This window comes from Micromonospora hortensis, assembly GCF_022230935.1.
Taxonomy (GTDB): Bacteria; Actinomycetota; Actinomycetes; order Mycobacteriales; family Micromonosporaceae; genus Micromonospora; species Micromonospora hortensis.
Genome location: NZ_JAKKFE010000011.1, coordinates 1 through 111,792 on the forward strand (window position 1 = coordinate 1; position 111,792 = coordinate 111,792).

Annotated in this window: 114 protein-coding genes, 2 tRNA genes and 2 pseudogenes (1 of these 118 only partly in view); 43 read left to right on the forward strand and 75 right to left on the reverse strand. The window is 71.3% G+C overall.

The features are described from left to right. Window positions 1-192: 192 nt before the first annotated feature. From NIE111_RS06845 to NIE111_RS06860, 4 genes are all read right to left on the reverse strand, one after another. Window positions 193-786: a GTP-binding protein gene (locus NIE111_RS06845; RefSeq protein WP_007455465.1), complete on the reverse strand. Its 594-nt coding sequence runs from the start codon at window positions 784-786 to the stop codon at window positions 193-195. 1 nt (window position 787) lies between these two features. Further along, window positions 788-1,162, reverse strand: coding sequence for a DUF742 domain-containing protein (locus NIE111_RS06850; RefSeq protein WP_124820399.1), 375 nt, complete (start codon window positions 1,160-1,162; stop codon window positions 788-790). A gap of 98 nt (window positions 1,163-1,260) precedes the next feature. Beyond that, the gene (locus NIE111_RS06855; protein ID WP_030329023.1) at window positions 1,261-1,665 is read right to left on the reverse strand and encodes a roadblock/LC7 domain-containing protein; all 405 of its coding nucleotides are present in this window, start codon (window positions 1,663-1,665) and stop codon (window positions 1,261-1,263) included. Continuing rightward, on the reverse strand, window positions 1,662-5,342 hold the full coding sequence (locus tag NIE111_RS06860) for a nitrate- and nitrite sensing domain-containing protein (protein WP_238683574.1): 3,681 nt from the start codon (window positions 5,340-5,342) through the stop codon (window positions 1,662-1,664). The genes NIE111_RS06855 and NIE111_RS06860 overlap by 4 nt, the downstream gene beginning before the upstream one ends. 502 nt (window positions 5,343-5,844) lie before the next feature. On the opposite strand from NIE111_RS06860, the gene NIE111_RS06865 reads away from it, so the two are divergent. After that, entirely contained in the window at window positions 5,845-6,138 is a 294-nt protein-coding gene (locus tag NIE111_RS06865; RefSeq protein ID WP_238683575.1) for a hypothetical protein, read from the forward strand. A gap of 2 nt (window positions 6,139-6,140) precedes the next feature. Here the strand turns inward: NIE111_RS06865 and NIE111_RS06870 are convergent, their stop codons facing one another. Continuing rightward, a complete protein-coding gene (locus NIE111_RS06870; protein WP_238683576.1) occupies window positions 6,141-7,214 on the reverse strand; it encodes an adenosine deaminase in 1,074 nt (357 codons plus the stop codon). 53 nt (window positions 7,215-7,267) lie between these two features. Beyond that, window positions 7,268-7,690, reverse strand: coding sequence for a PPOX class F420-dependent oxidoreductase (locus tag NIE111_RS06875; RefSeq protein WP_238683577.1), 423 nt, complete (start codon window positions 7,688-7,690; stop codon window positions 7,268-7,270). Between the two features lie 57 nt (window positions 7,691-7,747). On the opposite strand from NIE111_RS06875, the gene NIE111_RS06880 reads away from it, so the two are divergent. Both NIE111_RS06880 and NIE111_RS06885 read left to right on the forward strand, forming a co-directional pair. Then, window positions 7,748-8,236, forward strand: coding sequence for a MarR family winged helix-turn-helix transcriptional regulator (locus NIE111_RS06880; protein WP_238683578.1), 489 nt, complete (start codon window positions 7,748-7,750; stop codon window positions 8,234-8,236). Between the two features lies 1 nt (window position 8,237). Then, a complete protein-coding gene (locus NIE111_RS06885; RefSeq protein WP_238683579.1) occupies window positions 8,238-9,116 on the forward strand; it encodes a putative RNA methyltransferase in 879 nt (292 codons plus the stop codon). Window positions 9,117-9,118: 2 nt separating this feature from the next. Here the strand turns inward: NIE111_RS06885 and NIE111_RS06890 are convergent, their stop codons facing one another. From NIE111_RS06890 to NIE111_RS06940, 11 genes are all read right to left on the reverse strand, one after another. Continuing rightward, complete coding sequence (locus NIE111_RS06890; protein WP_238683580.1) at window positions 9,119-9,799, reverse strand: DUF4272 domain-containing protein; 681 nt, start codon at window positions 9,797-9,799, stop codon at window positions 9,119-9,121. 110 nt (window positions 9,800-9,909) lie between these two features. Beyond that, a complete protein-coding gene (locus NIE111_RS06895) occupies window positions 9,910-11,193 on the reverse strand; it encodes a thymidine phosphorylase (protein WP_238683581.1) in 1,284 nt (427 codons plus the stop codon). 174 nt (window positions 11,194-11,367) lie between these two features. Continuing rightward, window positions 11,368-12,078: a cytidine deaminase gene (locus NIE111_RS06900; protein ID WP_238683582.1), complete on the reverse strand. Its 711-nt coding sequence runs from the start codon at window positions 12,076-12,078 to the stop codon at window positions 11,368-11,370. 190 nt (window positions 12,079-12,268) lie between these two features. Beyond that, a complete protein-coding gene (locus NIE111_RS06905) occupies window positions 12,269-13,549 on the reverse strand; it encodes an ABC transporter permease (protein ID WP_238683583.1) in 1,281 nt (426 codons plus the stop codon). A gap of 3 nt (window positions 13,550-13,552) precedes the next feature. Next, on the reverse strand, window positions 13,553-14,926 hold the full coding sequence (locus tag NIE111_RS06910) for an ABC transporter permease (RefSeq protein WP_238683584.1): 1,374 nt from the start codon (window positions 14,924-14,926) through the stop codon (window positions 13,553-13,555). Beyond that, on the reverse strand, window positions 14,923-16,557 hold the full coding sequence (locus tag NIE111_RS06915; protein ID WP_238683849.1) for an ABC transporter ATP-binding protein: 1,635 nt from the start codon (window positions 16,555-16,557) through the stop codon (window positions 14,923-14,925). The genes NIE111_RS06910 and NIE111_RS06915 overlap by 4 nt, the downstream gene beginning before the upstream one ends. A gap of 191 nt (window positions 16,558-16,748) precedes the next feature. Next, window positions 16,749-17,816 carry a BMP family lipoprotein gene (locus NIE111_RS06920; RefSeq protein ID WP_238683850.1) on the reverse strand — a complete coding sequence of 356 codons (1,068 nt, stop codon included), beginning with the start codon at window positions 17,814-17,816 and terminating at the stop codon, window positions 16,749-16,751. Window positions 17,817-18,093: 277 nt separating this feature from the next. Next, the gene (locus NIE111_RS06925; RefSeq protein WP_091397247.1) at window positions 18,094-18,435 is read right to left on the reverse strand and encodes a hypothetical protein; all 342 of its coding nucleotides are present in this window, start codon (window positions 18,433-18,435) and stop codon (window positions 18,094-18,096) included. Window positions 18,436-18,521: 86 nt separating this feature from the next. Continuing rightward, the gene (locus tag NIE111_RS06930) at window positions 18,522-19,451 is read right to left on the reverse strand and encodes a sugar ABC transporter permease (protein ID WP_238683585.1); all 930 of its coding nucleotides are present in this window, start codon (window positions 19,449-19,451) and stop codon (window positions 18,522-18,524) included. Continuing rightward, a complete protein-coding gene (locus NIE111_RS06935; RefSeq protein ID WP_238683586.1) occupies window positions 19,448-21,088 on the reverse strand; it encodes an ABC transporter permease subunit in 1,641 nt (546 codons plus the stop codon). Before NIE111_RS06935 ends, NIE111_RS06930 begins: the two co-directional genes overlap by 4 nt. Beyond that, a complete protein-coding gene (locus NIE111_RS06940; RefSeq protein WP_238683587.1) occupies window positions 21,088-22,338 on the reverse strand; it encodes a sugar ABC transporter substrate-binding protein in 1,251 nt (416 codons plus the stop codon). The genes NIE111_RS06935 and NIE111_RS06940 overlap by 1 nt, the downstream gene beginning before the upstream one ends. 199 nt (window positions 22,339-22,537) lie before the next feature. Between NIE111_RS06940 and NIE111_RS06945 the strand changes: the two genes are divergently transcribed. From NIE111_RS06945 to NIE111_RS06955, 3 genes are all read left to right on the forward strand, one after another. Further along, window positions 22,538-23,584, forward strand: coding sequence for a LacI family DNA-binding transcriptional regulator (locus NIE111_RS06945; RefSeq protein ID WP_238683588.1), 1,047 nt, complete (start codon window positions 22,538-22,540; stop codon window positions 23,582-23,584). A 32-nt stretch (window positions 23,585-23,616) separates the two neighbouring features. Next, on the forward strand, window positions 23,617-25,254 hold the full coding sequence (locus NIE111_RS06950) for a glycoside hydrolase family 13 protein (protein ID WP_238683589.1): 1,638 nt from the start codon (window positions 23,617-23,619) through the stop codon (window positions 25,252-25,254). Between the two features lie 209 nt (window positions 25,255-25,463). Further along, window positions 25,464-25,835, forward strand: coding sequence for a VOC family protein (locus NIE111_RS06955; RefSeq protein ID WP_238683590.1), 372 nt, complete (start codon window positions 25,464-25,466; stop codon window positions 25,833-25,835). A 4-nt stretch (window positions 25,836-25,839) separates the two neighbouring features. Here the strand turns inward: NIE111_RS06955 and NIE111_RS06960 are convergent, their stop codons facing one another. From NIE111_RS06960 to NIE111_RS06985, 6 genes and pseudogenes are all read right to left on the reverse strand, one after another. Next, window positions 25,840-26,277 carry a hypothetical protein gene (locus NIE111_RS06960; RefSeq protein WP_091394593.1) on the reverse strand — a complete coding sequence of 146 codons (438 nt, stop codon included), beginning with the start codon at window positions 26,275-26,277 and terminating at the stop codon, window positions 25,840-25,842. A gap of 81 nt (window positions 26,278-26,358) precedes the next feature. Further along, entirely contained in the window at window positions 26,359-26,745 is a 387-nt protein-coding gene (locus tag NIE111_RS06965; RefSeq protein ID WP_238683591.1) for a GntR family transcriptional regulator, read from the reverse strand. Next, window positions 26,745-27,671 carry a YihY/virulence factor BrkB family protein gene (locus tag NIE111_RS06970; RefSeq protein ID WP_238683592.1) on the reverse strand — a complete coding sequence of 309 codons (927 nt, stop codon included), beginning with the start codon at window positions 27,669-27,671 and terminating at the stop codon, window positions 26,745-26,747. The genes NIE111_RS06965 and NIE111_RS06970 overlap by 1 nt, the downstream gene beginning before the upstream one ends. Before the next feature lie 109 nt (window positions 27,672-27,780). Beyond that, a complete protein-coding gene (locus tag NIE111_RS06975; RefSeq protein WP_372488292.1) occupies window positions 27,781-28,362 on the reverse strand; it encodes a 2'-5' RNA ligase family protein in 582 nt (193 codons plus the stop codon). Between the two features lie 14 nt (window positions 28,363-28,376). Beyond that, complete coding sequence (trpS, locus tag NIE111_RS06980; RefSeq protein WP_238683594.1) at window positions 28,377-29,402, reverse strand: tryptophan--tRNA ligase; 1,026 nt, start codon at window positions 29,400-29,402, stop codon at window positions 28,377-28,379. A gap of 216 nt (window positions 29,403-29,618) precedes the next feature. Beyond that, window positions 29,619-30,635 (reverse strand): annotated as a pseudogene (locus NIE111_RS06985) (hemolysin family protein); the annotation flags it as partial. A gap of 195 nt (window positions 30,636-30,830) precedes the next feature. On the opposite strand from NIE111_RS06985, the gene galE reads away from it, so the two are divergent. Both galE and galK read left to right on the forward strand, forming a co-directional pair. Continuing rightward, window positions 30,831-31,814 carry a UDP-glucose 4-epimerase GalE gene (gene galE / locus NIE111_RS06990; protein ID WP_238683595.1) on the forward strand — a complete coding sequence of 328 codons (984 nt, stop codon included), beginning with the start codon at window positions 30,831-30,833 and terminating at the stop codon, window positions 31,812-31,814. After that, window positions 31,811-32,980 carry a galactokinase gene (galK, locus tag NIE111_RS06995; protein WP_238683596.1) on the forward strand — a complete coding sequence of 390 codons (1,170 nt, stop codon included), beginning with the start codon at window positions 31,811-31,813 and terminating at the stop codon, window positions 32,978-32,980. The genes galE and galK overlap by 4 nt, the downstream gene beginning before the upstream one ends. A 280-nt stretch (window positions 32,981-33,260) precedes the next feature. Here galK and NIE111_RS07000 read toward each other — a convergent pair whose 3' ends face one another. The 8 genes from NIE111_RS07000 to NIE111_RS07035 all read right to left on the reverse strand — a co-directional run bounded on the left by NIE111_RS07000 (window position 33,261) and on the right by NIE111_RS07035 (window position 41,027). After that, window positions 33,261-34,589 carry a sulfate adenylyltransferase subunit 1 gene (locus tag NIE111_RS07000; RefSeq protein WP_372488293.1) on the reverse strand — a complete coding sequence of 443 codons (1,329 nt, stop codon included), beginning with the start codon at window positions 34,587-34,589 and terminating at the stop codon, window positions 33,261-33,263. After that, entirely contained in the window at window positions 34,589-35,500 is a 912-nt protein-coding gene (gene cysD, locus NIE111_RS07005; protein WP_210784774.1) for a sulfate adenylyltransferase subunit CysD, read from the reverse strand. Before cysD ends, NIE111_RS07000 begins: the two co-directional genes overlap by 1 nt. Window positions 35,501-35,575: 75 nt before the next feature. Next, window positions 35,576-36,406, reverse strand: a complete 831-nt coding sequence (locus NIE111_RS07010) for a 3'(2'),5'-bisphosphate nucleotidase CysQ (protein WP_238683597.1) — start codon at window positions 36,404-36,406, stop codon at window positions 35,576-35,578. Between the two features lie 132 nt (window positions 36,407-36,538). Then, window positions 36,539-37,129 (reverse strand): aminoacyl-tRNA hydrolase, encoded by a 591-nt coding sequence (gene pth, locus NIE111_RS07015; RefSeq protein ID WP_238683598.1) that lies wholly within the window; start codon window positions 37,127-37,129, stop codon window positions 36,539-36,541. A 94-nt stretch (window positions 37,130-37,223) separates the two neighbouring features. Then, window positions 37,224-37,913, reverse strand: a complete 690-nt coding sequence (locus NIE111_RS07020; RefSeq protein WP_238683599.1) for a 50S ribosomal protein L25/general stress protein Ctc — start codon at window positions 37,911-37,913, stop codon at window positions 37,224-37,226. Window positions 37,914-38,246: 333 nt separating this feature from the next. Then, complete coding sequence (locus NIE111_RS07025) at window positions 38,247-39,227, reverse strand: ribose-phosphate diphosphokinase (protein ID WP_091394633.1); 981 nt, start codon at window positions 39,225-39,227, stop codon at window positions 38,247-38,249. A 58-nt stretch (window positions 39,228-39,285) separates the two neighbouring features. Further along, window positions 39,286-40,845 carry a bifunctional UDP-N-acetylglucosamine diphosphorylase/glucosamine-1-phosphate N-acetyltransferase GlmU gene (glmU, locus tag NIE111_RS07030; RefSeq protein ID WP_308193639.1) on the reverse strand — a complete coding sequence of 520 codons (1,560 nt, stop codon included), beginning with the start codon at window positions 40,843-40,845 and terminating at the stop codon, window positions 39,286-39,288. Window positions 40,846-40,955: 110 nt separating this feature from the next. Then, window positions 40,956-41,027, reverse strand: a tRNA-Gln gene (locus tag NIE111_RS07035). A gap of 313 nt (window positions 41,028-41,340) precedes the next feature. Between NIE111_RS07035 and NIE111_RS07040 the strand changes: the two genes are divergently transcribed. Together NIE111_RS07040 and NIE111_RS07045 are read left to right on the forward strand one after the other, a co-directional pair. Then, complete coding sequence (locus NIE111_RS07040) at window positions 41,341-42,306, forward strand: acyl-CoA desaturase (protein WP_238683600.1); 966 nt, start codon at window positions 41,341-41,343, stop codon at window positions 42,304-42,306. Window positions 42,307-42,530: 224 nt separating this feature from the next. Then, a complete protein-coding gene (locus NIE111_RS07045; RefSeq protein WP_238683601.1) occupies window positions 42,531-43,229 on the forward strand; it encodes a TetR/AcrR family transcriptional regulator in 699 nt (232 codons plus the stop codon). 6 nt (window positions 43,230-43,235) lie between these two features. Here NIE111_RS07045 and NIE111_RS07050 read toward each other — a convergent pair whose 3' ends face one another. The 6 genes from NIE111_RS07050 to NIE111_RS07075 form a co-directional block, all read right to left on the reverse strand. Next, complete coding sequence (locus tag NIE111_RS07050) at window positions 43,236-43,712, reverse strand: DUF4383 domain-containing protein (protein ID WP_238683602.1); 477 nt, start codon at window positions 43,710-43,712, stop codon at window positions 43,236-43,238. 203 nt (window positions 43,713-43,915) lie between these two features. Then, on the reverse strand, window positions 43,916-44,371 hold the full coding sequence (locus tag NIE111_RS07055; RefSeq protein ID WP_238683603.1) for a DUF4383 domain-containing protein: 456 nt from the start codon (window positions 44,369-44,371) through the stop codon (window positions 43,916-43,918). Window positions 44,372-44,471: 100 nt separating this feature from the next. Further along, window positions 44,472-46,277: an ABC-F family ATP-binding cassette domain-containing protein gene (locus NIE111_RS07060; protein ID WP_238683604.1), complete on the reverse strand. Its 1,806-nt coding sequence runs from the start codon at window positions 46,275-46,277 to the stop codon at window positions 44,472-44,474. 120 nt (window positions 46,278-46,397) lie between these two features. Beyond that, entirely contained in the window at window positions 46,398-47,345 is a 948-nt protein-coding gene (locus NIE111_RS07065) for a 4-(cytidine 5'-diphospho)-2-C-methyl-D-erythritol kinase (protein WP_238683605.1), read from the reverse strand. An 86-nt stretch (window positions 47,346-47,431) separates the two neighbouring features. Continuing rightward, window positions 47,432-48,301 (reverse strand): 16S rRNA (adenine(1518)-N(6)/adenine(1519)-N(6))-dimethyltransferase RsmA, encoded by an 870-nt coding sequence (gene rsmA / locus NIE111_RS07070; protein ID WP_238683606.1) that lies wholly within the window; start codon window positions 48,299-48,301, stop codon window positions 47,432-47,434. A gap of 46 nt (window positions 48,302-48,347) precedes the next feature. Next, on the reverse strand, window positions 48,348-49,247 hold the full coding sequence (locus tag NIE111_RS07075) for a TatD family hydrolase (protein ID WP_238683607.1): 900 nt from the start codon (window positions 49,245-49,247) through the stop codon (window positions 48,348-48,350). 129 nt (window positions 49,248-49,376) lie between these two features. Between NIE111_RS07075 and NIE111_RS07080 the strand changes: the two genes are divergently transcribed. Further along, entirely contained in the window at window positions 49,377-50,624 is a 1,248-nt protein-coding gene (locus NIE111_RS07080; protein WP_238683608.1) for a hypothetical protein, read from the forward strand. Window positions 50,625-50,666: 42 nt separating this feature from the next. Here the strand turns inward: NIE111_RS07080 and metG are convergent, their stop codons facing one another. Further along, window positions 50,667-52,469, reverse strand: coding sequence for a methionine--tRNA ligase (gene metG, locus NIE111_RS07085; protein ID WP_238683609.1), 1,803 nt, complete (start codon window positions 52,467-52,469; stop codon window positions 50,667-50,669). Between the two features lie 476 nt (window positions 52,470-52,945). Here metG and NIE111_RS07090 point away from each other — a divergent pair, with 476 nt between their 5' ends. After that, the gene (locus NIE111_RS07090) at window positions 52,946-53,680 is read left to right on the forward strand and encodes a hypothetical protein (protein WP_238683610.1); all 735 of its coding nucleotides are present in this window, start codon (window positions 52,946-52,948) and stop codon (window positions 53,678-53,680) included. A 31-nt stretch (window positions 53,681-53,711) separates the two neighbouring features. Here NIE111_RS07090 and rsmI read toward each other — a convergent pair whose 3' ends face one another. After that, window positions 53,712-54,551, reverse strand: a complete 840-nt coding sequence (gene rsmI, locus NIE111_RS07095) for a 16S rRNA (cytidine(1402)-2'-O)-methyltransferase (RefSeq protein WP_274530802.1) — start codon at window positions 54,549-54,551, stop codon at window positions 53,712-53,714. Window positions 54,552-54,700: 149 nt separating this feature from the next. Between rsmI and NIE111_RS07100 the strand changes: the two genes are divergently transcribed. The 3 genes from NIE111_RS07100 to NIE111_RS07110 all read left to right on the forward strand — a co-directional run bounded on the left by NIE111_RS07100 (window position 54,701) and on the right by NIE111_RS07110 (window position 58,778). After that, window positions 54,701-56,353 carry a dolichyl-phosphate-mannose--protein mannosyltransferase gene (locus tag NIE111_RS07100; RefSeq protein ID WP_274530803.1) on the forward strand — a complete coding sequence of 551 codons (1,653 nt, stop codon included), beginning with the start codon at window positions 54,701-54,703 and terminating at the stop codon, window positions 56,351-56,353. A 365-nt stretch (window positions 56,354-56,718) separates the two neighbouring features. Further along, a complete protein-coding gene (locus NIE111_RS07105; RefSeq protein WP_238683613.1) occupies window positions 56,719-57,996 on the forward strand; it encodes a VWA domain-containing protein in 1,278 nt (425 codons plus the stop codon). Continuing rightward, a complete protein-coding gene (locus tag NIE111_RS07110; RefSeq protein ID WP_238683614.1) occupies window positions 57,996-58,778 on the forward strand; it encodes a peptidase in 783 nt (260 codons plus the stop codon). The genes NIE111_RS07105 and NIE111_RS07110 overlap by 1 nt, the downstream gene beginning before the upstream one ends. Before the next feature lie 46 nt (window positions 58,779-58,824). Here NIE111_RS07110 and NIE111_RS07115 read toward each other — a convergent pair whose 3' ends face one another. Further along, window positions 58,825-59,094, reverse strand: a complete 270-nt coding sequence (locus tag NIE111_RS07115; protein WP_203122828.1) for a hypothetical protein — start codon at window positions 59,092-59,094, stop codon at window positions 58,825-58,827. A 198-nt stretch (window positions 59,095-59,292) separates the two neighbouring features. On the opposite strand from NIE111_RS07115, the gene NIE111_RS07120 reads away from it, so the two are divergent. Continuing rightward, the gene (locus NIE111_RS07120; RefSeq protein ID WP_238683615.1) at window positions 59,293-59,949 is read left to right on the forward strand and encodes a 4'-phosphopantetheinyl transferase family protein; all 657 of its coding nucleotides are present in this window, start codon (window positions 59,293-59,295) and stop codon (window positions 59,947-59,949) included. Between the two features lie 203 nt (window positions 59,950-60,152). Further along, complete coding sequence (locus NIE111_RS07125) at window positions 60,153-60,923, forward strand: DUF4352 domain-containing protein (protein ID WP_238683616.1); 771 nt, start codon at window positions 60,153-60,155, stop codon at window positions 60,921-60,923. A 64-nt stretch (window positions 60,924-60,987) separates the two neighbouring features. Here the strand turns inward: NIE111_RS07125 and NIE111_RS07130 are convergent, their stop codons facing one another. Further along, entirely contained in the window at window positions 60,988-62,007 is a 1,020-nt protein-coding gene (locus tag NIE111_RS07130; RefSeq protein WP_238683617.1) for a hypothetical protein, read from the reverse strand. Window positions 62,008-62,127: 120 nt separating this feature from the next. Next, window positions 62,128-63,213: a Gfo/Idh/MocA family protein gene (locus tag NIE111_RS07135; protein ID WP_238683618.1), complete on the reverse strand. Its 1,086-nt coding sequence runs from the start codon at window positions 63,211-63,213 to the stop codon at window positions 62,128-62,130. A gap of 59 nt (window positions 63,214-63,272) precedes the next feature. Here NIE111_RS07135 and NIE111_RS07140 point away from each other — a divergent pair, with 59 nt between their 5' ends. Continuing rightward, complete coding sequence (locus tag NIE111_RS07140; RefSeq protein WP_238683619.1) at window positions 63,273-64,007, forward strand: hypothetical protein; 735 nt, start codon at window positions 63,273-63,275, stop codon at window positions 64,005-64,007. Window positions 64,008-64,105: 98 nt separating this feature from the next. Further along, window positions 64,106-64,654 (forward strand): hypothetical protein, encoded by a 549-nt coding sequence (locus tag NIE111_RS07145; protein ID WP_238683620.1) that lies wholly within the window; start codon window positions 64,106-64,108, stop codon window positions 64,652-64,654. A gap of 72 nt (window positions 64,655-64,726) precedes the next feature. On the opposite strand, the gene NIE111_RS07150 is transcribed toward NIE111_RS07145, so the two are convergent. From NIE111_RS07150 to NIE111_RS07175, 6 genes are all read right to left on the reverse strand, one after another. Then, window positions 64,727-64,800: transfer RNA gene (locus NIE111_RS07150), tRNA-Ala, on the reverse strand. A gap of 251 nt (window positions 64,801-65,051) precedes the next feature. Then, window positions 65,052-65,834, reverse strand: a complete 783-nt coding sequence (sepX, locus tag NIE111_RS07155) for a divisome protein SepX/GlpR (RefSeq protein ID WP_238683621.1) — start codon at window positions 65,832-65,834, stop codon at window positions 65,052-65,054. A 200-nt stretch (window positions 65,835-66,034) separates the two neighbouring features. After that, window positions 66,035-66,685 carry a GNAT family N-acetyltransferase gene (locus tag NIE111_RS07160; protein WP_196920962.1) on the reverse strand — a complete coding sequence of 217 codons (651 nt, stop codon included), beginning with the start codon at window positions 66,683-66,685 and terminating at the stop codon, window positions 66,035-66,037. A gap of 112 nt (window positions 66,686-66,797) precedes the next feature. Further along, on the reverse strand, window positions 66,798-68,111 hold the full coding sequence (locus NIE111_RS07165) for a molybdopterin molybdotransferase MoeA (RefSeq protein ID WP_091394702.1): 1,314 nt from the start codon (window positions 68,109-68,111) through the stop codon (window positions 66,798-66,800). Then, window positions 68,108-69,070 (reverse strand): UTP--glucose-1-phosphate uridylyltransferase, encoded by a 963-nt coding sequence (locus NIE111_RS07170; RefSeq protein WP_238683622.1) that lies wholly within the window; start codon window positions 69,068-69,070, stop codon window positions 68,108-68,110. Before NIE111_RS07170 ends, NIE111_RS07165 begins: the two co-directional genes overlap by 4 nt. A gap of 9 nt (window positions 69,071-69,079) precedes the next feature. Next, on the reverse strand, window positions 69,080-71,434 hold the full coding sequence (locus NIE111_RS07175) for a diguanylate cyclase (RefSeq protein ID WP_238683623.1): 2,355 nt from the start codon (window positions 71,432-71,434) through the stop codon (window positions 69,080-69,082). Between the two features lie 84 nt (window positions 71,435-71,518). Between NIE111_RS07175 and NIE111_RS07180 the strand changes: the two genes are divergently transcribed. Beyond that, window positions 71,519-72,196, forward strand: a complete 678-nt coding sequence (locus tag NIE111_RS07180; protein ID WP_238683624.1) for a 5-formyltetrahydrofolate cyclo-ligase — start codon at window positions 71,519-71,521, stop codon at window positions 72,194-72,196. Further along, a pseudogene (locus NIE111_RS32200) lies at window positions 72,193-72,399 on the forward strand (FmdB family zinc ribbon protein); the annotation flags it as partial. The gene NIE111_RS07180 and the pseudogene NIE111_RS32200, both read left to right, overlap by 4 nt. A 14-nt stretch (window positions 72,400-72,413) precedes the next feature. Here the strand turns inward: NIE111_RS32200 and NIE111_RS32205 are convergent. Further along, window positions 72,414-72,650 (reverse strand): hypothetical protein, encoded by a 237-nt coding sequence (locus NIE111_RS32205; RefSeq protein WP_238683866.1) that lies wholly within the window; start codon window positions 72,648-72,650, stop codon window positions 72,414-72,416. A gap of 314 nt (window positions 72,651-72,964) precedes the next feature. Here NIE111_RS32205 and NIE111_RS07195 point away from each other — a divergent pair, with 314 nt between their 5' ends. Then, window positions 72,965-73,168 carry a hypothetical protein gene (locus NIE111_RS07195; RefSeq protein ID WP_238683625.1) on the forward strand — a complete coding sequence of 68 codons (204 nt, stop codon included), beginning with the start codon at window positions 72,965-72,967 and terminating at the stop codon, window positions 73,166-73,168. A gap of 10 nt (window positions 73,169-73,178) precedes the next feature. Here NIE111_RS07195 and NIE111_RS07200 read toward each other — a convergent pair whose 3' ends face one another. Further along, a complete protein-coding gene (locus tag NIE111_RS07200; RefSeq protein ID WP_112581848.1) occupies window positions 73,179-73,361 on the reverse strand; it encodes a hypothetical protein in 183 nt (60 codons plus the stop codon). A 105-nt stretch (window positions 73,362-73,466) separates the two neighbouring features. On the opposite strand from NIE111_RS07200, the gene NIE111_RS07205 reads away from it, so the two are divergent. Next, entirely contained in the window at window positions 73,467-73,814 is a 348-nt protein-coding gene (locus tag NIE111_RS07205) for a hypothetical protein (protein WP_238683626.1), read from the forward strand. 239 nt (window positions 73,815-74,053) lie between these two features. Here the strand turns inward: NIE111_RS07205 and NIE111_RS07210 are convergent, their stop codons facing one another. Continuing rightward, a complete protein-coding gene (locus NIE111_RS07210) occupies window positions 74,054-74,536 on the reverse strand; it encodes a DUF2231 domain-containing protein (RefSeq protein ID WP_238683853.1) in 483 nt (160 codons plus the stop codon). A 201-nt stretch (window positions 74,537-74,737) separates the two neighbouring features. On the opposite strand from NIE111_RS07210, the gene NIE111_RS07215 reads away from it, so the two are divergent. Both NIE111_RS07215 and NIE111_RS07220 read left to right on the forward strand, forming a co-directional pair. Continuing rightward, the gene (locus NIE111_RS07215) at window positions 74,738-75,166 is read left to right on the forward strand and encodes a Fur family transcriptional regulator (protein WP_238671193.1); all 429 of its coding nucleotides are present in this window, start codon (window positions 74,738-74,740) and stop codon (window positions 75,164-75,166) included. Window positions 75,167-75,227: 61 nt separating this feature from the next. Then, complete coding sequence (locus NIE111_RS07220; protein WP_238683627.1) at window positions 75,228-76,088, forward strand: oxygenase MpaB family protein; 861 nt, start codon at window positions 75,228-75,230, stop codon at window positions 76,086-76,088. Window positions 76,089-76,109: 21 nt separating this feature from the next. Here NIE111_RS07220 and NIE111_RS07225 read toward each other — a convergent pair whose 3' ends face one another. The 11 genes from NIE111_RS07225 to NIE111_RS07275 form a co-directional block, all read right to left on the reverse strand. Beyond that, window positions 76,110-77,060: a RecB family exonuclease gene (locus NIE111_RS07225; RefSeq protein WP_274530788.1), complete on the reverse strand. Its 951-nt coding sequence runs from the start codon at window positions 77,058-77,060 to the stop codon at window positions 76,110-76,112. A 13-nt stretch (window positions 77,061-77,073) separates the two neighbouring features. Then, window positions 77,074-77,688, reverse strand: a complete 615-nt coding sequence (locus NIE111_RS07230) for a MarC family protein (protein WP_091394729.1) — start codon at window positions 77,686-77,688, stop codon at window positions 77,074-77,076. Window positions 77,689-77,729: 41 nt separating this feature from the next. Then, window positions 77,730-78,602, reverse strand: a complete 873-nt coding sequence (locus tag NIE111_RS07235; RefSeq protein ID WP_238683629.1) for a PHP domain-containing protein — start codon at window positions 78,600-78,602, stop codon at window positions 77,730-77,732. Window positions 78,603-78,655: 53 nt separating this feature from the next. Next, complete coding sequence (locus NIE111_RS07240; protein ID WP_238683630.1) at window positions 78,656-79,831, reverse strand: hypothetical protein; 1,176 nt, start codon at window positions 79,829-79,831, stop codon at window positions 78,656-78,658. Between the two features lie 83 nt (window positions 79,832-79,914). Next, entirely contained in the window at window positions 79,915-80,730 is an 816-nt protein-coding gene (locus NIE111_RS07245) for a SigE family RNA polymerase sigma factor (protein WP_238683631.1), read from the reverse strand. A gap of 103 nt (window positions 80,731-80,833) precedes the next feature. Then, window positions 80,834-81,709 carry a PH domain-containing protein gene (locus NIE111_RS07250; RefSeq protein ID WP_088951386.1) on the reverse strand — a complete coding sequence of 292 codons (876 nt, stop codon included), beginning with the start codon at window positions 81,707-81,709 and terminating at the stop codon, window positions 80,834-80,836. Between the two features lie 6 nt (window positions 81,710-81,715). Beyond that, window positions 81,716-81,874: a hypothetical protein gene (locus NIE111_RS07255; protein ID WP_007455302.1), complete on the reverse strand. Its 159-nt coding sequence runs from the start codon at window positions 81,872-81,874 to the stop codon at window positions 81,716-81,718. Between the two features lie 116 nt (window positions 81,875-81,990). Beyond that, on the reverse strand, window positions 81,991-82,737 hold the full coding sequence (locus NIE111_RS07260; RefSeq protein WP_372488294.1) for a DUF6758 family protein: 747 nt from the start codon (window positions 82,735-82,737) through the stop codon (window positions 81,991-81,993). A gap of 10 nt (window positions 82,738-82,747) precedes the next feature. Continuing rightward, window positions 82,748-83,371 (reverse strand): TrmH family RNA methyltransferase, encoded by a 624-nt coding sequence (locus tag NIE111_RS07265; RefSeq protein ID WP_238683854.1) that lies wholly within the window; start codon window positions 83,369-83,371, stop codon window positions 82,748-82,750. Between the two features lie 51 nt (window positions 83,372-83,422). Beyond that, window positions 83,423-83,959 (reverse strand): hypothetical protein, encoded by a 537-nt coding sequence (locus tag NIE111_RS07270; RefSeq protein ID WP_238683633.1) that lies wholly within the window; start codon window positions 83,957-83,959, stop codon window positions 83,423-83,425. 94 nt (window positions 83,960-84,053) lie between these two features. Next, window positions 84,054-84,569, reverse strand: a complete 516-nt coding sequence (locus NIE111_RS07275) for a MaoC family dehydratase (protein ID WP_030486570.1) — start codon at window positions 84,567-84,569, stop codon at window positions 84,054-84,056. Between the two features lie 548 nt (window positions 84,570-85,117). Here NIE111_RS07275 and trxA point away from each other — a divergent pair. From trxA to NIE111_RS07290, 3 genes are all read left to right on the forward strand, one after another. Beyond that, a complete protein-coding gene (trxA, locus tag NIE111_RS07280) occupies window positions 85,118-85,480 on the forward strand; it encodes a thioredoxin (RefSeq protein ID WP_007455291.1) in 363 nt (120 codons plus the stop codon). 153 nt (window positions 85,481-85,633) lie between these two features. Next, window positions 85,634-86,074, forward strand: a complete 441-nt coding sequence (locus NIE111_RS07285; RefSeq protein WP_238683634.1) for a hypothetical protein — start codon at window positions 85,634-85,636, stop codon at window positions 86,072-86,074. After that, the gene (locus NIE111_RS07290; protein ID WP_238683635.1) at window positions 86,071-87,042 is read left to right on the forward strand and encodes an HTTM domain-containing protein; all 972 of its coding nucleotides are present in this window, start codon (window positions 86,071-86,073) and stop codon (window positions 87,040-87,042) included. The genes NIE111_RS07285 and NIE111_RS07290 overlap by 4 nt, the downstream gene beginning before the upstream one ends. Here the strand turns inward: NIE111_RS07290 and NIE111_RS07295 are convergent. Beyond that, the gene (locus NIE111_RS07295) at window positions 87,006-87,425 is read right to left on the reverse strand and encodes a thiol-disulfide oxidoreductase DCC family protein (RefSeq protein ID WP_238683636.1); all 420 of its coding nucleotides are present in this window, start codon (window positions 87,423-87,425) and stop codon (window positions 87,006-87,008) included. The two genes, NIE111_RS07290 and NIE111_RS07295, sit on opposite strands and share 37 nt — an antisense overlap. A gap of 93 nt (window positions 87,426-87,518) precedes the next feature. On the opposite strand from NIE111_RS07295, the gene NIE111_RS07300 reads away from it, so the two are divergent. Continuing rightward, the gene (locus NIE111_RS07300) at window positions 87,519-88,565 is read left to right on the forward strand and encodes an Rv2578c family radical SAM protein (RefSeq protein ID WP_238683637.1); all 1,047 of its coding nucleotides are present in this window, start codon (window positions 87,519-87,521) and stop codon (window positions 88,563-88,565) included. Window positions 88,566-88,584: 19 nt separating this feature from the next. Continuing rightward, window positions 88,585-88,992 (forward strand): CoA-binding protein, encoded by a 408-nt coding sequence (locus tag NIE111_RS07305; protein WP_238683638.1) that lies wholly within the window; start codon window positions 88,585-88,587, stop codon window positions 88,990-88,992. A 145-nt stretch (window positions 88,993-89,137) separates the two neighbouring features. Here the strand turns inward: NIE111_RS07305 and NIE111_RS07310 are convergent, their stop codons facing one another. Further along, a complete protein-coding gene (locus tag NIE111_RS07310; protein WP_238683855.1) occupies window positions 89,138-90,334 on the reverse strand; it encodes an acyl-CoA dehydrogenase family protein in 1,197 nt (398 codons plus the stop codon). Window positions 90,335-90,511: 177 nt separating this feature from the next. Here NIE111_RS07310 and NIE111_RS07315 point away from each other — a divergent pair, with 177 nt between their 5' ends. Next, window positions 90,512-91,051: a DUF4190 domain-containing protein gene (locus tag NIE111_RS07315; RefSeq protein WP_238683639.1), complete on the forward strand. Its 540-nt coding sequence runs from the start codon at window positions 90,512-90,514 to the stop codon at window positions 91,049-91,051. Window positions 91,052-91,078: 27 nt separating this feature from the next. Here the strand turns inward: NIE111_RS07315 and NIE111_RS07320 are convergent, their stop codons facing one another. Beyond that, the gene (locus NIE111_RS07320) at window positions 91,079-91,984 is read right to left on the reverse strand and encodes an SDR family NAD(P)-dependent oxidoreductase (RefSeq protein ID WP_210781830.1); all 906 of its coding nucleotides are present in this window, start codon (window positions 91,982-91,984) and stop codon (window positions 91,079-91,081) included. A 118-nt stretch (window positions 91,985-92,102) separates the two neighbouring features. Between NIE111_RS07320 and NIE111_RS07325 the strand changes: the two genes are divergently transcribed. Further along, window positions 92,103-92,672, forward strand: a complete 570-nt coding sequence (locus NIE111_RS07325) for a DUF4190 domain-containing protein (protein ID WP_238683640.1) — start codon at window positions 92,103-92,105, stop codon at window positions 92,670-92,672. Window positions 92,673-92,747: 75 nt separating this feature from the next. Here NIE111_RS07325 and NIE111_RS07330 read toward each other — a convergent pair whose 3' ends face one another. Beyond that, window positions 92,748-93,704: an HpcH/HpaI aldolase/citrate lyase family protein gene (locus tag NIE111_RS07330; RefSeq protein ID WP_238683641.1), complete on the reverse strand. Its 957-nt coding sequence runs from the start codon at window positions 93,702-93,704 to the stop codon at window positions 92,748-92,750. Between the two features lie 128 nt (window positions 93,705-93,832). On the opposite strand from NIE111_RS07330, the gene NIE111_RS07335 reads away from it, so the two are divergent. After that, on the forward strand, window positions 93,833-94,657 hold the full coding sequence (locus tag NIE111_RS07335; RefSeq protein ID WP_238683856.1) for an SDR family NAD(P)-dependent oxidoreductase: 825 nt from the start codon (window positions 93,833-93,835) through the stop codon (window positions 94,655-94,657). Next, the gene (locus NIE111_RS07340; RefSeq protein WP_238683642.1) at window positions 94,650-94,943 is read left to right on the forward strand and encodes a hypothetical protein; all 294 of its coding nucleotides are present in this window, start codon (window positions 94,650-94,652) and stop codon (window positions 94,941-94,943) included. Before NIE111_RS07335 ends, NIE111_RS07340 begins: the two co-directional genes overlap by 8 nt. A gap of 42 nt (window positions 94,944-94,985) precedes the next feature. On the opposite strand, the gene NIE111_RS07345 is transcribed toward NIE111_RS07340, so the two are convergent. Next, complete coding sequence (locus NIE111_RS07345; RefSeq protein WP_238683643.1) at window positions 94,986-95,930, reverse strand: DMT family transporter; 945 nt, start codon at window positions 95,928-95,930, stop codon at window positions 94,986-94,988. A gap of 106 nt (window positions 95,931-96,036) precedes the next feature. Here NIE111_RS07345 and NIE111_RS07350 point away from each other — a divergent pair, with 106 nt between their 5' ends. Next, complete coding sequence (locus NIE111_RS07350) at window positions 96,037-96,756, forward strand: HAD family hydrolase (RefSeq protein WP_238683644.1); 720 nt, start codon at window positions 96,037-96,039, stop codon at window positions 96,754-96,756. An 8-nt stretch (window positions 96,757-96,764) separates the two neighbouring features. Here NIE111_RS07350 and NIE111_RS07355 read toward each other — a convergent pair whose 3' ends face one another. Both NIE111_RS07355 and NIE111_RS07360 read right to left on the reverse strand, forming a co-directional pair. Beyond that, complete coding sequence (locus NIE111_RS07355; protein WP_238683645.1) at window positions 96,765-97,295, reverse strand: hypothetical protein; 531 nt, start codon at window positions 97,293-97,295, stop codon at window positions 96,765-96,767. A gap of 12 nt (window positions 97,296-97,307) precedes the next feature. After that, the gene (locus tag NIE111_RS07360; protein ID WP_238683646.1) at window positions 97,308-98,177 is read right to left on the reverse strand and encodes a PhzF family phenazine biosynthesis protein; all 870 of its coding nucleotides are present in this window, start codon (window positions 98,175-98,177) and stop codon (window positions 97,308-97,310) included. Between the two features lie 33 nt (window positions 98,178-98,210). Between NIE111_RS07360 and NIE111_RS07365 the strand changes: the two genes are divergently transcribed. From NIE111_RS07365 to NIE111_RS07375, 3 genes are all read left to right on the forward strand, one after another. Then, window positions 98,211-99,497, forward strand: coding sequence for a magnesium transporter MgtE N-terminal domain-containing protein (locus tag NIE111_RS07365; protein ID WP_238671210.1), 1,287 nt, complete (start codon window positions 98,211-98,213; stop codon window positions 99,495-99,497). Further along, window positions 99,490-100,140 (forward strand): DUF1003 domain-containing protein, encoded by a 651-nt coding sequence (locus NIE111_RS07370; protein ID WP_238683647.1) that lies wholly within the window; start codon window positions 99,490-99,492, stop codon window positions 100,138-100,140. Before NIE111_RS07365 ends, NIE111_RS07370 begins: the two co-directional genes overlap by 8 nt. A gap of 76 nt (window positions 100,141-100,216) precedes the next feature. Beyond that, window positions 100,217-101,365, forward strand: coding sequence for an Mrp/NBP35 family ATP-binding protein (locus NIE111_RS07375; RefSeq protein ID WP_238683648.1), 1,149 nt, complete (start codon window positions 100,217-100,219; stop codon window positions 101,363-101,365). Between the two features lie 161 nt (window positions 101,366-101,526). Here NIE111_RS07375 and NIE111_RS07380 read toward each other — a convergent pair whose 3' ends face one another. Then, complete coding sequence (locus NIE111_RS07380; RefSeq protein WP_091394791.1) at window positions 101,527-101,949, reverse strand: twin-arginine translocase TatA/TatE family subunit; 423 nt, start codon at window positions 101,947-101,949, stop codon at window positions 101,527-101,529. A 97-nt stretch (window positions 101,950-102,046) separates the two neighbouring features. Next, window positions 102,047-103,450, reverse strand: coding sequence for a S1C family serine protease (locus NIE111_RS07385; protein WP_238683857.1), 1,404 nt, complete (start codon window positions 103,448-103,450; stop codon window positions 102,047-102,049). Between the two features lie 299 nt (window positions 103,451-103,749). On the opposite strand from NIE111_RS07385, the gene NIE111_RS07390 reads away from it, so the two are divergent. Next, window positions 103,750-104,319, forward strand: a complete 570-nt coding sequence (locus tag NIE111_RS07390; protein WP_238683858.1) for an O-methyltransferase — start codon at window positions 103,750-103,752, stop codon at window positions 104,317-104,319. Window positions 104,320-104,373: 54 nt separating this feature from the next. Here NIE111_RS07390 and NIE111_RS07395 read toward each other — a convergent pair whose 3' ends face one another. Both NIE111_RS07395 and NIE111_RS07400 read right to left on the reverse strand, forming a co-directional pair. Beyond that, on the reverse strand, window positions 104,374-105,849 hold the full coding sequence (locus NIE111_RS07395) for a leucyl aminopeptidase family protein (RefSeq protein WP_238683649.1): 1,476 nt from the start codon (window positions 105,847-105,849) through the stop codon (window positions 104,374-104,376). Window positions 105,850-105,996: 147 nt separating this feature from the next. Continuing rightward, the gene (locus NIE111_RS07400) at window positions 105,997-106,164 is read right to left on the reverse strand and encodes a DUF3117 domain-containing protein (protein ID WP_007455245.1); all 168 of its coding nucleotides are present in this window, start codon (window positions 106,162-106,164) and stop codon (window positions 105,997-105,999) included. Window positions 106,165-106,354: 190 nt separating this feature from the next. On the opposite strand from NIE111_RS07400, the gene NIE111_RS07405 reads away from it, so the two are divergent. The 4 genes from NIE111_RS07405 to NIE111_RS07420 are packed head-to-tail and all read left to right on the forward strand — an operon-like array spanning window position 106,355 to window position 110,583. After that, window positions 106,355-107,173: a PaaX family transcriptional regulator gene (locus NIE111_RS07405; RefSeq protein ID WP_091394799.1), complete on the forward strand. Its 819-nt coding sequence runs from the start codon at window positions 106,355-106,357 to the stop codon at window positions 107,171-107,173. A gap of 4 nt (window positions 107,174-107,177) precedes the next feature. Next, complete coding sequence (locus NIE111_RS07410) at window positions 107,178-107,969, forward strand: enoyl-CoA hydratase-related protein (protein WP_238683650.1); 792 nt, start codon at window positions 107,178-107,180, stop codon at window positions 107,967-107,969. 59 nt (window positions 107,970-108,028) lie between these two features. Beyond that, window positions 108,029-109,327 carry a DUF1800 domain-containing protein gene (locus NIE111_RS07415; RefSeq protein WP_238683651.1) on the forward strand — a complete coding sequence of 433 codons (1,299 nt, stop codon included), beginning with the start codon at window positions 108,029-108,031 and terminating at the stop codon, window positions 109,325-109,327. A gap of 14 nt (window positions 109,328-109,341) precedes the next feature. Next, window positions 109,342-110,583 carry a DUF1501 domain-containing protein gene (locus NIE111_RS07420; protein ID WP_238683652.1) on the forward strand — a complete coding sequence of 414 codons (1,242 nt, stop codon included), beginning with the start codon at window positions 109,342-109,344 and terminating at the stop codon, window positions 110,581-110,583. On the opposite strand, the gene NIE111_RS07425 is transcribed toward NIE111_RS07420, so the two are convergent. Continuing rightward, the gene (locus NIE111_RS07425) at window positions 110,580-111,203 is read right to left on the reverse strand and encodes a hypothetical protein (protein WP_238683653.1); all 624 of its coding nucleotides are present in this window, start codon (window positions 111,201-111,203) and stop codon (window positions 110,580-110,582) included. The genes NIE111_RS07420 and NIE111_RS07425 overlap by 4 nt on opposite strands. A 13-nt stretch (window positions 111,204-111,216) precedes the next feature. After that, window positions 111,217-111,792, reverse strand: partial view of a DNA-3-methyladenine glycosylase I gene (locus tag NIE111_RS07430; protein WP_308193642.1) — the 3' portion only. 6 nt of this gene lie beyond the right edge of the window; only the last 576 of its 582 coding nucleotides appear in the window; the start codon falls outside the window, past its right edge; its stop codon occupies window positions 111,217-111,219.

Sequence of the window (111,792 nt, forward strand, 5' to 3'; positions counted from 1 at the left end):
AGAAGCCGCCTCGCGAGGACCGTGGCTGGGCCTGGCCCCCGGGAAGGGGCTGACAGCTTCCAGGTCGTCAGGAGGCGGCTTGGCGGCGCGCAGGCTCGTCTGAGCGACGAGTCGGCGCGGAGGCACTCACCGGGGCGGCTGGCAGCGCCCGGTGGCGGCCGGAGCCACCACCGGGGCGTGCAGCGTCCCGGATCAGGCCGGGGCGACGGCGCGCGTACGGCGCATGGTCAGCACGTACTCGACCAGCGAGATCAGCACGTGCTTCGTCGACTCCCGGTTACGGGCGTCGCAGGCCACCACCGGCACGTCGCTCGAGATCGCCAAGGCGTCCCGGACGTCCTGCGGGTCGTGGTACTGCATCCCGTCGAAGCAGTTGATCGCCACCAGGTACGGCAGGCGTCGGTGCTCGAAGAAGTCGATCGCCGCGAAGCAGTCGGCCAGCCGGCGAGTGTCCACCAGCACGACCGCACCGATCGCACCCCGCACCAGTTCGTCCCACATGAACCAGAAACGGGTCTGACCCGGCGTACCGAACAGGTACAGGATCAGGTCACGGTCGATCGAGATCCGGCCGAAGTCCATGGCCACCGTGGTCGTCGTCTTGCCCGGCACCTGCCGGGTGTCGTCGACGCCCACGCCAGCGGAGGTCATGATGGCCTCGGTGGTCAGCGGCGTGATCTCCGAGACCGAGCCGACCAGCGTCGTCTTACCGACGCCGAATCCACCGGCAATAACGATCTTCGCCGACGTCACGCGGCCGCTCGGGTTCGGCGGGCGGTGCGACATGTCAGAGCCTGCGAAGTCCACTCAGCACCCTCTCCAGCAGTTCAGTGCCCACCGCGTCGTCGGAGTCGTCCAAAATGGTCGGCTCGTGGACCGCGACCAGGCCGTCCGTCGCCATGTCGGCGATGAGCACCCGGGCCACACCGAGCGGGAGCTGCATCCGCGCCGCGATCTCCGCGAGCGATTGCACGCGACCGTCACACAGCGCGGCGATGTACTGGTGTTCGCGGCCACCACCGTTGCCATTGGCAGCGGTACGGCCGCGCACCGTCGTCTCGACGAGCGCCTCCAGCGCGATGTCGAGCCGGGGACGGGTGCGACCACGGGTCACGGCGTATGGACGGACCAACGCTCCGGTCGGTTCGTCACGATCGGCCATCTCGCCGCTCACCTCCTTCGCACCCGTTACCGGCTCCCACCGGTGAAACCCGTCGTTGTCGTTGTTGCAGTCGTGCCGACCTCACGATCGGCGAGACGTCAGCCCAGCATGCCTGCGGCCGCACGCGGCTGCGGGGTCAGTGCGTCGCCCACCCGGTCGACCAGCAGCGCCATCTCGTAGCCAACCTGGCCCACGTCGGAGCTGCGGGCTGCCAGCACGGCGAAGGACGAGCCGTCCGAGATGGACATCAGGAACAGGAAGCCATTGTCCATCTCCACGACGGTCTGCAACACCGCGCCTCCCTCGAAGCAGCGTGCCGCCCCTTGGGTCAGGCTGACCAGACCCGACGAGATCGCGGCGAGCTGGTCTGCCCGGTCGCGCGGCAGATCCCGTGACGACGCGAGGAGTAGGCCGTCCGCCGATACGGCGACCGCATGCGCGACGCCGGGCACCCGGTCGGCGAAGTTGGCCAGCAGCCAACCAAGATCCTGCGTAGTTGTCATCCTTCTTGCTCCTTCTGCCCGCTCCCGGCCACCGGGCCTGAGCCAGACTGCGAGGATTGCCCTCCCGGAGTCGCCTCCGGGCTGGTCGGGTTGTCCGAGGTGCTACGCCCTCGCTGCACGCCCCGGTGGTAGGCGGAGAGCAGGCCACGAACCGCCTCCGGGGAGCGCCGCTGGACCGAGGTGGTGGGCTTCTCTACCGCACCGGGTACCAGCTGCGCCATCGGCTTGCGCTTCGGCAGACCGGTAGTGGTGGTCTCGCTCACCGGCGCCGCGCCGGCCGCTGCGGAGGCAGCACGCCAGCCGTCGTCGGCGGCGGTCTGCCAGCCGTTGCTCTGCGGTTGGGGCCGGCGGTTCGGCAGGCTCTCGGCGAGGCTGGGGCGGGTGCCCTCGTTCGCTGTGGAGCCGTTGTCCCGCGGCGCTCCTCCGACCGTCGGAGTGTCTGCCATCGGTGTGTTACCTGTCGTCCCGGGTGGTGTCTTGTGGACTGCCCGACCGCTGGCCTCGACTGTGGCGAACTGCTGGGTCGCGGAGTCGCCGTTCGTCGTTGGCTGAGCGCCGGCCGCGGTCTCCTCGGAGCCCGGGCGACGGGTACGGAACCAGGCCGACTCGAGCTCCCGGAAGATCGGCAGCTCCATCGTCTCATCCGCGTACCGCTGACGGTTCTGCGCCTGCGGCTGCTGCGGTGCCGGCCGGGTCTGCGGTGCCGGCCGGGTCTGCGGAGCCGGAGCCGGAGCTGCTGCCGGAGTCGGCGCTGGAGCCGGAGGCTGGGCTGCGGCCGGCTGCTCGCCGGGTCGCGGCACCCGCGGCAGCTCCGTCGTCATGTCCAGCGCGGCGGCGAGCCGCTCGGGCACCGGCGGGGTGGCCGTGTCCCGGTCGCTACCCGGCACTGGCGGCCAAGCCGGCGGCGCCGGAGCGTTGGGTGCCTGCGCGGGCGGGGCGGATCGGGGCGCGAAGCCGCTGAACGACTGGCTGGACGCCGGCGGCGCCGAGTAGGGCTGGTTCGAGTACGGCAGACCGGACGACGGCGAGGCCGAGACCGGCGACGCGGACACCGGCGGACCGGCGTACGGCTGCCCGGAGGCCGGAGCGGCGGACACCGGCGCGCCGCCGTACGGCGCGCCCGAGTAGGGCTGTCCGGAGTACGGCTGTCCGGAGTACGGCTGGCCGGAGGCCGGCGAGGCGGAGACCGGCGCACCGGAGTAGGGCTGCGCGGAAACCGGTGGTGCCGAGTACGGGTGCGTCTCGGGGCTGCTCGGCAGCTGACGCGGAATGGACGGCTGCTGGCCGGTGGTCGGGGTCTCGTCCCCGGCCCGGCGCTGCGGCAGCGGGTCGGCCCCCGGGCCGTTCGCCGAGCGGGGGGTGAACCCGTCGCCGCCGTTGACGCCGTTCGTCCCGGCCGCGCCGGTCAGATCGGACCAGGCCGGCATCGAGCGGTACGCGCCGCCGTTGGCGGGGGTGCCGGCACCGTTACGCGTCGCGGGGTCGAACGGGCGACCGCCCAGGGTGACCTGGTTGCCGGACTCGCTCGGGCGGGGGCCGTTGCCCAGCGCGGGCAGCGCGCCGAAGACCGGCGCCGGCCCACCGGACTGCGGACCACCAAACTGGGGAGCACCGGACTGCGGGCCACCGAACTGGTGAGTACCGGCCGCCGGCAGCGCCGGAGGCTGCTGCACCCGACCGGACAGCGCCCGGGGCACCAGCACCGAGGTCGGCAGGCTCACTTCGGCGACGGTGCCGCGATCGTTGCCGGGGCGCAGCTCGACCCGGACACCGTGCCGCGACGCCAGCCGGGCGACCACGACCAGGCCCATCATCCGGGACACGGCCACGTCCACCTGGGGCGGCGTCGCGAGCCGCTCGTTGAGGTCGTGCAGCTGGTCGGCGCTGATGCCGATGCCGCGGTCCTCGACGTACAGCGAGGAGCGGTCGCCGACTCGGCGAGCCTCGACCATGACCTGCGAGTCGGGCGGGGAGAACGCTGTGGCGTTGTCGAACAGCTCCGCGACGAGGTGCACCAGGTCGTTGACCGCGTGCGCGGCGACCTCGATGTCGCGGTCGATGACACCGAAATCGATCCGGGTGTAGTGCTCGACCTCGGACTGCGCGGCGCGCAGCACGTCGATGAGGGCGGCCGGCTCACGCTGCACACGGGTGGAGTCGGCACCGGCGAGCACGAGCAGGTTCTCGTCGTTACGGCGCATCCGGGTGGCCAGGTGGTCGAGCTGGAACAGCTCGGCCAGCCGGTCCGGGTCCTCCTCGCCGCGCTCCAGCCGGTCGAGGTGCCCGATGAGGCGGTCGACCAGGATCTGGGAACGGCGGGCCAGGTTGACGAACATGGTCGCGACGGAGGCACGCAGTGCCGCCTGCTCGGCGGCCGTGCGGACGGCTTCCAGGTGGACGGCGTTGAACGCCTCGGTCACCTGGCCGAACTCGTCCTTGCTGCGCACCGGCAGCGGTTCGGCGATCTGGTTGGCCAGCTGCACCGGGGAGAGCTGCCCGACGACCTGCGGGTCGCGCAGACGGGCCACCGCCTGTGGCAGGCCGTACTGGGCGACGGAGAGCGCGCCCTGCCGCAGCTCACGGAGTGAGCGGGCCATCGAGCGGGCCACCAGGTAGGCGAAGAGGATGGCCAGCAGCAGCATGCTGAGCAGCAGGCCGGTCTCCAGGAAGACCTGGCGCTGGACGTCCGAGCGGAGGGTGTCGGCCTGGTTGACCACTTCACTGTCGAGCTTCCGCTCGACGGTGCGGATCAGCTTGGCGTTGGCCGTCATGGCGGCTTCCCACTGGTCCGGGCCGAACGGCGCACCGCGCATGTCGCCGGTGGTGTTGCCGTCGATCCAGCCGGTGTAGTTCTGTGCCTGCCGGCGGTCGCCGCCCGCGACCGTCTGGTCGTGGAACTTCGCGTCGTCCGGGGTGGCGACGGCCTTGAAGCTCTGCAGAGCCTGCTGCTGACCGGTGTCACTGGCGACGTAGTCCCTGCGCAGTGCCGGGGTCAGGCGCTGTCGGCCCTGAACGCCCAGCGCGCGGTGCACGACGACCCGGCGTACGGCCAGGAACTCCTTCTCCCGGGCGACCGCCGCGGCGGCGCGCATCCGGTCGCTCAGTTGGTTGTCACCGGCGAGCTGCGTGGACGAGTCGCGGATGGCGAGCAGGTCACTGATCAGACCCTCGTACGCCTGCACGGTCTCGGTGAGCGCGAGCTTTCCGTTGAACACCTGGCTGCGGACGCCCGCCAGGTCCTGGAGGTTCTGGTCGATGCTGTCGAGCAGACCCTCGAGGCTGCTCGGCAGGTCCTCGACCTCGGCCCGCTGCTGCCGGTACGGGGCCGCATCCTGATCCACCCGGGAGTTCACCCGGTTGTAGGCCTCCTGGTACTGGGCCGTCGGCTGCGTCCCGTTCGCGCCCAGCAGCAGCACGGCGGCGGTCCGCTCGTCCTGCAGGCTGTCGACCAGATCACCTGAATAGCTCGACAGATTCGCCAGGTCGCCAGCTCGGTTGGCATTGTTGAGCGTCTCCACGTGGTCGATAAGACCACTGGTGCCCACCACGACCGTGGCGATGGTCGGCACGATCATGATGAGACCGAGCTTGGACCAGATCGGCATGTCCCGGAGCCGGCTGGCCGGCCGGCGCAGCCGCGACAGGAAGGAGCCCGCCGTCTTTGGCCGTTTGCTCACGTCACCGCCCTCGCGATTACAGCTTGAACGCGTTGCCCCGGGCAACGCCCAGCGACCGACCCGGCGGGTCGGACCCCCGAGATTCCATCACGCCGGTCGACAAGAAGAAAGCCCAGGTTGTCCCGGACCGAAGGTGTGATGAGATGTTGATGCGATTTGATAGCAGTCTGTCTGGCCGGAGTAACTGAAGGTAATGGAACATCCGCACCGTGTTGTCCTACTGGCCGGCCCATCGGGGTCCGGAAAGTCGTACATAGCGCAGCAAACCGGTTTGCCGGTGCTGTGCTTGGACGACTTCTACAAAGACGGCGATGACCCTACGTTGCCGAGACGAAACGGGCAGGTGGATTGGGAATCGCCGCACTCTTGGGACGCCCCCAGTGCGGTGGAAATCATTGCCCAACTAGCCCGCGAGGGCCGAGCCGATGTGCCGGTTTATGCGATCGGTGCCGATCGACGGGTGGCCACCCGGCCATTTGATGTCGCCGGATCGCCACTTTTCGTGGCCGAAGGGATCTTCGCCGCCGAGATCGTCGAGGAGTGCCGCAGCCGCGGCCTGCTCGCCGGGGCGTACGCGCTGCGCCGCCCGCGCGGGGCCACCTTCCTGCGCCGACTCGCCCGCGACCTGTCCGAGCAGCGCAAGGCGCCTCGGGTGCTGATTCGACGCGGGGTGTCGCTGCTACGGGCCGAGCCCGCGGTGCTGCGTCGGCAGATGGGCCTCGGCGCGGAGGCGGCCCGCGCCCGGGAGGTGCTGCGCCGGGTGGCCGGGCTGCTCGCCGGCCACCCACATGGCTGAGCTCAGGCCAACAGCTTCGCGTACGCCGGCTTGATCAGGTCATCGATGATCCGCAGCCGCTCGTCGAACGGGATGAAGGCGCTCTTCATCGCGTTGATGGTGAACCACTGCAACTCTTTCCAGCCGTAGCCGAACGTCTCCACCAGCAGCGACATCTCCCGCGACATCGAGGTGCCGCTCATCAACCGGTTGTCGGTGTTGACTGTGGCCCGGAAACGCAGGTCCCGCAGCAGGCCGATCGGGTGGTCCGCGATCGAGGCCACCGCGCCGGTCTGCACGTTCGACGAGGGGCACAGCTCCAGGGGGATCCGCTTGTCCCGGACGTACGCGGCCAGCCGGCCGAGTGATCCGTCGGGTGCGATGTCGTCGACGATCCGCACCCCGTGGCCGAGCCGGTCCGCCCCGCACCACTGGATCGCCTGCCAGATGGAGGGCAGACCGAACGCCTCGCCGGCGTGGATGGTGAAGTGGAAGTTCTCCCGCTGCAGGTACTCGAAGGCGTCCAGGTGCCGGGTGGGCGGGAAGCCCGCCTCGGCGCCGGCGATGTCGAAGCCGACCACCCCGGCGTCCCGGTGCCGAACGGCCAGCTCGGCGATCTCCTGGGAACGGGCGGCGTGCCGCATCGCGGTGAGCAGGGTGCCCACCCGGATGGTCAGGCCCGCCTCGACCGCCTGTGCGGTGCCCTCGGCGAACCCGGCCAGCACCGCCTCGACCACCTCGTCCAGGCTGAGGTCCCGTTCCAGGTGCTGCTCCGGGGCGAACCGCACCTCGGCGTAGACCACACCGTCGGCGGCCAGGTCGAGGGCGCACTCGCGGGCGACCCGACGCAGCGCGGGCGCGGTCTGCATGACCGCCACTGTGTGCGCGAACGTCTCGAGGTAGCGCTCCAGGGAGCCGGAGTCCGCCGCGTCCGCGAACCAGCGTCCGAGCGCCTCCGGGTCGGTGGTGGGCAGTTCGTGGCCCACCTCGGCGGCCAGGTCGACGATCGTCGCCGGCCTCAGCCCGCCGTCGAGGTGATCGTGCAGCAGCGCCTTCGGGACCTTGACGATGTCCTCGTACCGGATAGTTGCGACCATGCTCAGACCCTAGTCAGCGGCCTGGACGGACCGGTACGGGACCGGCCGGGGCGTCACGGCCGCCAGCCGTACACCCGGTGCACGTCGAGCCGGATCACGAGCCGCCCGTCGGCAACCATGGCGGCCCGGTAGTCCGCCCAGTCCGGGTGGTCGCCGCGAATCCGGCGGTAGACCTCGACCAGTTCGTCGACCGTCTCGTCGGTGGTGGCCCCTGCCGGCTCGCTGAGCGTCACGGTCCCCTCCGCGACCGCGTACGCGTCGCCGTCCGGAGTGGTCACGTGGAAGCTGGCCCGGGGATCACGGCGCAGGTTGCGCACCTTCGCCCGGTCCCCGGTGGTGGAGCAGCGGATCAACCCCGGCTCGGCCAGGTAGTCGAGGTTGGAGAGCTGGGGCCGCCCGTCCCGACGCACTGTGACCAGCACTCCGCGCCCTCGCTGACCGAACAGCTCCCACAGTCGGTCGGAATTGGTTGACATGTCATCGAATCTAGAGCCAGATCGATGACATGTCAACGAAAGCGTTAGACTCGACGGATGGACGCACCCCGGTGGCTGGACGAACGCGAGGACCGCGCCTGGCGCGGCTACCGCAGGATGCGTCGACTGCTCGACCTGGAGCTGGCCCGGGAGCTGGCCCAGGACGCCGGCCTCTCCGAGCCGGACTACGACGTGCTGTCCGACCTCTCCGAGACCCCGCATGGGCAGCTACGCCTGCGGGAGCTGGCAGACCGCATGCTGTGGTCGCGCAGCCGGCTCTCCCACCACCTGACCCGGATGCAGCAGCGCGGCCTGGTGACCCGCGAGGAGTGCGCCGATGACGCCCGGGGCTCGGTCGTCGTCCTCACCCCCGCCGGGCGGCAGGCCATCGAGTCCGCCGCCCCCGGCCACGTGGCCGCCGTCCGCCGACACCTGATCGACCTGCTCACCCCGGCGGAGATCGACGCCCTCGGCGCGCTCACCCACCGGGTGGTCGACCACCTCGGTGGGCGGGCGCCCCAGCCACGGCACGATGCGGAGGTCTGACGTGGACCCCCGCATCCTCGACCGGCTGCGCTGCCCGATTTGTGGCGAGCCGCTGGCCGAGGCGACCGCCGGCACCACCAGTGCGCTGCGCTGCCCGCGCCGGCACAGCTTCGACATCGCCCGGCAGGGATACGTCAACCTCCTCGCCGGGCGCGCCCCGCACGTCGGCGACAGCGCCGAGATGGTGGCCGCCCGGGCGGACTTCCTCGCCGCCGGGCACTACGACCACATCTCGGCCGCCCTCTCCACCGCCGCGACGGAAGCCGCCGGTCGGCGCCACGCGTCGCCGACACCCGACTTCGGGGCGTACCCCTTGGTGGTGGATGCCGGCGCCGGCACCGGCCGGTACCTCGGCGCGGTGCTGGCGGCACTGCCGGACGCCGTGGGTCTGGCCCTCGACGTGTCCAAGCCGGCGCTGCGCCGCGCCGCCCGCGCGCATCCCCGGGCCGCCGCCGCGCTCGCCGACACCTGGCAGCGACTGCCGCTCGCGGACGCCTCGACCGCCGTGCTGCTGAACGTCTTCGCCCCGCGCAACGGCCCGGAGTTCCACCGGGTGCTCGACCCGGCCGGCACGTTGCTGGTGGTCACGCCCGACACCGACCACCTCGCCGAGCTGGTGGACGCCCTCGACCTGCTGCGGGTGGACCCGGACAAGGCCGACCGGGTAGCCGGCAGCCTGGGTGAGCACTTCACGCCGGTCAGCTCGACCGTGCACCGGGCGGAACTGGCGCTGACCCGGCCGGAGGTCGCCACACTGGTCGGGATGGGCCCCAGCGCCTGGCACACCGACCCAGCCGCGCTCGCCACCCGGCTGGCCGCGCTGCCCGACCCGATCCGGGTCACGGTGGCGGTCCGGCTCGACGTCCTGCGACCTCGCTGACCTCAGGTGGAGAGGTCGACCTCTTCCCAGCCGGGCGGCTCGTCGTGGTACGGCCCACGCAGGATGACCGCCCACTCCAGCGCCCAACGCCGCTGCCCGATCGCGTTCGCGTCGACCAGGCCCGGCGCCCGCCGGCCGCCGCGCTCGGTCTCCAGGTACGCCCAGTCCAGGCAGTAGTGCAGGTCGAGCAGGGCGGCCGCGTCGGCCGGGTGCTGCGGCGCGGTGAGGATCCGGGAGCGCCAGTGCGGGAAGGTCTCCCCCTGGGCGATGTGCGGCAGCCGCTCGACCAGCCGCTCGTCGACGGCCAGCGTCGGATCGAGCTGTTTGCTCAGCCCGAGCACCCAGGCCAGCGCGAAGAGCGCGTCGTGGTGCAGCACGAACGACCGGTGGTCACCCTTGCCGCCCATCACGAACTGCCACTCCGGCGGGGTGACCATGTCGACCAGGTGCGAGCCGAGCAGCCAGCTCATCGCCGCCTGCGGGGGCATCCCGAAACAGCGGGCCAGGATCAGGTGCAACACAGCGATCCGCGCCTCGATCTCCACTGTCGGGCGCAGGTCGATCTGGTCACCCGGCTCCCACACGAGGGGAAACTGGGCCGGCGGCAACGGCAGGCCGAGCCGGGACAACTCGTCCAGGCTCGCCTCGCGCACCTCACGTGGGTCGGGGGCAGCAACGGTCACGGCGGATCTTCCTGTCTGCTCGCGCCGGCGCAAGGCCGGTTGTCCCCCCTTGGCCTGCGACAATAGCGCTCCCAGGTGACCGGCACCACGCCAGGGCGACGCCGGATCGATCAGCCGATGCGCTCGATGACCAACGACGTCGCCGCCGGAGCCGTCGGCGCGATCCGCACCGCGTTGGCGGCCTCGGTCAGCGCGGCCGGAATCCGCGTCGCGTCGTCGGCACGCAGCTCGTAGAGCGCGTCACCGGCCCGCACCTCGTCACCCGGCCGCTTGTGCAACACCACACCGGCCGGCACGCTGACCGGGTCCTCCTTGCGCGCCCGACCCGCGCCGAGCCGCCACGCCGCAACCCCCATGGCGTACGCGTCGACGGCCGCGACGTACCCGTCCCGCTCGGCGCGGACCACCTCCACCTCGGCGGCCGTCGGCATCGGCGCGTCCGGGTCGCCGCCCTGCGCCCGGATCATCGCCCGCCACGAGTCCATGGCCCGGCCGTCGCGCAGCGCCGCAGCCGGATCGGCGTCCGGCAGTCCCGCGGCGTCGAGCATCTCCCGGGCCAGTGCGAGGGTCAGCTCCACCACGTCGGCCGGTCCGCCACCGGCCAGCACCTCGACCGACTCGGTCACCTCGACCGCGTTGCCGATCGCCAGGCCGAGCGGGGTGGACATGTCGGTGAGCAGGGCGACAGTCCGCACACCGTGCGCGCCGCCCAGCTCGACCATGGTGCGGGCCAACTCGCGGGCCTGGTCGACGGACTTCATGAAGGCGCCCGAGCCGACCTTGACGTCGAGGACCAGCGCCCCGGTGCCCTCGGCGATCTTCTTGCTCATGATCGAGCTGGCGATCAGCGGGATCGCCTCCACGGTGCCGGTCACGTCGCGCAACGCGTACAGCTTGCGGTCGGCGGGGGCGAGCCCGGAACCGGCCGCACAGATCACCGCACCGACCTCGTCCAGCTGGGCGATGAACTCGTCGTTGCTCACCGTGGCCCGCCAGCCCGGGATGGACTCCAACTTGTCCAGCGTGCCGCCGGTGTGCCCGAGACCCCGGCCGCTCAGCTGCGGCACTGCCGCGCCACACGCCGCCACCAGCGGGGTGAGCGGCAGAGTGATCTTGTCGCCGACGCCGCCGGTGGAGTGCTTGTCGACAGTCGGGCGGCGTACCGCCGACAGGTCCAACCGCTCACCGCTGGCGATCATCGCGGCGGTCCACCGAGCGATCTCCGGGCCGGTCATGCCGTTGAGCAGGATCGCCATGGCCAGCGCTGACATCTGCTCGTCGGCGACAACCCCCCGGGTGTACGCGTCGACCACCCAGTCGATCTGCGCGTCCGACAGCACACCGCCATCCCGCTTGACCCGAATAACGTCAACAGCAGCAAAACCACTACTCATCAGAAGATCTTCCCTAGTCGGATGGAGATGCCGCCCCGCAACCGTGCCCTGGAACGGCGGGTGCCCACGACGGGGCCGGGGCCGACCGTGCCCGGCGGAGGGATCAAGCCTGACCGCCGGGAGCCGGGCACGGTCGGCCCCGGCCCCCAACCGCAACCAAACCCAAACTCAAGCTCAACCAGCAGCCCAGCGCACCGGAATCTCCACCGGCGGCTCACCCTCGCCAGCCCAGAAGATCGTGCCGGTGGCGTCCACCACTACCACCCGGGGCGTGCGGGCCAGACCCCAGGTGATCACCTCGGCCGGGTCTGCCCAGCTCGGCGCCTCCTCCAGCACCCCGGTCTCGGCGCCGGCGTCGTCTCCCGCCGACCGCTCCCAGTACGCCGTCCAGACCTGCTGACCAGCGGACATGTCGGGATGCACGAAGACGGTGCCGCGTCCGCGCCAGGCGGCGAGCCGCTCCGGGACCACCGGCACCGGCGTCTCCCCGGTGACAGCTTCCAGGTCCTCCACGCCGAAGGCGTGCGGCAGCAGCTCGGCCATCCGCAGTGGCCGGGTCTTGCTCTCGATCAGGCACTCCGGCCCGCCGTGCTCCCAGAGCAGCTGCCGGCAGCGGCCGCACGGCATCAACGGCTCACCGGTCGCGTCGACACAGGAGAGCGCGACGAGCCGGCCGCCACCGGTGGCGTGCAGGCTGGACACGACCCCGCACTCGGCGCAGAGCGTCACCCCGTACGCGGCGTTCTCCACGTTGCAGCCGACCACGACACGGCCGTCGTCGACCAGCGCGGCGGCGCCGACCGGGAACGTCGAGTACGGCGCGTACGCGTGCCTCATCGCTTCGATGGCGGCGGCGCGCAACCGCGCCCAGTCAATGTCGGTCATTCCACCATCCTGCCGAAGTAGCCCAGGTCAGAAGCCGTCAGGGTACTGCGATCGGCACGTCGGCCCGCAGTGAGCCGCGCTGCCGCGCCGGCCCGCCGGCCGGTCGATCATGCGGTTGTGGTGGCCGACAGATGCAACGTCGCGACTTCTGTGTGGCACCACAACTCCATGATCGACGGACCAGCGCGGGTCAGCCCTTGATGTACGGCTTGCCGTCGGCGGCCGGTGCCCGGACCCGGCCGACCAGCCCGGCGACGGCCAGGATGGTCGCCAGGTAGGGCAGCATGGCGAGGAACTGGCTGGGGATCGAGCTGCTGATCGCGCCCAGGTAGGTAGCGAGCTGGTCGGCGAATCCGAAGAAGAGCGCGGCGAGCAGCGCGCCGGTCGGGTTCCACCGGCCGAAGATCAGCGCGGCCAGGGCGATGAAGCCCTTACCGCCGATCATGTTCTTGGTGAACGAGTAGAGCGCCAGCGTGTAGGACGCGCCGCCGATGCCGGCGACCACACCGGCCAGCAGCACGTTGCGGTAGCGGACCCGCAGCACCTTGACGCCGAGCGTGTCGGCGGCGATCGGGTGCTCACCGACCGAGCGGGTCCGCAGCCCCCACCGGGTACGGAACAACCCGATGTGGATCACCAGCACCAGGAACAGCCCGAGGTAGAGGAAGATGTTGCCGCGGAACAGCGCCGGCCCGAGCACCGGGATGTCCTTCAGCAGCGGAATCTCCCAGTTGCTGAACCGGGGCGCGCTGTTGTACTTCTCGGCGTCGGTCTGCATCAGCCGCTCGTAGAGGAAGCCGGTGACGCCGACCGCCAGCAGGTTCAGCACGATGCCCATGACGACCTGGTCGACCAGGTAGCGGATGGCGAAGACGGCGAGCAGCAGCGAGATGAACGCGCCGCCGATGGCGGCGGCGACCAGGCCCACCCACACGCTTCCGGAGATGCTGCCGAACAGGGCCCCGCTGAACGCGCCCATCAGCAGTTGGCCCTCGATGGCCACGTTGACCACACCGGAGCGTTCGCAGAGCACCCCGGCGAGCGCACCGAAGATCAGCGGCAGGGCCAGGATGAACGTGCCCCGGATGATGTTGACCAGCGGCATGAAGTTCTGCCCGGCCGGCGCGGCGGAGACCTGCCAGCAGAGGAACGACAGCACGAAGCCGACGAGCCCGACGCCGAGCACGGGTAGGAACCAGCGCTTCGGCACCCCGGCGAGCAGCGCCGCGCCGGCGGCGATCGTGATGATCCCGAACAGGATCGCCCCGATGGTGCCGTTGATCTCCAGTGCGGCGCCGGCCGCGTCGTCGCTGAGGGTGAACCGGGCCTGCTGGTCGGTGGCGAGCGCGCCGAAGAGCACCGCCGACAGCAGGCCGAGCGCCAGCAGCGTGAGACCGACCTTCCGGCTGCGGGTCCAGAAGCCCTCGTCGACCGGGGCGACCGCGATGTCGGGGACAGCCATGGTGGACATGAGTTACCAGCCCTTCGCCAGGCTCGTCTGCAACCGGGCGGCGCGCGCGGCCCGGAGCTGGAAGATCGCCTTCACCAGGGCCGGTGCGGCGATGAAGATGACGATCAACGCCTGGAGCACTGTCACCAGCTCCAGCGAGATCCCGGAGTACGACTGCATCCGGTTACCACCGGCCTGCAGCGCCCCGAACAGCAGCGCGGCGAGCAACACTCCCCAGGGCTTCACCCGCCCGAGCAGCGCCACCAGGATGCCGTCGAAGCCGATCTGCGCGACCACCAGCGGGGTCAACGCGCTGGCGGTGGAGCCGAGCACCATGTTCGAGCCGCCGAGGCCCGCCAGGATTCCGGCGAAGACCATGATCAGGATGTACGTCCGGGTGACGCTGATGCCGGCGGTCCGGGCGGCGTCCGGGTTGGCGCCGACCGCGCGCAGCTCGAAGCCGAGCGTCGAGCGGTTGAGCAGCCAGGCGACCGCCCAGGTGGCCAGCACGGCGAGCAGGATGCCGGCGTGCACCCGCAGGTTGTCACCGAGCAGCCGGGGCAGTTGGGCGGAGGTGTCCACCGCCTTGCTGATCGCGTCGGTGCGGTTCGGGTCCTGCACGCCGTTCTGCACGATCAACCAGGTCAGGAAGTACGTGGCGACGTAGTTGAGCATGATCGTGTTGATCACCTCGTGCGCGCCGGCACGGGCCTTGAGGATGCCGGGGATGAAACCCCAGATCGCTCCGCCCAGCGCGCCGGCCAGCACCGCCACCAGCAGGTGCAGGCCGGGCGGCAGCGGCAGCAGGAAGCCGGCCAGCGCCGCCATGATCACGCCGATGGTGGCCTGGCCCTGGGCGCCGATGTTGAACAGGCCGCCCCGGAAGGCCAGCGCCACGGACAGACCGGTGAAGACCAGTGGCGCCGCGTAGGTCAGCGTCTCCGAGATCGGCGCGAGCACTGCCTGCCAGCCGTTGGCGCCGTCCAGCCAGCCGGAGAACGCCTCCGGGTCGAAGATCGAGCCCTTGAACAGGTTCGCGTACGCCTCGCTGACCAGCGTCCAACTGGAGTTGATCGCGTCGGACGGCCGGGAGGTGATGTACGAGTAGGTGGAGAGCACGTCGGGATCAGAGATGATCATCAGCACCGCGCCGACCACGATCGCCAGCACCAGCGACAGCAGCGTCACAGTGAAGGTGTTCGCTGCCCAGAGGTTGTCCAGGAACAACCGGCCCAGGCTGGGCTTCGGCTCGGGCTCCGGGCCCGGCTTCGCCACCGAGCGGTCCTGCTCAGTCGCCACCTCGGCGCGTTCGGTGTTGCCGAGCGCGTTCTGCGCGGCCTGCGCCTCGCTCGCCGGCTCCTTGTCCGGGGAGCCCGACTGCGGGTTGGGGTTGGTCATGACTCGTCCTCGCTCGCGGAGCCTGCGTCGCTCGCCGGGCCCCCGTCGGCCGCACCGGGGTTGTCGGCGGCGGATGCCGCACCGGGCTTGTCGGCGGCGGGTGCGGCGATGGCGTCGTGGGCCGCGTCCGGGCTGATGCCGGCCATCAGCAGACCGATCTCCTCACGCGGGGTGTCCGGGCCGACGATGCCGATGATCCGGCCGCGGTACATCACAGCGATCCGGTCGGCCAGCCCGATCACCTCGTCGAGCTCGCTGGAGACCACCAGAACGGCGGTGCCGATGTCCCGTTCGCGGATGACCTGGCTGTGGATGAACTCGATCGACCCGACGTCGACGCCACGGGTCGGTTGGGCGGCGATGAGGAGCTTCAGCGGCCGGGACAGCTCCCGGGCCACGATCACCTTCTGCTGGTTGCCACCGGAGAGGGTGCCCACCGCCGCGTCGGCCGATGAGGTGCGGACGTCGAACTGCTCGATCCGCTCCTTCGCCGAGGCGGCGATCGCGTCCGGCTTCAGCGCGAGCCCGGCACCGAACGGCGGCCGGTCGTAGATGTCCAGCACCAGGTTCTCCGCGACGCTGAACTCCTTGATCAGGCCGTCCACGCTGCGGTCCTCGGGCACGTAACCGACACCCGCCCGGAGCACCTTCTTGGGCTTCCAGCCGTTGATCCGGTCGCCAGCCAGGCTGATCGTGCCGGCGAGCGCCGGGCGCAGGCCCATGATCGCCTCGATCAGCTCGGTCTGACCGTTGCCCTGTACGCCCGCCACGCCGAGCACCTCGCCCGCGCGCACTGTCAGGTCGACGCCGTCGACAGCGCGGATCTGCCGGTCGTCGTCGACGACCAGCCCAGCCACCTCCAGCACCGGCTCGCCCGGCGTGGCCGGGGTCTTGTCCACTGTGAGCCGGACGTTGCGCCCGACCATCAACGCGGCCAGCTCGTCCCGGCTGGCCTCCGGCGAGGCGGTGCCGACGGTCTTTCCACGTCGGATCACTGTGATCCGGTCGGCGATGGCCTTGACCTCGCCGAGTTTGTGGGTGATGAAGACGATCGACTTGCCAGCCGCCTTGAGCGACCGCATGACCGTCAGCAACTCCTCGGTCTCCTGGGGGGTGAGCACCGCGGTCGGCTCGTCCAGGATGAGCAGGTCGACGTCGCGGGTGAGCGCCTTGACGATCTCGACTCGTTGCTGGATGCCGACCGGCAGGTCCTCGATCACCGCGTCCGGGTCGACCCGCAGGTTGTAGCGCTCGGACACCTCGGCGACCTCGCGCCGGGCCCGCCGCCGGTCCAGGAAGCCGGCGACGCCGCCCCTGATCTGCTCGGCGCCGAGCATGATGTTTTCGGTGACGGTGAAGACCGGCACCAGCATGAAGTGCTGGTGCACCATGCCGATCCCGGCTCCGATCGCGTCGGACGGGCCCTTCAGCTTCAGCGGCTTGCCGTCGACCAGGATCTCGCCCTCGTCGGGCTGGTACAGCCCGTAGAGCACGTTCATCAGGGTCGACTTGCCCGCGCCGTTCTCGCCGAGGAGGGCGTGAATCTCTCCAGGCTCCACCGTCAGGTCGATGTGATCGTTGGCGACCAGATCACCGAACCGCTTGGTGATGCCGCGCAGTTCGAGTCTCAGCGCAACCTCCTGGAGTGCGAGCGATGGTGCAGCGTAGCTGCCGTCGTACCGGCCGGACCGGACCGGCCGCCGTGGTGCGCGATCGGCCGCTCCGACCCCGCGGGGTATCCGCAGAGCCGGAGCGGCCGATCGGGTCGTACCTGTCCCCCGCCGACCCCCCCGATGATCTCACCGGAGCGGCCGGCCGGTTGTCACTTGGTCGGCTGGGCCTTCGAGGTGACGGTGATGGTGCCGGCGGCGATGTCCGCCTTGATCTTGTCGACCTCGGCCTTCAGCTCGGCCGGAACCTTGCTGTCGAAGTCGTGGTACGGGGCGATCGAGACACCGTTGTTGGCCAGGGTGCCGACGAAGCCCGGCTTGGCCGGCAGCTTGTCGCCGGCGGCGGCCTTGATCACGGCCTCCTTGACGGCCTCCGGGATGTTCTTGACCACGGTGGTCACGATCGCGGAGCAGTCCGGGGTGCTCTCGCAGCCGTCCACGTCCACCCAGATGGTGCTGTACTTGCCACCCGAGGCCTTGGCCGCGGCGGTGGTGCCGAGGCCGGAGCCGCCGGCGACCGGCATGATGATGTCCGCGCCCTGGGCGACCAGCGCGTCGGAGACCTTCTTGCCCTCGTCCTGCTTGTCGAAGGCGTTGGAGAAGGAGCCCTTCTGGGTCTCCTTGTTCCAGCCCAGCGCCTGGACGTTCTTGCCCTTGGTGGTGTTGAAGTACTTCACACCGTCGACGAAACCGTCCATGAAGATGGTCACCGGCGGGATCGGCACGGCGCCGTAGGTGCCGACCTTGCCGCTCTTGCTCATCCCGGCTGCCAGGTAGCCGGCCTGGAACGCGGCCTGGGCGGTGTCGAACTGCATCGGGTAGATGTTGTCCACGCCCGGGTTCGCGTCGACGATGCCGAACTCCTGGTTCGGGTTCGCCGTCGCGATCTTCTTGGTGGCGTCGCCCATCAGGCCACCGACCGCCAGGATGAAGTCGCACTTCTGGTTGACGAACTGCGTCAGGTTCGGCTCGTAGTCGGCCTCGGCCTTCGACGCGACGTACTTGATGTCGATGTTGTCGTTGGCGGCCTTGGCCTCCTCGAGGCCCTTCCAGGCCGAGGCGTTGAACGACTTGTCGTCGATGCCGCCAACGTCGGTCACCATGCAGGCGCTGAACTTCTTGGCGCCACTGCCGGCGTTGTTGTCATCCTTGGGCGCCTCGCCACAAGCGGCGGCGGTGAGCGCGAGCCCACCCACCGCGAAGATCGAGGCGATCCGCATCCCACGCACCGAGCGCAAGACGTCTCCTTCCCATTGCACACCGCGCCTTGTGCGGTGGCAGCCCATCAGCCGACCTGCGGGTGTGCCGCCGGCTGTCCCACGTTACGGACGGGAGCGTACGCCCGCGTCCACCCACCGGCCGACAATCGTGCACGACTGTTGAGCGCCTGTTACCCGGGTGTAACCCTTGCGTGGGGCAAGTCACTCTTCGTGCTGGTAAGCAAGCGCCACGGCGTCCGCAACGTCCGTTTTCTGGAGGCGTTTTCCTCCTCGGACGTTACCGCCAAAAGACCGCGACCGCCGCGTTGACCAGGGTCAGACCGACGATCGCGAGGAAATGACCGCGGTTGACCACGTCCCGCTTCCGGGAGAAGAAGACCATGACGAAGATCAGCAGCGCGATCACCAACTTCGTCACAAGTTTGGCCGGCGCCGGTTCGTCGCCGTCGCGCAGCGGCGCGGAGAGACCCAGCCCGGTCAGCAACTGGATCACCGCCCCCCACAGCATGGCCGGGTTGATCCGCAGCCGACCGCTGGCGTACTGGGCGATCGAGCCACCGAGCAGCAGGGCGAACCCGATCAGATGGACATAGAGAAGGATGAGTCGGAGTGCTTCCACGCCGCCCATCCTCCCCCATCAACGACAGTTTGTAGTAGTGGAAGGGCCGGTCGGCGCGTCCCGGCCGCCCGGCCACTGTCGACTACCTATCCCTTCACGGCGCCGGAGGTGAGGCCGGAGACGATGTAGCGCTGGAGGAACTGGAAGACCAGCACTGTCGGGATCGCGGTCAGCAGGGTGCCGGCCGCGAAGATGCCGAAGTTGGTGTTCCGCTCGCCGCCCTGCAACATGCCCCGCATGCCGACCGCGAGGGTCTTGGCGTCCGTGTCGGTGAGGAAGACGCTCGCCATCAGGAACTCGTTGATGGTGTTGATGAAGGCGAGCAGCCCGGTCACCGCGAGGATCGGCGCCACCAACGGCAGCAAGATCCGGAAGAAGACCTGGGCGTGTGAGGCGCCGTCCACTGTGGCCGACTCGTCCAGCTCCCGGGGCAGGGTGTCGAAGAAGCCCTTCATCAGCCAGGTGTTCACGCCCAGCGCGCCACCCAGGTAGAGCAGCAACAGACCCCACTGGGTGTTGAAGCCGATGGCCGGCCACAGGTCGGTGATCGTGCCGAAGATCAGGAAGATCGCGACGATCGCCAGGAACTGTGGGAACATCTGGATCAACAGCAGTGACAGCAACCCCACCCGTCGCCCCTGAAACCGCATCCGGGAGAAGGCGTACGCCGCGAGCGCGGAGAGGAAGACCGAGGCGAACGCTGCCCCGCCGGCGATGAGCAGCGAGTTCAGGAACCAGTCGGCGAACTCGGTGCGCGCGAACAGATTCCCGAAGTTCTCCAACGACACCCCGCCGGTCGGCACCAACTCGGTGGACGACAGGGTGCCGAGCGGATTGAGCGCCGCCGAGACGACGAACACGAGCGGAAAGAGACTGAACAGCACGCCGAGCAGGCCGACCAGGTGCCGCCAGCCGACCTCGGCGAACCATCGCTTCTTCCGCTTGCCCGCGTTGCGGTTGACCGCTGCCGGGCCGTTCGCGCCACCCGGGACGGCGGCGCCGGTGAGCATGGTCATGCGTACACCTCCTCCTGTTGGCGGGTCCGCCGGAAGCTGACCGCCGACACCACAGCGACGATGGCGAAGATGAACAACGAGATGGCAGCGGCGAAGCCGAACTGTGCGGCCTGGCCACCGAACGCCAGCCGGTAGGTGTAGGTGATCAGCAGGTCGGTGGCGCCGTTGCTGGGGTTGTCCGCCGGGAACGGCGCGCCCTCGGTGGTCAGGTAGATCGCGTTGAAGTTGTTGAAGTTGAACGCGAACGACGAGATCAGTAGCGGCGAGAGCGCGACCAGCAGCAGCGGCAGGGTGACCGCCCGGAACGACTGCCAGCGCGACGCCCCGTCGACCGAGGTGGCCTCTGTCAACTCCCGTGGGATGGCCTGTAGCGCGCCGGTGGCCACCAGGAACATGTACGGGTAGCCGAGCCAGAGCTGCACCAGGATCACCGCGGCGCGGGCCGACCAGCCCTGCCCGAACCAGTCGACGCTGAGCCCGAACAGATTGTTGATCAGCCCGAAGTCGGTGTTGAACATGTCCCGCCAGACCAACAGCATCGCGAAGGACGGCATGGCGTACGGCAGGATCAGCAACATCCGGTAGAGGTTGGTGCCCCGCATTCGGGGCGAGTGCAGCGCCAGGGCGATCACCATGCCGAGGATGAACGTGCCGCCGGTGGAGCCGATGGCGAAGGCGAAGTTCCAGATCAGCGTGCCGAGGAACGGCCCGGAGATCCGCTCGTCGGTGAGCACCCGGGTGAAGTTGGACAGCCCGACGTTCACCTTCCACCCCTGGGCGAGCCGCTCGCCGTCGGCGGCGACGAACGCGCCGACCTCGCCGTCCGCGGTCCAGGTCTTACCACTGTCGCTGTCAGTGACGCAGTCGCAGCCGGCGTCGTACGCCCGGACGGCCTTGCCCTCGTACGCCCGGGACAGGCCGGACGAGCGCAGCGCGCCTCCGGCGGTCGGCACCACCAGGTCCGTGATGTCCTTGCTGCGGGCGCTGGCCTGGCCGACGTTCAGCACTGTGTAGCCGTCGGCCGCGGTGACCTTTCCGCCGGGGCCGACGGTGGCCGCGCCGGGATCGAGCGGACGCAGGCCCCCGGCGTCGCCGACGGAGACCGTGTCGCTTCCTGGCTTGGTGATCAGGAAGACCAGGGCGCCGGTGGCTGGGTCACCCTTGGTGGCGACCGACAACGGGTACTGGGTGGACCCCGGGACCTGCTTGACCGAGGAGCTCTGGATCGCGACGATCGCGTCGTCCTTGCTGCCGCGGTGGCCGTCGCCGAAGTTGGTGAAGGCAGTGCTCGCGGTGTAGAGCACCGGTACGACCTGGAAGGCGATCAGGAAGAGCGTGCCGGGGATGAGGTACTTCGCCGGGACGTGCCGGCGGCCCAGGTACAGATAGAACAGTGCGGCGGTGGTCAGCACGAGCACCGCCAGCCCGATCCACTTCTCGGCCGCCACGAGCGGGAAGGCCGCCCAGATCGCGATCCCGGCCACCAGGCCGAGCAGGATCACCTTCGCGGCGAGGCCGGCTACGGTGATCGGCGCGTGGTTCCGCGCGGTACGGGAGGTGCGCGGGGACCCGGTGCGGACGGGCCCCCGGCCCGGGGCCTGCTGGGCAGACCCCGGGCCGGACAGCGGTGCGCTCATTACTTGATCGAACCGGCGATCGTCTTGCCGGCCGCGGTAACCGTGCTGGTCGGGTCGGCGCCGCCGATGACGGCGGCCTCGGCCTTGCCGAACGGGTCCCAGATCGCGGCCATGGCCGGGATGGCCGGGAGCACCTGGCCGTTCTTGCCGGCCTCGATGAACTTGGCCAGGTCCGGGTCACTGCTCTTGACCTGGTCCAGCGCGGCGGTCAGCGCCGGGGGACGCGGGTCGGCCTGGTAGAGCGCCAGGGCCAGGTCCGGCGTGGTGACGTGGTTGGCGACGAACTCCTGGGCGAGAGCCTTGTTCTTGCCCTTGGCCGCCACGTAGAAGGACTGGACGCCCACGAACGGCGCGGCCGGCTTGCCGCCGGCGAAGCCGGGAACGGCGGAGACGTCGTACGTGATGCCGGCCTTCTTCACGTCGGCGGTGGCCCACGGCCCGGAGACCAGGAAGGCGCACTTCTTGCCGGTGAAGGTGGCTGTCGCGTTGGTGTCGGCGATGGAGCGCTTCAGCACGCCCTCGCCCTTCTCACCGAGCGCGGCGATCTTCTTGAACGCGGCGATCGACTCGGGCTTGCCCACGCCCAGGTCCTTCGGGTCGTAGTCGCCGTTCGCCGTGGTGCCGAAGAGGTAACCGCCGGCCGAGGTGTACAGCGGGTAGATGTGGTACGCGTCGCCCTTCTGGCCGACCTGGAGGCAGAGCGTCTCGGTGACCTTCTTCTGCGCCTTGAGTTGCTTGCCGGTGGCGACCAGGTCCTCGATTGTCTTCGGTGCCTCGGGGGCCAGTTCGGTGTTGCGGATCAGCGCCAGGTTCTCCTGGGCGTAGGGCACGCCGTAGAGCTGGCCGTTGAACGTGACGGCCTTGACGGCGGTCTCGTTGAAGGCGGCCTTCTGCTCGTCGGACAGCTGCACCGGGTCGATGGCACCGTTCTGGACCAGGTTGCCGATCCAGTCGTGCGCGCCGATCACCACGTCCGGGCCGCCGCCCTGGCTCGACACGGTCACGAAGTTGTTCTGGAGGTCCTCGTTCGGGACGGCCTGGACCTCGACGGTGACACCGTTCTCCTGGCCGAACTTCTCGGCGAACGGCTTGAGGGCGGCGGTCCGCTTGTCGTCCGCCCAGATCACCAGTTTGCCACCGGCGGCCTTGGGGGTGTCCTTCGCGGCCGGCTCGTCGCTGTCGCCACCGCAGCCCGAGGCGGCGAGCGCCAGGGCGAAGAGGGCGACCACACCCGCGGTACGGATGCGCATCGGTGCTCCTGTCGTCATGGCGGGCCGCCGGGGGAAGGGCGGGCCCGCCAGTGGAAAGCTCTGGAAGTTCTTGCCAACCGGCGCGTGGATGCTGCGCCGCTGCTATCGCATGTTGCGGGGACGTTAGCAAGGCGTTGCAAGTTATGGAAGGGCTTGCAGAGCACCCCGCAAGAACTTGCCGGTGGGCTAAAGTGCCGCCATGCGCGCTCGACTGTCCGACATCGCCCAGCAGGCCGAAGTCAGCGAGGCCACGGTGTCGCGGGTGCTCAACGACCGCCCCGGCGTGGCCCCCGAGACTCGGCAGGCCGTCCTCACCGCCCTCGACGTGCTCGGGTACGAGCGCCCGGCCCGGCTGCGTAAGCGCAGCGCCGGCCTGGTCGGCCTGGTGGTGCCGGAGCTGGACAACCCGATCTTCCCCGCCTTCGCCCAGGTCATCGAGTCCACACTGGCGCAGAGCGGTTTCACCCCGGTGCTCTGCACCCAGAGCGCCGGCGGCGTGACCGAGGACGAGTACGTGGAGATGCTGCTGGACCGACAGGTCTCCGGGATCGTCTTCGTCTCCGGTCTGCACGCCGACACGGCCGCCAACCACGACCGCTACCGGGCGCTGCTCGCCCGACCGTTGCCGGTCGTGATGATCAACGGCTACGTGCCCGGCATCGGCGCGCCCTTCGTCTCCTGCGACGATCGGGAAGCGGCCGAACTGGCCGTCGCCCACCTGGTCGCGCTCGGGCACCGACGGATCGGCCTGATCACCGGCCCGGACCGGTTCGTCCCGGTGCAGCGCAAGGTGGCTGGCTGGCGCTCCGCGATGACCCGGCTGGCCGGGGTCGCCGAAGCCGACCTGGGTCCGCTGGCCGAGCTGTCACTGTTCGGAGTGGAGGGTGGCGAGGCTGCGGCCGGCCGCCTGTTGGACCGCGGCGTCACCGGCGTGGTCTGCGGCTCCGACCTGATGGCGCTCGGCGCGATCCGAGCCGCCCGCCAACGCGGCCTCGACGTCCCCAATGGCCTCTCCGTGGTCGGCTATGACGACTCCCCACTGATGGCTTTCACCGATCCGCCGCTGACCACCATGCGGCAGCCGGTCATCGCGATGGCGGTGGCCGCCGTCCGCGCCCTGGTGGACGAGATCAACGGGCACGGCGCCCCGCACTCGGAGTACCTGTTCCGCCCGGAGCTGGTGGTGCGCGGCTCCACAGCCGTCGCGCCGAGCTCCGCCCGCTTGTCTTACGCAAGATCTGCTTGACTCTTGCAGCGGCGGGCCGGCATATTGCTCGAATGATCAGCACCACCATCCCGCCGCACGCCACCGACGACGACTGGTGGCGCTCCGCCGTCGTCTATCAGGTGTACGTCCGCAGCTTCGCCGACAGCGACGGCGACGGCACCGGCGACCTCCAGGGCATCCGGCAGCGCCTGCCGTACCTGCGCGACCTCGGGGTGGACGCGCTCTGGCTGACCCCCTTCTACACCTCGCCAATGATCGACGGCGGGTACGACGTGGCCGACTACCGGGACGTCGACCCGATGTTCGGCACCCTCGCCGACTTCGACGCGATGATCACCGACGCGCACGCCCACGGCCTGCGGATCATCGTCGACCTGGTGCCCAACCACACCTCCAGCGCGCACCACTGGTTCACCGCGGCGCTCGCCGCCGGCCCCGGCTCACCGGAACGGGCCCGCTACCTCTTCGCCGACGGTCAGGGCACGCACGGCGAGTTGCCCCCGAACGACTGGGAGAGCATCTTCGGCGGCCCCGCCTGGACCCGGATCGCTGACGGTCAGTGGTATCTGCACCTGTTCGACCCTTCGCAGCCGGACCTGAACTGGCGTCACCCGGAGGTCCGCGCCGAGTTCGAGGACGTGCTGCGGTTCTGGCTGGACCGGGGCGTCGACGGATTCCGCGTCGACGTGGCGCACGGCATGATCAAGGCGGAAGGGCTGCCGGACGTCGGCTTCAGCTCGGCGACCACCGGCCAGCGCCAGGTCGAACTGCTCGGCAAGGGCCGGCTGCCGTACTTCGACCAGGACGAGGTGCACGAGATCTACCGGGCCTGGCGGCCCATCCTGGACAGCTACCCGGGCGGTCGGATGGCGGTCGCCGAGGCGTGGGCCGAGACGCCACAGCGCCTGGCCCGCTACATCGGTCCGGACGAGTTGCACCAGGCGTTCAGCTTCGACTTCCTGGACGCCACCTGGTCGGCCGACTCGTTCCGCAAGGTGATCGACACCGCGTTGGCCGAGGCGACAGTCGTCGGAGCGCCGACCACCTGGGTGCTGTCCAACCACGACAAGCAGCGGCACGTCACCCGGTACGGCGACGGCGTCGAAGGGCTGCGCCGAGCCCGGTCCGCCAGCCTGCTGATGCTCGCCCTGCCCGGCTGCGCCTACCTCTACCAGGGCGAGGAACTGGGCCTTCCAGAGGTCCTCGACCTCCCCGACGAGCTGCGCCAGGACCCGGCGTTCCTGCGCACCGGCGAGAGCCGCGACGGCTGCCGGGTGCCCATCCCGTGGAGCGGCGAGCTGGCCCCGTACGGCTTCGGGCCGGCCGGCAGTGAGCTGAGCTGGCTACCCGCCCCGGCGCTCTGGCAGGAGCTGTCCGTCACGGCGCAGACCGACGTGCCCGGCTCGACCCTGGAGCTGTACCGGACCGCGCTCCGGATCCGCCACGAGCATCCCGCGCTCGCCCTCGACGCCGACGGGGTCACCTGGCGGGAGAGCGAGCCGGGCGTGCTGGCCTTCTCCCGCCGCTCCGCCGACGCGACAGTGCTGACCTGCGTGGTCAACTTCAGCGGCGCGCCGGTCCTGATCGACGGGTACGGTCAGCCGCTCGTCGCCAGCGACGAGCTCACCGAACAGGGCTCCGGCCAGCTGCTGCCAATTGACGCGGCAGTCTGGTTGGAACGGCGCTGAACGGGTAACTCGTTCTCGACCTGGTCGTTCGTCGTGCCCCGCGCCGACGGGCGACTGGGCTACCGGCCCCTTGTGGTGGGGGGTGAGGTGCCACCGGCGCCGCGCGGAGTCCGCTCCGCGTGGCGCCGGTGTCCGTGTGCCACCCGCAGGTTAGATCCGCGGATGGCGCGGGTACCGAATCGGGCACCATCACTACGGAGGTGACCCCCATGGTGGTACGGATCGCCCAGTGCACGCTCGACGTCGAGGACCTGGACCTGATGGTCTCGTTCTGGTCCGCGGCGCTCGGCTACGAGGTCGAGAAGGGCGACGACGGCAGCGCCAAGCTCTGGCCGCCGGGGCAGCCGTCCGCCGCCGCGCCCACAGTGTGGTTGCAGGGCTCGGGCACCGCCAAGCGGGGCAAGAACCGGCTGCACCTCGACCTGGTCGCGGACACCGACCCCCAGTCCGAGGTACGGCGGCTGCTGAGCCTCGGCGCGCGGCAGGTCGACGTCGGGCAGACCGGGACCGAACAGTTCACGGTGCTCGCCGATCCCGAGGGCAACGAGTTCTGCGTGCTGGACCGCGCGCCGACCCGCTGAGGTCTCACTTCGCGGTGAGCAGCGCCGCGATCCGGGTGAAGCCGGCGCGTACCTCTGCCTCGTCCGGCGGTTCGGCGGGCTCACCGTGGCCGGCCTCGTCGGCCGCCGCGTCCAACTCCTCGTCGATCACGTCCTCGAAGTCCCCGTACAGGTCGGCCCCCTCCACCTGACGGGCCTCGTCCTCGGCGGCGACCTGCGCGGCGGCGATCTCGCTGCGGATCTCGTCGGCGGACAGCGCAGGCAGCAACGGCTCCACCACTGCCATCAACTGCTCCTCGGCCACCACCGCCTCGGCCAGGGCCAACGCGTGCGGTCGCTCGTACGGCCCGCAGACCACCGGCTCCCACTCGTCGAGGTCACCGAGCGGACCGAAAGTGATGATCCATGGCAGGCCGAGGAGCGGTGAGTCCGCCGGCAGGTCCAGTGTCATGAGTGCGCCCACCGGCTCATCATGGTCCGCGAACGCGAGCGACGACGCCGTTCTGCTCAGTTATCGCCCGACCGGCGGTCGATCGGCGGCCGGTCAGCCGGGACGGACCGCATCCAGGGCCGCGCGGACCAGGGCGAGCGCGGTGGCCGGCGGCACGCCGAGCCGGGCGGCCTCCGCCGCGTAGCCGGCCGCCGCCTGCTGCAACCTGTCGACGGCGTCGTTCCGCCCGGGGGCGACGAAGGTGCCGTTGCGCCCCCGGGTCTTCAGCAGCCCGGCCGCCTCCAGCTCCCGATAGGCGCGGGCCACAGTGTTCGCGGCCAACCGCAGGTCGGCGGCGAGCTGCCGGACGGTGGGCAGACGGCTGCCCACCGGCAACCGGCCGTCGCCGATCAGCTCGGCGAGCTGCACGCGCACCTGCTCGTACGGGGGCACCGACGAGTCCGGGTCGACCGAGATCAGCACCTGCGCGCCTTCCGTCATCAGCCCGCACCGCCCGGCGTACCGGGGTCGATGCCCTCATCGACATCCCTCGGTGGGGCGGGGGTTTCCGCCAGGTCCACCACTCGGCCGTTGGTGCTGGTCGCCAGGAGCGCCGCGCCGAACAGCACCAACTGGTTGAGCAGGTAGAGGTACAGCAGCAGACCGACGGCGCCGGCCACCACCGTGTACGCCGGGTTCCGCTCGGTCCGCACCACGTAGTATCGCCCGACGGTGTTGAGCAGCGTGATGCCGACAGCCACCAGCACCACCACCGGGCGCAACCGGGACCGGCTCATCCGCAGCCGGGGCACGGCCAGCAGCAACGCGGTGGCGAGCACGGTGTTGACCAGCACGCTGAGCACCGCGCTGATGGTGGTCAGACCCACCGACCCGGTGCTGCGCAGCAGGAAACGCAGCAGCGACTCCAACGCGTCCACAGCCGCGACCGAGACGCCGAGCAGCACGAAGACGCCGATCATCACGCCCAGGTCGACGAGTCGCCGCACCACCAGATTGCCCGGCTGCTGGTTGAGCTGGTACATCAACCGCTGCGAGGACCGGATGGCCTCGACCCAACCGATCCCGGTGAAGACCAGGATGACCAGGCCCACCACACCGACGGTGCCGCTGGAGTTGGCGATCTGCTCGGCGTCCAGGAACGGCAGGTTCTCCTTGAGGAAGTCGGCCGCCGCCGCGCTGACCTCGTCGTTGTCCTCGAGGATCGCCCCGAAGATGGAGAACGCGACCAGGGCGAGGGCGAACACGGCGAAGAAGCCGTAGTAGGCGATCGCGGCGGCCAACCGGCCGGCCAGCACCTCGCCGTACAGCACCCCGGCCCGCCAGACATGATCGAAGAGCCTCGACCGGTGGCGCGCGGCGCTCACCCAGCGGTCGATGCCCGTCTCGATCCGGCCGATCACGTTCACGCGGTCATCCTCGCCGATCTCCCACCGCTGTAGTGGCAACCGGCTTCCGATGCTCGCCGGCCGGCGCGTCGCAGATGCTTCAGGTGCTGACGGCTCGGTTGCCGGCGTTTCAGTTGCCGAGGCAGAAGTCCCGACGCGGCTGCCACCTGGCCTGCCCGCTGTGCGAGAAGAGGGTGAACCCGTCGACCTCGAACATCGCGGAGAAGTCGGCCAGATCCTCGTACACCTTGTCCAGAGCCTCCGGTGCGACGTCCTGAGCCACTGTGACGTGCGGATGGTACGGGAAGCGGAGCTCGCGGTGCAGGCCCGGCGCCGCGGCGATTGCCGCGGCCAGCAGCTCGCACTCGCTGATCCCGGCGGCCACCGCGACGAACACCACCTGGGTGACCGGACGGAACGTGCCGGTGCCCCGCAGGTGCAGCGTGAACGGCAGGTGCCCGGCGGCGACGGCGGCCAGGTGCCGCTCGACCGCCGGCAGGTTCGCCGTCCGGATCTCGGTGGGCCCGAGCAACGTCACGTGCGCGGGCACCGCCAGCGGATCACCGGCCTCGACCCGCCGCCGGGTGAGCAGGGCACCCCACGGCTCGGGGATGTCCACCGCGATGCCGATCTGGATGGTGTCGCCGGCCGGCGGCACCCCGCCACTGCGATCCACGCTTCGCGCCGCCCCTCCGACCACCGAACCGTCCACCTGTACCGCGGGAGCTACTCGCCGCGCACGGGCGGGAAGAACCCAACCCGCTCGTACGCGGACCGCAGGGTCGTCGCGGCCACCGCACGGGCCTTCTCCGCGCCGGCCGCGAGCAGCTTGTCCAACTGCGCCGGATCGTCGAGGTAGGCGCGGGTGCGCTCCTGGATCGGCCGGACGAAGTCCGTCACCACCTCGGCCAGCTCCTTCTTCAGATCGCCGTAGCCGCGGCCCGCGAACGCGGCCACCAACTCGTCGATGCCGCGGCCGCTGAGCGCCGAGTAGATGGTCAACAGGTTGGACACACCCGGCTTCGTCTCGGCGTCGAAGACGATCTCCCGGCCGGTGTCGGTCACCGCCGAACGGATCTTCTTCGCGGATCGGGCCGGATCGTCGAGCAGGTCGATGATGCCGGCCGGCGAGGACGACGACTTCGACATCTTCGCGGTCGGGTCCTGCAGGTCGGTGATCTTGGCAGTGTCCTTGACGATGTGCGGCGCGGGCACCGTGAACGTCGCGCCGAACAGCGAGTTGAAGCGCTGGGCCAGATCCCGGGAGAGCTCCAGGTGCTGGCGCTGGTCCTCGCCGACCGGGACCGCGTTGGCCTGGTACAGCAGGATGTCGGCGGCCTGGAGGACCGGATAGGTGAACAGCCCGACGCTGGCCCGCTCGTTACCCTGCTTCTGCGACTTGTCCTTGAACTGGGTCATCCGGCTGGCCTCGCCGAAGCCCGTGATGCAGCCGAGCACCCAGGCCAGCTGCGGGTGCTCGGGCACCTGCGACTGGACGAACAGGGTGCTGCGCTCCGGGTCGAGCCCGACCGCGAAGAGCTGGGCCGCGGCCACCCGGGTCCGCTGGCGCAGCAGCGCCGGGTCGTGCCCCGCGGTGATGGCGTGCAGGTCCACCACGCAGTAGAACGCGTCGTGGGTGTCCTGCAGCGCCACCCAGTGCCGCACCGCGCCGAGATAGTTGCCGAGATGGAACGAGTCGGCTGTCGGCTGGATGCCGGAGAAGACGCGGGGCCGGGCGGGAACGTCGGACATGGCGATAATTCTGTCAGCAAGCACCCCGGTCCGTCATGACGGGCCGGCGGGTCGGCTCCGGCCCGCCGGTGCCGGGGTGCTGACCTCGCGTGGTTCGCCCGCGCCGACCCGGCGCGTCGGCCCGACCGCGACCCGGCGGTGCTGCCCCGCCATCGCCTCCCGGGCCGGCTCGGGGCCACCTGCCGAGGCCGACGCGGACTCGCGGCGCCGCCCGGTGCTCTGCCCGGTGCTCTGCTCGGTGCTCTGTTCGGTGTTCTGCTCGTGGCGCTGCTCGGTGCGGGCGGCGGAGACGGCGAGTTGGGCCACCCGGCGGCCGTCCAACGCGAGGACCCGCAGCAGCCAGCCGGCCGGCAGCTCGGCCGGATCGGGCGCGCCGACCTCGGCGGTGGGCGCGCCCGGCACCGGCACCTCGTCGCCGGTCACCGGGAGCCGGCCCAGCGCGGCCATGACGAACCCGCCCACCGTCTCGTACGGTCCGGCGGGTAGGGCCACCCCGGTCCGCTCGGCGAAGTCAGCGAGGTTGAGGCGGCCGTCCACAACGGCGGGCAGGCCGGCGTGCACCGGGTCCGGGGTGGCGTCGTACTCGTCGTGGATCTCGCCGACCAACTCCTCGATGAGGTCCTCCAGGGTGACGATCCCGGCCGTGCCGCCGTACTCGTCGACCACCACCGCGAGGTGCTGGCCCTCCCGGCGCATCTCGGTCAGCGCGGCGAGCACCCGTTTACTGCCCGGAAGCCGCTTCACCTCGCGGGCCAACTCGCCGACGGTGACGCACGGGTCGGCGTCCGGGCGCAGCAGTACGTCACGGAGGTGCACGAAGCCGACCACGTCGTCGTGCGTGCCGTCGGTGACCGGGTAACGGGTGTGCGTTTCGGCGCGGACCAGTCGGGCGGCTTCGACGATGGTCAGCCGCGCCGGGAGGAAGACCACCTCGGTGCGCGGCATCATCACCTCGCGGATCAGACTGGCACCGGCCACCAGGACCTCGTCGATGATCCGCCGCTCGTCCGGGTCGAGCACCGTGTTCGCCGCCACCAGGTCCCGCAGATCAGCCTCGGAGATGTGCTCCCGGCCGGCCGTCGGACCGGTCCCGAGCAGATCGGTGACGAGTCGGGTGGCGCCATCCGCGGCGCGCACCAGCACCCGGGCGACGGCCCGGGCGAGCGGGCCAGGGTCGCGGCGGGGGTGTGCCCGCGCGTGTCGCCGGAGCCCGGTACGGGCCGCTTCCCGCATGACAGAGATGGTAGACACCGTGGGCCCACCACGCCGGGGATCACGCGGAGCGGCGGAGAGATGTTCGGCTCTGTTTAATCATGAGAGATTATGATGGAATGGGGTTGACGGTGGCAACGGCGAGAGCGCCGACCACCGCCCTAGTGTGATCACCGAAGGGCCACGTCCCGGGCGGGCCAGGCAGGAGGCAACGACGTGAAACTGCTCGTCACCGGGGGCGCCGGCTTCATCGGGAGCGTGGTGACCCGGATGCTGCTCGACGCGGGTCACCAGGTGGTCATCCTGGACGACCTGCGCACCGGCCACCGCGAGGCCCTCGCCCCGGACGCCACCCACGTGGAGGCGTCCATCCACGACGCCGCCCGGGTCATCACCGCGAGCGCCGGGTTCGACGGGGTGCTGCACTTCGCCGCCCTGATCGCCGCCGGCGAGTCGATGGTCAAGCCGGAGCTGTACTGGCACAACAACACCATCGGCACGCTCGCCCTGATCGACGCGGTAAGGGCCGCCGGGGTGCCCCGAATGGTCTTCTCCTCCACCGCCGCCGTCTACGGCAACCCCACCGAGCTGCCCATCACCGAGAACGCGGTAAAGGCGCCCACCAACACGTACGGCGCCACCAAACTCGCCGCCGACATGGCACTCACCTCCGAGGCGATCGCGCACGGGCTGGCCGCCGTGTCGCTGCGCTACTTCAACGTGGCCGGCGCCCACCTCGACGGCGAGATCACACTCGGCGAGCGGCACGACCCGGAGACGCACCTGATCCCGATCGCGCTGGACGTCGCCGCCGGCCGGCGGGAGAAGCTCCAGCTCTTCGGGGACGACTACCCCACAGTCGACGGCACCTGCGTCCGCGACTACATCCACGTCGCCGACCTGGCCCGCGCGCATCTGCTGGCGCTGGACGCGGCCACCGGCGGCCAGCACCGGATCTACAACCTGGGCAACGGCAACGGCTTCACCAACCGGCAGGTCGTCGACGTGGTCCGCGAGGTCACCGGGCACCAACTGCCCGTCGAGGTCGCCCCGCGCCGCGAGGGCGACCCGGCCGAGCTGGTGGCGTCGTCCGCGCTGGCCCGCGAGGAGCTGGGCTGGGTGCCGCAGAAGCCGACCCTGCACGACATGGTCGGGGATGCCTGGGCGTTCTACCGCACGCACATCCTGGGCCAGTCATGAATCACCCGAGCAATGATGTCGCCGAGCGGGCTACGGCCGGCTTCTCCGCGCAGTTCGGTGCCGAGGCTGCCGGCCGCTGGGCGGCCCCGGGCCGGGTCAACCTGATCGGTGAGCACACCGACTACAACGAAGGTTTCGTGCTGCCGTTCGCCCTGCCGATGCGTACCGTCGTCGCTGCCGACCGGCAGGACGGGGAGCACTGGACGGTCTGGTCCGAGCTCTCCGGCGAGGCGATCACCTTCGGCGCGGACGACGTCGCCGAGCCGGGTCGGGTCACCGGCTGGGGCGCGTACGTCGCGGGCGTGGTCTGGGCGCTGCGCGAGGCCGGTCACCCGGTGCCGGGCGCTCGGCTGGCGATCGCCTCCGACGTGCCACTGGGCGCCGGGCTCTCCTCCTCGGCCGCGCTGGAGTCGGCAGTGCTGGCCGCCCTGCTCGACCTCGGCGAGCTGGAGCTCGCCCCCGAACTGCAACCCCGGCTGGCGCAACGGGCGGAGAACGTCTACGTGGGCGCGCCGACCGGGATCATGGACCAGTCCGCGGCCATCCGTTGCCGCGCCGGGCACGCCCTCTTCCTGGACTGTCGCGACGAGTCGGTCGAGCACATCCCGTTCGACCTGGACGCCGACGGGCTGGCTGTGCTGGTCATCGACAGCCGGGCGCCGCACCGCCACGCCGACGGGGAGTACGCGGCCCGCCGTCGCTCCTGTGAGGCCGGGGCCAACGCGCTCGGCGTTGCCGCCCTCCGCGACGTGGGCGTCGACCAGCTCGATGCCGCGTTGGCGCAGCTCGACGACGAGGAGACCCGGCGACGAGTCCGGCACGTGGTGACCGAGGACCAGCGCGTACTGGACACTGTGGCGCTGCTCCGCGCCGCCCGGGTCCGCGACATCGGTCCGCTGCTGACGGCCTCCCACGTCTCGATGCGTGACGACTTCGAGATCACCGTGCCGGAGATCGACACCGCGGTCGAGGCGGCATTGGCGGCTGGCGCGCTGGGTGCCCGGATGACCGGGGGCGGCTTCGGCGGCTGCGTGCTCGCGCTGATCGAGGCCGACAGTGCCGACGCGGTAGCCGCCGCCGTGACCGACGCGTACGCGCAACGAGATTTCACCGCCCCCGGCACCGTGACGGTTCTCCCCTCCCCCGGCGCCACCCGCCTGCCCTAACCCGAACCGCCCCCACCCACCCCCTCTCACCCACCCCCACCCCCCTCCCCAGCCGGTGATCAAGAGGTTTGCGTCAATTCGGGCCCGAATCCTGACGCAAACCTCTTGATCATCCGCCGCAGGCGGAGGGGTGGGAGGGGGAGTGGGAGGCGGGGTGGGGTGGGGATCGTGCTTGTTCATGGAAGTAGTGGCCTCACCCGATGGGTGAGGCCACTACTTCATGGATCGAGCGCGATCTTGCGGGCGGGCGGGCGGGCTCGGGCTTGCCGGCGGGGTGGGGTTAGCTGGCTTCGACGATCATGGCGGCGCCCACCGTGCGGTTGGTCGCCTCGTCGATGATGACGAAACCGCCGGTGGTGCGGTTACGGCGGTACTCGTCGGCCAGCAGCGGCACCGTCGTGCGCAGTCGCACCCGGCCGATCTCGTTGAGCCGCAGTTCGTCGGCGGACTCGTCGCGGTGCAGGGAGTTGATGTCCAGCCGGTAGTGCAGCCCGCGCACGATCGCCCGTGCCGACCGGGTGGTGTGCTTGATCGCGTACCGGGCGCCGACCCGCAACGGGGCCGTCTCGTCCATCCAGCAGACCATCGCCTCGATGTCCTGCGCCACCGCCGGTGCGTTGTTCGGCCGGCAGATCAGGTCACCCCGCGAGATGTCGATCTCGTCGGCCAGTCGTACCGTCACCGACATCGGCGGGAACGCTTCCGGCACCGGCCCGTCGGCGGTCTCCACGGCGGCGATCCGGCTGGTGAAGCCGGAGGGCAGCACCATCACCTCGTCACCCGGCTTCAGCACGCCGGAGGCGACCTGGCCGGCGTAGCCGCGGTAGTCGGTGACAGTGGTGGACTGCGGACGGATCACGTACTGCACCGGGAACCGGACGTCGACCAGGTTGCGGTCGCTGGCGATGTGCACCCGCTCCAGGTGGTGCAGCAGCGACGGGCCCTCGTACCAGGGCATGTTGTCCGACCGGGTGACGATGTTGTCGCCGCGCAACGCGGAGACCGGCACCACTGTCAGGTCCGGTGCGTCGAGCTTTGCCGCGAACGCTGTGAACTCGTCGGCGATCCGCTCGTAGACCTCCTGCGACCAGTCGACCAGGTCCATCTTGTTGACACAGAGGACCAGGTGCGGCACCCGCAGCAGGGAGCAGAGGAACGCGTGCCGGCGGGACTGCTCGACGAGGCCCTTGCGCGCGTCCACCAGGATCAACGCCAGGTCCGCCGTCGACGCGCCGGTGACCATGTTGCGGGTGTACTGGATGTGGCCCGGAGTGTCGGCGATGATGAACTTGCGCCGGGGGGTGGCGAAGTACCGGTACGCCACGTCGATGGTGATGCCCTGCTCCCGCTCGGCCCGCAGACCGTCGGTGAGCAACGCCAGGTTGGTGTATTCGTCACCACGGGCCGCGCTGACCGCCTCCACGGCGGCCAACTGGTCGGTGAAGAGCGACTTGGTGTCGTAGAGCAGCCGCCCGATCAGGGTCGACTTCCCGTCGTCCACGCTGCCGGCGGTGGCGAACCTCAGCAGGTCCATAGCCCGGGCCTCCGGCCCGGCCCCGGTGGCAGCCCGGGCCTCCGCATTCGCGGACGCCACGATCTCGGTGCTCATCAGAAGTAGCCCTCCCGCTTGCGGTCTTCCATGGCGGCCTCACTGACCCGGTCGTCACCACGGGTGGCGCCACGCTCGGTGATCCGGGTGGCCGCCACCTCCTCGATGACCTTCTCCACGGTGTCCGCCTCGGAACGGACCGCGGCGGTGCAGGAGGCGTCGCCGACGGTGCGGTAGCGCACCTGCGCCTTGAACCGCTCCTCACCCGCGCGGGGACGGAAGAACTCGTTGACGGCGTAGAACATGCCGTCCCGCTCGATCACCTCACGCTCGTGCGCGTAGTAGATCGACGGCAGCGGGATGCGCTCCCGGGCGATGTAGTGCCAGACGTCCAGCTCGGTCCAGTTGGACAGCGGGAAGACGCGGATCGACTCGCCCGGGTGGTGCCGGCCGTTGTAGAGCGACCACAACTCCGGTCGCTGGTTCTTCGGGTCCCACTGACCGAACTCGTCCCGGAAGCTGAACACCCGCTCCTTCGCCCGGGCCTTCTCCTCGTCCCGGCGGGCGCCACCGAACAGCGCGTCGAAGCGGTGCTTCTCCACCGCGTCCAGCAGCACCGGTGTCTGGATCCGGTTACGCATGCCGTCACCGGACTCTCGGACCATGCCGCTGGCCAGGGCCTCCGGCACGCTCGCCACCACGAGTTGCAACCCGAGCTCGGCAACCCGTTGGTCGCGGTATTCCAGGACCTCGGGGAAGTTGTGCCCGGTGTCGACGTGCATCACCGGGAAGGGGACGTTGGCCGGTGCGAACGCCTTCTGCGCGAGCCGCAGCATGACGATCGAGTCCTTGCCACCGGAGAAGAGCATCACCGGGCGTTCCATCTCGGCGACCACCTCGCGCATCACGAAGATGCTCTCCGCTTCCAAGGCGTCCAGGTGGGAGACCTGGTACGCCGCGGGGGTGGTCATGACACCGGCTCGATTCGCTCGCTCATCCGATTTCCAGACCTTTCCGGTCGGGCATGTCAAGAAAGTTCGCTCAGGCTACCCGGAATGTTTCTGCAACGCTGCAAGCAACCGGGTGGCGAGATCCTTGCGGCAGACCAGGAGGTCGGGCAGCCGCGGATCCGCCTCGTTGTATTTCAGCGCAGAACCGTCGATCCGGGAAGCGTGCAGTCCGGTGGCCGTCGCCACAGCGATCGGGGCTGCGGAGTCCCACTCGTACTGCCCACCTGCGTGGATGTACGCGTCCACCTCACCGGTGACCACTGCGGCGATTTTCGCTCCGGCCGAGCCCATCGGCACCAGGTGCGCCCCGACGTCCTCGGCCAGATCGGTCAGGAAGACCGGTGGCCGGCTCCGGCTTGCGGCCAGGCGGATCTTCCGCTCGCCGGCCGTCGCCGCCTCCACAGTCATCGGCGGGTACGCCGGCGGGTAGTCGGTGCCCAGCACCCGGTGCTGCGCCGGCAACCCCACCGCCCCGGCGACCAGCCCGTGCGGGCTCGGCGCGTTGCGCGCCCAGAGCGCCACGTGCACCGCCCAGTCCGAGCGCCCCTCCTCGGAGAACTCCCGGGTGCCGTCCAGCGGGTCGACGATCCACACCCGGTCCGCGTTCAACCGGGACACCGCTCCGGTGTTCACCTCAGCGGCCCAGGCCATCCGCGAGCCCTCGTCCTCCTCGGAGAGCACCGCGTCACCCGGACGCCACTTCGCCAACTCCGTGCGGATCAGGTCGTGCGACACCTTGTCCCCGGCCGACTTCAGCGCACCGGCGTCGGCGAAACCCATCTCCGTACGCAGGTCGAGCAACGCCTGCCCAGCCCGGGACGCCAACCATCGGGCGAACGCGCCATCGATCATCGGAGGACTGCTCATCTGTCCGCTCCCGTCGCCTCGCCGCGCTGCCCGCACGGGCCGATCCGCCGCGACTCGCGTCGCCGGTCGCGGCACGCTGAAAGGCGCAGACTACCGGCCCGCCGTTTCCGATTCGGGTACGCCCCGCCCGGCTCAGCCGCCGTGGTAGAGGTTCTGGGTCGGCTCCACACCCTTGGTGATCACCGACTCCACCACGTCGGCGGCCCGGTCCACCAGGAAATCCAACTCCTTGCGCTCGGCCGCGCCGAAATCCGACAGCACGTAATCCGCCGGATCCTGGCGCCCCGGCGGTCGGCCGACGCCGAACCGCACCCGGGCGTAGTCCTTGGTCCCCAACGACTTCGACATCGAGCGCAGGCCGTTGTGCCCGCCCTCGCCGCCGCCGAACTTGATCCGCACCTGACCGAAGTCGATGTCCAGCTCGTCATGCACCGCGATCACCTGCGCGGTCGGCACCTTGTAGAACTGTGCCAACGCTGCGACCGGCCCGCCGGACAGGTTCATGTACGTCAGTGGCTTGACCAGCACCAGCTTCGGCCCGCCGAACCCCAGCCGCGCCTCGGCCACCTCGGCCACCGCCCGCTTGTGCCGGCCGAAACGCGCACCCACCCGCCCGGCCAGCAGTTCGGCCACCATGAACCCGACGTTGTGCCGGTTGCCGGCGTACTCCCGACCCGGGTTGCCCAGGCCGACCACCAGCCACGGCCCCGCCTCGTCCGTCACTACCTGTCCCTTCCGACGCCCATCCCATCGACTCCCGATATGCCGACAGGCGCCCCCGAACATTCGGGGACGCCTGTCGCACAGTACGAACCGATCAGGCCTCGGTGCGCGCCTCGGTGGCCTCGGCGGCAGCCTCGGTGTCCGCGCCCTCGGAGCCCTCGGTGGTCTCGCCGGCCTCGGCCTCGGCCTCGTCGGTGGCGGTCTCGACCTCGGGCAGCGTCGCCTCGAGCTGCTCGGCGGTCGGGGCGGCGGTGATCGACGCGACGGTCAGCTCCGAGTCGACGGCCAGCTCGACGCCGGTCGGCAGCTCGACATCGCCGGCAGTCACCAGGGTGCCCGCCTCCAGGCCCTCGATCGACGCCTCGAGGTGGTCCGGAACCTTGGTGGCGTCCGCGGTCACCGAGAGGGTGTCGTGGTCGTGCACGATCAGGGTGTCCCGGGCGGCCTCGCCGGTCAGCTGGACCGGGACCTCGACGGTGACCTTCTCGCCCCGGCGGACCAGGATCAGGTCGACGTGCTCGAAGGTGTCGCGGATCGGGTCACGCTGGATCGCCTTCGGCAGCGCCAGCACCTGGGTGCCGTCGGCGATGTCGATCGCGAAGAGCTGGTTGGCACCACCCTTGCGGATCGCGGCGGCGAACTCCCGCGACGGCAGCGCGATGTGCTTGGGCTTCTCGCCGTGGCCGTACAGCACGGCGGGCACCTTGCCGGCCCGGCGGGTACGGCGGGCACCACCCTTGCCGAACTCGGTACGGGGCTCGGCGCTGATCTTTACCTCGGACACGGGGAAACTCCTGATGCTTTTCGCTGCGGCGGCTTGTCGTCTAACGGTGCTGGGGCGAGGGGCTCGCTGGGGCTCATGCGTCATGAACGACTGCCCGGAGCACCGCGTCGATGACGGTGCCTCCGTGCGGCGCTTTTCAGCGGCCCGCCGGGCACCCTCGCCGTGGCAACCGCACCAGTCTACCCGAGCTGTTTCCAGGGTTTCCGGCAGTCCCCGATCACGGCTCAGGACCGGCGCGTCGGTGGTGCTCCCACCAGCGTGCCGGCCCCGTTTCGACCAGTTTGCCAGCCCCGCCCCCGCCAGCGTGTCGAGTGACGGAAACGGGGCTCAGGCTCAGCTCAGGCCACCGAAGAGGGTGGTCACCGAGCCGTCGTCGAAGACCTCGCGGATCGCACGCGCCAGCAGCGGCGCGATCGACAGCACCGTGAGCTTGTCCAGCTGCTTCTCCGGCGGGAGCGGCAGGGTGTTCGTCACCACGATCTCGCTGATCGAGCTGTTCTTCAACCGCTCGGTGGCCGGGTCGGACAGCAGCGCGTGGGTGGACGCGACCACGATCTCCGCAGCGCCCGACTCCTTGAGGATGTCGGCGGCCTTGGCGATGGTGCCCCCGGTGTCGATCATGTCGTCGACGATCAGGCAGACCCGGCCCTCCACCTCGCCGACGACCCGGTTCGCCACGACCTGGTTCGGCTTCATCGGGTCACGGGTCTTGTGGATGAACGCCAGCGGGCAGCCGCCCAGCCGGTCGGTCCACCGCTCTGCCACCCGCACCCGACCCGAGTCCGGTGCCACCACTGTCATCGGCCGGCCGGCGTACTTGTGTTCCACGTACTCGGCCAGGATGTCCATGGCGAAGAGGTGGTCCACCGGGCCGTCGAAGAAGCCCTGGATCTGCGCGGTGTGCAGGTCGACGGTGAGGATGCGGTTCGCGCCGGCGGTCTTCAGCAGGTCCGCCACCAGTCGGGCCGAGATCGGCTCCCGACCACGGTGCTTCTTGTCCTGACGGGCGTACGGGTAGAACGGCAGCACCACTGTGATCCGCTTGGCGGACCCCCGCTTCAGCGCGTCCACCATGATCAGGGTCTCCATGACCCAGGTGTTCACCCCGTGCGTGACGGACTGCACCACGAAGGCGTCCGAACCACGTACCGAGTCCTTGAACCGTACGAAGAGCTCGCCGTTGGCGAACTCGTACGCGTCGGCCGGCGTCGGCGCGACGCCGAGCACCTCGCCGATCTCCTTGGCCAACTCCGGAAAGCCACGTCCGGAAAAGAGCATCAGGCTTTTGCGGTTTTCGGCGACGATGCTGCCCATGGGCCCGTCTGCTCCCGTTATGTCGGCGGTACCCGACCCGGTGGTGGTGGGTCGGGGACTATTCGGTTGCAGTATCTCCCGCGCCGGATGCGCCGCCCACCGTCTCGGTCGCACCGTGGATTGCCTCACTGTGGCTTGCGGCACCAGTCGTACCGGACGCACCCTTCGCGTCGCCGGTCGGCTGCTCATCCTTCGCGTCGCGGGCCCGCTGCGCCGCCTCCGCCGCGGCAGTGCCGGCGCGCCGCTTGACCACCCAGCCCTCGATGTTGCGCTGGCGCGCCCGGGCGACGCCCATCGCTCCGGCCGGCACGTCGTCGACGATCACCGAACCAGCCGCCGTGTACGCCCCATCGCCCACCTCGACCGGTGCCACGAACATGTTGTCCGCACCGGTCCGCGCGTGGCTGCCGATCACGGTGCGGTGCTTGTTGACCCCGTCGTAGTTCACGAAGACCGACGCGGCGCCGATGTTGGTCTGCTCGCCGATCGTCGCGTCGCCGACGTACGTCAGGTGCGGCACCTTCGCGCCGGCGCCGATCTGCGAGTTCTTCACCTCGACGAACGTGCCGACCTTCGCCTTCTCGGCCAACTGGGCGGCCGGCCGCAGGTACGCGTACGGCCCGACGGTTGCGCCCGCGCCCACCTCGGCGCCGACGGCGTGACTGCGGATCACCGACGCGGCGGGGCCGACGATCGTGTCGATCAGGGTGACGTCCGGCCCGATCAGCGCGCCCGCGCCGACCACAGTGCCGCCGCGCAACTGGGTGTTCTGGTCGACCACCGCGTCCCGGTCCAGCGCGACAGTCACGTCGATCCAGGTGGTGGCGGGGTCGAGCAGGCTCACCCCGGTGCGCATCCACGCCTCGTTGATCCGGTCGCGCAGTAGTCGACGCAGCGTGGACAGCTCCACCCGGTCGTTGCAGCCCAACGTCTCGACGTGGTCCACGGCAACGTGCACCGCGACCGGCTCACCGGCGGAACGGAGCAGACCGAAGACGTCGGTCAGGTACTCCTCGCCCTGGTCGTTGTCGGTGGAGAGCTTGCCCAGCGCCTCGCGCAGCCGCACGGCGTCGAACGCGTAGATGCCGGCGTTGATCTCCCGGATGGCGCGCTGCGTCGTGTCGGCGTCACGCTCCTCGACGATCTGCTCCAAGCGACCGTCGGCGTCCCGCACGATCCGTCCCAGGCCGGTCGGGTCGGGCACCTCGGCGGCCAGCACGGTGGCCGCCGCGGAGGCCTCCTCGTGCGCGGTCACCAGCGCGCCCACCGTCTCGGGTCGCAGCAGGGGCACGTCACCGTTGATCACCACGACGGTGCCGGCACCGTCCGGTACGGCCTCCAGAGCGATTCGTACGGCATGCCCGGTGCCGAGCTGCTCGGCCTGGAGCACCGGAGTGGCGTCCGGGGCGACCTCGGACAGGTGCGCCCGCACCTGGTCGGCGCCGTGGCCCACCACGACGACTGTGCGGTCCGCGCCCAACGGTGCGGCGGCGCTCAGCACGTGACCGAGGAGCGTCCGACCGAGCAGGGGGTGCAGCACCTTGGGCAGTGCCGACTTCATCCGCTTACCCTCACCGGCGGCAAGTACGACGACGGTACGGAGGTGGGGCTGGGGCACGACGTGGCTCCCGTCGGGACGGCGGACACTCTCGCGGCCATGCTAGCCGCGAGGCCCGGCACGTTCCTCTCTTACCCCCACCGGACCCTAAAGCGGACGTAGGTGGGCAGCTCGGCCGCCAGGGTTCGAACCTGAAATACGGGTACCAAAGACCCGGGTGTTGCCAATTACACCACGGCCGATCAGCGACGCGAGCACGTCGCACAGGGGATGGACATCCCGCCGCTACACCTTAGCGCCCCCGCTGTCGGATGCCAGCGCTCATCCCGCCGCAGGGCGAGTGGTCGATGCCGCCGGTCTTCCGGGGGTCGTCGGCCCGCGCCTCAACCGCCCTCTTCCCGGACCGGCCAGGCACCCGCCACGGAGCCGGCTGACCTGCGACTTCGAGCAGTTACGCGAAGACGTTTCGAAAGTTCCTCGTGCGATCTACGGTGCCGTAAGTTACGGTGACGTAGGCGTAGCTTCGTGATCGTTACCATCCCCCTGCGAGGTCCCATGTCCACTGCTCTGCTCGATTCCAACACCGCCGGCCCCGGCCCCAAACCACTCACCGACGGCAGCCAGTCCCCCGGCATCCTGGCGGCCCTCTGGGCCTTCGTGGTGATCCCCTTCGTCGCCCTGCTGATCGCCGTGCCGGTGGCGTGGGGCGGCTGGCTGGGCTGGACCGACGTCATCATCGGCCTGGTCTGGTACGTCGTCTCCGGGCTCGGCATCACCGTCGGTTTCCACCGCTACTTCACGCACGGCTCGTTCAAGGCCAAGCGGTGGCTTCGGGTGACTCTGGCGGTCGCGGGATCGCTTGCGGTGCAGGGCGAGATCATTCAGTGGGTCGCCGACCACAGGCGTCACCACGCGTTCTCCGACCTGGAGGGCGACCCGCACTCGCCGTGGCGCTTCGGCACCAGCTTCTGGGCGTTGACCCGGGGCCTGTTCCATGCGCACGTGGGCTGGCTGTTCCGCCGGGAGCTGTCCAATCGCGGGCGTTTCGCACCGGACCTCATCGCCGACCGGGACATCAGCCGCGTCGACCGACTCTTTCCCGCGCTGGTGGCCATCTCACTGCTCGGCCCGGCGCTGATCGGCGGCCTGGTGACCTGGTCCTGGCAGGGCGCGCTGACCGCGTTCTTCTGGGCCGGGCTGGTCCGGATCGGCCTGCTGCACCACGTCACCTGGGCGATCAACTCGGTGTGCCACGTCTACGGTGAACGTCCGTTCGCGATGCGCCAGGGCGACCGCGCGTCGAACTTCTGGCCGCTGGCGATCCTGTCGTTCGGCGAGAGCTGGCACAACCTGCACCACGCCGACCCGACCAGCGCCCGGCACGGCGTGTTGCGCGGTCAGGTGGACATCTCCGCCCGGGTGATCTGGTTGTTCGAGAAGACCGGCGCGGCGACGCAGGTGCGCTGGCCGAAGCCCGAGCGACTCGCCGCCAAGCTGGTGAAGCCTGTCGCACCCCACTGAAACCGGGCGGTGCACGGGGATGCCGCCTGGCAGGATGGCCGGGTGACCGAGCCATGCGGGGGGACCGGGCGGCTCGGCGGACGGGGAGCCGAGCCCGATCCGGGTACGGTCGAACGGCGCGTCAGGGCGGTCGAACCGCCCGACAGTGAGGCGACGACGTGAACGGGCACAGCGGAGGAACCATTCCACGGCAGGGCGTCACCGAGCGCCAGCGAGGCGGCGACATGCCCGAGGTCAGCGACGACGCGGCGGCAGCTGTCGGCGGCCGACGGGCGACGCCGACGGCGGCGCCGAAGGCCAAAGCTCCCTCCCGGGTCCGCATGTCGGCGGCCCAACGCCGGGAGCAGTTGATCGCGACCGGCCGGCAGCTCTTCGCCGAACGCGGCTTCGACGCCACCTCCATCGAGGAGGTGGCGGCCCGCGCCAAGGTCTCCAAGCCGGTGGTCTACGAGCACTTCGGTGGCAAGGAAGGGCTCTACGCGGTGGTGGTGGACCGGGAGGTCCGGGCCCTGTTGGACCGGATCACCACGGCGTTGACCGCAGGGCATCCGCGGGAGCTGCTGGAACAAGCGGCGCTCGCCCTGCTGACCTACATCGAGGAGGAGACCAGCGGTTTCCGGGTGCTGGTCCGCGAGTCGCCGCTGATGTCCGGCACTGCCAACTTCAGCAGCGTCATGAACGACGTGGCGCACCAGGTCGAGCACATCCTGGGCGCGGAGTACAAGAGCCGCGGGTACGACCCGAAGCTCGCCGAGCTGTACTCGCAGGCGCTGGTCGGCATGGTGGCGTTGACCGGTCGCTGGTGGTTGGAGGTGCGTAAGCCGCGCAAGGAGACGGTGGCGGCGCACCTCGTCAACCTGGCCTGGAACGGGTTGTCGCACCTGGAGGCCAAGCCGACGCTGATCACCGCGCGGCGCAACTGACCTCGATCAGCGGCGGTGCACGTCGGCCACCGGGTGCTTCCGGTGCTCCAACTCCGCCTCGGCGGATTCCGGTGGGCCGACCTTGTCGTAGAGGCCGGTGCCGAGCAGGATCAGGCCGAACAGCATCGACACGACCACTGTCGACATCGAGAAGTTGAGAAAGTTCGCTTCGGTCTGCAGCACCGACATCATCAGGATGCTGGTCACCAGGAACACCACGCCCGCTGTGAGGTTCATGTAGTGGCCGAGGTTGGTACGCCGCGAGGCCCCGATGATCAGGACGATCCCGAAGATCACCGAGGCGAGCGAGAAGGCCAGGTTGGTCCGGAGGCCGAGGGCCCAGGTGCTGGTGCGGGCAAAGAGCGGATCCCCGATCGTCTCGGCGACGCCCCACACGCCGAAGACCAGGATGTAGACGCCGATCAGCCCGGAGAGGACCCGGTAGAGCGGCCGTGCCGGATGGTTGACCGGAAAATGCGGCATGCCCAGACCCCCTGATGTGACCGTTTCAGGGGAATTGTCGCCCAAGGCAGGACCGACTGTCCGAAGAACCACAAAGCCGGAAGGTCCGCCGAAGGCTGGACCGGGTCAGGGTTTCGCCGGAGCCCGAGCTGCGCAGGGATCAAGCCTGACCGCCCGGAGCAGCTCGGGCTCCGGCGAAAACCCACGGCCGCAACCAAAAGGGCTCAGAGAACCAGACGAGCCTTCTGGAACGCCTCCGCCTCATCCTCGGTGCCGACCTTGCCGTACATGCCGACCATGAGCAGCACCAGGGCGGCAGTCATCACCACGACCACCGTGGTGATGCTGAAGTTGAAGATGTTGGCGTCGGTCCGGATGAACGCGAGACCGGCCAGGCTGACCACCATGAGGCTGTACGCCAGCCACTGGTTGATCGCCACGTCGATGTTGCGGCCGAGCGCGGTGCCGACCAGCACGATGATCCCGAGCAGCACGCTGAGCAGCGAGAAGCCGAGGTTGGTGCCCTGACCGAGGACCCGGGTGTCGTCCTGGGCGAGGATCTCGTTGCCGGTGCTCGCGATGATGCCGAGCGCACCGAAGACGACCAGGTACAGACCGGTCAGCCCGCCGATCGCCCGGTAGATCGGCCGCGCGGGGTGGTTGACGGGGGTGTGTGCCATGTCTGTGTCTCCAACGCCGTGGGGTAGGTGTCGCCGACGATTGTCTCGCATGTGGTGGTGTGACGCCGCACACGGGGCCCGGGCCGGCGCGCCCGGCCGGTCAGCTCTCGGGCAGGTCCTCGGCGAGGGTCATCCAGCTCTCCTCGATCCGCTCCCGCTCGGCGCGCAGATCCTTGAGCTGGGTGTCCAACTCGGCGACCCGGGCGTAGTCCGTGGCGTCCGCCGCGAGCTGATCGAGCAGCGTGGTCTCGCGCTGGTCGAGCTTGCTGAGCTGCCGCTCCAGCCGGGTCAGCTCCTTGCGGGCCTGACGGACCTCGGCGGCGGACATGCCACCTCCCGAGGGGGCAGCGGACGCGGAGGTCGAGGTGGCGCCCGCCCGAGGAGAGCCGGCCCGCTCGGCGGTCCGCGCGAGGTATTCGTCCACGCCACCCGGCAGGTGCACCAGCCGACCGTCGCCGAACATCCCGTACGCCGTGTCGGTGACCCGCTCGATCAGGTACCGGTCGTGGCTGGCCACGATGATCGTGCCGGGCCACGAGTCGAGCAGGTCCTCCAGCGAGGCGAGGGTGTCCGTGTCCAGGTCGTTGGTGGGCTCGTCGAAGAGCAGCACGTTGGGCTCGCCGGCCAGCAGCCGCAGCATCTGCAACCGGCGGCGTTCCCCACCGGAGAGGTCACTGACCGGGGTCCAGAGGCGGCGGTCGTCGAAGCCGAACACCTCGGCGAGCTGCGAAGCGGAGACCTCCCGGTCGCCGAGCTGAACCCGGCGGGCGACCTCCTCCACCGCCTCCAGCACCCGTAGGTGCCCGGGCAGCTCGGTGAGCTCCTGGGAGAGGAACGCGGGCCGCACTGTGGAGCCGGTGCCGAGGCGACCGCCGTCGGGGCGGGTGATGCCGGCGAGCATCCGCAGCAGCGTGGTCTTGCCAGCGCCGTTGGCGCCGAGGATCGCGATCCGGTCGCCGGGGCCGACCAGCCAGGTGACGTCGCGAAGGATCTCCTTCGGGCCGGCGTGCAGCTCGACGTTCTCCAGGTCGTACACCTGCTTGCCCAACCGCGAGGTGGCCATCCGCTGCAACGACATGGTGTCGCGCGCCGGCGGCACGTCGGCGATCAACGCGTTCGCGGCGTCGATGCGGAACTGCGGCTTGGAGGTCCGGGCGGGTGGGCCACGACGCAGCCAGGCGATCTCCTTGCGGAGCAGGTTCTGCCGGCGGGCCTCGGTGGCGGCGGCGACCCGCTCACGCTCGGCACGGGCGAGGGTCCAGGCGGCGAAGCCACCCTCGTAGGCGCGGACGGTCTGGTCGGCGACCTCCCAGGTGTTGGTGCAGACCGCGTCCAGGAACCACCGGTCGTGGGTGACCACGACCAGGGCGCCCTTGCGGCCGACCAGGTGCCGGGCCAGCCAGTCGACCCCGCCGACGTCCAGGTGGTTGGTGGGCTCGTCGAGGATGAGCAGGTCGGAGTCGCGCACGAGCAGCGCGGCGAGCGCCACCCGGCGGCGTTCGCCACCGGACATCGGGCCGACCGGCTGGTCGAGGCCGAGGTGCGGCATGCCGAGGCCGTCGAGGATGGCCCGCACCCCGGAGTCGCCGGCCCACTCGTGCTCGGCGCCCATGCCCTCGGCGAGCCAGGCGGTGCCGAGCACCACGTCCCGGACGGTGGCCTCGGGGGCGAGGGCGAGCTGCTGCGGCAGCCAGAGCACACGCAGGTCACGGCGGTGGGTCACCCGACCGTCGTCGGGGTCCTCCTGCTTGGTGAGCAGTCGCAACAGGGTGGACTTGCCGGCGCCGTTGAGGCCGACCACGCCGATCCGGTCGGCGTCGTCCAGGCCGAGCGAGACGTCCGTGAGCAGCCGCCCGGCGGCGCCGTACCCCTTGGACACCCGGTCCAGATTGACGATGTTCGCCACGTTCCACCCTTCATGATCAAGGCGTCCCGGTGCCGGCGGGCACCTGGACGCCTTTCCCAAGGGTACGCGGAAGCCCCGGACGCCCGCGCCGCGCGCCAGCAGCTCCGGTGGAACGCGTCGTCAGCCGACGCGGGCGCCGGCTACCGGACCGTGCGCGACCCGCGCCTCCCGGCAGACGCCCGCGGCGGTCAGCTCGGCGGCGATCCGCTCCGCGTCGGCCGCGTTGGCGGCGAGAAACACGCAGGTCGGGCCGGAGCCGGAGACGATGCCGGTGAGCGCACCGGCCGCCTCGCCGGCCTTCAGCGTGTCGGCCAGCGCCGGGCGCATGGCCAGCGCGGCGTCCTGGAGGTCGTTGCCGAGCGTACGGGCGAGCACCCGGGGGTCACGCTGGCGCAGCGCGCCCAGCAGCGCGTCGGTGCTGCCCAGCGGGGCGCCGGCGGCGCCGGAGTCGCGGAGCCGATCCAGCTCCCGGTACGCGGTCGGGGTGGACAGGCCGCCGTCGGCGATCGCCACCACCCAGTGCCAGGAGGTGGGGCGGGCCAGCACGGGGCTGATCGCCTCACCCCGGCCGGTGCCCAGCGCGGTGCCACCGTAGATCAGGAACGGCACGTCGGAGCCGAGGTCGGCGGCGATGCCGGCCAGCTCGTCGCGGGACAGCCCGGTGCCCCAGAGCGCGTCGCAGGCCACCAGCGCGGCGGCCGCGTCGGCGCTACCGCCGGCCAACCCACCGGCGAGCGGGATCTGCTTGCGCAGGTGCAGTCGGGCGTGCGGCAGCACCCCCGCGTACCCGGCGAGGGCGTGCGCGGCGCGGATCACCAGGTTGGTGTCGTCCAGGGCCAGCTCGCCGGTGCCCTCACCCTCCATGGTCAGGGCGAGGGTGTCGCCCCGGCGGGCCGTCAGCTCGTCGTAGATCGAGATGGCGTGGTAGATCGTGTTCAGCTCGTGGTAGCCGTCCCGGCGCAGCGGGCCCACCCCGAGGTGCAGGTTGACCTTCGCGGGCACCCGCACCCGCACCGGGCCGATGGCCCCCCGTCGCTCGTCGTCGTCCGGTCGCCAGGCCTCGGTCACGGGGTGATGTCCCGCACGCGCAGGCGGATGTCGAACGGCTTGGCCACGATCAGCTCCTCAGCGTCCTGGGCGGGCACCGCGTCAGCCTACTTCCCGGCCGGCGTACCGACCGGAGCCGACGCGGCGATGGCAGCGAACTGCTCGACGGTCAGTGACTCCCCACGGGCGCCGGGGTCGACGCCGGCGGCGGTGAGCGCCGCGGCGGCCCGGTCCGCGCCACCGGCCCAGCCGGCCAACGCGGCGCGCAGCGTCTTGCGCCGCTGCGCGAACGCCGCGTCCACCACGGCGAAGACCCGCTCCCGCGGTACGTCGGTGCGGGGCGGCTCGTGGCAGGTGAAGGAGACCAGACCGGAGTCGACGTTGGGCACCGGCCAGAACACGTTCGGCGGCACCTTGCCGGCGCCCCGGGCCTGGGCGTACCAGGCGAGCTTCACCGACGGAATGCCGTACACCTTGGAGCCGGGACCGGCGACGAGCCGGTCGGCGACCTCCTTCTGCACCATCACCAGGCCGCGTCGCAGGCTGGGCAGCACGGCGAGCAGGTGCAGCACCACTGGCACGGCCACGTTGTAGGGCAGGTTCGCCACCAGCGCTGTCGGCGCCGGGTCGGCCAGCTCGGCGGCGGCGATACGCAGCGCGTCCGCGCGGTGCACTGTGAGCCGGGCGGCGTCAGCCCCGGCGTGCCGCGCGACGGTCTCCGGTAGCGCCCCGGCGAGCACCGGGTCGATCTCCACGGCGTGCACGTGCCCGGCGACCGGCAGCAACCCCAGGGTCAGCGAGCCGAGCCCGGGCCCCACCTCCAGGGCGACGTCGTCGGGGGTCAGGCCGGCGGCGGTCACGATCCGGCGCACCGTGTTCGGGTCGTGCACGAAGTTCTGGCCCAGCTTCTTGGTGGGCGCGACGCCCAGCCGGGCGGCGAGTTCCCGGATCTCCGCCGGGCCGAGGAGACCGGTCATGGCTGGCAGCGTAGCGACGGGGTCGGTGCCGACCGTCGAGCCGGGCTCACCACGGGCCGAAGGCCCGGTCGCCGGTGGCGGAGATGGCCGCGCACAGCTCGTCCAGGTCACTGCCGGTGGTCGCGGCGAGCGCGCGGACGGTGAGCGGAATCAGGTACGACGCGTTCGGCCGGCCGCGGTACGGCATCGGGGTGAGGTACGGGGCGTCGGTCTCCACCAGCATCTGATCCGCCGGGGTGAGCGCGGCGGCCTCGCGCAGCGCCGTCGCGCTGCCGAAGGTGACGGTGCCGGCGAAGCTCAACAGGTAGCCGCGGCGGACGCACTCGCGGGCGAAGTCGGCGTCGCCGGAGAAGCAGTGCAGCACCACCCGGTCGGGAGCACCCTCGTCGTCGAGGATCCGCAGCACGTCGGCGTGCGCGTCGCGATCGTGGATGACCAGCGTCTTGCCGTACCGCTTGGCGATGGCGATGTGCGCCCGGAAACTCTGCTCCTGCGCGGCACGCCCCTCGTCCCCGGTCCGGAAGAAGTCCATTCCGGTCTCGCCGATCCCCCGGACCCGATCGCGGGCGGCGAGTGACTCGATCTCCCGCAACGCCTCGTCGAGGTCGCTGAGCCGGGGTGCCTCGTTGGGGTGCAGCGCCACGGTGGCCAGCACGGCCGGGTACCGGTCGGCGGTGTCCGCGCCCCACCGCGAGGAGGCGACGTCGACACCCACCTGGACCAGCCGGTCCACGCCGACCTTCGTTGCCAACGCGATGGCCACGGCAACTGGGTCGTCGGCCGGCCCGCCGCCGGGCACGCCGGCCTCGCTGACAGTGATGTCCAGGTGGGTGTGGCTGTCCAGCACCGCCCGGGGCAACGCCTCGGGGGCGGGCGGAAACTCTCCGGCCCGCCGGGCGGCACGCTCGCGACGGGATTCAGTGGGCTCGCTCATCAGCGACAGCATCACACACCGGGCCTGTCCATCTGCCCGCCACCCGACGTTCACCCGGGCTACGCCGTGCGACTCTACGGTCGCTCACGAGCGGACGCGACAGCGTGCGGACCTCATCCCACCGAGCAGCGAGGCGACGGCATGAGCGTCACCCCCCAGGCCGGTGGCAGCGCCGGCGAACGGACCGGACTGCACGTGGCGTTCGGCGGCGGTCTCTACCCGGCCGAGGAGATCGCCCGAGGCGCCGCGTACGAGTTGTTCAGCGCCGACGAGGTGGCCGGCTTCGAGTGGGCGCCCCGCCCGGGCAGCGCCCTGCCGTGGCACCGGTTCGTGCACGTCACCGAGGTGACAGCTGTGCACGGTGCCACCGAGCCGGCCGACGAGCCGGAGACGCCGCTACTGATCCCCGCTCACCGCGAGCGGGGTTGGGCGTACCTGCACCAGCTCAGCCAGCAGCCGGCGACGGCGGGCGACCCGATGCTGGTTGAGGCGCGCGCGTCGGCGGTGGTCCGGCGGGGCACCCGGATGATGAAGGTGCTCTCGGCCCAGCAGCTCGCCGGCTACGTACGGGGTTGGCTGCCGCACGGCTTCTGCTACCGCGAGCACGATGTGGCGCACCTGCGTACGCCGGCGACGACGACGGTGCTGCGTACCGATGGCGACGCTGGCCGGGACGGCCCGGACGTGGCGTACGCGCTGCGCTGGCGCGCGTCCGACCCGGGTGACTACGACGTGCCGGTGGGCCCGGCACACCGCGGCCTGACCGCGCTGGCCGCCCGGGACCGGCTCGGCGCCCCGGTGCTCGGCACCGGCTTCGTGCCCAGCAACGGTCAGCTCATCCCGGAGTTCATCACCAGGGACTTCGCCGACCTGCCGATGCCGGCGAACGCCGCCCTCATCGCGTACCCGGCGGAGGGGGTGGAGGTGGTGCTCTACACCTACCAGGCCGAACAGCGCGGGTGGCTGCGGATGGTGGGTCCGCAGTGGCGGCACCTGCTGGCCTCGGTGCCGGGCCTCTCCCCGGACCAGGAGTACGTGCCGAACGCAGACGCTCCCCGCTCCACCCAGCTGGTCGGCATGTACGGCGACAGCGAGTACGAGGCGGTCGCCGACCTACCCGGTGGGTTCCGGGTGCTGGCGATGACCCGGGCGGCCCGTTACCCGGTGGACGCGGTGGCTCGCCGGCTCCGGTTCGCCCAGTGGCGGGGGGTGCCGTGCCTGGTGCTGCGGGAGGAGGCCGGCTGGCTGCGGGTGCGCCTGCGCTACCCGAACCCGGACACGGTGGTCACGACCGGCGCGCAGTGTCAGGAACGCGGCGTCTACGAGGCCTGGGCGCCGGGCGCCGAGGTGACCGACGACCAGGTGATGGACACCCGGTACGCGATGTGACAGCGCGCGGCGGCGGGGCACCCGCCGCCGCGCGTCGCACGCTCAGTCGGCGAGCCGGGCCAGTTCCTCGTCGACGATCGACGGGTCGAGCTTGCGGAACACCGGCTTCGGCGCGGCCAGCGGGCGACCCGCCTCGATCGACACCGACTCCCAGCGCGCGCCGACTGTGTAGTCCCCGGTGAGCACCGGGTACGCCGGGCCGCCGTCCAGGTCGTCGACCTGCTCGATCACCGGCATCGGCGCGTGCACGCCGGTGCCCCCGAGCAGCTCGTGCACCTGTTGCGCGGAGTGCGGCAGGAACGGGGTGAGCAGCGTGTTGGCGTCGCTGATCACCTGAAGGGCGACGTGCAGGATGGTGCCCATCCGGGGCTTGTCCGCCTCGTCCTTGAGCTTCCATGGCGCCTGCTCGGAGAGGTACCTGTTGGCCTCGGCGACCACCTTCATGGCCTCGCCGATCGCCTGCTTCTGGCGGTGCCGGCCGATCAGGTCGCCGACAGTGGTGAACCCGGTCCGAGCGACGGCGAGCAGCGCCTCGTCGGCCTCGGTGAGCCCGGCCGGGTCGACCGGCGGGATCGCCCCGAAGTTCTTCGCGGCCATCGAGACGCACCGGTTGACCAGGTTGCCCCAACCGGCGACCAACTCGTCGTTGTTGCGGCGCAGGAACTCGGCCCAGGTGAAGTCGGTGTCGTTGCTCTCCGGGCCGGCGGCGGCGATGAAGTAGCGCAGCGCGTCGGCGTCGTAGCGCTCCAGGAAGTCGCGAACGTAGATGACCACCTTGCGGGACGAGGAGAACTTGCGCCCCTCCATGGTCAGGTACTCGCTCGAGACCACCTCGGTGGGCAGGTTGAGCCGACCCAGCTCGCCCGGCTCACCGTCGCGGGAGCCCTCGCCGGAGTAGCCGGAGAGCAGCGCCGGCCAGATCACCGAGTGGAAGACGATGTTGTCCTTGCCCATGAAGTAGTACGACTGGGCGTCCTTCCCCGCGCCGTCGGCGGACCAGTACTTCCGCCACGCGTCCGGGTCGCCGGAGCGACGGGCCCACTCGATCGAGGCGGACAGGTAGCCGATCACGGCGTCGAACCACACGTAGATCCGCTTGTCCGACCGGTCGCGCCAGCCGTCGAGCGGGATCGGCACGCCCCACTCCAGGTCACGGGTGATCGCCCGGGGCTGGAGGTCGTCGAGCAGGTTGCGGGAGAACCGCAGCACGTTGGGCCGCCACCCCTCGCGGGTGTCCAGCCACTGCCGCAGCACCTCGGCCAGGGCCGGCAGGTCCAGGAAGAAGTGCTCGGTCTCGACGAACTTCGGAGTTTCCCCGTTGATCCGCGACTTCGGGTTGATCAGGTCGATCGGGTCGAGCTGGTTGCCGCAGTTGTCGCACTGGTCACCGCGGGCGCTGTCGTACCCGCAGATCGGGCAGGTGCCCTCGATGTAGCGGTCGGGCAGGGTGCGCCCGGTGGACGGGGAGATCGCGCCCATGGTGGTCTTCGGCACGATGTAGCCGTTGCGGTACATCCCCTCGAACAGCTCCTGCACCACCGCGTAGTGGTTGCGGGTGGTGGTGCGGGTGAACAGGTCGTACGAGAGGCCGAGGCCGTGCAGGTCCTCGACGATCACCCTGTTGTACCGGTCGGCCAGCTCGCGCGGGGTCACCCCGTCGGCGTCGGCCTGCACCTGGATCGGGGTGCCGTGCTCGTCGGTGCCGGAGACCATGAGCACGTCGTGGCCGGCCATGCGCATGTACCGGGCGAAGACGTCGGAGGGAACGCCGAAACCGGAGACGTGGCCGATGTGGCGGGGGCCGTTGGCGTACGGCCAGGCCACTGCCGCGAGAACGTGACTCATGAGCAGTGAGCCTAGTGACCCGTCCGGGGCGTTCGCGAACCAATGGGGGGTGCCCGACCGTCGGACCGGGCCGACCACCTCGCCCGTTGGTCCGATTTGTCGTCGACACGCGGCTCACCTGCCCGTTTCATCTCCTGGCGCGGTGTGCAATGAACGTCGTGACGGGCAGAGGAGCGGCGCGGGACCACGAGGACTGTCCCACCGGGTCGGCGGTCGGCGACGACCCGGGGCCCGAGCCCGCCGTGTCCCGGGTCGCCGGGGTCCCACCGCAACCTCGGTTCGTGCGCAGCGCCGACCCGGGGACACAGCGGCCCACCCCGGCAGGGAGGTCCGCCGCCCCGGCCCGCCCCGCGCCGGCGGCACCGTCACCCACACCGACTCGTCCGACCCCGGGGGCACCCGTACCCAGCCCGGTCCGGCCCGGCTCGTCAGGCTCGCCGACCGGCGCGGCACCAACCGGCGCGGAGCCTGTGGAGGTGGAGCCGACCACCGGCGCGCCGGTGGACGCGGTGCCGCGTCGGGTGCCGGTCCGAGAGCAGGGCCGCCGGCAGCGCGACCACGGGCCCGACGGCGACCCGCCGGACGACGACGGCGGCGCTTTCTGGGCGCCGATCGAGCAGGTGCACTGGGACGGCACCCCGGTCCGCAAGGACGCGGCACCGGCACGGCTCCGCGGCTTCCGGCTGGCGCGGCGCCGGGCACCCAGCCGCACACCCCCACCGCCGGATCCGTTGCCCGGGCTCGCCGCGCTGGTGGTGCTGAGCCTGGTCGCGGCCTTCTTCGCCTGGGTCAGCGCCGGCCCGTTCTGGCTCGCGGTCGGGCACGCCCGGACGGGCACCGTGGTGATCGACGACTGTTCCGGCGGCGGGCTCACCCTGCGGTGCCGGGGGATCTTCACTGCCGAGGACGGGCTGTTCATCGCCCATGGTGTCCGGGTCAGCGGCGTGCCCGTCGATCAGCGCACGGACGGCACCGCGCTGCCGGCGCGGATGACCGGCCCGGACAGCGGCACCGCGTACGCGGACGTCGGCGTGGGCCGGCACCTGCGGTGGCTGCCCGGTCTGCTGGTGGTGCTGGCCTGCGCCGCCGGCATCGTCCGGTGGACCGGGTCGGCACGGCTGCCCGGTCGCCGGCACCGCCGGTGGGCAGTGGCCGCCGCCATCGCCGGCCCGACGCTGATCACCGTCGGCTTCCTGGCCGCCGCGTGGTGAACCCTCCGCCCGGCGGAGCGCACCACATCGGTCAGCTGTGCACGATCGTGTAGACGTCCCGGCGGCGCAGCGCGTACTCGGTGGCGACGTCGGTGATGGCGTCCCGGCGGGACCGGCCGGCGGCCTCCCGCTCGGCGACGGCGGCGCGCAGGGTGTCGTCGTCGGGGCGTTCGGCAGCGGTCACCGGAGCTCCGGCCACCACCAGGGTGATCTCGCCGCGCGGGTCCCCCTCGGTGGCCCACCGGGCCAGCTCGCCGAGGGGGCGGCGGAGCACCTCCTCGTAGGTCTTCGTGAGTTCGCGGCAGACTGCGGCCGGCCGGTCCGCCCCGAACGTGTCCGCCAGGTCGGTGAGCGTCGCCCCGATCCGGTGGGGGGCCTCGAAGAAGACAAGGGTGCGCTCCTCGGCGGCGAGGGCGCGCAGCCGGGATCGGCGGCCGCTGGGGGTACGGGGCAGGAAGCCCTCGAAGCAGAACCTGTCGCAGGGCAGCCCGGAGACGGCCAGCGCGGTGGTGACCGCGCTGGGCCCGGGGGCGACGGTGACCGGCGCCCCGACGTCCAACGTGGCACGGACCAGCCGGTAGCCGGGGTCGGAGACGCTGGGCATTCCGCCGTCGGTCACCAGCGCCACCACGTATCCGCCGAGGATGGCCTCGACCAGCTCGGGGGTGCGCCGCTCCTCGTTGCCCTCGAAGTAGGAGACGATTCGACCACCGACGGTGAGGTCGAGATCGCGGGCCAGCCGGGTGAGCCGGCGGGTGTCCTCGGCGGCGACCACGTCGGCGCTGATCAGCACCTCCCGGAGTCGGGCTGAGGCGTCGGCGGGGTTGCCGAGCGGAGCACCGAGCAGGATCAGGCGCCCAACTTCGGACATTTCACCCACGGATTCGTCTCCTTCATTGCAGGGAATACCGGTATCAGGGACGACGGACGCCACCGGGCACCCTGGCAGCCTACGATCGCCGGGTGACGAGTGCGTCGACAGCGCAGAGCCCGAGCGCCGATCCGGACAAGATGATCCAGATGACGGGCGAGCCCAGTGCCATTCAGGAGCCGACGGCGCCGAGTGCCGAGGGCGGCGGGGTGGCAGCTGTGGTCCGGCGACGGTTCGCCACCGTCGACACCCAGGTGGACCGCTTCTCCTGGCTGGCCACGGCAGTGGTGGTGGCCATCGCGGCGATCGTGCGCTTCGTGGGGCTGTCCAGCCCGAAGGGCAAGATCTTCGACGAGACGTACTACGCCAAGGACGCCTACGGGCTGATCTCGCGTGGCGTGGAGTGGAACTACAAGGACAACGCTCCGTCGTACGTGGTGCACCCGCCCCTGGGCAAGTGGTTGATCGGCGTCGGCGAGTGGGCGTTCGGCTATCAGGACGCCGATTCCAAGGTCTCCGTCCCCGGGCACCTGATGACCACCGCACCGGAGTTCGGCTGGCGTTTCTCGGCGGCGGTCATCGGCACGCTGTCGGTGCTGCTGCTGGTCCGCATCGGTCGGCGGATGTTCCGCTCGACGGTGCTCGGCTGCGCGGCCGGCCTGCTGCTCGCCCTGGACGGCTTCCACCTGGTGCTGTCCCGGGCGGCCCTGCTCGACATCTTCCTGCTCTTCTTCGTGCTGGCGGCGTTCGGCGCGCTGGTGCTCGATCGGGACGCCCGCCGTCGGCGCTGGGCTCGGGCCCTGGACGACGGGCTCGATCCGAGCCAGCCGGGCCGGGCCGGCCGCCCGCCGACCGGTTGGCGCACCTGGCCGTGGTGGCGGCTGGCCGCCGGGGTGCTGATCGGCTGCGCCTGTGCGGTGAAGTGGAGCGCTCTGTACTTCGTGCCGGCCTTCGCGCTGCTGGTGCTCTTCTGGGAGGTCGGCGTCCGCCGCTCGGCGGGCGTCCGCCGGCCCTGGCGGGACACGCTCGTCGACGAGCTGCCCTGGCTGGTGCTCGCCGGCGTGCTCATGGTGGGCACCTACCTCGCCACCTGGTCGGGCTGGCTGCTCACCGACGACGGTTACTACCGGCTGGCGTCGTCCTACCCGGGCTCCCGGCTCAGCGACCGGCCGGTGATCGGTCCGCTGATCAACCTCTTCGAGTACCACCGCGCGGCGTACGGCTTCCACGCCCAGCTCGATGACGCGCACAAGTACCAGTCGTGGCCGTGGCAGTGGCTGCTGTTGGGTCGGCCGGTGGCGTTCCACTACGCGGGCGACGGCGTCTGCGGCGCGGCGAGCTGCGCCTCGGAGATTCTGCTGCTCGGCACCCCGCTGCTCTGGTGGTCGTTCCTGCCCGCTCTGGTGGCGCTGGTCTGGCTGGGTGTGGCCCGTCGGGACTGGCGGGCCGGCGCGATCCTGCTGACCGTGGCCGCCGGGCTGCTGCCGTGGTTCTGGTTCGCCCTCGACGGCCGGACGATGTTCTCGTTCTACGCCGCGCCGGCGGTGCCGTTCCTGGTGCTGGCCGTGGTGTACGTGCTGGGCGCGCTGATCGCGCCCGCCGGGGGTGACGTGGGTACGGTGGCGCCGCTGGTGCCCGGCGACCCGAGTTATGAGCGCCGACTGGTGGGCAGCATCGCGGCGGGGGCGTACGTGCTGCTGGTGGCGCTCTGCTTCGCGTACTTCTATCCGATCTTCGTGGGTCGGGTGATTCCCTACTCGGACTGGTTGTCCCGGATGTGGCTCGACGGTCGGTGGATATAAGCATCGACAGGCGACGCGCCGCACAGCGCGACGGAAGAAGGGCCCGCACGCCGAAGCGTGCGGGCCCTTCTTGACAAAGACGCGCGCCCCGATCGCCTGCCACGGGGGAAGCGGGCGATTGGGGCGCGCATGAAGAGCTTAACCACCCCGCACCACCGGCACAACGGGTCGACTTGGGTCAGATTTCCGACGGATGCTGGCCGAACCGACACCTTCCCTCGCACAGTTGACCGAGGGTGACCCGGCGTGGACCCTGAGCGCGGGCGCGGCCGGTCAGAGGCGATCCCCGGCGTGGCCGGAGTCGCCGGTTCCGCACGCCTCCACCCAAATGATCATCCAAAGTGGATCTCACTACACTGCGGGTCGTGATCAACTTCAGACGATCGACGGCGGTCCTTCTCGGACTGTTGGCGACCACCGCGCTGACCGGGCCGGCGCAGGCCGACGAGGAGCCGGCGCCCGAGCCGCCCCGGGTCGAGTTGGTGCTCGACGTCAGCGGGTCGATGCGCGCCGCCGACATCGACGGACGCTCCCGGATCTCGGTCGCCCAGCAGGCCTTCAACGAGGTGGTCGACGCGCTGCCCGAGGAGACACAACTCGGCATCCGGGTGCTCGGCGCGACCTACCGCGGCAAGGACAAGAAGGTCGGTTGCCAGGACACCCAGCAGATCGTGCCGGTCGGGCCGGTGGACCGGTCCGCCGCCAAGGCCGCGGTGGCGACACTTCGGCCGACCGGGTTCACTCCGGTCGGGCTGGCGCTGCGCTCCGCCGCGCAGGACCTGGGCACCGGGGCAACCACGAGACGGATCGTGCTGATCACCGACGGCGAGGACACGTGTGCTCCGCCGGACCCGTGCGAGGTGGCCCGGGAACTGGCCGCCCAGGGCACCAGGCTGGTCGTCGACACCCTCGGCCTGGCCCCCGACGAGAAGGTTCGCCGACAACTGCTCTGCATCGCCAGCGCGACCGGCGGGACCTACACCGCCGCGCAGAGCGCCGAGGAGCTGACCGACCGGATCAAACAGCTCGTCGAGCGGGCCGGGGACACGTACACCCGGGCCCCGACCGTGGTCGGCGGCACGAGCGCGTGCGACTCGGCGCCCCTGCTCGCCCCCGGCGTCTACGCCGACCGGGAGGCGTTCTCCGAGCATCGCTACTACCGGGTGCCGATCCGTCCCGGGCAGGAACTGCGGGCGTCGGTGAGCATGGCGTTGGACCGGGCCGTCAACCGGGACTACGGGGTGCTGTTGCGGGCCACCGCGGCCGACGGCCGGGAACTCGTTCGCGGCGCGGACGCCGGCAGCGGGCGGGCCGACGTGCTCTCCGCCGGGCTGCGCTGGTCGGCCACCGCCGACGACGAGGATGCCACCGAGACCGAGCAGAGCTCCGCGCCGGTCGTCGAACCCACCACCGTCTGCCTGGTGGTCAGCAACTCGTTCGCCCCGCGTCCCGGCACCGCGGCGACCCCGGGCATGCCCGTGGAGTTGACCATCGACGTGGTCGCCGCCGCACCCGCACCGGACGGACCGGACCTCGGCCGCGGCTGGGCGCTGCTCGCCCTGCTCACCATCGCCGGGCTGATCACCGGTCTGCTCGCCGGCCTGCTCACCCGCTGGTGGGTCGCCACCTGGAGGGAGAACTGATGCCTACCGCACTGTTCCGGTCGATGGCGGCGCTGCTCGCCGCCGGCGTCGCCGCTCTGCTTCCCGCTGCGGCCGTAGCCGCACCGACCCCCTCCCCGGGTGCCACGCCGGTGAACCGTGCCGGCACGTCGTTCCTCACCGCCACCCCGATCACCGCCGGACAACCGGTACGGGTGGACGCCTCGATCGGTGACCACCTCTACTGGTCGTTCCCCGCGACGGCCGGCCAGGTGCACGAGATCAACGCCACCGTCACCTTCCCGAAGGGACGCGGCGGCGCCTCCACCTGGACGGTGGACGTCTTCGACGGGCTGCGCCGACGCCAGGCGTGCACGGCGGGGGCTCAGACCCCGACCGTGGACGCGAAGGCGTCGAACGTGGTGCTGGGCTGCACGCTGCGCGAGGTGCGGCCGTGGGCGGAGCCCTGGTCGGCCGATCCGCTGCCCGGCACGTACGTCGTCCGGCTGTCCGTGATCGAGCTGCCGGAGGCGGATCTGGGTGCGCCGATCGACGTCGACCTGCTGGTCGGCACCATCGCCGACCGGGGCGCCTCGGCTGACGACGGCGAGTTGGCCGCCCCGCTGGTGCCGAACACCAAGGCCGGCACGGTGCTCAACGCCGTACCCCCGGTGGACGCGGAGGCCGACGACGAGAGCGGCTCGCTGGCGGACTGGTTGCCGGATCTCGGCTCGCGCTGGGTCTGGACCGGCATCGGCGGCGCGCTCGCCGCGGTGGCCGGCGTGTGCGGCTTCGCGGTGACCCGACGCCCTCGACGTCGCTGAAACGCCACCTCTGGTGGCCCCGCTCAGCGGCGGGGCCACCAGAGACTCAGCTACGTCGGGAGCCGCGCGGCAACCAGCCGATGAACCTATCCTGGAGCGACATCACCGGGGCCGCGCGCAGATCCTCGGTGGCGGCGGCGAGGCAGGAGCCCAGATAGACGCTGAGCATTGCGCGATCACCCCCGTACTCCGCCAGCAGCCGGGTGCGCTTCGTCGCGCACGGCCACTCGTCGCCGCAGGAGCCGCAGCTCCAGCAGGGGGTCTTCGGGGCGTGTTCGTCAGCCCGCACCCCCGGCCGTTCCAGGCCATCGGTCATCGCACGTCCTTCCAGATGTCCACGGGACTGGCGGCTGCCGTGCCGGCCAGCATTGATGGTGGTCCCCCCGGAGCCATCAGGGAGAGCGCTGCGCGTCCCTCCGGTGTTACATCTTTGCGGTACCTTCGACGGTCGTGGGAGTCGGAAATTTGACGGTTAACTCTGTGCGTCATTCCTACCGACCAGTAGGCCACCGAAATGCGTGACCTGCTTCCATCGACGGTCGCGGTCGCCGTCGCCGGGCCGGAGGACTGGACAGGCGAATTGCTCCCCGCTGAGCAGGCGTGTCTCGGCGAGCGGGCGGTGCAGACCCGTCGGCGGGACTTTGTCGCGGGAAGGACTTGCGCCCGCAGGGCGTTGCGCGACCTCGGCCTGCCGACGACCGCGGTGCCGGCCGCCAGCGACCGCGCGCCGGTCTGGCCGGCCGGGGTGGTCGGCAGCATCACCCACACCGCCGGCTACTGCGCCGCAGCGGCGGCGCACACCACCGACATCCGGTCCGTCGGGATGGATGCCGAGCAGCACCGCGAGGTCAATCCGGGAGTACGCCGACTCGTGCTGCTGCCGGAGGAGGAGGCCACCTGCGCACGGCTACCCGGCGGCACCCACTGGCCGGTCGTGCTGTTCAGTGCGAAGGAGACCGTCTACAAGGTGTGGCATCCGATCGTCCGCGGCTGGTTGGACTTCCACGACGCTCTCCTCGACATCGATCCGGATGCGGGCACGTTCACTGCCCGGATCGCACCGGCCCGCGTGGACGCGGCCGGGGTCGACAACCCCCCGACATCGATCAGCGGCCACTTCGTGATCGCCGACGGGTTGGTCCGCACCGCCGCTGCGCTTCCGGCGCGTTGACCTCGCCTGGTTACTCATAGCGATGATTGGAATACCGATCCACAGTGGCGTTCGGCGACCGACCAAACACCGTCCACGCTGGCCAGACTGGCTTCGCATCCTCGCGATGGGATGCCCTCCGGCGTGACCACTGGACGTTCCGCCACCCACGGTAACGTCGAAGAGTTCCCCGCACCGCACGTACCGAAGCGTCAAGGAGTACGGTGACCCACCCCCAGCCACGCGTCAGGCCGCACAATCCCCAACAGCCGAACCCGCAGCCGCCGGCCCGCTCCTTCGCGGCGACACCGCAGCCGCCGTTCTCGGGGCCTGCGTACCCGGCGGCCGGCGGGCACACGGACCATGGCGGCGGATATCGGGCACCCGGTGGGTCCGGCTACCCGATCATCGCACCACCACCGGCGCAGACGGACCGCGCCAAGAAGTCCGTCGTTGCCGTCGCGGTCTCCGCGGCCGTACTCACCCTGCTCACCTGCGCCGGCGGCATCGTGGCGGTCGTCATCGGCACCAAAGGCACCTCGACCACTGTGAGCGAGGCACAGGCCACCCCGCCGACCCCGCCGCCGGCGAACGGCGACACCCGCGACCTGTCGCCGGGCGACACCCTGGTCGTCAACAGCGAGGCCGGCACCGTCGAGATCACCGTGACGAAGTTCAGCAGCGCCACCAAACCCTGCAGGTCCCACGGGCTGAAGCCCGGCGAGGGCATGTACGTGATCGCCGACGTGACTGTGGCTGTCACCAAGGGCACCGTGTCGACGAACCCGCTCTACTTCCAGTGGGTGGCCGCCGACGGCACCAAGACCACTGCGATCGGCGGAGCCTTCTCCGGCTGCGGCAAGCCGATGCCGGCCGTCGACGACCTGACCGCCGGCACCAGACGCACCGGCAGCGTGGTGTTCGACGTGCATGACACCTCGGGCGCGTTGGAGTACCAGGACCAGTTCCAGACCGCCGGTTCCTGGAAGCCGTGACGCGCTGACGCGACGTGGGGCCGACCCGTCCGGGCCGGCCCCACGCGGTGGGCGAGTCGGTGGGTCAGCAGCCCGTCCAACGCACCGGAGTCAACCGGTCGGCGAGGACGTTGCGGAACCCGACGATGGTGCCCGAGTTGGAGATGGAGCGCGCACCGACGACCACCCCTTCGCCGCCGCCCGGCAGAACCCGGGAGGTGGCGCCCCTGGCAACGCGGTCACCACCCACCACGGCGCCCTTGGCGTTGACACCGGTCAGTGCCGGCATTTCCTGGTCGAGCAGCGTGTGCGAGCCGTTCCGAAGGTCCCACCGCACCCTGCTCGACGAGGTGGCGCCGCCCAGCCAAACCTGGCCGATCGCCCAGCGGCCCGCCGCCTCGCCGGCAGTGCTCCACTCGGCGCCCGGGAACGTGAGCGCGTCGATCCGGCCGTTCGGCCGGCGGACCCAGCTGTTCCAGTCTCCGAAGGGCCCGGCGCTGCCGACGATGGTCCCGTTGTCAGTGATCCCACCCGCCTGGGCGTCGACCGGGGCGTCGAGCACCTCCACAGTGCCCGGACGGGCAGCCGGCCAGCGCAGCGCGACAATTTCCCCGGAGACGATGTCGGAGCCGTGGCCGACGATGTCGCCGGCGTCGTTGATGGCGCTGACATACGTGGCGGTGGACGGCAGCACCGGCAACTGCTCGAGCTTGCCGTCGCGGTACCTCCACGGCTGCCCGTAGCCGGTCTCCGCCGATCCGTTGCCGATCACGACGCCGTCGGCGTTGATGTCGACGGGGGTGGCCGAGGCCTCCGACTCCAGCTCGGTGACCCGCTGCCCGTCCCAGAACAGCAGCAGGTACTGGTTGTCGGTCCCACCGACCCGCAGCGCGGTCCCCGCGACGTAGCGACCCGTCGGGTCGACCGCGTTCGCGTCGGCGCGATAGGTGTCGGTCGGGTACGGCAGCGTACTGATCTTGCAGGTGCGGGGGGTCGCCCCGCCGGGCGCGGCGGTCGCCGTCGCGGAGACAGCGACGCCGAGAGAGGTAGCCAGCAGACCGGTCGCTGTGGCTGCGAGCATCCGGCGTCGAGTGCTTCGATTCATGCTTGCTCCCCGTGTGCGGCCCGGGTGCTCCCGGGCATTCGGTTGATACCCGGCTTCACAGGTGAGCTGGCTTCACGGTTGCGCACTGTCAGCCAAGAGACAGAAACGGATCCGGCGGACCTACCGTCCCCATGCCTCGGTGGCGGTGACGACCGGCCGGCCGGTGCGTACCGATTCGTCGACGGCGAGGCTGATCAGGTGGTCCTGGCAGGCTTCGGCAAGCGGATACGGAGCCGGGCCCTCCTCCCGCGCCCACGCCCCGGCGCGGGCGACGATGTCGGCGACCGCGATGTCGTCGTCGGACATCCCGCTGCCGACGAACGGATTGCGGTAGACCACGTCGCCGTCGAAGCTGATGTGCTTGAGGTCGAGCCCTTCCAGGTTGAGGTCGAGACCGGTCTGCCGCCGGGTCAGGAACGACTCCACCGGCGTGCTCGGGTCGACCAGGCGGACCACCCGGTCGTCCACCAGCTCACCGCGCGAGCCCCGGACCACCAACCGGCGGGTACGCAGCGGGTTCCACCACTGGTTGTCGGTGAAGTCGTACAACCCCATCCGCCCGCCGAAGTCGATGGTCGCGAGGGTGGTGGAGAGCTGCTGCGGGGTGTCGTCGCCGCTCCAGCCAGCCGGCGAGAGCGGGTCGGCCAGCGGCGCGACGAAGGCGCGCGCGCTCACCTCGGCGCTCTCGTGACCGACGCCGAGAAGACCCCGGATCAGTGAGACCGCGTGGTACAGGTGGGTCGAGGAGATCTGGACCGAGGTCGGCTCACCGAGCACCCCGGCGCGGACCAGCGCCAGCCGCGCCGCGTGTCCGGGCATCAGCAGGTACTGCTCGGCGACCTGCACCAGGCCGCTGCCTCCGACGTCGGCCCAGAGCGAGCGCAGGCCCGCCAGGTCGGGGGCGGGCGGTGTCTCGGCGAGCACCGGTACGCCGGCCGCCACCAACTCCCGGGTCGCCTCTGGCGTCACCGGCCACGGCACCGACACGATGACGAAGTCCGGCCGCTCGTGGGCGAGCATCTCCGCCGTCGTGCGGAAGGTCGACACACCCCAGTCGGCAGTCACGGCAGCTCCCCGTGATTCGGTACGCGTCACCACCCCGGTCACCCGGAACCGCTCGGGGAGCAGCCGGGCCAGGCGAAGGAAGAACTCACCTCGCCAGCCACTGCCGATGATGCCGAACCGGGTCTGGGCCACCGAAGTCATCTTGGCTCCTCACGTAGAGGTCCGGATGCTAACCGTTCTCCTTCGCTACGGTTGTGCCGATGACCACCGAGCCGACGCGGGCCGTACCCGTGCTGGTGCCCGACGCGGGACCGCCCCTGGACTACTACCTGGTCCTCCCTCGACGCGACGAGCGCGACCCAGCCACCACTGTGGAAGGGATCGTCGTCGAGGAGTTCACCCGCCACCACGACCTCACCACGACGGGGCTGGACAGCGCCGGTTGGACGCCGGAGACCGGCTGGTGGAGTTCCGCCACGCTGAGCCGCGGCATGCGCACCGACCCCGAGGTGCTGGAGCGGGTGTTCCCCACCTCCCGCCGGAAGGCCGAGGACGTCTACCGCGCCCTCGGTGGCGGGCAACTGCCGGACGAGTCGGTGCTTCGTACGCACTTCCTCGACCACCAACCGATCGCCACCGCCCCGCCGTTGCGGCTCGGCCCGGTGCAGCCACCGGCCGGCTTTCACGAGCGGCGGGTGTACCGCGTCCTCTTCGCCAAGGACCTCCGCGCCGAGCAGGTGGCGAGCCTTCGGACGGCCTGGCGGACACCGACGGGCGGCACTGTCGCGTCAGTCGCGAGCGGTCGTCTCGACGAGCACGGCGACCAGTTCACCTGGGATCTGCGACGGGTCGGCCACACCCTGGCCTGGTGTCTCGACGTGACGGTTCTGCTGAGCACCGACGCGTCCGAGGCGGTGGGCTCGACCCTGACCGGCCTGACCAACGTCCTGCGCGAACACGGCCTGATACCGGTGACGACCGAACGCTTCGCCTAGCGCGTGGCACCTGACCACCTGACCGCCCGACAAGACTGGAGGCTTGGATGTCAGTCGACCTTGAGGCAACACTGGCCCGGCCCATCTCGCTCGCTGAGATGGTGACCGCCGCGCGCGCCACCCTGTCCGAGCTGCTCGGCGTGGACACGACGCCCGAGCTGAGCGTGTTCACCGACCGACGTTACGAGCAGGGACACCGCGTCGCTTCCGGCCGCCGCCTCGACGCGGCAGAACTGCGGTCCACCACCATCGGCCACCGCATTGACCGCAAGCCCAACGGAATGCCGGGCTCGATCCACCTCGAGATCGACGTCTCGGGCTTCGCGGACGGTGCGTGGCTCCTGGTCATCGACCACGAGCCGGAGACCGGTGGTGTCCCGGAGGCAGTCTTCAGCCCCTACCGCACGTGTGTGAGTGTCGTCGTAACGCTGGCCATGGCGCTTGCCGTCGCCGACCTCACCGGCGGCCAGTTCACTGACGACCAGATCCGGCTGCTGCGGCCAGGCCACACCCACCCGCGCCATCTGGTCACGGCGACCCGCCTACCACGTGAGCCGGGGGAGTTCACCCAGAGATGCGAGCGCTACCTTCGCCAGTTCGCGCATCTCGGCGGGTGGCCGCGCCAGGTGTCGATGGAGCACACGTGATGGGTTCGGTCCGCCACCCGGAAGATCGCAAAAGGCCGCCTCCGACTCGCGGAAACGGCCTTTGGCCTGGGGTGGAGCTGAGGGGATTTGAACCCCTGACCCCCTCGATGCGAACGAGGTGCGCTACCAGTCTGCGCCACAGCCCCCCGCCGGCGAACCGGCTTCGGTCCCACCCGGCTTACACCGGGCGGGCCGGCAGCAAGGCTAACAGGTCGTCGCCCTTCACCGCGAATCCGCCCCCGGCCCGGCGCTTCGACCCGCCCGAAGATCGACTCGGGCTCCTGGAAATCGGGGCATCCCGGACGCCACAACCACCCGACTTCAAGGAACCAGAGTCGATCAAACCGGCCGGGCACGGCCGAGACCGAGGCACGGCCGAGACCGGCCGGGACCGGCGTCAGGCGCCTCGGCCGGCCTCGTAGGGACGGCCGCGCAGTCCGCCCGACCGTCGGTACGAGACCGATCCACCGTTGACCGCCGCCGGGAGGTCTCCCGGCCGGTCCAGGCCCATGGCGGCTCGGCGTACCCCTTCCCGCTGGGCGGCGAGGCGGCGCTGCGCCTCCCGGCGGGCCGCGGCCCGGCGGGCCTGCTCCCGGCGCACCTCGGCCTGCCGGGCGGCCAACCAGGCGGCCTCCCGGGCCCGGACGCGGCGGCGGCGACGCCCGGCCAGGGCCTGACCCCGCAGGTGCACGACGTACAAGGCCAGGAGCAGGAAGGTGACCCCGAAGCCGACCCAGAAGCCGGGGCTGACGAACAGCACGCCGATCAGCTCGACGACGTTGAGGAGCAGCAGGGCGGCGAGCACCCGGCGACGCCGGTACACGGCGGGGGTGTGCTGTCGGCGCGGCGGTGGGCGGCGACGGGACCGCTTCGGCGCGGCGGGCACGGCGCGCAGTCGACCGGAGCGGCGGACGGCTGGTGGCGCGGAGACCGGGGCGCTCAACGCACCGGTAGTCACGTCTTCACTGAGGGTGACGATCAGCGAGCGCGGAGGATGGACGGGTCGCCGTCCCGGCACAGTGCGGCGCCGTCGGCGGCGCTGGAGCACCCGCGCCGTCGACTGCGCCCGCTCCGCCACCAGCCGCTCGGTGGCGTCGTACCGACGAACCAACGCCGGGGCCAGGGCGAGCAGGCCGGCGGCGGCGAGGACGGCGAGGAGCACCGAGGTCGGCACCCTCACCCCTCCCGTCACCGAATTCGAAGCAACCGCCATCCGACCGCAGGATCTTCCATCGATCACGCCTGGGCGCGTGGATCGTCCGGCCGGGGAGCGCTTGCCGCAGCTTGCAGTTACTTGAGGTTACGGCGCACCGACCGGGATGCCACCGCGCCGCGCCGATCCCGTCCGTGGGACGAGTGGGCGGATGTCGGGAAATCCTCCTACCGAGCGGTGGCGCGAACCCGGTGCCAGCGGGCCAGCAGGCCACCCTCGGCGGCGATCTCCTCACTCGTCATCGCGTACCCGATGTGGTCCCGCCAGGCGCCGTCGATGTGCATGTAGCGCACGTGGTACGACTCCTCGCGGAAGCCCAGCTTCTCCACCACCCGCCGGGACGGCCGGTTCTCCGGACGGATGTTCACCTCCACCCGGTGCAGCCCGCCCGGGCCGAACGCGTGGTCCACGGCGAGCGCCAGCGCCGTCGGGATCACACCCTGGCCGGCGACCCGCGCGTCGACCCAGTAGCCGACGTAGCCGGAGCAGAGCGCCCGCCGCACGATGCTGCCCACGTTGATGTGCCCGACCAGCCGGTCCCGGTCGGCCTCACGCAGACAGACCGCGAACGGCATGCCCTCACCCTCACGGGCGGAACGCCGCTGGTCACGGTGCACCCAGCGGAACGCGGCCGGCGAGTTCATCTCGTCCCAACCGCCGGGCAGTGACGACTCCCAGGGTGCCAGCCAGGCCCGGTTGGCCCGCCGCACCTCCGACCACGCCGCCGCGTCGGAGCGCCGGTAGGGCCGCAGCAGCACTGGGCCGTCGGCCAACTCCACCGGCCAGCCCGGTGCCCGCGCGGGTCCGAAGAGACTCACCCGCACAGTCTCCCGCGCGGGACCGAGTCGCGCGCAAGTGGTCCCACCGCGTTCACCGCACAGACCCCGACGATCACCCGACGCGGGCCGCGAGCGGACCGGCCGGGACGCGTCACCGGCGGCGGTCCAGCAGCAGGACGTCCACAGTGGAACCGGCTGCGGCCGTGGTGACCCGCTCGCCGAGCACCAGCAGCCCGTTGGCCTCGGCCAACCCGGAGAGGGTGAACGGCCCGCCGCTGAGCGGTTGGACCGTATACCCGCCGCCGCGTCGCTCGGCGACGTGCGCAGGCCGGAACTCGCGCAGCCCCGTTGGCGACGACACGGTCTCCAGCAGGTGTGCCCGCACACTGGGTCGGAACACCGGCTCGGCGCCGGCGAGCAGTTGGATGGCGGGGCGGGCCAGCACCTCGAAGCCGATCAGCGCGGCGCCCGGGTCGCCGGGCAGGCAGACCACCGGCACCTCCTCGGCGCCGACGGTGCCGAACCCGAGCGCGGTGCCGGGGTAGAGCGCCACGTCGGTGAAGGTGACCGGCCCGGCGCGACCGCCCTCACGGCGGGAGAGGATCCGACGCACCATGTCTCCGGGGCCGGTGCCGGTGCCACCGGTGGTGATGATCAGGTCGGCGCGCAGCGTCTGGTCCTCCAGCAACCCGCGCAGCCCCTCCGGGTCGTCGTCGCAGATGCCCACCCGGTACGCCAGTGCGCCCACCTCGGCCGCAGCGGCGGTCAGCGCGTGCGAGTTCGCGTCCACCACCTGACCGGGCTGACTGCCCCGGCCCACGTCGACGAGTTCGTCACCGGTGGCCACGATGACCACCCGTGGACTGGGCCGAACGACCACGTGCCCGATGCCGGTCGCCGCGAAGACGGCGACCAGGGCCGGGGACACGTAGGTGCCGGCCCGGGCCAGCAGGGTGCCGGCGGGCAGCTCCTCACCCGCTCGGCGTACCCCGTACCCCCGTTTGGGGGTACGAAAGATCTCCACCGCGGCCATGCCCTGGTCGGTCCACTCCACCGGGACCACGACGTCGGCGGCGACCGGCAGCGGAGCCCCGGCGGCCACCGAGAAGCACGAGCCGGGGGTGAGCCGGACCGGCCGCCAGCTCGCGGCGCCGAGATCGCCGACCACGTTGAGCCGAATGGTGCGGCCTCCGGGCGTGCCGGAGGGGGCCGGGACGTAACTCGGCCCCCGGCCCCCTCCGGAAATGTCCTCCCAGCGCGCGGCGTAGCCGTCCACGGCAGCCTGGTCGAAGGCCGGGAAGGCGTGCGGCGCGACGACGTCCTCGGCGAGGACGTTGCCGTGCGCCTGGGTGAGGTCGAGGTCGAGTGGCGGCAGCGCGCGCAACCTGCGCAGCACGCTGCCCAGGTAGTCGGCGAGCGGCGTCAACTCGTTCGCGGCCGCCTCGGCGTCGGCCGTCGCGGTCATGTACCAGATCCGCCTGCCGCGTCGGCCTTGACGAAGTCGGCCAGCCAGGACCTGAACTCGGCGCCCAGGTCCTCGCGCTCGGCGGCGATCTGCACCACCGTCTGGAGGTATCCCAGCGGCATGCCGGTGTCGTAGCGGGTGCCGCGGTAGACGATCGCGTGCACCGGGATGCCCTCGGTACGCAGCAGCTCCATCGCGTCGGTCAGCTGGATCTCGCCGCCGCTGCCCGGCTTGGTCCGCCGGATCGCGTCGAAGATCTTGCCCGGCAACACGTAGCGGCCGAGCACCGCGAGGTTGCTCGGGGCGTCCTCGGGCTGCGGCTTCTCCACCATCCCGGTCACCTTGACGACCTCACCGATGTCGGTCAGCTCCGACTCGGCCGGCTCGACGGAGGCGATCCCGTACCGCTTGGTCTCGGACGGGTCGACCTCGAAGAAGGCGAGCACCACACCGCCGGTGCGGGCCTGCAACTCGATCATCGCCGGCAGCAGCGGCTCCGACGGCTTGACGAACTCGTCGCCGAGCAGCACCGCGAAGGGCTGGTCGCCGACGTGCGACTCGGCGTACCCGATGGCGTGGCCGAGCCCGAGCTGCTCGGGCTGCCGCACTGTGTAGATCTCGGCCAGCTCGCTGGGCCGACGTACGGCGGCCAACCGCTCGGAGTCGCCCTTCTCCTCCAACCTGGTCTCCAGGTCCGGGCGACGGTCGAAGTGGTCCACCATCGACGTCTTACCCCGACCGGTGATCAGCAACACGTCACCGATGCCAGCCTGCGTGGCCTCCTCGACGATGTACTGCAACACCGGCCGATCCACCACCGGCAGCAGCTCCTTGGGCACCGCCTTGGTGGCCGGCAGGAACCGGGTGGCCAGTCCGGCCGCCGGGATGACGGCCTTGACCGCCAGGGGACGGCCGTTTGCGGCGACCGTCGATGAGGGGTTCGCTGAGTGCTCCGACATGCCGCGAGACTATCGGCCACGGCTCTGCCGCGGCGGGTGTGGCCCAGAAGACGCGCCGCCACCCGGCCCCGGCCGGGCCGCGTCCGGGCCGGCCCGCGCCGCGCCCGACGCGCTGTCCGGCGTGTCGTCGACCGAATCCGGCCGGGCGTGCGCCGGGCCCGCCAGCGATGATTCCGGTACGCCCACCGCCGGGTCGGACCGGGCGGGCCCGCCCGGCTCCCGGCTGGCCTGCACCGGCTGGCCGGCGCGCGGCAGCCCGTCGGTCGGGCTCACCGCACACGCGAGCACCGGAATTTCCCGGGTCGGCAGATCCGAGCGCGCCTCGGCGACCCGGTACGTGTCGCGGCCCGCCGCCTTGGCCGCGTAGAGCGCGTCGTCGGCGGCCTCCAGCACCTCCCGTCCGGTGCTGCCGTGGTCCGGGAAGACGGCGATCCCCACCGACACTGTCACCAGGACCGGTCCGGCGTACGCCTCGACGGCGATGGGCGTCTCGCGCACCGCCGCGCCGAGCCGCTCGGCCACGATCGCCGCGCCCCGCGCGTCGGTTTCCGGCAGCAGCAGCACGAACTCCTCACCACCCTGACGGAAGGCCAGGTCGACCTCACGGATCTCCCCGCGCACCCGGCGGGCGAACTCGGCCAGGACGGTGTCCCCCGCGGCGTGCCCGTAGGTGTCGTTCACGTCCTTGAACCGGTCCAGGTCCAACGCGAGGACGCTGAGCATCCGCCCGAATCGGCTGGCCCGTTCGACCTCCCGCCGGATCGACTCGCGCAGGTAGCGGTAGTTCCACAGCCCGGTGAGCGGGTCGGTGAGGGAGAGCCGCTGCGCCTCCTCGTGCACCCGGACGTTGTCCACCGCCACTGCCGCGTGCCCGGCGAAGGTGCGCAGGGTGGCCAGGTCGTCATCGTCGAACTCGTCGGCGCCCAACCGGTCGTAGAGGGCCAGCACGCCGAGCGCGGCCGCCGCGCCCGCCTCGTCGACCGGCCCCGAGGGCCCGCCGAGGGTGGCCGTGGCACCGCCGGCCGGGGCGGCGAACGGAACGGCGACGTAGGTGCGACAGCGTGGCTCACCCGTTGGTGCCCCGGTCGGCTCCGCCCTGCCCCGCTGCGGTTCCCCGGTGGCGGCGACCTCGCCGACCACACCGACGCCGACCGGCACCCGCAGCGTCTGCGACCCGTCCGCCTCCTCGGCCGACCAGCGCCCGTCCAACCCCTCGGTGCACTGCGCGACGAGCACCCCGCCGGTCTCCACCAGCAGCACGGCACCCGCACGCGCGCCGGTGGCCCCGATGGCACTGCGCAGGATCACCCGCAGGATCCGTTGCAGGTCGTGCGTGCTGGCCAGGGTGTCGCCGAGCACCGCGAGGTGCCCGCGCAGCTGATCCCGGTTGCTGGTCAACGCCGCGACGTAGGAGCCGGTCTCCCTCGTCATCCGGTTGAACGCGGCGGCCAACCGTCCCACCTCGTCGCGACTGCGTACCGGCACCCGGGCGGTCAGGTCGCCCTGGGCCACCCGGTCGACAGCACCGGCCAGCTCCGCCAGCGGCCGGGTGGTCACCCGGGCCAGCCGCCAGGCGGTCAGCACCGCGAGCAGCCCGGCCAGCACGACCACCCCGACCAGCGTGGCATGCAGCCCAGGTGGCCGTTCACTGGGAACGGAGAGCACCAGTGGCAGCGGCTGCGCGTCGGAGGGCCCGAGCCTGCGCACGTACCGGCCCTCGTTGGTCTCGGTGACCTGCTCTCCCCGTACGCCGACGGCGGCGGCCAGCACCGCGTCGCGGACGTCACCGGACTCGGTCGTGTGGGTGACCCGCGCGGCGCTCGCCCCACTGTCGAGCAGGGTGACCGCCACCCCGGTCACCGCCGCCAGTCGGGCCACGAAGGCCGGGTCGACCAGTTGCGCGGCGGTCACAGTGCCCAGCCGGGTGCCGGCGCGGTCGTGCAGGTCGACCTGGGCGGCCAACGCACGGACCGGGCCGGCCGAGCCGGGGTTCGAGCCCCCGTTCGTGCCCTCGGTCGAGCCGGCGCAGTCCTTCCACGGGGTCGACGGAGCACCGGGCGATATGTAGGTGACCTGGCCGGCCACGTCGGTGACCAGCACCGCTGCGGCCAGGCCCCGGCCGACCAGTTGCGCGGCGGCGACCGCCGGATCGGCGGTGAGCGCCACCGCGTCGGCCGTGGCGCGTAGCTGCTGGCAGAGCGCGTCGACCGAGGTACGAACAGTGGACGCCGCCACCGCCAGGCGCTCGGTGGAGCGGCTGCGGTCGACCGCAGCGACTGTGGAGGCGACGAAGAGCGCGCCGAGCAGGACGGGCCCGAGCACCACCACGAGGAAGGCTGCCGTCAACCGCCCGCGTAGCGTCACTCGTCCCCCCGGAAGTTCCGCCTCCGTTGCTTGCGATGCTGACACAGTGCAACCGTGGGAGAGGCGTTGCGTCAGGAGTGTTGCGTGCCGGAATTTTCTGATGAAGCGGAAGTGACCCGGATGGCGAAGCGGGACACCCGCGTCGAGCTGCTCGCTCGCCGCCGGTCCCTGCCCGCCGAGACCCGGGCAGCCGCCGCCGGGCGCGTGCAGGCCGAGCTGGTCTCCCTGGTACGCCGGCTGCGCCCACACCGGATGACGGCGTACGTGCCGGTCGGCTCCGAACCGGGCGGCGCGGACCTGCCCGAGGTGCTGCGGGCGGCGCTGCCGGCGGACGCCGAGTTGCTGCTGCCGGTGCTCCTGACCGACCTGGATCTGGACTGGGCGGCATATGCCGGGCCCGCTGCCCTGATCGCGGCGGGACGGGGTATCCGTGAACCAGTCGGTGCTCGTCTCGGGGTGGCCGCCGTGGCGCACGCGGAACTCGTGGTCGTACCGGCTCTCGCTGTCGACCGCCACGGTCGACGGCTCGGGCGCGGCGGGGGCTCGTACGACCGCGCACTCGCCCGGGTGCCCCAGGCAGCCCTGACGGTGGTGCCGCTGCACGACGGTGAGCTGGTCGAGGCGCTGCCGGCGGAGCCCCACGACCGTCAGGTGCGCGCGGTCGTCACTCCCGCCGACGGGGTGCGTACGCTTGACGGCGGCCCAGGTGCGGCGCACGGTGTCGCGCCCCACACGTCTGCTGGACGAACCCGGGCCGAATGACGCACCATTGGCACTCGAATACGTCGAGTGCCAACTGGCTGAGCCCAGATCCGGAGGAGAACGTGCCCACGTACCAGTACGCCTGCACCACGTGCGGTCAGCAGCTCGAGGCGGTGCAGTCCTTCTCTGACGAGCCGCTGACCGAGTGCCCGGCGTGTCAGGGGCGGCTGCGCAAGGTCTTCAACTCGGTCGGCATCGTCTTCAAGGGTTCGGGCTTCTACCGCACCGACTCCCGGGCGTCCGGTTCCGAGACGACCGCCGGCGGCACGGCGACCAAGCCGGCGAAGTCCGAGTCGTCCTCCGGTGACAGCTCGTCGTCCTCGTCGGGGTCCTCGTCCTCGTCGGGGTCCTCGTCCTCGTCCGGGTCGTCTTCGGGCTCGTCGTCCTCCTCGGGGTCGTCTTCCGGGTCGTCCTCGGGTGGATCGGGCGGCGGCAAGGCGGCGGCAAGCTCCACGTCCTGATCGCCGAAGGCCCGACCCCACCACGGGTCGGGCCTCGATCAACTCGGTCGCCCCCTCAGCAGACGGGTTGATCCACTCGGGTTCCAGAAAGTCGGCCTGTCCCCGTCGCTCTGACCACCCGGCTTCCGTGATCCGAGTTGATCAAGGCAGGTGCCTTAGCAGGTCGAGGCGGCGGATGGGCGTTATCCACAGGCCGCGCGGTTGTCCACAGGCGTCGGCCAGAGGGTCGGTCGAGGCGGCGAAAGCTGCCTAGCCTGCCGTCCATGGGTGCCACTGCGGCGCTCGGGGACGGGAGGCGGCAGAGGCGATGGTCGATCCGGATTCCGCGCGGGCGTTGCGCCCGCTGCGCCAGCTCACTCTGCCCGGCGGGCGCACCCTGCTTCGGGCCGGCCTGGTCGCCGCGCTGCTCGGCCTGGCCGCCGCAGTCCTGCACACCCCGACCGGATGCCCGCCGACCGCTGTGCCCTCCGACGCACCATCGGTGGCCGGCGACAGGCGGGGAGCTGGTTGAGCCGCCGGGGTCAGTCCCAGTGCGGGGGGCGTTCGGCGAGCAACCAGTCGTCGTTGCCGCCGGACCGCTCGCCCCAACCACGGTCGGTGTCGTCAGAGGTCTGCTCGGGCAGCACCACGAAGTCTTCGCTCAGGTCGACGGCGCGGTCGTCGTCTCCACGTACGCCGTGCGTGCCGGGGTCTTCGGTGCTCACGAGCGGCAAGACTAGCGCAGCCGACGACGGTAGACCTGACGGTCGACCGTGGCACGCCGGCCAGAAGCGACCGGGCCGCCGGTGGCGTTGGTAGCGTCGGACGGCGTGACGACCCCCAGCGGTGGCAGCACCTCGGACGACTACTGGCGACGGCCCGACACCGGCGACGACGCCGTGGCGGACCAACCTCCCACCGCGCCCGCGGCCACACCACCGGCCGGGGGTCCTGCCACCGGATACTCCGGCCCGCCGCCGAGCGTGGCGCCGCCGGCGGGTTGGCGTCCACCCGTACATCTGCAGCCGGTGCCGCCACGACAGTTGCCGCCGCAGGACATGGCCGGCCTGGACGCGGCCGAGCAGCGCTCGCAGAGGGTCACCTACGGCTTCGGCGCGGCGGCCGGCGTGGTGCTGCTGGTTCTACTCTGCCTGCTCTGCTCGCGAGTGATCTTCTGATCCTCACCCCTGGCAGCAGCAGTGGCACTGGCGTGGAGGAACAGGTCCGGGAGCGCAACCCCCAGCATGCGTGTTGGCTGGCCTGGCACGTCGATGTGCTGTTGAGCGGCATACCTCAGAGTCATATTCATACCTCTGAGGTATGCCGCTCAATGCCGTGTCCGCCCCGACGGTGGCGACCGCCGGGGCGGACACAGCCCCAGCCAGGTCCAGTGCAGTCGATCAGAAGGGACAGCAGCTCAGAGGGTCGTGCCCCAAACCGTCTCGGCACCGGAGTGGCCGGTCAGGTAGACGTAGACCAGTGCGGCGATGGAAAGCCCCACGGCCGCTACCGCCAGCACCGGGGTGACCAGCGCGGGCAGCTGCGGCACCCGAGGGTGCCCACTTGTCGCCACGAGCAGCAGGATGGCCACGATCCCGAGCGGCACCACGACGCGCAACAGGATGTCACCGTAGCGGGAGTGCTCGAAGATCTGATCGAGGATCGGCCCCTGGAAGCCCCGGGCCACCAGCGCGTCGGTCAGTGCCTCACCCGACTTGACCGCGACGTAGGCGGTCACCGGCGCGGCCACGGCGAGGAGGCCCAGGGCCCAGTCCAGCCGGTGCCGCCACCGCGGTAGCCCCACGTACGCGATGGCCAGCACCGCCAGCAGCGGCACGAACACGACGACAGCGTGGATTACCAGGACGTGCACCGGTAGACCCAGGATCTCCTCGAACATCGAACCCTCCAGGTGGATCATGGTCAGGGGTGGTCAGCCTATGGTCCGCCGATCGTCCGCAGGCTCTCGACCGGTGACACGCGCGGCGCGTCGATCGGGTTCATCCTCTGGGCCGTACTCCCGATCTTGCCTGGCTGTGTCGGTGGCCACCCGGAGCGGGCGACGGTTGTCGATGCGGGTCGGGCGTGTTGTCATTGGCCAATGTCCGGTGCCGAGGAGCTGCTGCGGTCGAGGGGCCTGCGCGTCACGCGCCCCCGCCTCGCGGTGCTGGACGTGCTCGCCGACGGCGGCCACCTGGAGGTCGACGAGATCACCCGGCGGGTGCGCGAACGCCTCGACTCGGTCTCCACCCAGGCCGTCTACGACGTGCTGGGCGCGCTGTCCCGGGCCGGGCTGTCACGCCGGATCGAGCCGGCGGGCAGTCCCGCCCGCTATGAGGCGCGGGTGGGCGACAACCATCACCACGTGGTCTGCCGGGGCTGCGGCGAGATCGCCGACATCGACTGCGCGGTGGGCAGCGCGCCATGCCTGGAGCCGAACAGCGCGCACGGGTTCGAGGTGGACGAGGCCGAAGTGACGTTCTGGGGCCTCTGCCCGGGCTGCCGGGCCCGCCGCTCCGCCGACGTCTGATCAGCCGGCACCGGCAGCACGTGAACCGGCGAGGTCGGCCCGACCGTGGCACTCTTGGGCGGTGGACTCCGATGACCTCGGCCTTTTCGGTCCGGGTTCGGTCACGTGGAAGGTGCACGAGGAGCCGATCCTGATCGTCGCCGGCCTGCGCTCGCTCTACCTCCAGGCGTTGCACCCCCGGGCCATGGCCGGGGTCGCGCAGAACAGCAACTACCGCACCGACGCCTGGGGCCGACTGGTCCGTACCGCTACCTATGTGGCGACCACCGTCTACGGGACCACCGCCGAGGCGGAGGCCGCCGGAGCCCGGCTGCGCCGCCTGCACGACCGGCTGCGGGCCACCGACACGCTCACCGGTGAGCAGTTCCGGATCGACGAACCGGACCTGCTGCGCTGGGTGCACGTGACCGAAGTCGAGTCGTTCCTGAGCACGGCCCGACGCGCCGGGCTGCCGCTGAGCGACGACGAGGTGGACGCCTACTACACCGAACAGCGCCGCGCCGCCGCCCTTGTCGGCCTGGACCCGGCCACCGTTCCAGGGACCGCCGCCGAGGTCGCGGACTACTACGAGACCGTACGGCCACAGTTGCGGATGACCCGGGAGGCCGCCGAGACGGCGGTGTTCCTCACCGCCCCGCCGCTGCCGTGGAAGCTCAGCCTGCCGGTCCGGTTGGGGCTCACCCTTGGCCCGCCACGCTGGGCGTACCTGGGAATCGCCGGCACAGCGTTCGCGCTGCTGCCGACGTGGGCACGCCGAATGTACGGAGGTCTCGGTCTACCGACCACCGAGCTGTCGGCGGACCTGAGCCTGCGCGCGCTGCGGCTCGCGTTCGCCGCCGTCCCCCGCCGCTACCTGGAGGGACCGTTGATTCAGGCAGCAAAGGAGCGGGCCGCACGGCACGCCGCCTCGCTGCCCGGCTGACCCGACCCTCTGCACGGGCGATCAGCCGTCGGCGGGCCGGTCCATGGCCGCCCACGGCTCCTTGCCCGGGACCTGCGCGCCCGTCGGGCAGTGCCGCCGAAAGTCGCACCAGCCACAGCGCGGGCCGGGCGCCACCGGGAAAGCCTCGTCCGCGTCGGCGCCGTCGGAGACCGCGCGCTCGGCGGCCATGATGTCGCGGGCTGTCTCTTCCGCGCGGGTCAGTTGTCGGGCCAGCGACTCGACTGTGTGGTCGTGGCCGGCGACCGTGCCGGTCGGCAGGTGGTGCAGCTCCACCCGGCGGCACGGCCGACGGAACACCCGCTCGGCGGCGTACGCGTAGAGCGCCAGCGCCTGCGAGCCCCGGGCGTCGTCAGTGTCCAGCCCGGTGCGGCCGGTCTTGTAGTCGACGATGACCAGCTCCGGCCCCTCCGGGCCGGGCCGCGAGTCGATCCGGTCGGTACGACCGTTGAACGCCAGCACTGCTGTCTTGACCGCCACCACCCGCTCCACGCCGAGCGGGTCGGAATCCGGCTCCAGCGTCTCGACGTACGCCTCGAGCCATCCCAACGCCCGCCGGTAGGCGGCCCGCTCCTGCTCGTCGTCGCGGTAGCCCTCGCGGACCCAGGTGCCCTTGAGCAGCGTGGCCAGCGCCTCGGGACGCCGCCGGTCGGCGGGCAGCGCATACCAGTTCTTCAGGGCGGTGTGCACGCTGGCGCCGAGCGAGTTGTGCGCCCACGGTGGGCCCTTGGGCGGGGCGGGGCGGTCGACGTAGGAGTAGCGGTAGCGACGCGGGCAGTCCGCGTACGCGCCGAGCTTGCTCGGGGTGCAGACGAACAGCCGCTCCGGCATGCCCTCGAAGCCGAGCTGCTCGGCGTCGCCGGCGCGTTGCCGCGGGGCACGGCCGCCGGCGGCCGGCCGCCCCGCTGATGAGGATCGTCGCACGCCTGCGATCCTGCCATCCGCCTCCGACATCGCGCGCGTGCCGTCAGGCCATGTTCACGTACTGCGTGACGAAGGCGGCCACCGCGTCGGCGATGAGCTGCACGGCGATCGCGGCCAGCAGCAGGCCGGCGATCCGGGTCAGCACCTCGATCCCGCCCGGCCGGAGGATCTTCACGATGCCGCCGGAGAAGCGCAGGACGATCCAGACGGCGACCATCACGGCGAGGATCGCCACGGCGATGGCGCTGAACTCTCCCAGCCCGTCGGCCTGCTGGACGAAGAGCATGGTGGCCACGATGGCGCCCGGACCGGCCAGCAACGGCGTGCCCAGCGGCACCAGCGCGATGTTGGAGGTGACCTGCTGGCTCGGGTCGTCGGCCTTGCCGGTCAGCAGCTCCAAGGCGACGAGTACGAGCAGCAGGCCACCGGCCGCCTGCAACGCCGGCAGGTCCACGTGCAGGTAGTCGAGCAGGGTCTGCCCGGCCACCGCGAAGATCACGATGACGCCGAGCGCCAGCGCGACGGCCTGCCAGGCTGCCCGGTTGCGGTCGCGGGCGGGCAGCGGGCCGGTCAGCGCCAGGAAGATCGGCATCATGCCCGGCGGGTCGGTGATCACCAGCAGGGTCACGAAAACCTCGCCGAACAGCTTCAGATCCACGTGATCAACCTAGCCGCGCAGCGATGGGCGAAATACCCGGATCAGCCCGAAGCGACCTCGGTCACCCCCTCGGCGACGATCCGCTCGTACGCCTCGACGCTGGTGCTGAACGCGCCGAGTTGGACGGTCTTGTGGGTGCCGTGAAAATCCGAGGAGCCGGTGACGAGCAGACCCAGCTCGGCGGCGAGCGCCCGCACGTGTTCCCGCTCGGCCGGGCTGTGGTCCTCGTGGTCGGCTTCGAGCCCGGCGAGCCCGGCGGCGGCCAGCTCGGCGATCAGCTCGTCGGGCACCACCCGGCCACGTCGGGTGGCTCGCGGGTGGGCGAAGACCGGCACGCCTCCGGCCGCCCGGACCAGCCGGACGGCCCGGAACACGTCGATGTCCTCCTTGGGCAGCCGGTACCGCTCGCCCAGCCAGTCCGGGCCGAACGCCTCCCGGACGCTGCCGACCAGGCCGACGCGGATGAGTGCCTGCGCGATGTGCGGGCGTCCCACTGTGCCGCCACCCGCACCGGCCAGGATGTCCGGCCAGTTCACGTCGATGCCATCGGCCCGCAGGAGACCGACCATCCGTTCGCCACGCTCTTCCCGAGCGGCTCGGACCCGCGCCAGCTCGGCCACCAGCTCCGGGTGGTCCGGATCGAACAGGTACGCGAGCAGGTGCAACGACACCGCCGGCTGCGCACCGGACCAGCGACACGACAACTCCGCGCCCCGGATCAGGCGCAGACCTGGCGGCAGCGCGCCGACTGCCGGCGCCCAGCCGGCCGTGGTGTCGTGGTCGGTGATCGCCAGCACGTCCAGCCCGGCGTCGAAGGCCGCGCCGACCAGCTCGGCCGGGGTCAGCGTGCCGTCGCTGGCCGTCGAGTGGGCGTGCAGGTCGATCCGGGGGGCGGGGCCGGTACGCGAGGTCACCGCCCGACGTTACCGAGGAAACGGTGAGCCCGGCTCACATGGGTCACCCGGGGTCAGAAGCCCTTCACCAGGATCGGCCGCTCTCCGGCCGGCATGCCGGGCACCGCAGCAGGGCTGGCTGGCTTTCCCCCCCGCACCTGGCCGACGTCGACCCGGACCAGCTCGCCGGTGCCGTCGAGGTAGGAGGCCTGGGTCTCGTCGCTCCACACGATCGCCCCGGTCATCGGCGGCCCGGCCGCAACGGCTGTCGCTCCCGGCCCGAGCCGCTGAAGGTCGACGAGCAGGGACCGACCGGCCGTGCCACTCCCCTCGTTGACCAGCAGCCACCGCCCGTCCGGCGAAACCCCGCCGACGCCGTCCCGACTCAGGTCTGGACCGCAGCCGGTGCGTACCGGGTCCAGGCGACGTGTCGGGGTGAGGATGGCGAGGCACGTCCGGTCCGGATCGGTAGTGGTGACCTGGCCGACGAGCCGCCCGTCGGGCAGCCGCCCGTAGACGTTGAGGCTCTCCCGGTCGAGGGCCTCGGGCAACGGCCCCGCACCGGGCCGCCAGAGCGTGTGACCGGCGTCGGCCCTGTCGAGTCGGACCAGCACGCTGTCACCGACGAACCGGACGGGCTCCGCCGCCGCCGGCACCGGGGTACGCACCGACCCGATGAGTTGGGTGCCGACCACGCCCGCCATCAGGAGATCGTCTCCGTCGCGCCAGGCGACCTGGTGGCTGTCCGGGGCCAGGACGATCGCGCCGGCACCGGCCAGCAGCACCTGCACCAGGCCGTCGTCCTGCACCACCCACAGGGAGCGTCCCGCGGTGCTCGGCGCGCCGACCACCAGCCAACCGCCGCCGCTGGGCAGCGGCTGGACGCGTTCGGCCGGCCCGACGTCGGGCAGCACCAGCCGCCGCCCGTCGGCGCTGACCAGCGTCTCGCTGATGAGAAGAGAGGTCGACGTCGTGGGCGAGGGTGCGGGACCGGGAATGCTGGCCGTCGGAAGCGGTCGGTTGGTCGGGTCCGGGTCGCCGATCACGACGATGGGTGAGCCGTCCCGCCTGGTCTCGGCACCGAGCTGGGCCATGCCGGCGCTGAGCAGCACTGTGGTGACCGCCGCGAGGGCGAGGCCGGCGGCGGTGCGTCGACGCCGGATCCGGTTCGCGCGACGGATGGCCTGGCCGGCCGGATCGACGCTCAGCGGGCGGGCAAGGGCGACCTGGTGCGAGAGTGTCTCCCGCACCGCACCTTCCATCTCGTCAGGCCGCACCTGGTAAGAACGCTGCGGGCCGTCCCTCAGGTTGTCGCGCCGGCCCGGGAGATGACTCACTGCTGTTCCCCGGAACCCGTGCCGACGGGCACGGCCGCCGGGGCGGTGGGCAGGACGACCTGCGGGGTGATCGCACGCGGCACGGCGGGGCGCGGCGCGGTCGGGCGGGCCACGGGTCGGCCAGCCGCCCGTCCGGGACGGGGTGTGGCAGCGGCACCGGTGGCCGGGACTCGCCCGGTCCGGGAGCCCGAGCCCGTCGTCCGGCCGGGGGCACCGGTCGCGGCCACCGCTCCCGCACCGCCGGCAGCGGCAGACCTGCCAGCGATGCCGGCGGCGGCCGATCTGCCGGCGATGCCGGCGGCGGCTGCCAGCTCTGGTGCGTCCGCGCCCAGTCGCCGACGCAGCGTGGCGAGCGCCCGGGACGCCTGGCTCTTTACAGTGCCCGGCGAAATGTCCAGCATCGCGGCGGTCTGCGCCTCCGACATGTCCTCGTAGTAGCGCAGCACCAACACTGCCCGCTGCCGGTTGGGCAACTCCCGGAGATGCCGCCAGAGCAGGTCACGGTCAAGTTGCTGCTCGATCTCGTCGACGCCGGCCCGCTCGGGCAGCACCTCGGTCGGGCGTTCGCCGTGCCAGCGTCGCCGCCACCAACTGGTCGACGTGTTGACCATCACACGCCGGGCGTACGGCTCGACCGCCTCGATTCCGCCGAGCCGTTTCCACGCGAGGTAGGTCTTCGTCAGCGCCGTCTGGAGCAGATCCTCGGCCGTGGCCCAGTCGCCGGTGAGCAGATAAGCGGTGCGTAGGAGCGCGGCGGAGCGGGCCGCGACGAACTCGCGGAACTGCTCCTCCAACGAGTCCTTGCTCGCCACCGCCCACCTCCACACCCCTGCCGTCCTGGCAGAGTGCCACGTCAGGGGCGCCCTGGTCCATGACGAAAGGTGCGCACTTGCTCCGATGTTCGGTCGAAAACCTTCACGCTCCGTCGTCGGCCTTGGCCTCGTCGGCCTCCTTGCCGAGCCGCGCCTCGACCGCCTGCGGCTCGTACATCTCCTCGACGACGCGCAGGTAGAGCTCGTTCGGGTTGGGCAGGTTCTTGATCTCGCGGAGCGCCTGCTCCTGGCCGGCGGACTCCAGCACGAAGGTGCCGTAGTTGAGCGCTCGACCGGTCGGGGTCTGCTCGTACTTCATGTCCGTGACCCGGACCAGCGGCATCATCGCCACCTTGCGGGTGACGATGCCGTTGACCACCATGACCCGCTTGTTGGTCAGGATGAACCGGTCATACCACCAGTCGGCGACCTTCCACGCCACCCAGCCCATCACCGCGAACCACAGCAGCACGGCGATGGTGGTCAACGCGCCGACGTCCTGGCCGGCGAGGAAGCCGGAGAGGTAGCCGAGCACGAAGGTCGCCGCGACGCCGATCAACAGCGGGTTGGTGAGGTGGATCCAGTGTCGCTTCCACTCGCCCCGGTAGCGCTCGGTGGGGAAGAGGTAGCGAGCCACCAGAGAACTGGGCTCGTCTTCCAGTGGCAGCACCCGCCGAGGGGTCGAGCCGGTCGCGTCGGCACGCAACCCGGCCAGCTCGTCCTCGGAGATCTGCGGCGGCTGGTAGCTGGCCTCCGGATCACGGATCCACCCCCGACCGGAACGACCCTGACCGGCATAGCCGGGCCCGTCGCCATAGCCGACGTCGTCCGAAAGGGACGGACCGTCGGACAGGCCGGGACCGGCCCCGTAGCCCGGGCCGTCATCAGGCCCGATCCGCGGGATCGGCTCGGTGTCGCGCTCGCGGCGTTCCCGGTCGGGGTCGTCCGGGTCGAAGGGTGGACCGGAGGGGCTGCCCATCGGCTGCTAGGCGACGAGGCTGGTGAAGAAGTCGCCAAACCCCTGGGCGATATCCATGATCCCGCCGCCGAGCGACTTGAACACGTCCGCCGCAGAGTTTGGCCGGTAGGCGACGAAGAAGATCAAGAATGCGATTCCGGCCCAGGTGAGGACCTTCTTGACCATGGCGGGCCATCCTCTCGCGCGGCGCCGGGTCCCATTACCGCAGCGGCACCCAGAGTATCAGTGTGGTGTCGTACAGTGAATATCTGCGTCCGTTCTCCGTCAATCCGGAAGAGTTGTCAAGCTCTACCGGGTAGATACGGGGACGGTGCGCCGTACACGAGCTCGGGCGGAGTCCACTCGGTCAGGTCGTGTAGCACGACGTCTTCCGCGAGCAGGTGACCCGCACTCGCCGGCCAGGCTATCGCATGGAGCCACATTCCCCGAGCTTCGCCGGCGTACGCGCTTCGATCCGTTGATGAATTCACCACCCACAGTGGAGTCGGGTGCCCGCCGACCTTGATCTTCGCCTGTCCGACGTGGTCGGGGTGACCCGACCCCGGGTCGGTCAACGCGTCCACCAACTCCGGCCCCGGGTCCGGGCCGGTCAGACCGGCGAGCCGGGTGCCCAGGCCGACACCGGGTTCCTCGGCCACGAAGACCAGATCGGCCGGACCACCACCGAGCGGCGCCGGGCCCGCGCAGGCCACCACCGTCGCCCGCACGCCCGTCCGGTCGTCCCCGGCGTACGCGACGCCGGTGAGTGTCCAACCGGGCGGCAGCGGCCACGGGCACCACAACGGCGTCACCGGCGGATCGCCGGTCGCGGTGATCCGTTCCACCACGCTCGCCACGATGTCCGCTCCGATGTGCTCGGGCACGTGCAACGGCGGCACCGGGCCGCAGCGCACACACCTCGAGTCGGTGTTCATCAGATCCGGCGCCCGTACCAGGCCCCCGCATCTCGGACAACTCACCGCGACACTCACATCCCCACCGTCGCCCCGGACCGCCGGCACGTCAAGCCGGAACGTCCGATTCGGCACCGTACGTGGGTCAGTCCGGCGGCGTACCGGCGTGCGCGCGGATCCAGGCGTGCATGGCGATTCCGCTGGCCACGCCCGCGTTGATCGACCTCGTCGAGCCGTACTGGGCGATGGAGTAGAGGTGGTCGCAGGCCGCACGGGCCGGCGCGGAGAGGCCGGGCCCCTCCTGGCCGAACAGCAGCACGCAGTCCCGCGGCAGGGTGCCGGTCTCCAGCGGACGCGACCCCGGCAGGTTGTCGATGCCGAACACCGGCAACTGCCGCTCGGCCGCCCAGGCGACGAACTCCTCGATCGTCTCGTGGTGCCGTACGTGCTGGTACCGGTCGGTCACCATCGCGCCGCGCCGGTTCCACCGTCGCCGTCCGACGATGTGCACCTCGGCGGCGTTGAACGCGTTGGCGTTGCGCACCACGGTGCCGATGTTGAAGTCGTGCTGCCAGTTCTCGATAGCGACGTGGAAGCCGTGCCGGTGCCGGTCCAGGTCGGCGACGATCGCCTCGTGCCGCCAGTAGCGGTAGCGGTCGACGACGTTGCGCCGGTCCCCCTCCGCGAGCAGTTGCCTGTCGTAACGGGGGTCGTCCGGTGGGTCCCCCGGCCAGGGGCCCACGCCCACCTCGAGTTGGTCGTCGGTCACGGTCATCAGAGGGTACGGACCCCGTCGGCGCCGGCCGCGACGACCTGCCGGTCAGCCCAGGTCGAGGGCGGCACCGAGCCGGTCCAGGAAGCGCCGGTCCGCCGGGCTGGCCGGTGGGTCCACCCGGCGCGCGCCGGTGCCGGGCACCGCGCGACAGACCCGGGCCGCTACCGACTGCACCCACTGGCGGTACGCGGCCGAGTCGGCAGGGTCGGCCCGCCGCCGGAGGACCCGGCTCGCCGCACGACAGGCGGCCAGCAGGTCCACCAGGTCGGTGAGCCGCTCGGCGGGTTGCGGGGCGCCGTCGTGGCGGGCGTAGATCGTGGCGACCACCGCGCGGACCAGGTCGCTGTCGGAGGCTCGGCCCGCGGCCACGGCATCCAGACCGGCCAGGCCGGCCAGGACTCCACGCTCCGTCCGGCCGGGAGCGGGTGCCGCGGCGGCCACGAGAACCCGACCGGGCAGGCTGGTGAGCAGATCCCACTCGGCGGCGGAGTAGACAGCGGTGGTCAAGGGTGCGGCTCGGCGGCCGGCAGAGGACGGCTCTCCCGCTACGGAGTGGCTCATCGGAACCTCCGGCGTCAGCATATGCCCCGCGACGGGAACAGGGCCCCTTCCCCAGCAGACCCGCGCAGGGGAAGGAGCCCGGTGTTCGTCGACGGTCGAGCCTGCCGCGCGGCTGTCAGCGCGGCTCGGGGAAGCTGGGCCGCTCCGGATCCACTCCGTCGGGCACCGCAGCGGCCGCGTACTCCCGCTTGGGGACCATCACCTTGCGCCGGAACACGCAGACCATCGTGCCGTCCTGGTTGTAACCACGGGTCTCCACCGACACCACGCCCCGGTCGGGTTTCGAGCCGGACTCACGCTTGTCCAGCACCGTGGTCTCGCCGTAGATGGTGTCGCCGTGGAAGGTCGGCGCGACGTGCCGCAGCGACTCGACCTCCAGGTTGGCGATCGCCTTGCCACTCACGTCGGGCACCGACATGCCGAGCAGCAACGAGTAGATGTAGTTGCCGACCACGACGTTGCGCTTGAACTGGCTCGCCGTCGCGGCGTAGTGCGCGTCCATGTGCAGCGGGTGGTGGTTCATGGTGAGCAGGCAGAAGAGGTGGTCGTCGTACTCGGTGACGGTCTTGCCCGGCCAGTGCCGGTAGACCGCGCCGACCTCGAACTCCTCGTAGTAGCGACCGAACTGCATGCTGGTCCCTTCGACGGGCGGCGATGGAGTTCGGCACAGCATGCCTTATCGATGGTTAAGGCGACCGGCGGGGCGCGACGGCGGCGGAAATGTCACACCGGTCACTCGCCTGGGGGGAGACGCAATGAGCGGCGGGGCCCTCCCCGGCACCCGCCGCCCACGCTCTGATGTGAGGAATTCTGCCCTACGCCTGCGTAGGTTCAACAGAGATCGCGGTCACATTTATCTTTTTGTAACACTACTGTGTGTGACGATGGGGAGGTTGATCAGCGATCTCCGCAGGCCGGATACCTCCTTGTCAAGGCCCAAGTTACCGATTCGTAGTGCTCAATCGCGTGGATCTCCCTGGAAACGCTCCCATTACCGCAGGTCACGCAAGTGCGTCATGCACTTGCGTTCCGCAGGTCGGGTGTGAACAGATGCACGTCGATGACCTGCGGCACCCCCCGGCAGCCCCGGGCACGTTTCGTGCCCCACCGCACGGGAATTCGATACGGTCAGCCCTGGTTCTACGGGACGTAGATAAACCGCGGTGATCGGAGAGTGCAATGGCAACCGTTGAGCTGACCTCGACGAACTTCGACGAGGTGACCGGCAACGACGGCATCGTCCTGGTCGACTTCTGGGCCGACTGGTGTGGTCCGTGCAAGCGGTTCGCCCCGGTCTACGAGCGCTCCTCGGAGAAGCACCAGAACATCGTCTTCGGCAAGGTCGACACGGAGGCTCAGCAGGAGCTGGGCGCCAAGTTCGACATTCGCTCGATCCCGACGATCATGGCGATCCGAGACGGCGTCATCGTCTTCGCCCAGCCGGGCGCCCTTCCCGAGTCCGCGCTGGAGAACCTGATCGAGCAGGTCGAGGCGCTGGACATGGACGACGTCCGCAAGCAGCTGGCCGAGCACAACCACTGAGTCGTCCCCACGACGACACCGAAGGCCGGGCCCGATGCGGGCCCGGCCTTCGTCGTACCCCCAGCAACCCCGCATGATCACCTGCCTGGTCAGGCCGAACTGGCCGTCGGAGGGACCCGAGGCCGTCGGTACATCCCGTATCGTCACGACCCGATGGAGAACCTGACCACCCGCGGGCGCGTGACCCGGCTGGGCGTGACCGCACTGGGCCTCGTCCTGCTCGTCGTCGGCACCTTCTGGGGCAGCGACGACGACTTCCCGTTCGGCCCGTTCCGGATGTACTCCACCTCCAACCCGCCGAACGCGCCAGCACCCGACACCCGCGTCGAGGGGGTGAACAGCTCCGGGGCGGTGATCGACCTGGACCAGAACGCGACAGGCATCCGCCGCGCCGAGATCGAGGGTCAGCAGGCCCGATACGCCGCCGACCCGACGCTGCTCACCGAGGTCGCCGACGCGTACGCCGAACGCCACCCGGACGCTCCCGCGCTGGTCGAGGTCCGCATCGTCATCCGCTGGCACGGCATCCGCGCCGGCCGACCGACCGGCCAACACACCGACCAGACCGTCGTCCGCTGGCAGGCCACCCGATGAACCGCTGGCTGACCGAGGCCGTACCCCGGGGGCGGGTGGCCGCCTTCCGCACCCTGATCTACCTTTTCGTCGCCGCCGATCTGGTGATCTTCACGCCCTGGGTACGCACCCGGGTGAGCGTGCCCGGCGACCTGTACCAGCCACTCCTGATCGGCCGCCTGCTCCCACTGCCGACGCCGACCGAGACGCTGGTGACGGTGATCTTCTGGGCGTTGCTACTGCTCGCACTCCTCGCCGCCACCGGACGAGCGCCCCGGCTGCTCGGCTGGGCGGTGTGCGCGCTGTACCTGGAGTGGATGATCATCGCGATGAGCTACGGGAAGGTCGACCACGACCGGTTCGGGCTGCTCGTCGCCCTGGCCGTGCTGCCCACCGCCGGTCGCGCCCGACACGGCGACACCACCCGCACCGAGGCCGGCGGCTGGGCCCTACGCGTCACCCAGATCGCGGTGATCTGCACGTACTTCCTGGCAGCCTTCGCCAAGCTGCGCTTCGGCGGTCTGGACTGGCTGACCGGCTCGGTCCTGGCCCGCGCGATCATCCGGCGCGGCACCGACCTGGCGGACCTCATCGCCCAGGTGCCGTACCTGCTGATCGTCGCCCAGTTCGGCATCGTCGCGTTCGAGCTGCTGAGCCCGCTGGTCTTCTTCCTGCCACCCCGCTGGCGACTCGCCATGGTCGGCTTCTTCTACTCGTTCCACGCGGTCACCATCGCGACCATCACGATCTCGTTCGCGCCGCACCTGGCCGCGATGACCAGCTTCCTACCGCTGGAGCGGGTGCGCCCGCTGGTCTGGGCACGCCGGCTCGTCGGCCGCGGCTCTCCCGAGGCGGCGACGACGGATGCCCCGGAGCCGCGCCCGGCCGACGTCGACAGGGTGCCGCCTGACCCGGGCCCGGTGACAGCCGGCGCGGGGCCGGCGCTGGACGATCAGGCGCCGGTGGTCGGGCGACCGGCCGGCCCGTAGAGCCGCTCCCGGGCCTCCTGCGGCAGGGAACAGGCAGCAGTGCCACCGGGAAGTCGGTGCCGGTTACGTGCCACCCAGCGGTACAACGGCCAGGCAGCGACGCGTACCGGAGGAATCCGCAGACCGGCGCCGGCGACCCGCCAGAACGGACCACTCGCGGCGAGCAGCTTCGCGATGGCGTCCGGGCCGGCCGCCCGCGAGCCGTCCGCGCCCACCCACTGCACGGCCTCCTCGCACTCGGCCACTGTGAGGCCGAGCGCGTCCAGGTCGGCGAACTGCCAGGGCACGACACGTGCGGCGGTGGGGATGCGACGTTCGATGAACTCCGCACAGCTCGTGCAGAACGCGCAGTCCCCGTCGTAGACGAAGGTCGACGTCTCCATGGCGTCCATCCTCCCCTCTCCGACCACCCGGACGCCCACCGGTGTACGGCGGGTCACTTGCGCTTGCCTCGTACACGTGTTCGAATAGTGGCCATGCGCTGGGACAACCTCACCGCTCCCCCGGTCGAGGGAGACCCCGAGCGGGCAGCGCCAGCGACGCCACCCCTGCCGCTGGCGCTGCCCGGCGCCGTCGCCCGCACCTTCGACACCCCCGAGTTCGCCGGGATGACGTTCTACGAGGTGCAGGCCAAGTCCATCCTCAACCGGGTGCCCGCGCAGTCCCGCGTCCCGTTCGAGTGGACGATCAACCCGTATCGGGGCTGCTCTCATGCCTGCGTTTACTGTTTCGCGAGGAATACACACACTTATCTCGATCTCGATGCCGGTGCGGACTTCGACCGGAAGGTGATCGTCAAGGTCAACGCCGGTGAGCTGGTCCGGCGGGAGCTGGCCGCGCCACGCTGGCGGGGCGCGCACGTGGCGATGGGCACCAACGTGGACTGCTACCAGCGCGCCGAGGGTCGTTACCGGCTGATGCCGCAGATCATCGGCGCGCTGCGGGACTTCGCCAACCCGTTCTCGATCCTCACCAAGGGCACGCTGATCCTGCGCGACCTGCCGCTGTTGCGCGAGGCTGCCGAGGTGACCACGGTGGGCATCTCCTTCTCGGTGGGGTTTGTCGACGAGCACCTCTGGCGCACCGTCGAGCCGGGCACACCGCACCCACGCCGCCGGCTGGACGCCGTCCGGGCACTCGCCGACGCCGGTTTCTCCGTCGGCGTGCTGATGGCACCGATCCTGCCCGGCCTCAGCGACAGCGACGAGTCGATCGACACCACCGTCTCGGCGATCGCCGCCGCCGGCGCGACGAGCGTGACCGCCCTGCCCCTGCATCTGCGTCCCGGCGCCCGGGAGTGGTACGCGCACTGGCTCGCCCGCGAGCACCCGCACCTCGTGCCCCGCTACCGCGAGCTCTACCGGGCCGGCGCGTACGCCCCGCAGGCGTACCAGCGGGAGCTGACCGCCCGGGTGCGGATCGCGGCACGCCGGCACGGGCTGCACCGCGGGGAGCGGGGCGACAACCGCAGCCTGCCCGAGCCACCGCCACCGTCGGCGGCCGAGCAGCTGACGCTGTTGTAGTCGGAGCTACAGTCGGCGGGTGCGTACCGCTCAGCAGATCCTCGCCGACTCCGCCGTGATCGCCGTCGTGGGCGCGTCCCGCGACCCGTTGAAGGCCGCGCACGGCGTGCCGTTGCAGATGCAGCGGTACGGCTGGCGCATCATCCCGGTCAACCCGACCGTCGACGAACTGTTCGGGGAACGGGCCTACAAGTCGCTGGCCGATATCCCGCACCCGGTCGACCTGGTGGACGTGTTCCGGCCGGCGGCCGACGCCGTGCAGGTCGTCCGGGACGCGGCGGCGATCGGCGCTCCGGCGGTCTGGCTCCAACTGGGCATCGTCTCGGCCGAGGCGCGGCGGATCGCCGAGGAGGCCGGCATGGACTACGTCGAAGACCGCTGCCTCATCGTCGAACGCGCCGCTGCCAACCTGACCCGCCTAACCTGACCCAGCCCTCACCCTCACCCTCGCCCTCGCCCTCGCCCTCGCCCTCGCCCTCGCCCCCGCGATCTTGCACTTACTGTCCCGGCATAACCGACATAAGCGGCAACCGGGCAACCGAAAGTGCAAGATCGCGGAGGTTGGGCGCGGGTTAGAGCTTGTATTCCTTGAGGAGGCCTCGGGAGATGATGGTCTTCTGGATCTCCGAGGTGCCCTCGCCGATGAGCAGGAACGGGGCCTCCCGCATCAGCCGCTCGATCTCGTACTCCTTGGAGTAGCCGTAGCCGCCGTGGATGCGGAACGCCTCCTGGACGACCTCGGCGCAGTATTCGGAGGCGAGCAGCTTGGCCATCCCGGCCTCCACGTCGTTGCGCTGGCCGGCGTCCTTGAGCCGGGCGGCGTTGACCATGAGGGCGTGTGCGGCCTCGATCTTCGTGCCCATCTCGGCGAGCTTGAAGGCGATCGCCTGGTGCTTGGCGAGCGGCTGGCCGAAGGTCTTGCGCTGCTGGGCGTAGCTGACCGCCAACTCGAAGGCCCGGATGGAGATGCCGCAGGCGCGGGCGGCGACGTTGACCCGGCCCACCTCGATGCCGTCCATCATCTGGTAGAACCCGCGGCCCACCTGGTTGGCGCCACCGAGGATCGCGGAGTCGGGGACGGTCACCCCGTCGAGCACCATCTCGGTGGTCTCGACGCCCTTGTAGCCCATCTTCTCGATCTTGCCGGGGATGGTGAGGCCGGGGGCGGTCTCGCCGAAGCCCGGCTCCTTCTCCAGCAGGAAGGTGCTCATGTTGCCGTAGACGGACTCCGCGCCGGTGTCGGTCTTGACCAGGGTGGCCACCACCGAGGAGTACGCCCCGTTGGTCAGCCACATCTTCTGTCCGTTGAGCACGTAGTTGTCGCCGTCGCGGACGGCCCGGGACTTGATCGCCGACACGTCGGAGCCGGTCTCGGGCTCGGACATGGAGAACGCGCCGCGCACCTCGCCGGTGGCCATCCTCGGCAGTAGGCGGGCCTTCTGCTCGGCGGAGCCGTGCTGGGAGATCAGGTACGCCACGATGAAGTGGGTGTTGACGATGCCGGAGATCGACATCCAGCCTCGGGACAACTGCTCCACCACCAGGGCGTAGGTGAGCAGCGATTCACCGAGGCCGCCGTACTCCTCGTCGATGGTGAGACCGAACAGCCCCATCTCGCGCATGCCGTCGAGGATGTCGGTGGGGTACTCGTCGGCGTGCTCCAGCCGCTGCGCGTGCGGGATGATCTCCTTGTCGGCGAAGTCCCGAACGGTCTCCAGGATCGACTGTTGCACATCGGTCAGGCCGGGCGTCTGGGCGAGTCGGGCCATCTCAGCCTCCGGGGATCCGCGCACTACTCATGGGTAACTGAACGCTGGGTCAGTATCGGCCCCTCGGGTCGACGAGGCCAAGGTGACCAGTCCACACAACCGCTGTGAAAAGGTTCACCGCTGCGGGTAGCGTCCGGCAAGAGGGACTTTTCCGGCACCGGCAGGAGGAGGACAGCTGTGAGCTACCCGCCGCCGTCGGGACCGCCCGAGGACGAGCCGCCGCCGTCACCCTACGAGCCACCGAAGGACCAGTCGCCGTACGCGCCACCGCCGGCCGGCCAGTCGCCGTACGCGCCGCAGCCGGACCAGCCGGCGTACGAGCTGCCAACGGAACGCTCACCGTACGGGCCACCGGCTGGCGAACCGTCCCCGTACGGCCACCAGGGGCCGCAGCAGTCGGCGCACTGGAGCCAGCAACCGCCGTACCCCCCGCAGGGCCCCTACGGTCAGTACGGCCCACCGCCTTCCGGGCCGGGTCGGGGCACCAACGTGCTGGCGATCCTGTCGCTGGTGTTCGCCTTCGTCTTCCCGCCGGCCGGCGCCGTCCTCGGCCACGTGGCCAAGCGGCAGATCCGCACCAGCGGCGAGGAGGGCGACCAGCTCGCCACCTGGGGGCTGATCCTTGGCTACGTCTTCACCGGCCTCACCGTGCTGGCCTGCTGCGGCTGGCTGGCGCTGGTGGCCTTCGGCAACACCGGCGACAGCGGCAGCTACTGACAACCGGGCCGCCGCGGACCGTCGTCGTCAGCGGAAGCGGGCCTCCCGGACGCTGTTGCCGCCGTCCACCACCAGCATCTGGCCGGTGATGTACGAGGCGGCCGGCGAGCAGAGGAAGCTGATCGCCGCGGCGACCTCGTCCGGCGTGCCCGGCCGCCCCACCGGGGTGCCCAACCCCTGCTTGATCTCGGCCATGGTGGACGCCGCGGTGTAGATGGTGCCCGGCGCCACCGCGTTGACTGTCACCCCGTCGGCGATCATCTCCATGGCCAGGGCCCGGGTCAGCCCGACGACCCCGGCCTTCGCCGCGGCGTACGCGGCCTCGGTGGGCAGGGCGTTGACCGGGCCGGCCGTGGCCGACAGGTTGACGATCCGACCCCAACCCCGCTCGGCCATCCCCCCGATGAACGCCCGGCTGCACAGGAACGCTGTGGAGAGGTTGCGGTCGATCTCACCGCGCCACTCGTCGTAGGTCAACTGCGCTACCGGCCGCAGCACCCCCTGGCTGGCGCGACTGGCCAGGCCAGCGTTGTTTACCAGCACCTCGACGTCGCCCAACTGCTCGGCGACCGCATCGGCCAGCGCGCCGACCTCGGACTCGTCGGTCAGGTCCGCGACGAAGCCGGTCACCCCCAGCTCGGTCGCCCGCTCGTGGATGCGTCGGGTGGTGGAGACGATGGCCACCCGCGCGCCCAGGTCGGCGAGTCGCCGGGCGGTGGCGTACCCGATGCCGTCCGGGCTGCCCGCCCCGGTGACCAGGGCGACCCGCCCGTCGAGGCGCATGGTGACCGGGTCGGTGAGCGCGACCGGCTCGTCGGGGCCGGGGCTGCCCGCCGGGGCGGCCGTCCGGGCGCGCCGGGCCGCACCCGGGCGGCTGACGTCCCGTCGGGGTCGACTGCCGGAGCGGTCCGCGGCGCGCGCGTCGTATGCCATGACAGGGATCCTGCCCGTTACGACCGGCCCGAGCAACGCGGCACCCGGAAGCAGGGGCGTCGGGTTTGGGCGGCGCTGGCTACCCTGTCTCCGCACCCCAACCTGACGGAGAGTTCGTATGACCAATCCCCCGCCGCCCGGCAACTGGAGCGATCCCACGTGGTCGGCCCAGCCGTCGAGCCCCGCACCGGATCCGACACTGGTGGCCGGTCAGCCGGTGCCCGCCCAAGCTGGCCCGGTCGACCCGTACGCCCCGGACCCGTACGCCCCGGCCCCATACGCCCCGACCGCCTACGCCCCGGACCCGTACGCCCCGGTCGACCCGTACGCCGGTGCGAAGCAGCCAGCGGCCCAGCCGATGCCCGGTTACGCCCCGCCCGGTTATCCGCCGCAGTACCCCGGCTACGGCTACCCCCAGCCGCCGAAGACCAACGGGCTGGCCATCGCGGCGTTCGTGCTGGCCCTGATCGGTTTCACGTCCTGCATCACCGCGCCGATCGGCGCGATCCTCGGCCACGTGGCGCAGAAGCAGATCCGGCTCAGCGGCGAGGGCGGGGCGGGGATGGCGAAGGCTGCCATCATCGTCGGCTGGATTCTCACCGGGTTCCTGGTGCTGGTGATCCTCATCTACGTCGCCGCGATCGTCTACGCGATCGCGACCAGCGACAACAGCAGCAGTAGCTACTGACCGGCGGGCGGGCCGGCGTACCGCCGATTGTCGGGCCGGACCGACAGCCGGCGGCGGTCGTCCCGGCCCGGCCGGTCACTGCTCCGGTGGGGTGAACGACGAGGTGCGGCTCATCCCGGCGGCCCGGCCCTTGGCCGCGACCACCAGCGCCATCTTGCGGGACGCTTCGTCGATCATCTCGTCGCCGAGCATCACGGCTCCGAGCCGGCCGCCGGCCTCCGAGGTGTAGTGCTCGTACGCGTCGAGGATCAGCTCGGCGTGGTCGTAGTCGGCCTGGGCCGGCTGGTAGACCTCGTTGGCGGCGTCGATCTGGCCCGGGTGCAGCACCCACTTGCCGTCGAAGCCCAGCGCGGCCGAGCGCTTGGCCACCTCGCGGAACGCGTCGACGTCGCGGATCTGCAGGAACGGGCCGTCGATGGCCTGCTTGTCGTGCATCCGCGCGGCCATCAGGATCCGCATCAGGATGTAGTGGTACGGGTCGCCCGGGTAGTCCGGGATCAGGCCGCCGACCACCATCGACTTCATGTTGATCGACGCCATGAAGTCGGCCGGGCCGAAGATGATGGTCTCCACGCGCGGCGAGGCGGCGGCGATCGCGTCCACGTTGACCAGACCGGCGGCGTTCTCGATCTGCGCCTCGATGCCGATCCGACCGACCTCCAGGCCGATCGTCTTCTCGATCTGGGTGAGCGTCAGGTCCAGCCACTGCACCTGGGCCGCGGTCTGCGCCTTCGGCAGCATGATGCAGTCCAGGTTGGCGCCGGCGCCCTCGACGACCTCGATGACATCCCGGTAGGTCCACGGGGTGGTCAGGTCGTTGACCCGGACCACCCGGGTCTTGCCGGCCCAGTCGCCCTCGTTGAGGGCGGCAACGATGTTCTTGCGCGCGTCCGGCTTGGCCAGTGGGGCGACGGCGTCCTCCAGGTCGAGGAAGACCTGGTCGGCCGGGAGGCCCTGAGCCTTGCCGAGCATCTTCACGCTGGAACCCGGCACGGCGAGGCAGGACCTGCGGGGGCGACCGACTGCGGCCATGGATGCGCTCCTTCCAGCGTCCGGCGGGCATGCCGACGCCACCTGACGACAGATCCGGGACCTTAACGATCCCAAAGGGCGTTGTGACGCCACGGTAACCTCGCGCCATGACCGGGGTGAATGGACCTGTGGAAGATCTCACTGGGCGCCGACTGGTGGTGGTGACCGGGGCCAGCTCCGGCATCGGGCTGGCCGCCGCCGTGCACCTGGCCTGTCGGGGCGACCAGGTGGTGCTGGTCGGGCGGGACCCGGCCCGCCTGCAGGCCGCTGCCGTTCGGGTACGGGAGAACTCCGGTGAACGTCCGGAGCTGTTCCGGGCCGACTTCGCGATCCTCGACGACGTACGTCGACTGGCCGGGCAGCTCCGGTCCGCCTACGACCGGATCGACGTGCTCGCCAACAACGCCGGCGCGATCGCGCTGCAACCACTGAGCACTGTCGACGGCTTCGAGATGTCGATCCAGGCGAACCACCTGGCCCCGTTCCTGCTGACCAACCTGCTCGCCGACCGGGTGGGCCGGGTCGTGGTGACCGCCTCCGGCGCGCACCGCTTCGGCGCACTGGACCCGGACGACCTGAACAAGCCACTGCGTGACTACCGGCCGATGGGCGCGTACGGCACCAGCAAGCAGGCGAACGTCCTGTTCACCGCCGAGGCCGCCCGGCGCTGGCCGGACGTTGCCTCGTACAGCTTCCACCCCGGCGTGGTCCGTACCCGGTTCGCCAACGACAGCAGGCTTGTCGCGTTCGGCATGCGGTTCATGCCGTTCCGCAGCCCGGAGAAGGGTGCCGAGACCCTTGTGTGGTTGGCCAAACAGGAGCGCTCCCGGCTGATCAACGGGGGTTACTACGTCGACCGCCGACCGCGTCGACCGCTCCGGAAGGCTGCCGATCCGCAGCTCGCCGCCCGGCTGTGGACGGCGAGCGCCAAGGCCGTCGGTCTCGATGACTGACCGGGCCGGTGTGCTGACACTCGTCGCGATCGTCGAGTTCGCGGTCGGGGCCGAGGCCGCCGGGCAGCGCTACGAGGACGCCGTGCTGGCCCTGCTCGAACGGCACGGCGGCCGGTTGGAGCGGCGTCTGCGCGGCACCGGCGGGCAGGCCGAGGTGCACGTGATCCGGTTCGACGGGCGGGCCGGCTACGAGTCGTTCCTCGCCGACCCGGACCGGGCTGCCCTGCGTACCGCCCTCGGCGAAGCCGCGCCGACGACCCGGGTGATCGAGGTGCACGAGGGCTAGCCCGGTAGGTGGGTGGGGCCTCGGTCCGCCCGCTTGGGTTGATCAGTCGGCCAGCGGGGTCGGGTCGGCCGGGAGGGCTGTGGGTTCGCTCCGCCGGCCGCCGAGCACCACCACCGCCACGCCGGCCAGCAGCAACGCCATCCCGAGCAACGCGTACGGGCGGGGCAGCTGACCCAGCCAGGCCCAGCCGAGCACTGCCGCGCCGGGCGCCTCCAGCAGGATCAGCACGCTGACAGTGGTAGCCGGGATCTTCCGCAGGGCGTAGTTGAACATCGAGTGCCCGAGCAGTTGGGCGCCCGCCACCAGGGCCAGGATGGCCAGCCAGGTACGCCCGTCGAAGCCGGTCAGCCGTACGCCGCCGACCACGCACAGGGTCAGCAGGATCAGCGCGCAGATCCCGTAGCAGATGGTGGTGTAGGTGGTGGTGCTGATGCTGACCCGGGCCCGTTCCCCGAAAGCGGTGTAGACGGCGGCGAACATGGCACCGATCAGCGCCAACACGTCACCGAGGACGGCCCGACCGGAGACCGCCACGTCCACCCCGGTGGCGACCGCCGCGCCGCCGACCGCCACCGCGATGCCGATCCACACCACCCGGGGCAGCGGACGCCCCTGGGCGCGGGCGATCAGCCCCTGCCAGACCGGCTGGGTGGCGACCAGGGCTGTGGACGTGGCGACCGAGGTGAGCTGGGCGCTCGGCACCCAGGTCGCGAAATGCCCGGCCAGGGCGACCCCGGACAGCACGCAGAACAGGCCCTCCCGCCGGCCCGCACCCACTGCCAGTCTGCGGAACTCGGCGCGGCGTCGGGCCAGCGCGAAGGGACTCAGCACGGCCACCGCGAGCAGGTTGCGCCAGAACGCGATGGCCAGCGCGGGGGCTGCGGCGTACGCGATCAGCGGCGCGGACGACGACACGGCGACCACTGCCAGCCCGACCGCGCCGGTGGTCAGCGGGTCCAGGGACGGCCGGGGTGGAGGTGGGGGCACGGGACGTAATCCTCACACGTATGACGGTCAGCACGGAGGGTCATCACTCCGTTACGATCACGCGGGTTCGCGCCGGCGACCCTCGACCGCCCGGAGGCGCTCCCCCATGCCCAGCTACCAGGCGGTGCTGTTCGACTTCTTCGGCACCCTGACCCGTTCGGTACAACGCGGTGTCGCGCACGTCGGCACCGCCGAACTGCTCGGCTGTCCCACTGAGATCTTGACCGAGGTGCTGAACCGCACCTACTACGAGCGGGCCAGCGGCCGGCTCGGCGACGCGGAGGCGACGCTGCGCTGGGTGTGCGCCCAGGCCGGCGTACACCCCAGCGACCATGCGGTACGGGCAGCTGTGGCGTCCCGGCACCGGGCGGTCCGCGCCGACACCTGGCTGCGCGCCGACGCGGTGCCGGTGCTGGCGGCTCTGCGCCAGCGCGGCCTGCGCACCGGCGTGATCAGCGACTGTACGCACGAACTGCCGGCCTTCCTGCCGCAGCTCGCTGTCGCCCCCCTGCTCGACGTTCGGGTCTTCTCGGTGCAGGTCGGGCGGTGCAAGCCGGATCCGACGCTCTACCTGACGGCCTGCCACCGGCTCGGGCTCGCTCCGGGCGACTGCCTCTACGTCGGTGACGGCGGCAGCCAGGAGTTGACCGGCGCCGAGCGGGCCGGGATGACCGCCGTCCGGCTCGCCGCACCGGATCTGGCCACGCACATGGTCTTCAACGCCGACCGGGACTGGTGCGGCCCGACGCTCGGCGCCCTGGGCGACGTGCTCGCCCTCGTCGACGCCGACGCCGCGGTGGCGGGCGTCGGCGGTCGGACGGGCTGATCGACCGATCAGCGGCGGCGGACCCGGTGCAGTCGGAACGGCTTACGGGTGGCCCGGACCGCCGGAGTCGGCCGAGGTGGCTCGGCCTGCGCGTCGGCCGGCAACTCCGATCCGGCCAGCGGCGTACCGGCCGGGGCGAGCCGGTTCACCGCGCATCCGTCGGCCGCCCAGCGGGCCACCAGGTCGGCGGTCGGACCTGGCGCGTTGAGGCGCTTCGCCGCCACCAGCGGCGCGGTCACCTCCCACGCCTCGGTGCCCGGCTGCAACCGGCTCACCCGGGCCGGCCAGGTGACGATCCGACCGCCGTGGTCGCCGCGCAGGGTGACCTGGGCCTCGGTCGCGTCGGCCAGACCCGGTGCGGCCTGCTCGCCCGGCCCGCTGACCACCAGCAGCGCGCCCTCCAGCGGTGCGCACCAGAGCGCGAGCGCCGGCCCGTCCGCAACGCTGACCCAGGCCACGGCGGCCTTCTTCATCGCCTCGTCGACCAGTGGGGTGCCCCCGGGGGCGTCCTCGTCCGTCACACCCGCATCCTCCCGCATCGGCGCCTCCGCTCAGCCCACGAACGGCGGCACGGCGATCTCACCGCGGGCCACCGGCACCACCTGGCCGGCGACCGTCGCGCCGACCGCCACCCCGTTCGCCGCGGTGACAGTGCAGGCCAACGCGGACGGACGGTTCATCTCCACGCCCTGACGGACCGCGTACTCCGAGCGCCCCTCGCCGGGCAGCAGACCACTCGCCACCAGCCAGACACCGAGGCCGAGCGCCGCCGAACCGGTCGCCGGGTCCTCCGGAACGCCGATCCCCGGCACGAAGACCCGGGCGTGCGCGGTTTGCGCGGCCGCGTCCCAGGAGAAGACGCTGACGTGCGACACCCCGTACCGCTGCGCCGCCGCCGGGTCCACCCGGGCGCGGGCCACCGACTCCGGACGCACCGGCAGGTACGGGAACTCCAGCCCGCAGCCGGCGACCCGTGGGGGCGGCCCGAGGTGGTCGTCGGCGACCAGCCCGGCGATCTCCAGCAACGGCTCCGGGTCCAGCTCCGGCCCGAGCGTCGGAGCGCCACCGGTCAGCGTCGCCCCGGACGCGGTCACCTCGATCGGCAGCACACCGGCCCGGCACTCCTGAGTGACCTGCCCCACACCGAACATGCCCCGTCTGCAGGCGGTGACCGCCGCGCCCACGCTGGGGTGCCCGGCGAACGGCAACTCCTCCACCGGGGTGAAGATCCTGGCCCGGTAGGTGACGCCGACCTGGGTCGGAGGCAGCACGAACACCGTCTCGGACAGGTTGAACTCCAACGCGAGCGCCTGCATCTGCTCGGTGGCCAGCGCCTCCGCGCCGAACACCACCGCCAGCGGGTTGCCGGCGAAGGGGCGATCGGTGAAGACGTCCACGATCTCGTAGGCCAAGGTCGACATGTTGATAAACACTAGGCGCTTAGGCTGGTGCCCGTGAGTACGCCGACCCGGGTCTACATCGCCCGTCTCGCCGGAGTCGCCGTCTTCGACCCGAACGGTGACCAGGTGGGGCGGGTTCGTGACGCCGTGGCACGGCTGCGGGCGACGAAGCGTCCGCCGGAGGTGGTGGGTCTCGTCGCCGAGATGCCGATGCGTCGCCGGATCTTCCTGTCCATCAACCGGATCACCTCCATCGACGCGGACGCCGTGGTGCTCGGCTCCGGCACCCTCAACCTGCGCCGGTTCGAGAAGCGCCCGAACGAGCTGCTGGTGCTCCAGGAACTGCTCGACCGGCGGGTGCAACTCGACCCGGGCGGCCAGCCCGGCGCGGTCGTGGACGTCGCGATGGAGTGCACCCGGGGTGGCGAGTGGTCGCTGACCCGTGTCGCCGTACGCGAGCAGACCGGTCGGCTCAGCCGCCGCGGCCACCTGCACCAGGTCGAGTGGGACCGGGTGCGCGGGCTCAGCGGCATCGCCGACAACCGGGGTACGGCGAACCTGCTCGCCGTACTGGAGGACATGCGCCCCGCCGACCTGGCCAACGCGTTGCAGGATCTGCCCGACGCGCGACGCAACGAGGTGGCGGCCGCGCTGGACGACGAGCGACTGGCCGACGTGCTCAGCGAGTTGCCGGAGCACGACCAGGTGGAGATCCTCGCCGCCCTCGACCGGGAGCGGGCCGCCGACGTCCTGGAGGAGATGGACCCGGACGACGCCGCGGACCTGCTCAACGAGCTGCCCCCACCCGAGCAGGACGTGCTGCTGGACCTGATGGAGCCGGACGAGGCCGATCCGGTACGCCAACTACTGAAGTACACCCCCGGCACGGCGGGCAGTGTGATGACCTCGGAGCCGGTCATCCTGCCGCCGGACGCCACAGTCGCCGAGGCGCTGGCCCGGATCCGGGAGCCACAGCTCTCCCCCGCCGTCGCCGCGCAGGTCTTCGTGACCCGAGCACCGCAGAACACGCCGACCGGCCGTTACCTGGGCATGGTGCACTTCCAGGCGCTGCTGCGCGAACCCCCGGCCGACCTGCTCGGCAAGGTGGTGGTCAACGACATCGACCCGCTGCGCCCCACCACGCCGCTGCCGGAGATCACCCGCCGGATGGCCACCTACGACCTGGTCGCCATGCCGGTGATCGATCGCAACAACCGGCTGGTCGGCGCCGTCACCGTCGACGACGTGCTGGACCACTCGCTGCCCCGGGACTGGCGGGACCGCGACGCCCTCGCCGCCCCGGGCACCACCGACCCTGCGCTGGACGGCGCAGATGGCTGACCAGCGTCGGACAGAGCGTCTCGACCAGCCACGCGAGCCCCGGGGCGTGAAGCTGCCCCGGTTCGACGCGGAGGCGTTCGGTCGGTGGTCCGAGGGCATCGCCCGGGGCATGGGCACCGCGAACTTCATCGTCGTCATGACTGTGGTGATCGCGATCTGGTTCGTCTGGAACACCCTGGCCCCGGCGGACCTGCGCTTCGACCCGTACACCTTCACGTTCCTGACCTTGGTGCTGTCGTTGCAGGCCAGCTACGCGGCCCCGCTGATCCTGCTGGCCCAGAACCGGCAGGCCGACCGGGACCGGGTGGCCCTGGAGGAGGACCGGCGGCGAGCCACCGCGCAGAAGGCGGACACCGAGTATCTGGCCCGGGAGATCGCGGCCCTGCGGATCGCGCTGGGTGAGGTCGCCACCCGCGACTTCCTCCGCTCCGAGCTGGCCCGGCTGGCCGAGGAGCTGGACGAGGTGGGGCAACGCCGGCAGCGACTGGAGCGCCGCCAGCAGGAGAAGGACAGCCGGCAGGAGCGACGTGGCCAGCGGCCGACCGACGGCGTCGGCCTGGAAGAACCCCGCGACGACCTGGACGGCGACTTCACCCGGGACGCCCGGCCGGACGGCACCGGCCCGCGCCGGTCGGAGAGCTGACCGACGGGTCATCGATTGGCTCACACCGCCCCGGGCAGCGGCGGCAACGGATGCCCCGCGACGTAGCATTGCGGGCATGTCAGCACCCGTGAGCACCGTCGAGGACGCGATCCAGGCCGCCCTGGCCACCGTCAACGACCCGGAGATCCGCCGGCCCATCACCGAGCTGGGCATGGTCCGCTCCGCCACGATCGGTGCCAGCGGTGTCGTCCGCGTCGAGCTGCTGCTCACCGTCGCCGGCTGCCCGCTGAAGGACAAGCTGCGTAACGACATCACGGCCGCCGTCGCCGCGGTGCCCGGCGTCACCGGCGTGGAGATCGACTTCGGTGTGATGACCCCCGAGCAGCGGCAGGGGTTGCAGTCGCAGCTGCGCGGCGGCGGCGCGACCGAGGAGCCCGTCATCCCGTTCGCCCAGCCCGGCTCGCGCACCCGCGTGTACGCGGTGGCCAGCGGAAAGGGTGGCGTCGGCAAGTCCAGCGTCACTGTCAACCTGGCGGCGGCGCTCGCCGCCCGCGGGCTCTCCGTCGGCGTGGTCGACGCCGACATCTACGGCCACTCGGTGCCGCGAATGCTCGGCACGGAGGCCCGGCCCACCCGCGTCGAGGACATGATCATGCCGCCGCAGTCGCACGGCGTGAAGGTGATCTCCATCGGCATGTTCACCTCCGGCAACGCCGCAGTCGTGTGGCGCGGTCCGATGCTGCACCGGGCACTGCAGCAGTTCCTGGCCGACGTCTACTGGGGCGACCTGGACGTGCTCCTGCTCGACCTGCCGCCGGGCACTGGTGACGTGGCCATCTCGCTGGCCCAGTTGCTGCCCAACTCGGAGATCCTGATCGTCACCACCCCGCAGACCGCCGCCGCCGAGGTCGCCGAGCGGGCCGGGGCGATCGCCCTGCAGACCCACCAGCGGGTGGTAGGCGTCATCGAGAACATGTCCTGGCTGGAGCTTCCGGACGGCTCCCGGATGGAGATCTTCGGCGCCGGCGGTGGTGAGGCGGTGGCCGCGTCGCTGAGCCGGACCATCGGCGCGCAGGTGCCGCTGCTCGGTCAGATCCCCCTGGACACCCGGGTCCGCGAGGCCGGCGACGCCGGCAACCCGATCGTGCTGGCCGAGCCGGGCTCCCCGGCCGCTCAGGCGCTCGGCACGATCGCCGACCGGCTCGCCCTGCGCCGCGAGTCACTGCTCGGCAAGCCACTCGGTCTCAAGCCCGCTGGGCGCTGACCACCCGGGACACCGTCAGCCCGTCGGCCACTGTTGGCCGGCGGGCTGAGTCGTGCCGGTGGGTGGTCCAGCAAGGCCGCCGCGGCGGGCGCGATCCGGCCGAGTCCGGGCAGGGCGGGACCAGCCGGTCGCGGGCACTAGCCGGTCGGGGCGCGGGTCGGTCAGGTGGCGTCGTCGTAGCTGGCGCGGGGGGCCGGAGCCGAGGGGCTGCTGGTGGCAGTGCCGGAGCGGGCCTCGTTCGACCGGAGGTCGGCGGCGTTGGCCACGTCCTTCAGGTCGTTGTGCACGCCGCTGACGTCCGCGCGCAGGTTGTCGTAGACGCCCTGCAACGGCTTGCGGATCGCCGCCTCGTCCTCCTCGCTGAGGAGGTGCTTGCGGATGAACGCCTTCGGATGCAGGTCTTCCAGCTGAATGTCGGTGCCCAGCTCACGGCTCAGGTCGCCGGTGGCGTTGCGGGCCATGTTGCGCAGGTTGCGCACCAACCGCAGGCCGTCGGTGATCACGGCGGGGAGCCGGTCGCCGAAGATCAGCAGCGCCAGGAGCAGCAGCGCACCGATCTCCCACCAGTTCAGGTTGTCGAGCATCCCGCGGGCCTCCTCTCGGCGTCAGCAGCAAGACTACGCACGGCGGACGGCTTTCGGGCAAGGGGTGCGCCGCTGTTCACTTCGCTTCCGTGGTGAGTCACTTCGCGTCCGCGGCGAGAGTTACCGAGGTGTTCTGCCGAGCGGAGCCCCGCCGATACTCGACGGTCACGACCGAGCCCGGCGCGTACTTGCGGACCAACGCCGTCAGATCCGTCGGCTCGGTCATCGGCCGCCCGTTGATCTTGAGAATCACGTCGCCGACCTTCAGTCCGGCGCCGTCCGCGGGGCCGGACGGCTCCACCTCGGCCAGCCGCAGGCCACCCCCGACAACCCCGGTGGGGCCGTCCGCCCGGGCGCCGATCACCGTACGCCGGGCCTTACCGGTGCCGATGATGTCCTGGGTCACCCGCTTGGCCTGGTTGATCGGGATGGCGAAGGCGAGCCCGATGTTGCCCGCCTCGTGTCCCTCGGCCACGAGTGACTTGATGGTGGAGTTCACTCCGACCACCCGGCCGGCACCGTCGACAAGTGGGCCGCCCGAGTTGCCGTGGTTGACCGCGGCGTCGGTCTGGATGGCCGCGTAGTACCGCACCGGGCCGCCCGGCTCACCGGCCTGCATCGTCCGGTCCAGCGCACTCACGATGCCGGCGGTGACCGTGTTGGCAAGCGACAACGGCGAGCCGATGGCGAGCACGGGGTCGCCGACCGCCAGCGCGTCGGAGTCGCCGAACTCCACGGGTCGCAACCCGGGACGACTCACCTTGATCACCGCGATGTCCGACTCCGCGTCCTGGCCGACGATGGTCGCCGGCGCGGTGCTGCCGTCGTTGAAGACCACCGAGGCCTTGCCGGTGCCGCCGGCCACCACATGGTCATTGGTGATCACATGGCCGTCGGCGGTGGCGATGAACCCGGAGCCCTCACTGGTCCCGCCGAGGCTGCTCATCCGTACGGTGACCACGCTGGGCAGAACCCGTTCGGCGACCCCGGCCAGCGACTCCGGTTTGCGCTGCGCCAGCGCCGGCACCTCCGCGGGCGCACCGCCGAGGACCGCCGCACCAGCGCCGCCGCGCACCGCGAACGCGTAGCCCAACGCACCGCCGAGGGTGCCGGCCAGCAGCGCGGTGATCACGGGAATGAGCAACAGGTGGCGCAGAGTCGGCCGGCCCGGCGCGTCGGGGTCGCTGACCGGCTCGGGCTCGGTGCCGGGGGCCACCACCCCGGGCACCACCACTGCGGTAGGGGCCGCCGGGTCGCGCCAGGGGTCGGCGAGCGCGTCCGACCACCAGGCCGACGCGTCGGCCGAGTTGGGGGCGCCCACAGCCGGCCCCGGCCAGCCCGGTGTCGGCCCGCTGCCTGGCGGGGCGAGGGGCGCACGGTCGGCCCCCGGCATGGTCGGCGGCCCCACCGACGGGGCTCCTGCCCCGGGCGGTCGCGCCGGAGCCGGAGTCTCACCGCCCCGGCGCCAGTCCCAGCCGTCGGTCACGTCGGTGCCTCCCAGTCCGTCCCCGGATCCCGCGCCGCGTCGCCCGGCCACGGGCCGGTCTGGTCGCGGCTGACGGGATACCGCCTCCAGGATTGCACGGATGGACGCGGTGCAGTCAGCGGTTGCCCCGGTGATCGCTTCCGGCGGAGGCGCGGCTGCGCCCCACGACGGTCGCCTCTACGCTCACAGTGCCAACCCGCCCCCGCACCACGCACCGCCCCCGGAGGTGCCCCATCGCCACGGTCGCCGGTTCCGGCAGTTCGACGACACAGGCCCAGCATTTCGCCGAGTCGTACGTCACCGAGGATCTCGTTCTGCGTACCGCCCGCAGCCTGGCCCGGGAGGTGGGCCTCGACGCGGTCACCCCCGGCGCGGGGGCGGCGCTGCGGCTGCTGGCCGCCGCCGGCAACGCCCGTGCGGTGGTGGAGATCGGCACCGGCACCGGAGTCAGCGGCGTCTGGTTGCTGCGCGGCATGCGCGTCGACGGCGTGCTCACCACCATCGACGTGGAGGTGGAGCACCAGCGGATCGCCCGGCGGATCTTCGCCGAGGCGGGTTTCGCGGCCGGGCGTACCCGGATCATCACCGGTCGGGCGCTCGACGTGCTGCCCCGGCTCGCCGACGGTGCGTACGACCTGGTCTTCGTGGACGCGGAGGCGACTGGCTTCCACGCCTGTGTGGAGGCGGCGCTGCGGCTGTTGCGGCCTGGCGGCGTGCTGGCGCTCAACGGTGTGCTGGCCAGCGGCCGGATCGGCGACCCGTCCGCCCGGGACGCGGAGACGGTGACGGTTCGCGAAACGATCAAGGCGGTCCGGGAGTCGGAGCACTGGATTCCCGCGCTGCTTCCGGTCGGCCACGGGCTGCTCGCCGCGGTGAAGTGCTGATCCGAGCCCAGGACGGGTCAGAGCCTCGGTCGGGCCGGGGCTCTGACCCACGCGCTAGTTGACGTCGGCGAGCCAGCGCAGCAACGAGCGGACTCCCCAACCGGTGGCGCCTCGGCTGACCTCGGCCTGGTCGCTGTCGGCCCAGGACGGGGCGGACATGTCCAGGTGCAGCCAGCGGTCTCGTAGCTCGCCGGTGAACTCGCGCAGGTAGAGCGCGGCCAGCACCGACCCGGCACCCTGCGCGGGTGCGCTGTAGAGATCGGCGATCTCGCTGCCGAGGTACTCGACGTAGTCGGTGTGCAGCGGCATCCGCCACGCCGACTCGCCGGCCGCCTCGGCCGCCGCCAGCACGCTGGCGGCCAACTCGTCGTTCTCGCTGTAGAGGGCGGCGGTGCGCTTGCCCAGCGCCACCGAGTTCGCGCCGGTGAGCGTCGCCAGGTCGAGCAGCAGGTCCGGTTTGAGCTGCTGCACCGCGTACGCCAGCGCGTCGGCGAGGACCAGCCGACCCTCGGCGTCGGAGTTTGTCGTCTCGCTGGTCGTACCGCCGTAGTGCCGGATGACGTCGCCGGGGCGGAACGCCGAGCCGCTGACCATGTTCTCGGCCAGCGGGGTCAATGTGGTGATCCGGACCGGCAACCGCAGCGCGGCGGCACCAAGGGTGGCGGCGACGACAGCGGCCGCGCCGGCCATGTCCTTGCGCATGAGCTTCATCGACGCCACCGGCTTGATCGAGATGCCACCGGTGTCGAAGGTGATGCCCTTGCCGATCAGCACCACATGGGTGCGCGCGTTGGCGGGGTGCCAGTCCAGTTCGACCAGCCGGGGTCCGCTGGCGGATCCACCGCCCACGGCGAGGATCCCGCCGAAGCCCTCGGTGGTCAGCTCTGCCGGGCCACGGACCCGCAGCCGCAGGTCCGGAAGGTCGGCCGCGGCGGAGGCCACCTGGTCGGCGAACCACTGCGGGGTCTTCACCGACGAGGGAGTGTTGGTCAGGTCCCGCGCGAGATGGGTCATCGCGGCCGTGGTCCGAGCCGTGGCGACGGTGTCCTCGTACCCGGCGGGGTCGTCGAGCAGCAGGTCGACGCCGGTGAGCGCCGGTCGGTCGCCGGCCTCGGTGAGTCGGAACCGGTACGGGGCGAGCAGCAGCCCCTCGGTCAACCCGCGAACTGCGGCCGGGGTCACCTCGGCGGGCAGCGCGATGGTGATATGCGTCTCAGCTGAAGCTGAGCGGGCCAGGGCCGCGCCGGCCGTCCGCCAAGCCGCCTCGCCGCCGTCACCGATGCCGAGCAGCAGCAGCCGGCCGGGGGTACGCCCGGGGCGCAGCTGAGTGTGGATCTCGCCGGCTCGGCCCGTCAGCCGGGCCGCTGACGCCAGCGCGGCCGCCTCGTCGGCCGTGCCGTCCGGGCCCGCCACGGCTGTCGATACTGGCTCGGCCGAGGTGTCACCTTCCGCCGTCGAATCGGCGGAGCGGACGGGCAGGACGAGGACGTCGAGCCGGTCCGGCTCGGCGATCAGACGGATTGCGAGCACGCGGAACCGTACCTCCAGAAAAGTGTCGCGGACCGGTGGCGAACCCACCTGACCGCAGCGTTGAAGACCCTGAGCCACCGGCGATTCCGGTGGCTCAGGGTCCAAAGAACGTTCCGGGCGGCGTGAGCCGCCCGGAGCACTCCTTACTCAGCCGGCCGCTGCCTTCAGTGCGTCACCGAGCGCGTTGGCCTCGTCGGGAGTCATCTCGACGACGAGCCGGCCACCGCCCTCCAGCGGGACCCGCATCACGATGCCCCGCCCCTCCTTGGTGACTTCCAGCGGACCGTCGCCCGTCCGCGGCTTCATCGCCGCCATGTTGTCTCCCCTCAGACCTACACCAGGGTCGGTGGGTTGCCCCACAGCCACTTCGTCACGACCACCCGCAACGGTCACGGGGGTGTCGACAAACGATTTTCCCTGATGAACACCGCCGGACCCAAACCGGAGCAGCATTGATGTAACAGCATCTAGCTTATCTTGAGAAGGCCTGTCACAATGTGCGGTCATGCAGGCACGGTCGGCACTCTTCGACCTGTACGGCGACCACCTCCGTCCGAGGGGTGGCCGGGCACCGGTTGCTGCCCTGGTCAAGCTACTGGCGCCGCTGGGAATCGCACCGCCAGCAGTTCGCACCGCCGTCTCCCGGATGGTGCGCCAAGGCTGGCTCGAGCCCCTCCGGTTGGTCTCCGGACCGGGATATTCGATCACACCGAAAGCTGCCCGCCGACTCGACGAGGCAGCCGCCCGGATCTACCGGACCGGCCGGGTCACCTGGGACGGCCGGTTCGACCTCCTGGTGTTGGAGGCCCCGGGCTCCCGGCGGGACCGCCAACGGCTCGCCGCGAATCTGAGCTTCCTCGGCTACGGAACGCTCGACGAGCAGACCTGGGTCGCCACCCGCCCCGCCGAGGACGTCGACCTCCTCCTCGCCGAGACCGGCATCCGGTTCGAGCGGTTCACCGCCTCGCACTTCTCCGGCACCCCCGGCGCGATGGGCGTGGTCCGACGCGCCTGGAACCTGGCCGAGATCGGCCGCGCCTACGAGCGGTTCGTCGCGGACCAGCGCCCGCTGCTCGCCGCGGTCACCGTGCGCAGCAGCGACGAGGAGGCGTACGCGACGCGGTTCCGCCTCGTGCACGCGTGGCGTACGTTCCTCTTCCAGGATCCGCAGCTGCCCCCGGCGCTGCTGCCCGAGCGGTGGCCCGGCACCGCCGCGGCCAGTTTCTTCGACCGGCACGCAGCCCGCCTGCGTCCGGCCGCCGACCGGTACGTCGAACAGTGCCTCGACGCCGGCAACCGCATCGTCCGACAGAAGGGTCGTTAGACACGTGACCGAGCCGCTGCTGGTCGACCGGACCGACGCCGTCGTCACCCTCACGCTGAACCGGCCGAACGCGATGAACGCGCTCGACGTGGCGCTCAAGGAGGCGCTGCGGGACGCCCTCGCGGAGCTGGAGACCGACCGGTCCTGCCGTGCTGTCGTCCTGGCCGGGGCCGGCGGGGCGTTCAGCGCCGGTCAGGACCTGCGCGAGCACGTGGCCACCCTGGAAAACTCCGCCAGTGACCCGCTGGGCACCGTGCGGGCGCACTACAACCCGATCGCCGCCCGGCTCGCCAACCTGCCCAAGCCGGTGATCGCCGCGGTCCGCGGGATGGCCGCCGGGGCGGGCGCGTCGCTGGCGTTCCTGGCCGACATCCGCATCGGCGGTCCGACCACCAGTTTCCTGATGGCCTTCGCCAAGATCGGTCTCGCCGCCGACACCGGCGCCTCCTGGACGTTGCCCCGGCTGGTCGGCCACGCCAAGGCGGTGGAGCTGCTGCTGCTGGCCGAGCCGGTCCGCGCCGAGGAGGCCTGCCGGTTGGGCCTGCTCAACCGGCTGACGGACGACGACGAGCAGGTGTTGCCCGTCGCCCAGGAGTTGGCCGCCCGCCTCGCCGCCGGCCCGACCGTCGCGTACGGGGCGATCAAGCGACAGCTCTCCATCGCCGACGCCGGCACCCTCGCCGACGCGCTCGCCGCCGAGGCGCAGGCCCAGTCGATCTGCGGCGCCACCGCCGACCACCGGGCGGCCACCCTCGCCTTCGTCGGCAAGCAGAAACCGGTCTTCGAGGGACGCTGAACGCGATCCGGACGCCGCCCTTACCGTCCTCGAACACGGAACGCCTAGCGTCGGCCGGTATGAGCGATCGTGAATCGGTGGCGCACCTGCTGCGCCGCGCCACCTTCGGGCCGACCGCCGACGAGGTGGACGCGGCCGAGCGGGCCGGGCCGGCGGCGACACTGGACCGGCTGCTCACCCCGCCCGCCACGGATCGGGGTGCGGCGGCCACACCGGTTCCGACGCTGCCCCCGGACCCGTACGCCGGGCTGACCAAGGACTCCACCCGTGAGCAACGGCAGCAGGCCAACGCGGAGCGCCGCAAGCAACTCCAGCAGGTCACCGAGTGGTGGCTGGACCGGATGGTGGCCGCCGAGGACGGGCTGACCGAGAAGTTGCTCTTCTTCTGGCACGGGCACTGGGCCACCAGCGCGCAGAAGGTCAAGTCGGCGCGGCTGATGGTGGGCCAGTTGGAGACGCTGCGCCGGCACGGTCGTGGGCCGCTGGGCCCACTGTTCGCCGCGATGGTGCGCGACCCCGCCCTGATCGTCTGGCTGGACGGGCAGAAGAACACCCGCAAGGCACCGAACGAGAACCTGGCCCGCGAGCTGATGGAGCTGTTCACCCTCGGCATCGGCGCCTACAGCGAGGCCGACGTGAAGGCCGGCGCGCGGGCCCTGACCGGCTGGGTGGTCGACCGGCGTACCGGTGCGGCCCGCTTCGAGACCCGCCGGCACGACCCCGGCGAGAAGAGCATCCTCGGACGGAGCAGCCGGTTCGACGCCGAGGCGTACGCCGGCCTGCTGGCGGCCCAACCGGCGGCGGCGACCTTCGTGGCCGGTCGGCTCTGGTTCCGCTACGCCGGCACCGAGACCCCCGCACCGGATGGCCTGGCCGGCGCGGACATCATCGCGACAGTGCGGGCGCTCTTCTCCGCGCCGGCCTTCGCGCAGACCCGGGGCACGCTGGTGAAGCAACCGGTGGAGTGGTTGGTCGGTGCGCTGCGGCAGCTCGGTATCCGACCGTCCGCGCTGCCCGAGCAGCAACGTCGACAATTGCTGGCCGGTCTGAACGCGCTCGACCAGGTGCCGTTGCGCCCACCGAGCGTCGGTGGTTGGCCGGCCGGGTCCGCCTGGCTGACCACCTCGTCGTTGCAGGCCCGGCTGCGGACGGCCGGGGTGCTCGCCGCCGCCACGGCACCAGCGGTGCTGGCCCGCCTGACCGCCGCGCCCACCGCCGGCCGACCGGACGCGCTGGCCCGACTGCTGGTGGTCGACGGGTGGGGCGCACGCACCCGGGCGGCTCTCACCCCGCTGGCCGGTGAGCCCCGCAAACTGCTGGCCGCCGGCCTGGTCAGCCCCGAATACACAGTCAGCTGAGCGGAGGAGTCGACATGGACACAGTGACCCGACGCAGGTTCCTGCTGACCAGCGGGGTGGTCGGCGCGGGCGCGTTGGCCGCCGGGGCCGGCGCGTACAGCCTGCGGGACCTGCTGGACACCAGCGGGGACCGGGACCCGCAGTCCCGCACGCTGGTGCTGGTGACCCTCTACGGCGGCAATGACGGCCTCAACACTGTCATCCCGTACGGCGACCCGGCCTACCGGGCGGCTCGCCCGGAGCTGGCGTACCCGGACGGGGAGGTGCGGCGGTTGGACGACGACTTCGGCCTCAACCCGGCGCTGGCCGGCCTGCACCAGCGCTGGTCCGGCGGTGGGTTGGCGATCGTGCGCGGAGTCGGCTACCCGAAGCCGGACCGCAGCCACTTCCGTTCGATGGACATCTGGCACACCGCGCAACCGGACCGGCCCGGCAACACCGGCTGGCTCGGGCGGTGGCTGGACCGCGCCGGCGGCGACCCCCGGCTGGCGGTCTCCTTCGAACCGGCGCTGCCGCCGCTGCTGGCCGGGGCCGAGAGCGCCGGTGCGGCAGTGCCGGTGACCGACCGGAAGGCCGCGAAGGGGCTGCCCGCGGCGACACTGACCGCGTTCGCCGCCGCCGAGGCGGGCGAGTCGGCGGCCCGGGGCCGGGCCGCCGCCTGTTTCGCCGACCTGCGGTCGGTGGACGAGATGATCCGCCAGGTACGCGACTCCGCCGACCCGGACACGGCGGACCCGGACGGCGAGCAGGCCCCCGCGACGGCCACCGGCGGGGCCCGCACCCCACTGGACGCACAGCTCGACCTGGTCGCGCAGTGCGTCGAGGCGGGAGTGTCCACCCGGGTCTTCTCGGTGTCGCTGGGCGGCTTCGACACGCACGCCGACGAGAAGCAGTTGCAGGCCGTGCTCCTGGGTCAGCTGGACCGGGCGTTGACCGGGTTCGCCGACCGGATGAGTCGCACCGAGGCGGGCCGGAAGGTGGTGGTGGCGGTCTACTCCGAGTTCGGCCGTCGGGTACGGGCCAACGCCTCGGACGGCACCGACCACGGCACCGCCTCGGACGTGCTGCTGCTCGGCGCGGGCGTCCGGGGTGGCTGGCACGGCGCACCACCAAGCCTCACCGACCTCGACGACGGCGACCTGAAATACACCACCGACTTCCGGGACGTCTACGCCACGCTGCTGGAGCGGGTGCTGGACACCGACCCGGGCCCGGTCCTCGCCGACTGGCGGGGACGAGTGGACAAGCTTTTCTAGTCGTCCTCTTCCGGGTCCTGGTTGGCCTGCTCGCCCAGCACGAACGCCTGCATGGCCAGCTCGTCGCCGGCCGGCGAGACGAAGGCGGGCAGCTCACGCGGGCCCAGCTCCTGCACGTAGGACCAGAACAGCCGAACCGCCTCGGCCGGCGTGCCGGCCTCGATCGGCAGGTCGAGGCTGACCAGCCAGGTGCGCCGCGCCGGGGGCGGGCCGAGCTGGTCGGCCAGCGCCCGGAAGGCCGCCGGCTCCACGGCGGTGACCGGCCCGTCGAACGTCAGCAGGTCGGCCGGCACCGGCTCGTCGAAGGCCCGCCGGGTGTACGCGACAACGAGCGTGCCCGGCTCGACCGGGGACTGCGGGTCGTCCGGGTCTTCGCGATGGCGTCGACCCGGCGCGGTGACCCGGCCGAGGGCCACCAGCCGTGGCGGGGCGTCGACAAGCACGGCCACCTGGTCGCCCAGCCCTGGCCGCGCGACGTCGGTCAGCCCGGTCAGCTCCAGCGTGTCGTGGTGCACGAGCCGCTCGGCCTCGTACCGTTCGGCGGGCAGCAGCACCGCCCAGGTGCCCACCCCGTCGGCGTTGCCGGCCGCACCGGCCCGGTGCGCGGTCTCGGTCGTCATGCCTGCAATCTCATCACGCCGCCGATGCAAGGGTGACGTGACAGCCGACGATGTGATCGTCGACCATCCCGGTGGCCTGCATCAGCGCGTACGCGGTGGTCGGGCCGACGAACCGGAAGCCGCGCTTCTTGAGTGCCTTGGCCATCGCCGTCGACTCCGGCGTGATCGGCGCCAGCTCGGCGAACGAGGCGGGGCGAGTTGGCCGGGGCTCCGGCGCGAAGGACCAGAGCAGCGCGGACAGGCCCTCCGGCAGTTCCAGTGCGGCGCGGGCGTTGGTGATCGCCGCCTCGATCTTGGCCCGGTTGCGGACGATGCCGGCGTCGGCGAGCAGCCGGGTCACGTCGGCGTCGTCGTAGCGGGCGACGGTCGGGATGTGGAACTCGTCGAAGGCCAGTCGGAACGCCGGACGCTTGCGCAGGATGGTCAGCCAGGACAACCCGGACTGGAACGCCTCCAGCGTCATCCGCTCGTAGAGCGCGTCGTCGCCGCGCAGCGGCCGCCCCCACTCGGTGTCGTGGTAGATGGCGTAGTCGGGGGTGCTCGACCCCCAGGCGCAGCGAGGCAGCCCATCGGCGCCGATCACCAGGTC

Bases quoted from the DNA above. Each gene is read 5' to 3' on its own strand.
- NIE111_RS06845 (WP_007455465.1), bottom strand. From the start codon at position 786: ATGTCGCACCGCCCGCCGAACCCGAGCGGCCGCGTGACGTCGGCGAAG.
- NIE111_RS06850 (WP_124820399.1), bottom strand. From the start codon at position 1,162: ATGGCCGATCGTGACGAACCGACCGGAGCGTTGGTCCGTCCATACGCC.
- NIE111_RS06855 (WP_030329023.1), bottom strand. From the start codon at position 1,665: ATGACAACTACGCAGGATCTTGGTTGGCTGCTGGCCAACTTCGCCGAC.
- NIE111_RS06870 (WP_238683576.1), bottom strand. From the start codon at position 7,214: ATGGTCGCAACTATCCGGTACGAGGACATCGTCAAGGTCCCGAAGGCG.
- NIE111_RS06875 (WP_238683577.1), bottom strand. From the start codon at position 7,690: ATGTCAACCAATTCCGACCGACTGTGGGAGCTGTTCGGTCAGCGAGGG.
- NIE111_RS06880 (WP_238683578.1), top strand. From the start codon at position 7,748: ATGGACGCACCCCGGTGGCTGGACGAACGCGAGGACCGCGCCTGGCGC.
- NIE111_RS06895 (WP_238683581.1), bottom strand. From the start codon at position 11,193: ATGAGTAGTGGTTTTGCTGCTGTTGACGTTATTCGGGTCAAGCGGGAT.
- NIE111_RS06900 (WP_238683582.1), bottom strand. From the start codon at position 12,078: ATGACCGACATTGACTGGGCGCGGTTGCGCGCCGCCGCCATCGAAGCG.
- NIE111_RS06905 (WP_238683583.1), bottom strand. From the start codon at position 13,549: ATGTCCACCATGGCTGTCCCCGACATCGCGGTCGCCCCGGTCGACGAG.
- NIE111_RS06910 (WP_238683584.1), bottom strand. From the start codon at position 14,926: ATGACCAACCCCAACCCGCAGTCGGGCTCCCCGGACAAGGAGCCGGCG.
- NIE111_RS06920 (WP_238683850.1), bottom strand. From the start codon at position 17,816: ATGCGGATCGCCTCGATCTTCGCGGTGGGTGGGCTCGCGCTCACCGCC.
- NIE111_RS06930 (WP_238683585.1), bottom strand. From the start codon at position 19,451: ATGACCATGCTCACCGGCGCCGCCGTCCCGGGTGGCGCGAACGGCCCG.
- NIE111_RS06935 (WP_238683586.1), bottom strand. From the start codon at position 21,088: ATGAGCGCACCGCTGTCCGGCCCGGGGTCTGCCCAGCAGGCCCCGGGC.
- NIE111_RS06940 (WP_238683587.1), bottom strand. From the start codon at position 22,338: ATGCGCATCCGTACCGCGGGTGTGGTCGCCCTCTTCGCCCTGGCGCTC.
- NIE111_RS06945 (WP_238683588.1), top strand. From the start codon at position 22,538: ATGCGCGCTCGACTGTCCGACATCGCCCAGCAGGCCGAAGTCAGCGAG.
- NIE111_RS06950 (WP_238683589.1), top strand. From the start codon at position 23,617: ATGATCAGCACCACCATCCCGCCGCACGCCACCGACGACGACTGGTGG.
- NIE111_RS06955 (WP_238683590.1), top strand. From the start codon at position 25,464: ATGGTGGTACGGATCGCCCAGTGCACGCTCGACGTCGAGGACCTGGAC.
- NIE111_RS06965 (WP_238683591.1), bottom strand. From the start codon at position 26,745: ATGACGGAAGGCGCGCAGGTGCTGATCTCGGTCGACCCGGACTCGTCG.
- trpS (WP_238683594.1), bottom strand. From the start codon at position 29,402: ATGTCCGACGTTCCCGCCCGGCCCCGCGTCTTCTCCGGCATCCAGCCG.
- galK (WP_238683596.1), top strand. From the start codon at position 31,811: ATGAATCACCCGAGCAATGATGTCGCCGAGCGGGCTACGGCCGGCTTC.
- NIE111_RS07000 (WP_372488293.1), bottom strand. From the start codon at position 34,589: ATGAGCACCGAGATCGTGGCGTCCGCGAATGCGGAGGCCCGGGCTGCC.
- cysD (WP_210784774.1), bottom strand. From the start codon at position 35,500: ATGACCACCCCCGCGGCGTACCAGGTCTCCCACCTGGACGCCTTGGAA.
- NIE111_RS07010 (WP_238683597.1), bottom strand. From the start codon at position 36,406: ATGAGCAGTCCTCCGATGATCGATGGCGCGTTCGCCCGATGGTTGGCG.
- NIE111_RS07025 (WP_091394633.1), bottom strand. From the start codon at position 39,227: ATGGGCAGCATCGTCGCCGAAAACCGCAAAAGCCTGATGCTCTTTTCC.
- NIE111_RS07040 (WP_238683600.1), top strand. From the start codon at position 41,341: ATGTCCACTGCTCTGCTCGATTCCAACACCGCCGGCCCCGGCCCCAAA.
- NIE111_RS07045 (WP_238683601.1), top strand. From the start codon at position 42,531: ATGCCCGAGGTCAGCGACGACGCGGCGGCAGCTGTCGGCGGCCGACGG.
- NIE111_RS07050 (WP_238683602.1), bottom strand. From the start codon at position 43,712: ATGCCGCATTTTCCGGTCAACCATCCGGCACGGCCGCTCTACCGGGTC.
- NIE111_RS07055 (WP_238683603.1), bottom strand. From the start codon at position 44,371: ATGGCACACACCCCCGTCAACCACCCCGCGCGGCCGATCTACCGGGCG.
- rsmA (WP_238683606.1), bottom strand. From the start codon at position 48,301: ATGACCGGTCTCCTCGGCCCGGCGGAGATCCGGGAACTCGCCGCCCGG.
- NIE111_RS07075 (WP_238683607.1), bottom strand. From the start codon at position 49,247: ATGCTGTCGCTGATGAGCGAGCCCACTGAATCCCGTCGCGAGCGTGCC.
- NIE111_RS07080 (WP_238683608.1), top strand. From the start codon at position 49,377: ATGAGCGTCACCCCCCAGGCCGGTGGCAGCGCCGGCGAACGGACCGGA.
- metG (WP_238683609.1), bottom strand. From the start codon at position 52,469: ATGAGTCACGTTCTCGCGGCAGTGGCCTGGCCGTACGCCAACGGCCCC.
- rsmI (WP_274530802.1), bottom strand. From the start codon at position 54,551: ATGTCCGAAGTTGGGCGCCTGATCCTGCTCGGTGCTCCGCTCGGCAAC.
- NIE111_RS07100 (WP_274530803.1), top strand. From the start codon at position 54,701: ATGACGGGCGAGCCCAGTGCCATTCAGGAGCCGACGGCGCCGAGTGCC.
- NIE111_RS07110 (WP_238683614.1), top strand. From the start codon at position 57,996: ATGCCTACCGCACTGTTCCGGTCGATGGCGGCGCTGCTCGCCGCCGGC.
- NIE111_RS07115 (WP_203122828.1), bottom strand. From the start codon at position 59,094: ATGACCGATGGCCTGGAACGGCCGGGGGTGCGGGCTGACGAACACGCC.
- NIE111_RS07120 (WP_238683615.1), top strand. From the start codon at position 59,293: ATGCGTGACCTGCTTCCATCGACGGTCGCGGTCGCCGTCGCCGGGCCG.
- NIE111_RS07130 (WP_238683617.1), bottom strand. From the start codon at position 62,007: ATGAATCGAAGCACTCGACGCCGGATGCTCGCAGCCACAGCGACCGGT.
- NIE111_RS07135 (WP_238683618.1), bottom strand. From the start codon at position 63,213: ATGACTTCGGTGGCCCAGACCCGGTTCGGCATCATCGGCAGTGGCTGG.
- NIE111_RS07140 (WP_238683619.1), top strand. From the start codon at position 63,273: ATGACCACCGAGCCGACGCGGGCCGTACCCGTGCTGGTGCCCGACGCG.
- NIE111_RS07145 (WP_238683620.1), top strand. From the start codon at position 64,106: ATGGTGACCGCCGCGCGCGCCACCCTGTCCGAGCTGCTCGGCGTGGAC.
- NIE111_RS07165 (WP_091394702.1), bottom strand. From the start codon at position 68,111: ATGACCGCGACGGCCGACGCCGAGGCGGCCGCGAACGAGTTGACGCCG.
- NIE111_RS07170 (WP_238683622.1), bottom strand. From the start codon at position 69,070: ATGTCGGAGCACTCAGCGAACCCCTCATCGACGGTCGCCGCAAACGGC.
- NIE111_RS07195 (WP_238683625.1), top strand. From the start codon at position 72,965: ATGGTCGATCCGGATTCCGCGCGGGCGTTGCGCCCGCTGCGCCAGCTC.
- NIE111_RS07210 (WP_238683853.1), bottom strand. From the start codon at position 74,536: ATGTTCGAGGAGATCCTGGGTCTACCGGTGCACGTCCTGGTAATCCAC.
- NIE111_RS07215 (WP_238671193.1), top strand. From the start codon at position 74,738: ATGTCCGGTGCCGAGGAGCTGCTGCGGTCGAGGGGCCTGCGCGTCACG.
- NIE111_RS07225 (WP_274530788.1), bottom strand. From the start codon at position 77,060: ATGTCGGAGGCGGATGGCAGGATCGCAGGCGTGCGACGATCCTCATCA.
- NIE111_RS07250 (WP_088951386.1), bottom strand. From the start codon at position 81,709: ATGGGCAGCCCCTCCGGTCCACCCTTCGACCCGGACGACCCCGACCGG.
- NIE111_RS07255 (WP_007455302.1), bottom strand. From the start codon at position 81,874: ATGGTCAAGAAGGTCCTCACCTGGGCCGGAATCGCATTCTTGATCTTC.
- NIE111_RS07270 (WP_238683633.1), bottom strand. From the start codon at position 83,959: ATGCTGACGCCGGAGGTTCCGATGAGCCACTCCGTAGCGGGAGAGCCG.
- NIE111_RS07275 (WP_030486570.1), bottom strand. From the start codon at position 84,569: ATGCAGTTCGGTCGCTACTACGAGGAGTTCGAGGTCGGCGCGGTCTAC.
- trxA (WP_007455291.1), top strand. From the start codon at position 85,118: ATGGCAACCGTTGAGCTGACCTCGACGAACTTCGACGAGGTGACCGGC.
- NIE111_RS07285 (WP_238683634.1), top strand. From the start codon at position 85,634: ATGGAGAACCTGACCACCCGCGGGCGCGTGACCCGGCTGGGCGTGACC.
- NIE111_RS07290 (WP_238683635.1), top strand. From the start codon at position 86,071: ATGAACCGCTGGCTGACCGAGGCCGTACCCCGGGGGCGGGTGGCCGCC.
- NIE111_RS07295 (WP_238683636.1), bottom strand. From the start codon at position 87,425: ATGGAGACGTCGACCTTCGTCTACGACGGGGACTGCGCGTTCTGCACG.
- NIE111_RS07300 (WP_238683637.1), top strand. From the start codon at position 87,519: ATGCGCTGGGACAACCTCACCGCTCCCCCGGTCGAGGGAGACCCCGAG.
- NIE111_RS07310 (WP_238683855.1), bottom strand. From the start codon at position 90,334: ATGGCCCGACTCGCCCAGACGCCCGGCCTGACCGATGTGCAACAGTCG.
- NIE111_RS07320 (WP_210781830.1), bottom strand. From the start codon at position 91,984: ATGGCATACGACGCGCGCGCCGCGGACCGCTCCGGCAGTCGACCCCGA.
- NIE111_RS07325 (WP_238683640.1), top strand. From the start codon at position 92,103: ATGACCAATCCCCCGCCGCCCGGCAACTGGAGCGATCCCACGTGGTCG.
- NIE111_RS07330 (WP_238683641.1), bottom strand. From the start codon at position 93,704: ATGGCCGCAGTCGGTCGCCCCCGCAGGTCCTGCCTCGCCGTGCCGGGT.
- NIE111_RS07340 (WP_238683642.1), top strand. From the start codon at position 94,650: ATGACTGACCGGGCCGGTGTGCTGACACTCGTCGCGATCGTCGAGTTC.
- NIE111_RS07350 (WP_238683644.1), top strand. From the start codon at position 96,037: ATGCCCAGCTACCAGGCGGTGCTGTTCGACTTCTTCGGCACCCTGACC.
- NIE111_RS07355 (WP_238683645.1), bottom strand. From the start codon at position 97,295: ATGCGGGAGGATGCGGGTGTGACGGACGAGGACGCCCCCGGGGGCACC.
- NIE111_RS07360 (WP_238683646.1), bottom strand. From the start codon at position 98,177: ATGTCGACCTTGGCCTACGAGATCGTGGACGTCTTCACCGATCGCCCC.
- NIE111_RS07370 (WP_238683647.1), top strand. From the start codon at position 99,490: ATGGCTGACCAGCGTCGGACAGAGCGTCTCGACCAGCCACGCGAGCCC.
- NIE111_RS07375 (WP_238683648.1), top strand. From the start codon at position 100,217: ATGTCAGCACCCGTGAGCACCGTCGAGGACGCGATCCAGGCCGCCCTG.
- NIE111_RS07380 (WP_091394791.1), bottom strand. From the start codon at position 101,949: ATGCTCGACAACCTGAACTGGTGGGAGATCGGTGCGCTGCTGCTCCTG.
- NIE111_RS07400 (WP_007455245.1), bottom strand. From the start codon at position 106,164: ATGGCGGCGATGAAGCCGCGGACGGGCGACGGTCCGCTGGAAGTCACC.
- NIE111_RS07405 (WP_091394799.1), top strand. From the start codon at position 106,355: ATGCAGGCACGGTCGGCACTCTTCGACCTGTACGGCGACCACCTCCGT.
- NIE111_RS07415 (WP_238683651.1), top strand. From the start codon at position 108,029: ATGAGCGATCGTGAATCGGTGGCGCACCTGCTGCGCCGCGCCACCTTC.
- NIE111_RS07420 (WP_238683652.1), top strand. From the start codon at position 109,342: ATGGACACAGTGACCCGACGCAGGTTCCTGCTGACCAGCGGGGTGGTC.
- NIE111_RS07425 (WP_238683653.1), bottom strand. From the start codon at position 111,203: ATGACGACCGAGACCGCGCACCGGGCCGGTGCGGCCGGCAACGCCGAC.